The following is a 115343-nucleotide window of genomic DNA, read 5'->3' on the forward strand; positions in this document are numbered from 1 at the left end:
GGCAAATCCGGGCCAACGTTATGCGATTCGGTAAATTCATGAAGCAACCTCCCTATATTGGGGTTGAGAGTTTCTAATCTAATTTTATGTACAAAATGTTAAGCGGATAACATTACTTGCATTTATCCACCAATAATCTTCTCCGAACTCCTGTAATATCGATTTTCAGTATAATATTAAGGCTGGTCCATGTCAAAAAAAAGAAAAACCTCCTCCTCGCATACGAAGGGAGGCCTAGGCTTATTTCAGGTTAGTGAACTGCAGGTCCAGCGAAAGGTCCGCTTTGCGGAGCAGCTGCATAACCGCCTGAAGATCGTTCTTGCTTTTGCCTGTAACTCGAATCTGGTCTCCCTGTATCTGGCTCTTTACCTTCAGCTTCGAATCACGGATCAGGATGTTGATCTTTTTCGAATTCTCCTGATCGATGCCCTGCTTGAGCGAGAGACGCTGTCTGACGGTACCGAGTGAGGCAGGCTCAATTTTGCCGTAATCCACATTCTTCAGGGATAATCCCCGTTTCACCATTTTGGATTGTAAAATATCGATAACCGCATTCAACTTGTATTCGTCCTCAGATGCGATGACAAGCGCGTCTTTATCGAGCTTCAGGCTGCTTTTGCTGTCTTTAAAGTCGAAGCGGGTCTCGATCTCACGCTCCGCCTGGTTGATCGCGTTACTCAATTCCTGCATGTCCATCTTGGACACGATATCAAATGAACTTTCAGAACTCATGGTTATTCCTTCCTTTCGAACTATATGTCCATTCTATTATAGGGTATAACTGAGGTGGAAGTCTAATCCACCGTACTGCAATTGATGCAAAAAGACCTCGTCTTCACCTTAAGGAGAAAACGAAGCCTGTGCCCACTAATTGCTCCCGCCTCTGCTTTTTGCAGGTTGACGGAACATATCAAGAACACCCAGGATAATATGGGCAAGCCCGAAACCGAGAATACCGTACCCCCAATTATGTGGAATTAGATAATAACCTAAAAGGCTTACAATCATTCCCAGTCCAATTACAATCCAACTGGCTGTCACCCTGTCCCCACCTCCTCAGGAATGTGAAAATAGCAGTATGCGAATTCCGCATACCGCTATTAATTTCTCCCGAGAAAGGAAAGACTATTCTCCTTCTGTTTCGGTGCTATCACTGCCGGTCGCGCTCGAATCGATCGGTTCAAACCTCAGACGTGAAGATGATTTTCCGTCTGTTACCGTCTGCCCCCCGACCGTAATAGCCGTTGCCGGGGAATATCCTGACTTAACGTACATGCCCTGGCTATCGATATCAAAGCTTACCTCGTTTCCTGCTTCCATCATACCAAACGATAATTTTTCACCCTGCGAGTTGTATCCACGGTAAACCTCAACCCAGCTTTTTCCTGTGGCCTTAATTTCAACTTTTACGGGTGTTCCAGCTGGTGCAGCTACTTTAAAGACGGTGATATTGCCTTCTTTGCGATCTTCTGTAATAGTCACTTGACCCGGTTGCTCTTCGGCCGGTTTTTCTTCAGGCTCCGTTTCTTCCCCGCCTGTTTCAGTTCCTGGATCGGTTACATTTCCTTCATCAGTACCACCCTCGCCCTGAGCGCCTCCAGGACTCGGTGTAGGAGTCTGTTCTCCCCCACCTTGGTCAGTCGGATCCTTCTGTGTTGTCGGCGGAATTCCGTTATCCGGTGCGGGATCATTGGACTTAACCGCATATAGATAAATAACAGCGATAATCAATATAGGAAACGTCCACATTAATACTGTTGGAAGCCAGCTGATATTCCGATCGGAAGACGCCCGTGCGGCGCGCTTCTGAATAACTGGCTCCATTGTTGCTTCCGGCTGCGGCTTGGGCACATCTTGTTTGTGGCCCTCGAGCAGTTCATCCGGATTTAAACCTACCGCTTCCGCATAGGTTTTGATGAATGCCCGAACATAAAAGCTGCCTGGGAGAACTTTATAGTCCCCTGCCTCGATGGCTTCTAAGTATCGCTTGCGTATTTTTGTCATTTCTTGCACATCATCAAGGCTCATCCCTTTTTGAAGACGTGCCTCCCTCAATTGTTGTCCCAAATCGGACATGCCATCACCTCCTCTTGGAATTTCTGCGGTCATTTACAGATCGTCACTGTATGAACCGGTGAATGTATCATAAACGATTTCTTCACCCGGATTGTTTCGCAATTCAATCAAAATATCAAAATCATCATAAGAATATTCCGATTCCCGCACAAAAATATCGGGATGCTCAATCACTTTGGTGCTCTCCATCGACATAATGTCCTGAAGAAGCTGGTAGTGCTTCTCGTTGGAACGAATGGTGCTTACGATTCCGTCAATAATAAACACATTGGAGGAATTCATTTCATCCTCGGACAGCTGACTGCGAATCGTTTGTCTTAGCAGCGTCGAGGAAACAAACGTCCACCGTTTCATCGCACATACGCTGCCGGCGATAATCGATTCTGTCTTGCCAACGCGCGGCATTCCCCGAAGACCAATAACCTGATTTCCTTCCCTTTTGAACAATTCACCTAAAAAATCAACAAGTAAACCAAGCTCGTCACGGGTAAAGCGAAAAGTTTTATGATCGTCAGAGTCGCGATTGATGTAACGGCCATGACGGACAGCCAAAATATCAACCAGTTTAGGCGGTCTTAAAGCCGTCACCGTTATATTTTCGACTTTATTTAACATTTTACCCATTAATACAATTTTCTCTTCATCATCTGTTTCGAGCAGCATACCTCTCGTCTGACCTTCAACACCGTTGATCGTCAGAATGTTCACTTCCATCATACCGAGCATAGAAGCAATATCACCGAGCAAACCTGGACGGTTCTTATGTATCTTATACTCCATATACCATTGTTTAGATTCCACAAAGACACCTCATCGAACTTCTATTCCATCAACCTTCGACATTACTTACCAATTATGGACATGCCGAAAAAAGTTTTAAAAAATGGGTCACGTTAATGATATATAAAATGAAAATGAAAGGCAAGGCCAACTCTGTAACTTTCGAATAAAAAGCCCCCTGTTTTAGGGGGCTGCTCCAACTATGCGTTGCTTTTAGCCAGTTTAACCATGAGACGGGCAATCGTGCGACGCTCTTCCTCATTACCTACATCCCAGAGCTCTTTAAGAGCACGGTTGGAAGAGTTTTGAGGATCGACTTTCTCATCAAGGAAATCGCCAATTTCAAAAGCAAGCTGGGAAATGGTATCTTCATTCATTCCCGCTTTCTCGGCTTGAACGATACGCTCACCAAGGAACTTTTTCCATGAATCAAAATTTTTGAGTACGGATGACATGATTAAATCCTCCTCTGCTTGTTGGCAATTGAGATTTAAAATGAACAATAATAATATGTCCCCGTACTCCCCCCGCTATGAGTGGAGAAATGCACCATCATGATTATACAACCGTCTCAGGTCACCCATCCGCCGTTTGGACTGATGACCTGGCCCGTGATGTAACCGGACTCCGGCAAAGCCAAAAAGTAAACAAGCGAAGAGATTTCATCCGGCTGCGCAAGGCGTCCAGCCGGAATTTCTTCCTCCAGCATACGAATTTCATCTGCCTCCAAATGACCGAGCATGGACGTATCCACCGCACCCGGAGCAACCGCATTGACCGTCACACCGGAAGGAGCCAGTTCCTTAGCCAGCGCTTTTGTGAACGCGTTAAGTCCTCCCTTGCTCGTGGAATATAACACCTCACATGAAGCACCGGAAAGTCCCCATACTGAAGATACATTGATGATCCGCCCGAATCGCTGCGAAACCATCCTTCCCATAAAGGCTTGTGTGCATAAGAATGCACCTTTCAAATTGACTGACATGACTGTATCCCATTCTTCTTCTGTCACATCCGACAGAAGGCCATAATGTGAAATCCCCGCGTTGTTGACCAAGATATCAGGCTCCATGCCATGACTCTGCAGCTTCTCTTGCATCCGCAAAATCTGTTCCTTATCCTTCAGATCTGCAGAAACTGTCAATACCTTCGATCCATGGCTCATACAGCGGCGTGCAACCTCGTTAGCGGCTTCATGAGAACTCATGTAGTGAATAATGATATTCATGCCAACAGCGGCAAATCGCTCAGCTATCGCCGCTCCAATGCCTCTGCTGGCCCCTGTAATCAATACCGTCATTTCCCCAATCGGTTTCTGAACCTCTCCCTTAAGATCGTTCATTCCGGACTTACAACAAGGGAAACAGAAAGCTGATTCCAGTCAACATGTTCCTGCAATCTGCGGTTAACATCCTCCAGTGAAATGGACTCATAAACTGGCAGAACCGAGAACAGATTGCTTCCTCTGAACTGGTACCTTGTAAATTCATGCGCGATGTTCTCTGGGGAATTAAGCATGCGCAGGTAACCGCCCATTTTCTTTTTCCGGGCCCGTTCAAAGTCAGACTGATTAAATCCATTTTCCTTCAAGCGTTCCACTTCCTCACGAATACGCTGAAGAAGCTGCTCAGGATCTTTCGTGTCACCGCCTGCAGCAGAGAAAGCGTACTGAGGCGAACTATTGAATTCATGTGAAAAATTGTCCGAAATCAAATCCTCGTCATAGAGTTTCTGATACAGTTCTGTGCTTGAGCCAAACAGCAGATCCAGCATCAGCTTTGTCGTCAGATCAAGGCGAAGCTGATCTTCACCCGTAAGGCCAATACTCTTCTCCTTAAAGCCGAACAGACATTTTGGCAAGGAAACCGCAAGCTGGCTCACTTTACGTTTCTCCGCAACTTCCAGCGGCTCCTGATCGAACAAACGCTCAATGCCCCCCTGCTTCTCGTAGTTTTTTCCAGCCTGATTGGCCTTTACCATTGAGATGGTCTCTTCCGGATTCACGCCACCGACAATAAACAGCAGCATATTACTTGGATGATAAAAGGCATTGTAACACGTGTATAGGTCTTCTTTCGTAATCGTTCCAATCGACTTGACGGTTCCCGCAATGTCAATATGCACAGGGTGCACTTTATACATCGCTTCGATCAACCCGAAATAGACGCGCCAGTCTGGATTGTCCTGATACATGTTGATTTCCTGTCCGATGATCCCTTTTTCCTTCTCCACGTTCTGGTCCGTAAAATAAGGGTTCTGAACAAAGTCAATCAGTGTTTCTAAGTTCGCCATAATGTTCTCTGTTGCAGAGAACAGATATACCGTTTGATCAAAGCTTGTAAACGCGTTCGCTGATGCTCCGTTCGACGCGAATTTAGCGAAAATGTCGCCTTCGGGCTCTTCAAACATTTTATGCTCAAGAAAATGGGCAATGCCGTCAGGAACTCTGACTTCCGACTCGCCTTCTACGCGAAAATGATTGTCTACTGAGCCGTATTTCGTGGCAAACGTTGCGTATGTTTTTTGGAATCCGGGCTTTGGCAGCACATACAGGTGCAGTCCGTTATCCAGCACTTCATAATACAACGTTTCCTGCAGGTTCTCATAATGAATGCTTTGCACCGGCTATTCCTCCTTTTGACCTTTCAGGAAATAAATCGTATCCAGCGAAAATGCAGATGCAGCGCGTGTAACGTCCCCTATGGAAATATTACCCACCTGCTCCAGAAGTTCCTCCGCAGTACGCTCCTTACCGGACAGTTGACGGTTAAAATCATAGGCAATTAACTCAAAGGCTGAATCCTGCATTTCCTTAATCACATTCCGAATCATTGCCTTGGTCTGTGTCATTTCAATGTCCGATATGACACCTGAGGCCATGTCGTCTAACTGTTTCCGGATAATATCTACCGCTTTTTCGTAATTCTGGATCTCGATACCCGATTGAATCGTCGCGATACCTTTGTGGCCGTCATAACGGGATGATGCGTAATACGCCAGACTTTCCTTCTCCCGGACATTCACAAACAGCTTGGAATGAGGGTATCCGCCCAGAATTCCGTTGTACATCAAGGCTGCTGCGTAATCTTTGTCGCTATACGTAATTTTGCTGCGCAGACCAAGATTCAGCTTACCTTGATTAATATCGAGCTTCTCGACAACCGTCTGTGGTTCGGAAGAGTCCGAACGGACAACAGAAGCCGTATATTCTGCTGTACTAGAGCGATCCATGGTAAAATGCTCTTCAACAAGCTTTTTCACTTCGTCGATGGACGTATCACCAACAACGTAAAGATCAAATACGGCTTCGTTCAGCCATTGGCGGTAGGCTGCATAAAGACTTTCCGCCGTAATACCGTCCAGGTCCTTACGCTGACCCAGAGGATGGAGCCGGTATGGCTCATTTCTGCACATAACCTCAATACAACGCTCGGCCGCATAGCGGATTTTGTCATTCACAATGCTTTCCAGCTTTTTGCGTACGGTGTCCCGCTCCGTCTGAACATAGGATGTACGAAAAACTCCGTTCTCAAGAGTTGGTGCAGTTAGAGCTTCACCCAAAAAAGCAAAAGACGATTTCAAAAGACTCTCCGGACTCTGAACAAAGGAATCGTTGATTGTGTCCATTCGAAAATGAACAATCTGGTGATCTCCGCGTTTATAAACATCAAATCCGAAACCTGCTCCATACAGTTGTTCAAGCCGCTCACGGAAGGCCCGGGTCTCCGGATAGGAAACCGTACCTCTCCGCAGCACAAACGGCGTCAGCGCCGTTGTTGTCACTGTGTTCTCATCCAGTGGACTTCCCGCATACAGCGAAATTGCGAATGTTTTGAAACGGCGGGTCGGTAGCACATGAATCCGGATACCGCCGGCCGTACCGTGTTCAAATCCCGTTTTCGTCGTCAAGGTCCAAAACTCCCTTACCACATATATTGATGGTGCACAAAGATGTAATTTAGTTCCATTCTAACCCATCACAAAGTGAAGAAGCAACCGAAGACAAACCCTCGATTGCTCCCTGCGACATTACATACAGAAAATATGCTGTCCTATAGTTTTCACTTGAGGACGGGTCCAGATCCACTCAGAAGTAGCCGTCTTCGGGTTAAAGTAATAGAGACATCCTCCCGAAGGATCCCAGCCATTCAAGGCCTGGAGAACCGCTTTTTTGGCAGTTTCGTTCGGCTCCAGCCAGATTTGTCCGTCAGCTACAGCGGTGAATGCTCGAGGTTGGAAAATAACACCTGATGGCGTGTTTGGAAAGCTCGGCGATTTGACACGGTTAAGAATAACAGCAGCAACTGCAACCTGTCCTTCAAACGGTTCACCACGGGCTTCACCATAGACGGCATTTGCCATAATTTTCAGATCATTGTCTGACAATCCCATCGGATTGGCGGAGGAAAGATTAGCATCCTCTTTCTTCTTGCCTGTGTTACCCTTATTAGCAGCCCAGTTTTCATGAAGCTTAGGCTCTGTTGGACGCCAGTTTTTCGTAGCATTGTACAACTTAAGTTTTACCTTAGGACCAACAATACCATCAACCTTCATACCGAACTCGGATTGAAACCATTTGACAGAACCTCGTGTCTTAGAGCCAAAAACACTATCAATTTTACCGTGATAAAACCCTAAATGCTTCAGTCGTCCCTGTAGCTCATATACATCCTCACCGGTGGAACCGAATTTCACAATAGCCTGGCTGAAAGTCGGCAAGGCTTCCTGCGTGAGTGGAGTACTTTCGGTTTTCGATGTGACCTTTGCCTGGGAGAAAATAGACGCCGTTATCAACACCACGACTCCGGTAAGTAGCCAAATCTTTGCGTTTTTCATGCTGCGCTCTACCTTTCTCTTGTGATTTAACAGGATCGCTAAAGTTATTATGACAAGCATGCCTGTTTCCTATGCACGACCTTCCAAGAGGAAGTAGATCTGTCACTCACACAATACAAAAAAAGAAACGGTTTGCCCCTCCCTAAGGCAAAACCCGTTTCTAAATTGTAATTAAAGTTGTACTATCACCTAATGATTCGTACGCGCAGCGTCTCACAACAGACGAAGGGGCGTCCCAGGTCAATAGACCTTTTAGGACACCCCCTGATATAGTTATGAACTGACTCGACTCTGCTGATATTGTTCCATCGACATGAGAACCTCCCGCGGCTTACTGCCCTCGTAAGGACCGATAACCCCTCTGGCTTCCATTGAGTCGATCAACCGTGCAGCACGGGTGTAGCCGACACGCATACGCCGCTGCAGCAGAGATACCGATGCCTGCTTCGCTTCCAAAATAATACTTACCGCCTGATCATACAGTTCATCCAGCACCTCATCATCGGAAGTTGAGGATTCATCTATTTCAGGAACAAGAGACTCATCATATTCCGCCTGCCCTTGATCACGGACAAAGCCTACAATATTCTCCACTTCCTGATCACTCATAAATGCGCCTTGAACTCGAACAGGCTTTGATGAACCCATTGGCATGAACAGCATATCACCGCGGCCGAGCAACTTTTCTGCTCCGGCCATATCCAGAATCGTTCTGGAATCGACCTGTGACGATACACCGAACGCGATCCGGGAAGGAATATTCGCTTTGATGACACCCGTAATGACGTCTACAGAAGGACGCTGAGTGGCAATAATCAGATGGATACCCGCCGCACGCGCCATTTGAGCGAGACGGGTTATCGCCTCCTCAACATCATGTGCTGCGACCATCATCAGGTCGGCAAGCTCGTCCACGATAACGACAATGTAAGGCAATACCGCCGACGGATTATCTTTCATCAGTGTGTTATAGCCTTCAATATTCCGTGTACCCGATTTGGAAAACAGTTCATAACGTTTTTCCATTTCAACCACGATCTTCTTGAGAGCCAGTGAAGCCCGTTTAGGATCGGTCACCACTGGAGCCATCAGATGAGGAATTCCGTTGTACACATTCAACTCGACCATTTTGGGATCGACCATTAGAAATTTCACTTCATCCGGCTTGGCTTTATACAGAATGCTTGTGATAATCCCATTAATACATACTGACTTACCGGAGCCTGTCGCACCGGCTACAAGCAGATGGGGCATTCGGGCAAGGTTCCCGACAATGGTCTGTCCAGAAATGTCACGTCCGAAAGCAATGGACAGCTTAGACTGTGCATCCTGGAACATCGGCGTCTCCATTACTTCCCGCATCGTTACTATAGACACCTCATTGTTCGGTACCTCGATACCAATTGCTGATTTGCCTGGTATCGGCGCCTCCATACGGATGTCCTTGGCTGCAAGGGCAAGCGCAATGTCATCCGTTAAACTTACAATCCGGCTGACTTTTACTCCGATATCCGGTTGAATCTCATACCGGGTTACAGATGGGCCACGCACAACCTCCAACACTTTAGCACGGACGCCGAAGCTTTCAAGAGTAGCTTCAAGCTTACGGGCTGTTTGCATGTAGTCATTCTGGTCCCCCAGCTTACCGCCGTTGTTAGGCTTGGAGAGCAAACGGAACGGAGGAAGCTTATAAGGTTTCGGTGGTGGCGGTGGCGGTGCGAGAGGAGTGCTCTCATGGCCCTCCTCTCCTTCAGAGGTATGTCCTGAAACGGGTTTCGAGGCATGTTCTGCCATTCCCGGTCCCATCTCTCCAGCGCTTTCGGGTGCACCATCCGTTGCAGTCTCTTGGAAATGTACAGAGTCCATTTCATCCGGTTCCTCTTCCTCCACTACATCTTCATGCTTAACCTGCTCGAAGAAATCCCGAATAATGGGTGAGGTCGGAGCCGGTGATTGTATACTCGCATCTCCCGGCATGTCATAATCGAATGAGTGATCTTCTACCGGATCCATGCCAGGAATGCCTGCTACTTCCATAGCAGCTGGACCGCCCTTGCCCGAAGTCATAACGCTGTCCTGAGCCGCTTGTTCTGCCTTATTCTTAGACTTAGATCCCTTGTTACCAAATAGTTGGAAGAATATTGGCGATTTTCGTCTGGACAACGACATATCAACATCATCCAGGTCATCACTATCATCATCTTCATCCTCATACACCGGAAGACTCTGCGGTTTCTTTCGTTCAGCCTTCGAAGTTGAAGCTTTAGCCTTGGTCTGGCGTCCCTGCATTTTCTTCTGTAGATGTCCACTTGCATTGACTAAGCGGGTACGGAGCATACGCATAAGATCCACATACGACAGATTTGTGATCAGCATGAAGCTAATGAACAGCATGACAATCATAATAAGACGGGCACCAATTCCGCCAAAAAACATAAGCAGGAGAGAAAACTGCAATGCACCTGCATAGCCTCCGCTAATATCCTTTCCCATTACAGGATGGTTTCCGTCCGTTTCACCATGCAAAAGCTCACCTTGTAAATCGCTATGTATCTGGGTAAGCACATTACCCGAGTTCAGTTGCCCAATCGGGGCCAGCTTCGGCTCCAATCCACTAATACTGCTCATCAAGGCCAGGGATAGGACTAGCAGAAGCACCCCGGTTCTACGGCTGTTCCAGCGCTTGGGCCATTTACGGTGAATCATCACCATTAATCCGTAATAAATTCCGATCAGGGGGATTACAAAATAGTATTTACCCAGCACGTATCCTGACATCTTAGATAAGGAGCGTCCTACCGGTGCCTCTCCGGATAAAGCAATCACCGAGAGTGTCATCAGTATTATTCCATATATTTCATACTTTAGGACTGAGGCAAATACAGCCCTTTTCTTTCGCTTGCGTTTTGCCAAAAGTGTCACCCCCGAAGCCATATTATAACATATATTCCGGTGGCGTACCTATGTTCTGTTTTCAGACTTTAGCCCTATTTTGTTCCAATGACAGGAACGAACGAAATGGTACTGCCAGGAGCATAAAGCGGATTTAAATAATCCCCAAGCTCACAACTTAGCAATCGTAATATTTTTGCCTTGTTGTCACTCAGCAGTTCGACCTGCATAAGCAGGCTACCGATTTGGAGTTCCATCGTTTGAGCTGGTTGATAAAGCTGAGTTTCTTCCATCCAGATTACTTCTTGCGGCATCACGGTGTATAGCGTCATTGGGTAATCCCTCCTGCACTAACACTTTTCCGTTCTCCAATCATCCCGTTCAATCTGGCCAAAGCCTGTCCGATTCCGCCCACTTCATTCATTAATCCGTATTTCACAGCGTCTGTACCTGCCACGGCTGTACCGATATCCCGGTTCAACTCACCCGTTTTAAACATCAAATCTTTGAATTGTTCCTCAGTGATTCTGGAATGAGATGTCACAAAACGAACGACCCGCTCCTGCATTTTCTCCATATATTCAAAAGTCTGCGGTACCCCTATAACCAGCCCGCTCATCCGTATCGGATGAATCGTCATCGTCGCACTTTCAGCGATGAAAGAATGACTCGAAGCTACTGCAATCGGTACACCGATGCTGTGACCCCCTCCAATGACAACGGTAACGGTCGGTTTCGTTAGCGAGGCAATCATCTCTGCGATAGCAAGACCTGCCTCCACATCTCCCCCAACCGTATTCAAAATAATGAGCAGTCCTTCAATCCGTGGATTTTGCTCTGCAGCAACCAATTGCGGAATGATATGCTCGTATTTGGTCGTCTTATTTTGCGGCGGCAGTACGATATGTCCTTCAATCTGACCGATTATTGTCATACAAAAAATATTGGACTCACCACCTGCGGGCACACTGGTTTGCCCTAATTGCTGGATTGTATCTATGACCGTCGGTTTTTTATTCTCTTCCGATGGGACTGCTGGAAGTTCCGTCTCTTCTCCAAATGCTGATCTTCTACCGTTAACTGAGTTGTTTTCCATATCTGCACCCTACCTTATATCATAGTCATGTTGCACTATAGTGTAGTATGGCAAACATACAGACCGGATTATGCCTTTGTAGAACATCTTCGTTACTTTTTGAGTGGTACAGGCAATATAAAAAGCCCCTTTCGAGGAAACCGTCCAATATTACCTGCGAAAGGGGCGACTGTGTGCCTGATTATTCTGTTCGTTTGTAAAAGATTAGACTTCCATAATGATCGGAAGGATCATCGGTCTGCGGCGTGTTTGCTCGTAAAGGAAGCGTCCCAACGCGTCTTTTACACTTGTTTTAAGTGAAGCCCATTCATTAACATTTTCACTCATTAGCTTCTGCAATGTACTCGAAACGATTCGGTTGCTTTCTTCCAGCAAACCTTCTGATTCACGTACATATACGAAACCGCGGGAAATAATATCTGGACCGGATACAATGGATCCGTTTTGTTTACTAAGAGTAACAACTACAACCAAAATACCATCTTGAGAAAGCAGCTTGCGGTCACGGAGCACAATGTTGCCAACATCGCCAACACCCAGTCCGTCGATCAGTACGTTACCAGCTGTCACTTTACCGGCTTTGCGTGCAGAGCCACCTTGAATCTCAACAATCTCACCCAGATCCGTAATGAAAATATTGTCAGGATCAACGCCCACGGATTCAGCAAGCAACGCATGACGGCGCTGCATACGGAATTCACCATGAACTGGGATGAAATATTTCGGTCTCATCAGGTTCAGCATAAGTTTAAGTTCTTCCTGACTTCCGTGTCCAGATACGTGAACACCGGAATTGGAACCGCTATAAATAACATCTGCACCGAGACGGAACAGTTCATCAATCGTACGTCCCACATATTTTTCGTTACCTGGTACAGGTGTTGCTGCAATAATAACGGTATCACCAGGTAAAATATCCACTTTACGATGTGTCGAACGAGCCATGCGTGTCAATGCAGACATCGGCTCGCCTTGACTGCCAGTACACAGTACAACCACACGATCGGCAGCCATCTTGTTAACTTCCTCTGGTTCAATTAGCATTCCGTCTGGAATGTGAAGATATCCCAAATCGGAAGCGATAGATACGACATTCACCATGCTTCTTCCGATAACAGTCACTTTGCGACCCGTAGATTCCGCCGCGTTCATCACCTGCTGAATCCGGTGTACGTTCGATGCAAACGTTGCTACAACAACGCGCTGATCCGCTTTGCGGAAAATATCTTCCAACACGATCCCGACGTTTTTCTCAGATGGTGTAAAACCCGGTTTCTCTGCATTCGTGCTGTCTGACAGTAGTGCCAGAACACCTTTGCTTCCGATTTCAGCCATACGCTGCAAATCGGCATACTGGTCATTGACTGGAGTATGATCGAATTTAAAGTCACCGGTATGAACTACACTACCTTCCGGTGTATCGATGCAAATACCGACAGAATCCGGAATACTGTGATTTGTTTTGAAAAAAGTAGCTTTCAACGTGCTTCCGAGCTGGATTTCTGAATCTGCATGAATCAGAATTCGCTTCGTTTCGCCCAGCAAATTCGCTTCCTTCAGCTTGTTCTCCACCAGACCCAGTGTCAGCTTTGTTCCATACACAGGAACATTCAGATGTTTCAATACGTAAGGCAATCCGCCAATATGGTCCTCGTGTCCGTGAGTCAGCAAAATGCCTCTCACTTTATCACGATTTTCAGTCAAATAGGTAATATCAGGAATAACAATATCAATTCCAAGCATGTCCTCTTCCGGGAACTTCAATCCCGCATCCACGACAACGATGTCATTGGCATACTGAATGACATACATGTTTTTCCCGATCTCACCGACGCCGCCCAGGGCGAAAATCGATAGTTTATCGTTATTTATTTTTTTAGACAAATGAATCTAACCCTCCTATAGTTTTGGACGTCCACCAATGTTATATTAAATTTCAAAAATATACCGCACCCAGTCACTTGAATTCATTATACATGAAGAAAAAGTGAAAACACAAGTCACCCACCCAGTAAGGCATAGGATACCCCTAAAAAACGGCGTTTTATAAAAGAAAAACCGCCTTCTTGTGTAAAAAAGGCGGTTTTTCGGGATTTATGGGATAAATGCATATTATTTGTCTTCGTAACTGTATGAATTACAAGTCTTCGAGCACTTTTCGGATGTATGCAGACTCGCTTTCGCTCGGGGAAATCAACGGCAGGCGGACTCCTCCTACCTTATATCCTTTCACTTCAAGAGCATATTTAACAGCTGACGGATTCGGGAGCGGATCCGGGCATTCGAACAATCCTTTATATAACGGGAAAAGCTTCTGGTGCAGTTTGGCGGCTTGTTGCACTTGACCTCGGACATAGGCATCAATCATATCCTTCATCACGGAGCCAGCTACATGACTTGCCACACTTACAACCCCGTATGCACCTACCGACATTGCGGGTAGAGCAGCGGAATCATCGCCTGAATATACGATGAAATGTTCAGGTGCCCCCGTAACAATCTGGGTTACTTGTTCCAAGGAGGCACACTCCTTGGTCGCCACAATGTTAGGTATTTCAGCAAGTCTCAGTGTTGTTGCAGTACTTAGGCTGATTCCTGTTCGCCCTGGTACATTATATAGCATGATCGGAAGCGAGGTTGATTTCGCAATAGCTTCGAAATGCCGAAACAGACCTTCCTGATTCGGTTTGTTGTAATATGGCGCCACGAGAAGAATCCCGTCGACACCGCATTGCTCAGCTTTTTGGGTTAGCTCTATGGAGTGAGCCGTGTCATTGCTTCCTGTTCCCGCGATGACTTTGCTTCTTCCAGCCGCATGCTCCATAACAAACCGGAATAACTTCAGCTTCTCATCTTCGCTTAACGTTGGGGATTCTCCTGTAGTCCCTGCAACCACAATGGAATCAGACTTCTGATCAACAATTAAATAATCGATCAGCCTTGCAGTCTCGTCCCAATTAATATCACCATTTGTATCAAAAGGGGTAACCATGGCCGTAATCAATCTTCCGAAATCCACAATGTTTCCTCCTTACCTATTTTGGCAAAGCCGAGTAATCAACAAATTTTACCGATGAAGCTCAAATTTACTGTGAAGCGCCCGAAGCGCCTGAACCATATCCTCTTTTTTTACAAGGACCCATATCGTTGTATTTGAATCTGCCGATTGGAGTATTGGAATATCATACTCGCTGAGAGCTTCCACGATTTTAGCCATGATCCCGGGAACACCGTTAATGCCTCCCCCGATCACAGAAACTTTAGCGCAGCCTGACAGGCTCCTCGGTTTCATGTTCAATCCCTGCAATGCCGAGATTGCTTTCTCCGAGTCACTATCAAATACAGTATACAGAACTCCTGAAGGAGTAACGTTAATAAAATCGACGCTTATCGAGTTTTCAGCCATTGTTTTGAACACTTTTAACTGGAGACCTTCCGTACGGTCACAATCCACTGAAATCTGTGTAATGTTACTAACATAAGCCACTCCGGTAACAAACCGGTCAACGAATCCCATCTGCACATCATGAAAGCCGTCTGGTTGCGTAACAAGTGTCCCTTCACTATCCGTAAAGGTTGAACGGACTCGAACAGGGATCAACGATTGCATTGCAATTTCGACCGCGCGCGGATGAATGACTTTTGCCCCTTGATGTGCCATATTGCAAATTTCTGTATAGCTCATATGGCTTAGCGGTCTAGCATCCTCAACAATTCTGGGATCGGCTGTCAAAATACCGTTCACGTCTGTATAAATATCGATCATTTCTGCCCGTAGCGCAGCGCCCAGCGCCGTGGCTGACGTGTCACTGCCACCCCGTCCAAGTGTCGTAAAATCACCGGACTCCGTCTGTCCCTGAAATCCAGTCACAATGACTACCTGGACATTCTCCAGTTCTGCTCGAACCCGGTCCGGTTTCACATCCAATATTCGCGCGTTGCCGAACTGATTATCTGTGATAAATCCGGCTTGAGCACCTGTAAGCACAGTTGCTGTAATCCCCTCATGCTGAAGAAGACTGCACAGTGTTGCTGCCGATATAATCTCACCGCAGCAGAGCAGCAAGTCTTTTTCCCGAAGTGGAAGGCCGTTACCGTTCTGCTCACTCCAATCTAGAAGTGTATCCGTTGCATAGGGTTCTCCCCGACGGCCCATCGCCGACACGACCACGACCAGTCGATACTGCCGGGCAAGCTCACGGCGAATATGTTCAATGACATGGGTTCTTGCTTGTGGCGAGGATAACGAAGTACCGCCGAATTTTTGAACCAGAATGCGCATGTGTATTCCTCCGTTGTTTATGCCGGAGAACCAATCAAGGCGCCGATGGAATGAAACGGCCAGCTTTTAAGCCTGGCCGTTTCGTTTAGAAACGATGATTTCTGCAATTTGCACAGCATTCCAAGCCGCGCCTTTTAGCAGGTTATCCGAGACGATCCACATATTCAGGCCGCGGTTATGTCCTAGATCACGGCGCAAACGTCCGACAAATACGTCCGGTTTACCTGCCGCATCCGTTGCAAGGGGATATGCCTGTGAAGCAGGATCGTCCACAAGTGTAACACCCGGAGCGGCTTCAAGCAGCGTCTTTACATCTTCCAGCTCGTAGTCGTTCTTGAATTCAACATAAACAGATTCAGAATGACCATGTACAACCGGAATTCGAACGCAGGTAGCCGTAACTTCAATGGATTCGTCGCCCATTATTTTTTTGGTCTCACGGACCATTTTCATTTCTTCCAATGTATATCCGTTATCCGCAAATTTATCGATCTGCGGAATAGCGTTAAACGCGATCTGATGCTTCACCGGGAGCGATCCGACCGGCAGAATGTCCGGCTGAACATCGTTTCCTGCCAGCACTTCCTTACTCTGGCGAAGCATCTCCTGAATCGCCTGATTACCTGCACCTGATACAGCCTGATAGGTGGAAACTATGATGCGGGATATACCAAAAGCATCATGCAGCGGTTTCAGTGCAGCTACCATTTGAATCGTAGAACAGTTAGGATTAGCGATAATACCGTTATGTTCATCAATCTTCTCCGCATTTACTTCCGGTACGACCAGAACTTTGTCCGGATCCATGCGGAAAGCGTTCGTGTTATCGATGCATACAGCTCCATGACGTACAGCGTGCGGTGCCAGTTCTTTACTAACATCTCCACCTGCGCTGAACAATGCAATGTCAACGCCTGCAAAACTGTCGGGGGTTGCTTCTTGTACTGTAACATCATGACCTTTGAATTTAACGACCTTCCCTGCGGATCTAGCAGAGGACAGAAGCTTCAGTTCAGCAATCGGAAAATCCCGCTTCTCTAAAAGTCCTAATATCTGTTCTCCAACCGCTCCCGTCGCTCCAACAACGGCCACATTAAACTTTTGCTCGTTCATCTGGCATGTCTCCCCTTCATGATATAAACTGTCTCTGCTACTGATTCTAAACTTTATGCTGAATGAAACCGTTCAATGATCATAGGCTGCAGCTGTTTCCCCTCAAGTGCTGCATAACAGGTTTCCGGAATTAGTTCCATTCTGGCAACAAGCGAATTCGGTTTCTGCTGTGGATTATCCTGTCCGAAAGGAACAAAATAAATATTTTTCGTGACCAGCAGTTTTGCGATATTTGCAGCATTCAATCCAAGTCCGTCGTTCGTTGAAATAGCCAGCACAAGCGGCCGGCAGTTTCTCATTTGCGCTTTGGCTGCCATCAAGACAGGGCCATCCGTCATGGCATTAGCCAGCTTGCTTGTCGAATTGCCTGTGCAAGGTGCGATGACCAGAACATCCAGAAGCTTGGAAGGGCCTAATGGTTCCGCCTCAACAATTGTAGAAATAATATCATTACCCGTTATATCTTTCAACTGTTTCTGCCAATTTTCCGATGCGCCGAATCGGGTATCCGTCGTCATGATCGTTCCTGATACGATCGGCACCACATTGGCACCGCCGTCTTTAAAGCGCTTAATTTGTGGCATAACTTCTTCCAGCGTACAGTGTGATCCCGTTAAAGCATAACCTACCGTTTTACCATTCCAATTCATTTACGCATCCCCCCGAATCTTGATTTCCTCTGAAATCAACTCCACTAACGTGTTGGCCATAATGATACCGGCTGTTTTTGGAGCTACGATTCCGGGTAGTCCAGGTGCAAGCATAGCTTTAATGCCCCTTTTCTCAGCATAACGGAAATCACATCCGCCAGGTGCAGAGGCGAGATCGATAATAACAGCCTCATGGGGCATCTTGGATATAATCTGTGCTGTGACAATCATCGTTGGAATCGTATTAAATAGCAGGTCAATATCTGACACTTGTGCACCCAGATCCTTAATAAAAAATGGCTTCCAGCCCATTTCCTCAGCTCTAGCGAAATGATCGCTTTTGCGGACACCCATTTTAATTTTGGCGCCTAATCCCTGCAAACTCCTAGCCATCGTAAATCCAGTCCGTCCCATACCTAGCACCATACTGGTCGATCCATGTATAGTAAAATCTGTATTTTGAATGGCCATCATCAGTGCGCCTTCCGCAGTCGGTATAGAGTTATAAATCGCCACGTCATCACGCTCCAACAGCTCAACCAGCTTGATGTTATTTTTTTCGCACAGAGCCCTCAAGTAGCTCTTAGCCATGCCCGTATAAACTACTCCGTGTTTCGGCATTGCCTGGATGTGTTCTTCCTCCAGCTTTAAAGGCCCTTCCGCGTACAGTGCGCCGATCCGGCCCTCATCATCACAGCCAACGACGGGCAGCACCAGGACATCGGCCCCCGACAGCAGCTCAGCCGTAAGAGGCTCTCGGGCTACTCCCTGGAAGGAATCCTGCAATTTGTCAAAGCCGGCAATCGATACAGACGCATCCATCTCGGCACATTTTCGAATAACCTCAATCTGCCGTGCGTCTCCGCCAATAAAGACGGTACGGACTCCTGTCAGCATGCAAGGCTCGCTCCTTTCCCAACCAAGTATAGATCATCTTATGCGGGAGCCTAAAAATAGGTGAGCGGAGCGCGCTTGAAACTTCCGCCGATATGTTAATCGATCAAGGAACATACAAAAAAACCGTTCCGGAACTTCCGGAACGGTTCAATAGAATAATTTCTTATAACTTCAAACTAAAAGGGCGTGTCTATTTGCCTGTATGTCCAAATCCACCGGCTCCCCGAATGGTATCCGATAGTTCGTCTACCTGTACAAATTCAACAGACGGCACGGTTTGAAAAACCATTTGAGCGATGCGCTCATTGCGCTCAATCGTAAACGATTCTTGTCCTAAGTTGATCAGCAGCACTTTAATCTCACCGCGGTAATCAGCGTCAATTGTACCTGGTGTGTTAAGGCATGTAATACCATGTTTAAATGCCAGCCCGCTACGAGGCCTAATTTGGGCTTCCAATTCACCAGGCATGGCGATGGCAATGCCCGTTGGAATCAGCTTCCGCTCTCCCGGCATCAGTACAACCGGTACCTCCAAAGCAGCATGCAGATCAAAGCCGGCTGCAAGCTCCGACATTTTGACCGGAAGTTTCACATCTTCATTACCTGGTAGTCTGTTAATTTGAACGTAATGCAACAAATTCGTCCCTCCTAATTTTGTTCAGCGCTTTATCTGAAGATCCAACCATGGCTAGAGCGAACGGAGTTTCAAACATACGGTTGATAACCTTTTGGACATCTTCCATATTAACCTGTTCAATGCGCTGAATCATTTCGTCCAGGCTGTAATGGCGGCCTAGCATTAGCTCATTTTTCCCGAGACGGTTCATGCGGCTGCCCGTGCTTTCCAAGCTGAGAATAAGACTTCCCTTAAGCTGCTCCTTACCTTTATGAAGCTCTTCTTCCGACATTCCCTTCACAGCCAGATCTGACAAAATCTCTTTTGTTAGATCAAGAACATCCTTCGTCTGTTTAGGTGCGGTACCGGCATAAATAGTAAACATACCACTGTCCGCATGAGAGCTGTGATAAGAATATACCGAGTAAGCAAGCCCCCGCTTTTCACGAATCTCCTGGAACAGACGCGAGCTCATACCTCCACCAATGGCGTTGTTGAGTAGAACCATTGCATATTGGAGCTCATCTCCAATTGAACTTCCGGGAAAGGAAAGACAAATATGATTCTGTTCCGTCTTCTTCTTATGATAGATCAGTCCGTCCTGGAAGGCAGGCACGGTTAGTTGCTGACTTGAACCATTGTTCTTAAAAGCGCCAAAATGACGCTCCAGCAGTTCAATAACACTGTCGTCAATATTCCCGGCCAGGGCAATTACCGTATTCTCAATCGTGTAATGACTGTTCATATACGATCTAAGAGCATCGGAGTCCATCGCTTCGAGACGTTCTTTCGTACCTAAAATTGGATAAGCCAGTGGATGATCCCCGTAAGCGGAAAGAGACATCAGATCATGAACCAGATCATCCGGTGTGTCTTCATACATAGCGATTTCTTCAAGAATTACATTTTTTTCTTTTGCCAGCTCTTCCGGATCAAGCCGCGAATTAAAGAACATATCCGACAACACATCTACAGCAATCGGAAGATGCTCATCCAACACCTTCGCGTAATAACACGTATATTCTTTCGAAGTAAATGCATTCACATTGCCGCCTATCGCATCGAACTGCTCTGCTATCGCGCGAGCATCAAACCGGTCGGTTCCTTTAAACATCATGTGTTCAATAAAATGGGTAATCCCGTTTATATCCAGCGATTCATTCCGGGATCCGGTTTTGACCCAAATCCCGAAGGAGACCGAACGACATGTCGGGATTTGTTCCATAACTACTCTCAGGCCGTTTGACAGCTGTATTTTTTTCACGAAAGGCCCTCCTAACTGCTCCTTAGTTTCACTCAATCTATATTAAAGGTGATTGATGCCATCCATACATTGTATCAAACTTAAAAGAGTCACTCAACTTCCATAAGGCATAATCCGTTCAGGTGATAAAGTTTCACTTACTGTACCGATTTGCAGTCCTTTAGCGCGTATCCCCTGGATCATGCCTTTAAGTGCTTTAGAGGAAGAGATGGTAGGATGCATCAAGATCAGAAAGCCAGGCTCAACTTTTTTCGAAATTTTTTGCACGACGGATTCCGGCGAAGGATTCCTCCAATCCACGGTATCAAGTGTCCACATAACGGTTTTCAAGCCGCGTGCTTGTGCAATAGAAACAGTCTGCTGGTTAAAATCACCGGATGGAGGAGCAAACCATTTGTTCGTTACACCTAGTTTTTCCTTAAGCAGATCCTGCGTTTTTGCAATCTCCAGCTCTGCACGGCTCCGGCTCAGCTGGCTCATATTCGGATGAGAGTATGCGTGATTCTCGACTTCGTGGCCTCTTTTCAATATTTCAGCAGCCAGCTCCGGGTTTTTCGCCAGCCAGCTTCCGTCCAGGAAAAAGGTTGTTTTAATCTTTTCCTCATCCAAGATGTTTAGCATCGGTTCAATAAATTCGTTACCCCAGGCGACGTTAATCATCAAAGATACCATTGGTTTATTCGGATTCCCCCGGTAAATCGGATGCTCGCCCAGTTGATCCAGTGTTACCTTCACTGGTATTTGCCGGTAGACGTACGTAATCGGTTCACCCGCTCGTCTCTTTAAATTACTCTTGTACGTTTCCTCCACATGAATCTCCTGGCCGTTATAACCGGGGACCGCTTTCCACACGGAATCCACCTTAGCATCTACGGGCTCAATTCTCGTCTTAGCTGCTTCGGCTTCAATCTCATTCAGCAATTGCACGTCGACAGCCGCGGTCTGCTGCTCTAAATTTATAGCCCCTTGAACCTCGTTTAGCTGTTTGATATACTCCCAGGAACCTGTAATTACCGCGATTCCTGACACTGATACGATGCCGACTAGTAGCACCGCCGCCTTCAATCCTTTCATGGACGCATCCATCCCCTTTGTTAGGCTTTGTCCCATTTTATGAGCAGAGGATACGTATTATGTACCTTATTATCTTGCAATCTACATACCGAACAAATCCCACAAGAGATATAAAAAAAAGAGCCAGAATCATTTCTGCCTCTTTCCTTCATTATAGATCGTGCATCGGTTTACCCTTACTTCGTTTCAGCCGTCAAAACGGCTTTACGGGAAAGGTTAATCCGGCCTTGCTGATCGATTTCAGTAACCTTAACGGTAATCACATCACCGATCGCAACAACATCCTCCACTTTAGCCACACGCTCGGTGGACAGCTGAGAAATATGAACAAGACCGTCTTTGTTCGGAAGAATTTCTACAAAAGCGCCGAACTTCTCAATCCGTTTAACGGTTCCAGTATAAATTTCACCTACAGCCACTTCACGCACAATACCTTCGATAATCGAAAGTGCTTTTTGGTTCATCTCCGCATTGGATGAAGCGATGAATACGCGTCCGTCCTGTTCGATATCGATTTTCACGCCGGTTTCTTCAATAATTTTATTGATGATTTTACCGCCTGCACCGATAACGTCACGGATTTTATCCGGATTAATCTGCATTGTAATGATTTTAGGAGCATATTGAGAAAGAGTTTCTCTTGGCTTCTGAATCACTTCCATCATTTTACCGAGAATGTGCATACGGCCTTCTTTGGCCTGATCCAAAGCTTCCTGCAAAATATTGCGGTCAATACCGTCAATCTTGATGTCCATTTGGATTGCAGTAACGCCTTCAGCTGTACCTGCCACCTTGAAATCCATATCGCCAAGATGATCTTCCATACCTTGAATATCTGTCAAGATAGAAACATGATCACCGTCTTTGATCAAGCCCATGGCTACACCTGCAACCGGTGCTTTAATCGGCACACCTGCATCCATCATGGCAAGAGTACTTGCGCAAATACTTGCTTGGGATGTCGAGCCGTTGGATTCAATAACCTCGGAAACGAGACGAATCGTGTACGGGAAGTCAACTTCTGAAGGAATAACCTTGGACAATGCGCGTTCACCCAATGCACCGTGTCCGATTTCGCGACGTCCTGGAGCACGCAGAGGACGAGCCTCACCGACACTGAACGGAGGGAAATTGTAATGATGCATGAAACGCTTCGTTTCTTCCAGATCGATACCATCAAGAATCTGTACGTCACCCAAAGCTCCAAGCGTACAAACGCTAAGCGCTTGTGTTTGACCACGTGTAAACAGACCGGAGCCGTGTGTACGCGGCAGAAGGCTTGTATCACATTCGATCGGGCGGATTTCAGACAGACCGCGTCCATCTGGACGAACTTTATCATGCGTAATAAGGCGTCTGACTTCTTCTTTTACGATATCGTGCAGAACCTCTTTAACGTCTTTCAAAAGTTCAGGAGTTTCAATGTATTTCTCTTCAAAAACAGTAAAAGCTTCATCGTTAATAACATCGATCGCATCCTGACGGGCATGCTTCTCAGCAATACGAACCGCTTCCACCAACCGTTCAGCAGCAAACTCGCGAACCTCGCGGTTTACGGTTTCATCGACCGCATGAAGTTTCACTTCCATCTTTTCTTTACCTGCGATGCTAACAAGTTCCTCGATCGTAGCTACGATCTTCTTAATCTCATCATGACCGAACATAATCGCCTCGAGCATTACTTCTTCAGGCACTTCGTTCGCTTCAGCTTCCACCATCATAATCGCATCTTTCGTACCGGATACGACAAGATAGACATCACTGATTTCCTGCTCAGCAATGGTCGGATTGATAATGAGTTTTCCGTCAATACGTCCAACAGCTACGCCACCGATCGGCCCGCTAAACGGAACATCGGAAATGCTAAGCGCAGCGGAGGTACCAATCATGGCTGCGATATCAGGTGCACAGTCCTGATCCACACTCATAACTAGATTCAATACCTGAACGTCATTTCGGAAACCTTCTGGAAACAGCGGGCGAATCGGACGGTCCGTCAAACGGCTGGCCAGAATCGCTTTCTGACTAGGTCTACCTTCACGTTTAATAAATCCGCCTGGAATTTTACCTACTGCGTACAATCTTTCTTCATAGTTAACGGTCAGCGGGAAAAAATCCAAATCTTTTGGTTCATTTGAAGCCGTTACCGTACACAGTACAGCCGTATCGCCGTAACGGACCATAACCGCAGCGTTAGCCTGTTTAGCCAATCGGCCTGTCTCCAAGACGAGTGGTCTTCCTCCCAGCTGCATTTCAACACGTTTTTCCATGTAATCCCTCCTCGTGAGGACTTCTTATTTTTACCTGCTAATTTCAAGTATTGCCTGTATTTGCGTTCTTCATAAGAAAAACGTCTTATCGACGTACCTCAATGAAGACAGACCGCGTTTAGCGGTTGTTTTTCTTGCGAGATAAGGATGCTGTTTCTCCGAAGTTTAGACTTTCTTATCTCTAAAGAAAAACGTCTTATCGACGTACCTCAATGAAGACAGACCGCATTCAGCGGTTGTTTTTCTTGCGAGATAAGGATGCTGTTTCTCCGAAGTTTAGACTTTCTTATCTCTTAAAATACCGCCCTTTAAAAAATCCAGGGCGGTTCAGTCGGGTCAGTATCTGGCTGTATATGTAACAGAAAGAACCCATCTGAGCCCATAACAAACCGTCAAGAATACAAAGGATAAACCGCATCCCTAGAATCTAAAAAGAGCCCGGCTGCACCGCTGTCGTTCCAAGAAGGACAGTGGACAACCAGGCTGCTTTCGTACACCTTATGGATTATTAGCGGCGTAATCCAAGCTTCTCGATCAAAGCGCTGTAACGTTTAACATCCTTGTTTTTCAAGTATGCAAGCAATTTACGGCGTTGGCCGACCATTTTCAACAATCCACGACGGGAGTGATGATCTTTCTTGTGCGTACGCAAGTGGTCAGTCAAGCTCGTAATGTTTTCCGTTAGGATAGCGATTTGCACCTCTGGAGATCCTGTATCGGACTCGTGAGTTTTGTGCTCGTCAATCAGTTGTTGTTTACGTTCTTGAGTCAATGCCATCCTGTTCACCTCCTTCATTATAATCGCCATTGGCCTCGTTACCGACGGTGAGATCGAACAACCAAGCCAAGGTTACGAAAGCCCGTTACCCGGGCAACCTCTAAGAGTATAGCACACTTTATTTAAAAAAGAAAATGCGATCATCGCAATTTGTCCAAAAAAATGGAATTATCGGTTCAAGATCTCTCTGGTTTTGGCTACATCCCGTGAAATCCCCTCGATCAATTCGTTAACCGAATTGAATTTGAGTTCCTTACGGATAAACTGTACAACATCCACAATCATGGTTTGTCCATAAAGGTCTCCATCAAAGTCAAGCAAATGTACCTCGTAAATGGGCTTCACTATACCGTCGTGAAAGGTAGGTTTCAGACCAACACTCATAACGCCAGGAAGCCACTCCTTATCCGTAGAACACCGGGCCCAAACAGCGTAAACCCCTAAAGCCGGAGTAACATAATGTGCCTCAAGCTCCAGATTTGCTGTACGAAATCCCAAAGCGCGACCCCGCTTCTCGCCATGAATCACTGTACCACGAATCCGGTAATTCCGACCAAGCCAACGGGTAGCATCTTCTATCCGACCGCTAAACAATGCCGATCGTATGGAAGAACTCCCAACCTTCTCACCGTCCATTAGGAAAGGTGGAACCGTGACAACCTGAATCGTTCCTCTGCTCATCTCATGAAGCATGTCTGCACGGCCGGCACCTTTAAAGCCGAAACGGAAGTCAAAGCCGACCACTGCCGTATGCAGCTGAAGCGGCATGAGCATTTCCGTTACGAAATCTTCCGGACTGACTTGTGAAAAATCCTCATTGAAATCCACCACATAGAGTATATCAATCCCCATTTCGGCAAGCAGCTCCTGCTTGTCCACCTGAGGCGTTAAATAACCTTCATAATTCCCTTTACGCATCACATCCTTCGGATGTGGGTAAAAGGTAATGACTGCCGACGGTATAGCCTCTTTGCGTGCTAAATCGACAGCCGTAGAAATAACACTGCCATGACCCAGATGGAGGCCATCAAATTGACCGATAGCCGCTACCTGCGGAATACCCAGCTCATTTTTCTGTTCCGGGGTTAACGGATAAGATATAGAAACGATTTTCATGTGCTTCTCACCTGCAATTCACTTAGATAGGACATCATTAGTTTTAAACGGAGAAGACTTTGACTGGAACAACAGCTCCCGTCTCTTCCTGTCTTTGGAATATACCTAGAAACCGGTCCTCTCTATCATACAACCGGATACATTCCGAGTGATCAACTGGAGGATCTACGGCCCGGGCAGACAACCTCTGTCCCTGTAGAGCCGCATTCCTCTTCTCATCGGTAACAGTGTGGGCAGGCAAGTGCACGATAGCTTCATCCGCAGGGATCAACCTGGAGCTTAACGTTCCGTCTTCCATAAACTGTTCGATTTGTTCCAGTGTCAAACATTTGTTTGAGGAAATCCCCGCCGATAAGGTTCGCATAAGTTTTGCCATCGTCGAAGGGAGTCCCATTTTCCTTCCAATATCTACACAGAGCGTGCGGATATAAGTTCCCTTGGAACACAGAACACGAAAAGAGATATCGGTGTAGTTCTCCTGTTCCTCAAAACCCGTCATCTCTATTTCATAAATGTTAACCGTACGGCTTTTGCGTTCAACTGTCTTCCCTTCACGAGCAAGCTCGTACAATCTTTTACCATCAACCTTCACTGCTGAATACATTGGCGGTACCTGAGAAATCTCACCTAGAAAGGAACGAAGTGTTTCCTCCGCTTCTTTCTTCGTTACATTTACTGTTTCCACTGACTCAATTACCGTACCCGTTATATCCTCGGTATCTGTAGAAAGTCCTAAGCGGAGAACTGCTCGGTACTCTTTGGGAAGCTCCTGCATGTATTCAACCACACGGGTCGCACGCCCGAGACAAAGAGGCAATACGCCTGTTACCTCAGGGTCCAGTGTTCCCGCGTGACCGATTCTTTTCATTTTGACAAGACGGCGTACTTTAGCGACAACATCATGTGAAGTCCATCCAGCTGGCTTGTGTACCGCCAAAATACCTTCTAGTTCTGTCATAGTGCTTGTCTCACCTGCTCTACTACCTTAGAAATAGTGTCTTCCAAATCTCCTTCGATTCGGCAGCCTGCTGCACGAACATGCCCGCCTCCGCCAAAGGATTGGGCCAATGCTGCCACGTCCACTTTTCCAGCGGAACGCAGGCTTACCTTAACAGCTCCGGTATCCACTTGCTTAAACAAAATCCCAACCTCTACACCTTGAATGTTGCGCGGATAATTAACGATACCTTCCAGATCTTCATTAACAGCTCCGGTATCGATCATGTGCTGAGGTGTGACATACACCCAAGCTACCTTTCCGTCAGGTGTAATGTTCAATGTATTCAGCGCATGGACCAGCACTTTCAATTGCGGAAGGGTCATCTCTTCCAGCAGCGACTCCGCAAGCTCCGGTCCATTCACTCCATAGGATAGCAACTCTGAAGCTATACCCATCACTTTTGGAGACGTATTCGCGTAACGGAAGCCACCTGTGTCCGTTAACAGACCTGTGTATATAGCTGTGGCGACTTCAGCGTCCCACTCTATTTCGAACAAGTTTAACAGGTCAAAAAGAATTTCTGCGGTTGCTGCGGCCTCAGGAAGGACCACGTTGACAGCGCCGTATCGGTTGTTCGTCGGATGATGATCAATGTTGACAATGATTGCATCCTCAGTAAAAAACTGCTTCGTCCGGCCAACACGCTCAAAATCGGCACAATCCACACAAATAATGTTACTAAAAGAACGCTGCGGCGGGTACTCCGACATGTTGATTAGATCATCGGCATGCCATAAGGATTTCATTCTCTTCGGAATGACTCCTTCGTTCATCATAGTGAATTTTTTGCCCAAACGTGAGAGAAGCCAGCCCACCGCAAGGGTGGAACTGACTGCATCTCCATCGGGCTGAACGTGCGACACTATCAAGTAATCGTCATGCTCCAGCAGAAATTTTTTGGCCTGCTGCAGCTCTTGTTCATAGGTCTGCATTCGCCCTCTCCTTTATAAAACGATCTGTCTAATCTTCTTCGCGCTCACCGATTTCACCCAGCAGCTTCTCAATCCGGCTACCGTATGCAATGGATTCATCGAACTTGAAGATCAACTCCGGCACATGGCGGAGACGAACTCTTTTGCCAAGCTCTGAACGGAGAAAGCCACTTGCTTTCTCAAGTCCTTTCAAGGTAGCAGCTTTCTGCTCATCATCACCGAGTACGCTGAGATATACCTTAGCCTGTGACAAGTCATTCGTCACATCTACCCCGGTTACCGTGATGAAGCCGATTCGCGGATCCTTCATCTCCGTCTGTATAAGCTGGCTGAGTTCTTTCTTAATTTGTTCGCTGACGCGTCCTGTTCGGATTTTAGCCATGTCTGATCACCTCTTTACGTTAGCGCTCTACCGTTTCCATGATAAAGGCTTCAATGACGTCTCCTTCTTTGACGTCACTATAGCTTTCCAAGGTAATGCCACATTCATAACCTTGCGCCACATCTTTAGCATCATCTTTGTAGCGTTTGAGTGAATCGATCTTACCTTCATGAATAACGATGCCGTCACGGATCAGGCGCATTTCGGCGTTACGCGATATTTTACCGGAAGTAACCATACAACCTGCAATCGTACCCACCTTGCTGACTTTAAAGGTGTTACGCACTTCGGCATGGCCGATGACACTTTCCTTGTAAATCGGATCCAGCATACCTTTCATGGCTTGCTCAATCTCTTCAATCACGTTATAGATAACCCGGTGCAAGCGAACATCCACTTTTTCTTGTTCAGCGGTTTGTTTAGCCTGAGTATCCGGACGCACGTTAAAGCCGATCACGATGGCATTGGAAGCAGCAGCCAAAATAACATCTGACTCTGTAATGGCGCCTGCGCCACTGTGAATGATTTTCACGCGAACGCCTTCCACTTCAATTTTATTCAAGGAACCTTTCAGCGCCTCAACGGAGCCCTGCACGTCACCTTTGATAATAACGTTAAGGTCCTTAATTTCACCATCTTTAATATGTTGAAACAAATCATCAAGTGTGACACGTGTATTTGTGTTCAACTCGGATTGACGCTGTGTGATGGAACGTTTATCGGCAATGGAACGGGCTTTACGCTCGTCTTCAAACACCATAAACGGATCTCCCGCTCCCGGAACTTCGGTCAAACCTGTAATTTCAACAGGAGTCGAAGGACCGGCTTCTTTCAGACGGCGTCCCTTATCGTTAACCATAGCGCGGATACGGCCGAAGCAGTTACCTGCAACAAAGGCGTCACCGACTTTAAGTGTACCGTGTTGTACAAGAATCCTTGCCACCGGACCTCTGCCTTTATCCAGTTCAGCTTCAATGACGGTACCGCGGGCACGCTTATCCGGGTTCGCTTTGTACTCATTTACTTCAGCTACAAGCAGAATCATCTCAAGAAGATCCTCAAGACCCATGCGCTGTTTAGCCGAAACGTTAACGAAGATTGTGTCTCCGCCCCACTCTTCCGGTACAAGCTCATACTCCGTTAATTCCTGTTTCACTTTGTCCGGATTCGCTTCAGGCTTATCAATCTTGTTTACTGCTACGATAATTGGCAATCCCGCAGCCTTTGCGTGGTTGATGGCTTCAACCGTTTGAGGCATAACGCCGTCATCCGCTGCAACTACGATAATCGTCATATCTGTAACTTGAGCACCACGGGCACGCATAGCTGTAAATGCTTCGTGACCTGGTGTATCCAAGAATGTAATCTTCTTGCTGTTAATTTCAACCTGGTAAGCACCGATATGCTGGGTAATACCACCAGCCTCGCCACTGGATACGTTCGCTGAACGAATAGCATCCAAAAGTGTCGTTTTACCATGGTCAACGTGACCCATAATCGTAACGACCGGAGGACGTTCATGCAGATCCGCCGGATCATCAACCTCTTCAACAGTTTCGAAGCGGTCTTCCACAACCGGAATCTTCACTTCTACCTCAACACCGAACTCGCCGGCCAGAAGCAGAATCGTATCAATATCGAGTTCCTGGTTAATCGTGGCCATCACGCCGAGGAAAATCAGCTTCTTAATGACCTCGGAAGCGTCCTTATGAAGCAGCTTCGCCGTTTCACCGACGGTCATGTTGCCACGGACGATAATTTTCTTCGGCGTGTTGTCGATTTTCTCACGAGGCGGCTGCTGGTTCTGGTTCCGACCGCGGTTATTCTTACCTCCGCGATTGTTACGGAAGCCCCCTTGACGGTTATCGTCAAATTTTTTGGAGCCTGGACGGTTGTTGTTGTTATTATTATTATTATTGTTTCTGTTTCCACCGCGGTTTCCAGCATTGTTATTGTTGGAATAACCGCCGGTGTTACCGCCTGCACGGTTGGAGTCGGAACGTCCTCCTTGAGACTGTCCTCCAGCCTGAGGGGAACGTGAGCCTTGAGACTGACCTCCACCTTGAGGAGAACGTGAACCTTGGGACTGACCTCCACCTTGAGGAGAACGTGAACCTTGGGACTGACCTCCACCTTGAGGAGAACGTGAACCTTGGGACTGACCTCCACCTTGTGAGCGCGCTCCACCCTGTCCTGTTCCTTGCTGAGGACGGGATCCGCTTTGTTGCCCAGAGCCCTGTGGGCCTCTGCTGCGGTTGTTTTGCTGGTTTCCTTGGGAAGATCCAGAATTGTTGGTTCTCCGGGAATCCTGACTACCTTGAGAGCGCTGTTGAGAGCCGGATGCATTTGGGGTGTTCTGATTTCTATTGTTCATACCTACCTGCTTTTCCTGTTGTTTTTTAGGCTGTCCTTGTTCCTGTCCTTGACCAGATGGTCTTTGACCTTGATTCCGGCTGTCGTTTTGCCCACTGCGACTGCCTTCGTTATTTTGTTGAGGAGTGTTTACCTGAGTGCTTCCAGCTGAAACCGCACTGCTAGCCCCAGAAACTGCTGGCTTGCGGCTGTCGCCCCGTGATGTTTCCGATCCGTCCCTTTTAGCAGCAGCGTTAGACTTGATGTCTTTAAAGAACTGCTCCACCTTGGATACCGTCTCGTTCTCCATAACACTCATATGATTATTAACTGGAACATTTAGACGCTTGAGTATCGTGATAATTTCCTTACTGCTCATGTTCAACGATTTAGCATACTCATATACACGAAGTTTATTGTCTTTGTTTTCCTGTTTACTCAATATACTCCACCTCCGACATTATCCCCACTTGCTTGGAGATCATTTCTGCGAATCCTTGATCCGTCACTGCCAGCACAACCCTTTGCGGTTTACCTACACTTGTGCCCAGTCTTTCCCGGTCAAATCCGATTACCAGAGGGATTTTATAAGTTCCGCATTTATCGCGGAACTTTTTTTTTGTATTATCTGAGGCGTCACCCGCCAGAATGACCATTTTCGCTTCAGAAGACCGGATTACTTTGAGCACGATCTCATCGCCGGTAACCACTTTACCTGCTCGCATGGCAAGACCCAAATGAGAAAGCGCCCTATTCGTCATCGGCACTCTCCTTGGCGGCTAGGAATTCATCTTCTACCTTGATGAAGTCCTGTGCCAGCTGCTCATAAATTTCAGGCTTAACATGATGCTTTAAAGCACGATCAAGCGCTTTGTTTTTGTGTGCAAGCTTAAAGCAGGACAATTTCCCGCACAAATAAGCGCCCCTGCCCGACTTCTTGCCAGTCAGATCAATAAGCACTGTATCATCGGGTGTCTTTACTACACGGATAAGTTGCTTCTTGGACATCATTTCCTGACAAGCCACACATTTACGAAGCGGTATCTTTCTCTGTTTCAAAGCTAACACCCCCGTCTGTTTACTTTAATCGACGGAGACGGAATCCTGATGCATTTCACCCGAGTGGGTTTTTGGTCTGCCGTATTCCTGTTCCGCCTGGCTCTCGCTCTTAATATCGATTTTCCAGCCTGTCAGTTTAGCCGCAAGTCGGGCGTTCTGACCTTTAATTCCGATGGCCAGAGACAGTTGATAGTCAGGAACGATAACGCGAGCCATCTTCTCGTCCTCGTAAACCTGAACTTCCAATACTTTGGAAGGACTCAAAGCATTAGCAACATACTCCTCAACCTGCTCCGAATACCGTACGATGTCGATTTTTTCACCACGAAGCTCGTTGACGATCGTCTGCACACGCATACCTTTTGGCCCTACACAAGAACCGACAGGATCGACCTCCTCGTTGCGGGAGTACACGGCGATTTTGGAACGGAATCCGGCTTCACGAGCTACGGAACGAATTTCAACTACACCGTCAAAAATTTCAGGAACCTCAAGCTCAAACAGACGCTTCAAGAGACCCGGATGCGTACGGGACAGCATAATCTGAGGTCCCTTTGTCGTGTTCTCAACCTTAGTAATGTACGCCTTGATTCGGTCGCCGTGCTTGAACTTTTCGTTAGGCATAAGCTCGGTGAGCGGCAGAACCGCTTCAATCTTACCCAGGTCAATGTAGATGTTGCGCGGATCTTGACGCTGCAGCGTACCTGTTACAATATCATCTTCTTTATCGATAAAGGCACTGTAGATCAGTCCGCGTTCCGCTTCACGAATACGTTGTGTAACGACCTGCTTGGCAGTTTGTGCTGCAATACGGCCAAAATCTCGCGGGGTTACTTCAATCTCGGCGATATCGTCGATTTGAAAATGCGGGTTAATGTCACGTGCTGCAGGCAGCGAAATTTCTGTGCGAGAATCCAGAACCTCTTCCACGATCAATTTGCGGGCATATACCTTAATAACTCCGGTATTGCGGTTCATATCCACTCGCACATTTTGCGCGGCGTTGAAATTGCGTTTATAGCTGGAAATAAGTGCCGCCTCAATCGCTTCAAACAGCACATCCTTGCTGATACCCTTGTCTCTCTCCAATTCATTCATTGCTTCAATAAAATCCATACTCATTGAAAATCGGTTCCCCCTTTCAAAACTTCCGTCTAAAAAATGATGGCCAATCTGGCACTGGCAACTTTTGCATATGGAATAACATGCTGTTTCTTTCCGATTTTAATGACAAGCTCCTCGTTATCAAAGGATTCCAGCTTGCCTTCAAATTCCTTCATTCCATCCACAGCCTCGTAAACCGTAACGAAAACATCTTTACCGACTGATTTGACAACGTCTTCTTTCTTCTTCAATGGACGTTCTGCACCAGGTGAAGAAACTTCAAGAAAGTAAGCGGTCGGAATTGGATCATTCTCGTCCAGCTTTTGGCTCAGATATTCGCTGACCAAACCGCAATCGTCTATATCGATGCCGCCTTCTTTGTCCACAAACACCCGTAGAAACCAATTGCTGCCTTCTTTAACATACTCCACATCTACCAGTTCAAAGCCGTGTTCATCCAAATACGGCTGCACCATTTCTTCCACAGTCGTTTTAATCTTCGGTGTGCTCAAAGAACATAACCTCCAACACTTTCATTTCCTATATACCAAAGAGTAAAGAGTGGGTTGCCCCACTCTTTACACAACGGTTTTATCTCCATGATTACCAAAAAAATTATAACATAGTCTGGCAATAGTGACAAGTATGAGTCCTTGACTGTCAAGTTGTCAAGAGGCCCGCAGAACCCCTTTATTTTCAGCCATTCATTAAAACAATGAGAGCTGGTTGCTCTCCGGCAATCCCCGGAAGCAGCCCATTTGGGTAAGCAGCTCAATCGCTGTCTTACTGGCTTTGGACTTCTGCTGAAAATCTTCAATGGACAGAAACTCTCCGTACTCTTTTGCAGCCGCAATGTTTCGTGCTGCATTATCACCGACACCCTGTAAGGCAGAGAATGGCGGAATTAGTGAATCCCCATCCACGATGAAGCGGAGAGCATCGGAACGATAAAGATCAATACTCTTGAACTTTAAGCCGCGAGCTGACATTTCCAGTGCCATTTCAAGAATTGGAAGCATGCTCTTCTCCTTGGTACTTGCCTGAAATCCTAACTGTTCGATCTCAATAATTCGGCGCCCTATCGCATCATAACCTTGACAACACAACTCGATATCAAAGTCCTCAGCACGAACAGAGAAATAAGTGGCGTAGTATTCAATCGGATGGTAGAGCTTGAAATAGGCGGTACGCACAGCCGAAATAACATAGGCAGCAGCGTGCGCCTTCGGGAACATGTACTGGATTTTCAGACATGAGTCGATATACCACTGAGGTACTTTACATCTCTTCATTTCGTCAATCCATTCCTGTGACAGTCCCTTACCTTTACGAACACTTTCCGTAATCTTAAACGCTAATCCGGCGTCCATACCCGCTTTGTAAATCAGGAACAGCATAATGTCATCGCGACAGCCGATAACGGTCTTGATGTTGCATGTACCGTTCTTAATCAGCTCCTGAGCATTCCCTAGCCATACGCCTGTACCGTGAGACAATCCTGAAATTTGCAAAAGGTCAGCGAAACTTGACGGCTGGGATTCAATCAGCATCTGTCTAACAAATTTCGTACCCATCTCGGGAACCCCGTATGTTGCAACAGGTGAGCGGATTTGCTCCGGCGTAACACCGAGTGCATCCGTGGAGTTAAACATACTCATGACCTTCGGATCATTCATCGGGATTGTTGTAGGGTCTACTCCCGTCAAATCCTGAAGCATACGCATCATGGTCGGATCATCATGCCCGAGAATATCAAGCTTGAGCAGATTCGCTTCAAAGGCATGATAATCGAAATGCGTTGTTTTCCACTCCGCATTGACATCGTCGGCTGGAAATTGCACAGGCGTGATCTCTTCAACCTCGATATAATCCGGGACAACTACGATCCCGCCGGGATGCTGGCCTGTGCTCCGCTTGACGCCGGTACAGCCTGACGCAAGCCGGTTCAATTCTGCGCCCCGCCAGCGCTTGTTATTGTGCTCTTCATATTTCTTGGCGAAGCCAAATGCCGTCTTCTCTGCCACGGTACCGATCGTACCTGCCCGGAAAACGTTCTTCGGCCCGAACATCTCTTTGGTGAAATTATGGGCAAGCGGTTGATATTCACCGGAGAAGTTCAAGTCAATATCGGGAACCTTATCCCCTTTGAAACCTAGGAATGTTTCGAACGGTATATCCTGTCCCTCGCCTTTCATCATGTTTCCGCATTCCGGACAAGCCTTGCCCGGCAAGTCGAATCCGCTTGGCACGCTGCCGTCCAGGAACCATTCGCTGTGCTTACAAGCCGGATCCTTACAAATGTAATGAGCCGGAAGCGGGTTAACCTCTGAGATGCCCAAGAAGGTCGCTACTACAGAAGAGCCTACAGAGCCCCGCGAGCCTACAAGGTATCCATCCTGATTCGATTTCTTAACCAGTTTCTCGGAAATGAGATAGTTCGCAGAGAAACCGTACTTGATGATTGGCTCCAGTTCTTTCTCCAGACGGGCTACAACAACCTCCGGCAGCTCTTCCCCATAAATCGATTTTGCGGTTTCATAACATGTGTTGCGGATTTCCTCATCCGCACCTTCAATAATTGGAGTGAACAGCTTCGACGGGAACAGTTCGAATTCCTCAAACCGATCTGCCAAATCATTCGTATTCTTAACAACGATTTCGAATGCTTTATCTCCACCTAAAAATTCGAACTCCTCCAGCATCTCTTCGGTTGTACGGAAATGAGCATCCGGCTTGCGAATATCCTTCAGTGGGCTAAAACCCGTAATACCGTGAATTGTAATGTCACGGAATAGCTTATGACGCGGCTCGAGGTAATGAACGTTTCCTGTTGCAATAACAGGCTTGTTCAGCTTCTCCCCGATACGGATCACTCGCCCAATGGCCGTCTTCAGCTCATCAGGACTTCCAACAAAACCTTTATCCACAAGGTGCATGTACATCGTTAGCGGCTGCACTTCAAGAACGTCATAGAATTGGGCGATTTCTTCCGCTTCTTCCTCCGTCTTATTGAGAACCGTCTCGAAAAACTCACCCTTCTCACATCCTGACAGCACTAGCAGCCCGTCACGCATCTTCTCCAGCTTGGACTTCGGAATACAAGGCACTTTTTTGAAATGTTCCGTGTGTGACATGGATACCAGCTTGTACAAGTTTTTCTTGCCTACCGGGTTCAATGCGTATATTCCACAGTGAAAAGGTCTCGTGTTAGACAAGTCGTTACCAACATAGTCATTAAGACGATTCAGCATCGTAATCCCCTTCATCTTATCCACATCTGCCAGCAGCCCATTCAAGATGCCAGCAAGTGCAATGGTGTCGTCAATGGCCCGGTGATGGCTTTCCAGCAATACCTTGTACTTATTAGCCAGTGTATTCAAACGGTGGTTCTTCATCCCCGGATGAAGCAATCGTGCCAGCTCGAGCGTATCTAAATATGGATTCTCTAGCGTAGGCATCCCCGCGATCTTTAATGAGGCTTGAATAAAGCCCATATCAAATCTGGCGTTATGAGCGACTATTACAGCATCCCCAACAAACTCAACGAAATCCTTGAGGACTGGCTCCAAATCCGGAGCATCCTTTACCATTTCATCTGTAATATTGGTCAGCTGCTGGATATGATACGGGATTTTTTCGTGAGGATTAACAAAGGTTGCATATCTGTCAATTTCCTTGCCTTCATGCATTTTAACGGCCGCAAGTTCTGTAATTTTGTTTCGAGTGATGGATAGACCGGTCGTCTCGATATCGAATACAACGTATGTTGCACTATTCAGCTCAATCGGCTGTGCTTGCTCCACCACATTAACTGCGTCGTTGACAACATTGGCCTCTACACCATACATCATCTTGATGCCATTTTTTCTGGAATGCTTATCGGCATCCGGGTAACACTGAATACCGCCGTGGTCACTGACCGCAATCGCTTTATGACCCCAGTCGGCAGCCGTTTTAATATATTTATCAATCGAAGTTACAGCATCCATCGTGCTCATTGTTGTATGGAGGTGAAATTCCACACGCTTCACAGGCGCATTATCTTTGCGAGACGGCGGAGCTTTCACTTCTATTAGATCCGACGGAATCATCACAAGTTCAGGTACCTGCATAAACCGGTCAAACTCAACCCGGCCGCGCGCCTTCACCCACTTGCCATCCGCCAGGAGATTCAGCACCTTCAGATCATCCTTGGTTTTGGCAAACATCTTCATCTGCAGTGAATCCGTAAAATCAGTAAGGTTAAACATAAAGAGTGTGCTGCCGTTTCGGAGCTCCTTACGGTCAAGGCCGAAAATGGTACCCTGAATCGCAATTTTCTTTTCCTCGTCCTGGATTTCCTGAATCGGTACAGGCTGATCCTTGATGTCATATCCTACCTGTAGTTTGATATCGCCTTCTTCTTCATCTGAATCGTTCTCAACTTCCAGGCTTGTCATAAGTTGCTGGATAACTTCGCGTTCTTCTTCACGCTTCTTCTGCTCGAACTCTTCATAGGCTGCCAACCCATTATCGCCAACACTCATTTTCACCCGAAGAGTAAGCGCAAAGTACTGACTATAGAACCGGGTGATAGCTTCGTCGATCTGCTTCTTTCGTGCAAGCTCCAGAGACATACCATCCGACATCGTGAGCTGCAGCAAACCTTCTTCCACTTCATACTTGGCTCTCGCCATCCATCCATTCACTGATGGAATTTCCCGGTGCACCCATTCCAGGAAAAGGCTCCAGTACTCCTGTACGATGTCCGTTTCACGGATCATTCCCTGATACTGGAATACAAACTTAACCTTGGCGATATGATTCATTTTCTCTTGTATCCTTAAGCAAAACGTCCGATATACCTCTGACGGTACGAGGGTCTCCTTCAAGATGGTTACCGTCCATTCCTTGCTGGTACGGCTGATCTCCACCTGCTCAATCAAACCGTCTAAAAAATAGGGTTCTATCAAACCTGCCGGGACTTCTCCCTGCTTCATCAGCAGTTCAAACCGTTTTCTCTTCTCTTCCGCTGTGCCCATGGTTCCCTCCCCCTGCTTACGATAAAACAATCAGTCAGACAAGTAGAAACGACATCGTCTTCCTTTGAGAAGGACGATGATGTTTCTGCAAGAAGACTTTCTTATTTTTCAAACGAAAAGCTTCTGGGGCAGCACCCATTCGTCCTGTTGCACACAGAGCGTCATGCCATCCAGAAGCTTTCCGGAATAATATTTGTTTCGTTATAGTTCAAGCATTCTGATTAACTATTACTCTATCACATTAGTAAGCTCTTGCGAACAGAACGGTATGATTTGCCTCTTCTCCACAAACGAGACAAGTCTTCTTCTGTTCAGATGGTTCAAACGGAATATTACGGCTAGTAGCACCGGTTTCCTGCTTTACCGTATCCTCACAAGCCTCAGAACCACACCATCCAGCCAAAGTGAAGCCACGCTTCTCTTCCATACTTTCCTTCATTTCATCCAATGTATCAACAGAATAGAAATGATCTTCACGGAATTCCTTGGCACGGTCATACATCTCCTGATGTACTTGGTCTAGCATCGCCTGAACTTCCTCTAGCAGATTCGCTTGTTGTACAATTTTCTTCTCTCCAGTGATTCGGGAAACGAGCACACATACACCGTTCTCCATGTCACGAGGTCCGATTTCCAGACGGACCGGAACACCGCGCATTTCGTACTCGTTAAACTTCCACCCCGGACGCACATCAGTATTATCATCCACACGAACCCGAATTCCTGCTGATTTCAGTTCGCTGAACAGCTCGTCCGTACGTGCAACAACCGCTTCCCAAGTCTTAGGAGGTCCGATCGGAACCATAATAACTTGTGTTGGAGCAACCTTCGGAGGTAATACCAATCCACGGTCATCCCCGTGAACCATGATCAAAGATCCGATCAAGCGTGTACTTACGCCCCAAGAGGTGGTGTGTGCATACTCAAGCGTATTTTCTCGGTTCAAATATTGAATTTCAAAAGCTGTGGAAAAGTTGGTTCCCATGTAGTGGGATGTGCCTGCCTGAACAGCCCGTCCGTCTTTCATCATCGCTTCAATGGAATACGTATCCATGGCACCTGCAAACTTCTCGGAAGGAGTCTTCTGGCCTTTAATAACCGGAATCGCTAAGTAGTTCTCAACAAAATCACAGTAAATGTCCAGCATTTGCATCGTTTCCTGACGTGCTTCCTCTTCCGTCTCATGAGCTGTGTGGCCTTCCTGCCATAAAAACTCACTGGTCCGCAAAAACGGAAGTGTCCGTTTCTCCCAACGCACAACGTTAGCCCACTGGTTAATCAGCACCGGAAGATCACGGTAAGACTGAATCCACTTGGAGTACATATGTCCGATCATCGTTTCAGAAGTCGGACGAATCGCCAGACGCTCTTCAAGCTTCTCACCGGCTGCTTCCGTTACCCAAGGTAGTTCCGGGTTAAAGCCCTCTACATGTTCCTTTTCCTTTTGGAAAAAACTTTCTGGAATAAAGAGCGGGAAATACGCATTGCGGTGTCCTGTCTCTTTAAAACGACGGTCCAATTCATCCTTGATATGTTCCCAGATTTCATAACCGTCCGGTTTGAAAACAATACAGCCCCGAACCGGTGAATAATCCATTAAGTCCGCTTTTTTAATGACGTCAATATACCAGCGTGAGAAATCCTCTCCCTGTGGCGTAATTTCAGTCACGAATTGTTTATCCTTAGACATAAGAATACTTGTCCTCCCATATAAAAACATCGATTATGCAGCTTATCAGGCTGAAGTCAGGGTATTAAAAATTTACGGCTCCGTGCGGCTGGCGCACCGAGCCGTAAATGAATGGTTAACCGTTAATTAAACGTAGTATATCATTATAGGTTACGGCGATCATCAGGAGGAACAACATGGCGAATCCGATAAAATGCACCATACCTTCCCGGTTTGGATCAACCGGCTTGCCGCGTAATGCCTCCACTCCAAGAAACACGAGACGACTTCCGTCAAGTGCAGGTACTGGCAACAGGTTAAATATACCAAGATAAAGGCTGAGTATTGCTGCCCAATAGGTCAACTGCTCAATACCTTGCTTAGCAATCTGTCCGGTAACCTCAAAGGTACGAACCGGACCACCCAAATCGTCCATAGAGAACTTATTAATCAACTGACTGAATCCCTGGAAAATGATGTTTGTCGTATCCACCATCGCTTTTCCTGAACCGGTAATGGTCTCTCCGAGCCCCGCCGAACGACTTGGCAGCTCGGTCACGATACCAACCTTTCCGCCTTCCTGTCCTTCCATGGATCGTGGTGTTAACGTTACATTAAACACCTCGTCCCCACGACGAACCGTCCAATCCATCGGCTTGTCCTTGGAAACGGAAATAAGTTCGATCATTTTTTTGAAATCCGCACCTATTGCCGTACCATTGACAGTTTCGATGATGTCGCCTTCCTGAAGATTCGCTTCATCCGCAGGCATGCCTTTTGTAATCTTACCAATCTGCACATAAGTCGGGTTCTCCACCGGAATTCCCGCCATCTGAATGTGAAGTGCGAACAAAATGAACGCAAGTAAAAAATTCATCACCGGACCAGCAAAAATAGCAAGGGCACGTTGGCCGACCGTCTTACTTCCGAACTGGCGATTTTTAGGGGCGATCTGTGTTTCCGTCCCCTTGGTTACCATCATAGCTTGAGGATGAACCTCGTACTGCTGAAACTCACCATCTACATCCAGACGTAGGGAAAGACGTTCTTCCAGGTCGATAAACTGAACCTCGCCCCGGATTACATTCTTACGGTTATCAAGCTGATCCAAGTAAATGCGCTTCACCTGATTATCACTATTTAACCTTACAGCAATTGTCTGTCCCGCCTGAATCTCAACCAATTCCGGATCTTCCCCGGCCATTCGGGCGTATCCTCCGAATGGAAGCAGACGCAATGTGAATTGAGTTTCGTTACGTTTATACGAGAACAGTTTCGGCCCGAAACCGATCGCAAACTCCCGAACCAAAATACCAGCTCGCTTGGCGAAATAATAGTGCCCCCATTCATGCACCGTTACGATGACAAAAAACATAAGCACCGTTAAAAAAACGACCTGCACCATTTCCAAATTGACATCCCCCTTTTCCTCTGAGAACGCAGTATGTCCCTATAGATTATCATTATTCTCTTGTTCATCACAAGAGAATCACATGCTGTCAGCTTTTTTCAGGGAGAATTTCGGATAGCTTCAGAATCCTACAGTCGCGCGGCAAGTTCACGCGCCAATTTGTCACTTTCTTCAATTACCTCCAAAGCCGGTTCAGGTGTGTTCTGATGCTCGTTCAGCACTTTTTCGATGATATCCTCAATCTGCAGAAATGAAATTTCTTTCCGCAGAAAACGGGCAACCGCTATTTCATTAGCGGCGTTAAATACCGTTGTTGCCGTCCCACCCATTTTACCACATTCATAAGCAAGCCTTAAACAAGGAAAACGTTCAAAGTCCATTTCACGGAATTGAAGCTTACCGGCTTCTGCAAGAGATAGTGTGGGTGAAGGTGATGGCCACCGTTCCGGATACGTGAGCGCATATTGGATCGGCACCCTCATGTCCGGATTCCCGAGCTGTGCAATAATACTGGAATCCCGGTACTGCACGAATGAGTGAATGATACTTTCTGGATGAAGCAGTACTTGAATCTGTTCATACGGCAGCCCAAATAGCCAATGCGCCTCGATGACTTCCAGTCCCTTGTTCATCATCGTTGCCGAATCAATGGTTATTTTAGCGCCCATGGACCAGTTCGGATGTTTCAAAGCATCTTCAACCGTTACATTTTTCAGCTGTTCCCGGTTCAAGTCACGGAAGGAACCACCAGATGCGGTTATGGTAATGAACTCAATATCTTCACGCCGTTCGCCGTTCAGACACTGAAAAATCGCCGAATGTTCACTGTCGATCGGAATGAGATCGACACCCTTAGCTTGAGCTAAAGCCGTAACCAGATGTCCTGCCGTAACAAGAGTTTCCTTGTTGGCCAAACCAATCGTTTTGCCGGCCTCTATCGCGGCTAATGTAGACGGTAATCCCATACTACCAACTACAGCAGTAACGACGATATCCGCATCGGTTCCAGCAGCTACCTCGATCAATCCCTCACGGCCATAAAACAGATGCGTACCTTCAGGAAGAAACGGACGAATACGCTCCGCCAGTTCTTTGGTAGCTACCGAAATTTTTTTCGGTTTAAATTCCTTGCACTGCTGAATCAGCAGATCCACATTGTTTCCTGCCGCTAAACCTTCAATCTGAAACTGATCACGATATTTCGAGACGACATCTAATGTCTGGGTACCGACGGAACCCGTGGAACCAAGCACACTAATTTTCTTCATTCCTGCATCTTTCCTTTCATCAGTAAGGCAGAAGACTCAACATATGTACGAACGGAAATACAACAATCCAGCTGTCGCAGCGGTCTAAAATCCCGCCGTGACCAGGTAAAAGACTACCGGAGTCTTTAATCCCGTATACCCGCTTATAGGCTGATTGCACAAGATCCCCTAGCTGGCCGATTACCGCACTGGAAAGCCCGATCAACAAAGCATTACCTAAAGGTAGAAGGCCATCGGATAAAAGAGCAAAAATCATCGCAGTGATGACAGCAATAATTACGCCGCCGACCGCACCTTCAATGGTTTTGTTCGGACTGATGGCCGGCCAGAGTTTGTTACGCCCCAGTTTACGACCAACAAAATAAGCGCCGGCGTCACTTGCCCAAATGGATGCAAGAAGCAGGAATGTCCAAAACAGACCGTGTCCATCCGGTGTATTCCGTGATTCTGCAATATACAAAAAGCCTATTCCGATATAAACTGAGGCCAGAAACAGTAGCGAAACCTGCTGAATTCCAACCCTGTTCTTGCTGAATACAGTAACGAGCAAGAACAGCAGCATTAGAAGCCATGTCCCATTCCCTATTGGAAGTGGGAGTGCAATATCCAGCAGATTCCATGGGAACACAAACATCAGTATGCCAAGATAGCCAATGACCGCCGTTCCACCGAACGGTGCAACCTTCGTCATCTTAACAAATTCATAATAACCGATCAAAGACATAGCAAGGACGAGAAGATGATACCAAAGGCCGCCCATGAAACATAACCCTAAAAAGACAGCTCCCGCTACAATTCCGGTAATTACTCGCTGTTTCATTACGTCCCATCCTCCATAACTACTTTAGACCGCCGTAGCGTCTTGTTCTGTGTTGATATTCAGCAACAGCTTCGACCAAATGTTCACTGGTAAACTCAGGCCATAAAACGTCGGTAAACACTAATTCGCTGTATGCGAGCTGCCACAACATAAAATTGCTGAGCCGCAGTTCACCGCTCGTTCGGATTAGCAAATCCGGATCTGGTAGATCGCCCGAGAGAAGCCTTTTCCCTATCAGTTCTTCGGTAATATCTTCAGGCCGAAGGGTTCCCTCGCCAATGTCCCGCCCCAACGCTTTGACACATTCAGTGATCTCCTTGCGGCTGCCGTAATTCAACGCAAAATTCAAAACAAGCCCATCATTATTCGCCGTCCTTGCAACCGCTTCTTGCATGGCCTCCAGCGTATGCGAGGGAAGATCTTCCGGATGGCCCATCATCGTTACCCGGACATTTTTCTCTATCAATTCTTCCAACTCAATCGCCAGAAACTCCTGCGGAAGCTTCATCAGGAAATCGACCTCATCCTTGGGACGCTTCCAGTTTTCCGTTGAAAAAGCATACATCGTCAAAATTTTGATCCCCAAATCATCCGCCGCAATGGTAGCTCTTTTGACAGCCTTCATACCGCTCTGGTGTCCAAAAATACGCGGTAACCCGCGTTTTTTAGCCCAGCGGCCGTTGCCGTCCATAATGATGGCCACATGCTGAGGGATGTTATCCGGAGAGAGCCGGGGCGCCTGCTGACTATTCTCCTGATTCAACCACGATCGAACCCGTTTGATCATTCCAAATTTCCTCCAGGCATCTTTCTGCAAAAAAGAGACAAACCCCACCTTTACCGGAGGGGCCGAAGTCTCTTATACTTCCATGATTTCTTTTTCTTTAGCAACGAGCACTTTGTCGACTTCAGCGATATATTTATCCGTAGCCTTCTGGATATCTTCCTGATGTCTCCGGGACTCATCCTCGGAAATATCGGTTTTCTCCAGTTTCTTAATGTCGTCGTTGGCATCGCGGCGAATGTTGCGGATGGCCACTTTCGCTTCCTCGCCGAATTTTTTCGTCATTTTCACCAGATCTGTTCTGCGCTCTTCTGTAAGAGCAGGAATCGACAATCTAATTTGATTACCATCATTAGCCGGTGTCAGTCCCAGATCAGATTTCATAATAGCCTTCTCAATATCACCGAGCGAAGATTTATCCCAAGGCTGAATCATCAGCGTGCGGGAATCCGGTGTCGTGATATTAGCGAGCTGGTTAACGGGGGTTGGAGCCCCGTAATATTCTACTTGAATTCGGTCGAGCAGAGATGAACTAGCCCGGCCGGCTCGCAGGGTAGCGAGATCGCGTTTCAATGACAGAATCGCTTTTTCCATGCGTTCTTCTGCATTTTCCTTCACCGCTTGTGGCATTAGTCTACACTCCCTTTAACGATCGTCCCGATCTTCTCGCCAAGAACGACTCGTTTAATATTACCTTGCTCAGTAATTGCAAATACAATAAGCGGAATGTTATTGTCCATGCATAATGAGGATGCTGTGGAATCCATAACACCCAGGTTTTTATTCAACACATCAAGGTAAGTAAGTTGTTCATACTTCTCAGCCGTTTCATCTTTGAATGGATCCGCGGAATAAACGCCGTCCACTTTGTTTTTCGCCATAAGAATGACTTCGGCTTCGATTTCAGCAGCTCTTAGAGCAGCCGTTGTATCCGTTGAGAAATACGGGTTACCTGTTCCTGCCGCAAAAATAACGACACGCCCTTTTTCCAAGTGACGGATCGCTCTGCGGCGAATGTAAGGCTCAGCGATTTGCTGCATGGAGATTGATGTTTGAACCCGTGTGGGCACACCGATCTGTTCCAGTGCATCCTGGAGAGCTAGTGAGTTCATCACCGTTGCAAGCATCCCCATGTAGTCAGCCGTTGCACGGTCGATACCGTTCGCACTGCCGGCGATGCCGCGCCAAATGTTGCCCCCACCGCACACAATCGCTACTTCAACGCCAAGCGCAACAACTTCTTGAACTTGTTCAGCGATGGAAGTAATGGTCTCGGCGTCGATTCCATAACCGTTCTGGCCTGACAGGGATTCCCCGCTGACCTTCAAAATAACTCGTTTAAATACAGGCTGTTCCAAATGATTACCCTCCACTTTAAGACGGCGCCTTTCGAAAGACGCCCGTTTGAAAAACGACAGACAGACGCAAAACACTGCTTGACGGCTTATAAAAATCGGGTAAAAACATCCGTTTCGCAAAGGAAACGTCTATCGACACACCTTCTAGGAAGCAGACCGCCTTTTAGATGAAGTTGTACTCCAAAGAAGACAGATCGCTTTAAGCGGAAGTTTTTCTTGCGATATAGGGAAGCCGTCTCCCAAGGTGTGTATACCTTCCTATATCCAAGTAGAAACGACTTCGTAGCCCTTATCAAAGGACGATGATCGTTTCTGCGAGAAATATAAGCCTAGTATAACTGAAATGTTATACTTTCTTATATTTTTAAAAAAGAAGGAACACGAAGTGTTCCACTCTTTTTTAAAGGTATGTTTAGCCTGATCGGCTTATTTATTCACTTGGGCCATAACTTCTTCTGCGAAGTTTTCTTGCTTCTTCTCAAGACCTTCACCCAGCTCGTAGCGGACAAAACGACGAATGGAGATGTTTTCACCGATCGTGCTGATTTTTTCGTTCAACAGTGTGCTGATTGTTTTGTCTGGATCTTTAACGAAAGACTGATCAAGCAGGCAGTACTCTTCATAGTACTTGTTAATGCGGCCTTCAACCATTTTCTCAACGATTTTCTCAGGCTTACCTTCGTTAAGCGCTTGAGCTTTCAAAATTTCCTTTTCTTTTTCCAACTCATCAGCAGGAACTTCTTCACGACGAACATATTTCGGGCTTGCTGCAGCGATGTGCATAGCGATATCGCGTGCAAACTCTTTGAATTGATCTGTTTTGCCGACAAAGTCGGTTTCGCAGTTGATTTCAACGAGAACGCCGATGCGTCCGCCGCCGTGGATGTAAGATTCTACAACACCTTCAGTAGCGATACGTCCTGCTTTGTTAGCAGCTGCAGACAAACCTTTTTCGCGAAGAAGCGCGATCGCTTTGTCGATATCACCATTTGTTTCGTCGAGCGCTTTTTTGCAATCAAGCATACCTGCGCCTGTTCTTTCACGAAGCTCTTTTACCGCACTAGCTGATACTGCCATTGATATTCCCTCCAATTTATAATTAACTTTATCATGCTGCGTTTCCAGCATTTTTTCACATTCTGACCTTAAAAAAAGGGTAGTGAGAGGTTATCCACCTACCAACCACCCTTTTCATTTAATTCATTCTTTATACGTGCAACCGTAATTAGGCTGTTGTTTCTTCGCCCTGATGAGCTTCTACAACTGCATCGGCCATTTTACCTGTCAGCAATTTAACAGCGCGGATCGCGTCGTCGTTACCTGGGATAACATAGTCGATTTCGTCCGGATCACAGTTGGTGTCTACGATACCAACGATTGGGATACCCAATTTACGTGCTTCTGCAACAGCGATACGCTCTTTACGAGGATCGATGATGAACAGAGCGCTTGGAAGACCCTTCATGTTCTTAATACCGCCCAGGAATTTCTCAAGACGATCTTTCTCTTTGCGGAGAAGGATAACTTCTTTCTTAGGCAATACTTCGAAAGTGCCGTCTTCTTCCCACTTCTCAAGTTCTTTCAAACGGTTGATACGTTTTTGGATCGTTTCGAAGTTGGTCAGAGTTCCGCCGAGCCAACGTTGGTTGATGTAGTACATACCGCAACGTTCTGCTTCTTCTTTCACGGAATCTTGAGCTTGTTTCTTTGTTCCGACGAACAGAATTGTTCCGTTCTCGCCAGCTACGCTTTTCACAAAGTTAAAAGCTTCTTCTACTTTCTTGACCGTTTTTTGCAGGTCAATAATGTAAATACCGTTTCTTTCAGTGAAGATATATTTGTCCATTTTTGGATTCCAACGACGAGTCTGGTGACCGAAGTGAACCCCAGCTTCCAAAAGCTGCTTCATGGAGATAACTGCCATCTTCACACACCTCCTAAGTTTGGTTTTTGTGTGCCCTCCGCCAAGGTCATTTTCCGTTAAGACTTCCAGTTCGGAAGCACCCTTAACGAAATCTCTCAGCGTGTGTTTTAACACCGTCAATTACTATACCATAATTGGAAGGCAGATGCAATGCTATTATAACAAGTAAAAACAACTTGGACGTCCTTTTTTATAGGGCGACAGCGTTTCTACGAGAAATATAAGCCAAGTAAATAATTCAATCTTATACTTTCTTATGATTTAAGAAAAACCGTCTGCAACCTAGCGGCTGTTGGACGGTTTTTCCGTAATTTTTTGAATGATTGAATCCAGCTCTTCACCAGCTGTAAAGGTATAGGTTCCTCTTTGTATGAATTTATTAATTTTTTGAGCAGTAGCTTCATCTATAAAAGCTTGTTTATCCTCTAAAACCCCTGCTTTTTGTAAACCGTTCGCCACATCGCTCAAATTGCTTCCACCGGAAATGACATATCGGATTTTAGTTGAATCGGGCTCTTTGGGCGAAGTGGGATCCTTAACGGCAGGTGCTGCAGGGTCCTTCTTCACATCGCCCGGCTTTTCAGGCGTTTGAGGTGAATGCGGTTGTTTGGTCTCTTTAGCTTTAGCAGGCGGTTTTACGGCTGTCCCCGTCATCTTCCCACTCTCATTCTTCATCTTTTCTTTCCACTGGTCCTCCGTCATCAACTCTTCGGAGCTATTTACCACTTTCATATCCATTGCTTTTGCTGCTTCCTCAATCTGCTCTTGGGTCCATTGCTTGTCCTGCGGCTGTGAAGAAGACATGGCTCGTTCTCCCATTAGCATGAGCTGCAGAAGTACGGCACCAACGACGAGACCGATACCAAGACCCAACATAAAGACACGGTTCTTGATCACGGTGATTCCTCCTGTTTAGCCAATTGTATGATCAACTGCACCTCACCCCGCTGCATTCCAGCAGACTTGGCTATCATATCAATAGATCTGCCCGCTTCATACATATCAAACAGCTCGGTGTAACGGCTTTTGATTGAATTGATATGCGGTTGACTCGCTATATCAGCCGCTTCTACCGCTTCCGAAGCCTGGGTGGTTGAGATATTAACCGGCACAGACGCTAAAAGCGTCTCCGCCGATCTCAGACGTCCTTCAGTGGATGCAAGCTGCTGTTCCACAGCAAGCAATCTATGGCGCATTTCATTTAACTGCTCCTGCTGAGCTGTCTGCTTGGCAGTCTGCTCTTGCTTCATCTGTCCAACCAGGTCAAGCAGCTGCTCATTCTCGAGCTGCACTTCTCCCATGTATTGCTCCAAGGTAGACTCCATTTCTTTGACGACTTGCTCACTTTTAACCGTCTCTTCACGACGCTTAGGCAGCATTAAAGCATATAGCACTGCTCCAATGCCCAGGAGTACGATATATATCCATGAGTCCAAAACAATTAACTCCTTTGTGCCAATGATTTGCTCTAAAGGGAAATATCCAGAGAACGACCTTTATACGGATGTTCCGCAGGCCGCTCTGCCGAATGCTCCTTCTGCTCAGAGGAATGTCCCCCATCCTCCGGTGCTTGACGGCTGCCATCATCACGGATGGCAGATTCAGCCGTTTCGCTGACTTCTGTGCTTCGCTGAGCAGCTTGACGGCTTTGCTTCATATGTTCTCCGGCCAACAATGTCTGATCCTGAGAAGGACGCTGATGATGCTCTTGCTGAATTTTGCTTGCCTCCGTTGTCCGCGGCACCGCGATTTGCATCTCCACCGATTTCAAACTCAAGTGAAATCACCTCGTCCTATCATGATTAACTTGAACAGAACACCGTGTATTCAGACACCTTAGCTGTCTTACAGCAGAGGAACCATGGCAATTTCACCTTCATGATAATAAAAAGAAACCCGTTGTGTCGGATCCTTAATAAACCGGGTATACCGACCAATGACGATCTTGGACCCGCCGTATATCGTTTTTATAATTTCTACTTTTGCTTTGCCTGTATCCTCAAGCATGCGTTCAATTTCAAGCATTCTGTCCTTGATTTCATTCTGTTCCGCTGTATTGGACTTCTTGGTGGCATTCAGCTTGATTCGAAGCGCAAGTTTGTCAGGGGTAAGCTGACCAGACGCTGCCAGCTGATTCAGTAAATAGAGTGCTTTATCTGTTTTATCCATGCTCTCCACTTGCCGTTTTAGCTGAGCCCTCAGCTCAGATAGTTCATTACGGAGTTCAGGCAGAACGCCAACCTCAATGACCGTTGCTGTAGACATCGTATTACCGATTGTGCGTGCAATGACCTTTTCACCGGCCTGAATTACACCTCCGACAATCAGACCTTTAGTACCGTTGCAAATAACATTTTGGCCTGCTCGGATATTGGAATGCATAATGCTCTGAGATACCGTTACATCCGCTCCAACAATCACATTGCCATCTTGTACGAAAGCGCTTTTCACATTTTGCCCAGCTTTTACGTATCCTTTGTTGTAACCAATAATGCCTCCGGATATATCGATAGAGCCTTCCGCATCAAGCTCTGCTCCTTCGACAAAGCCTGTCACCCGAATGTCTCCGGCACATTTAATACGGAAACCAGACAGTACATTTCCACGAATGACAACGGTTCCCACAAAATCTATGTTGCCAATACTGTAATCGACATCTCCATTAATCTCATATACAGGGAATACATTAATCTTCCCCTTTTCCGTCTTCGTCAAAAGTCCGTCAATAGCAGCATACATAGCCGTCTGTTCAGGATTTACCACAACGTTCTTTCCGATCTTGAAACGCGCCTCTTTACCCGGTTTGCATGGGATCTCTTCACCCGTAACCATCGTTCCCGGTACTCCTGGCGTTGGAGGAATCCGAGTTGCGATCAATTGTCCCTTCTTGACATTGTTCAGACGAATAACTTCCTTATAATCCACCTTGCCGTCATCCGTTTCAAGTGGTCGCAGGCTCTGCTGATCTCCCATTTCAATCTTCAATACAATCCGTCCGTCTTGACCGTGAACTGGCTCAGTCCCGATCGCAACCGGGGCTCTGCTATACTGATACTCTTCCGAATGACTGACGATACGGCTTAAAGTGTCATGCTGGAGCCCATAACGGATCTTGTGACTTCGAAGAAACTGTTCAAGAGCTTCAATCTTACAGGTGAAATCCTTATCCCAATCTGACATCTGCAAATAGGCAACCGTTTTATCATCCGAAAAGGTGATATTAAAGTACTTGTCCAATGCATAATCTACAGACATTTCAGGAACCCCCTTCCAAATTGGCAAGCGTCAATCGTTCTGCATCAATAAATCCCGATCTTTATCAAGCGTGGCTCTGAGCCTTAGAATCGCTTTGGAATGTAGCTGCGATATTCTCGAGGGAGACAGCGACATGACTTCGGCAATTTCACTGAGCGACAAATCTTCATAATACAGCAAGGAGACGACTGTTCTTTCTTTTTCCGTCAACTTGCCAATTCCTTTAACTAGAGCTTCCTGCAAATAAAATTCGTGTACTTTATGATCAGGATTTTTAGCCTTCTCATCCACCAAAAGCGACATTCGAGTTTCCGATTCTTCTTCACGGATCGGATCCTCCAGAGAGCTAAGTGTCATCACCGCAACTTCTTGCAGCATATGCCTAAATTCTTTTTCAGAAACTTCGAGGTAGTCACTCATCTCAGAATCACTGACCGTTCGTAAATATTTTTGCTCAAGCTGCTGGTATGCCGATTCGATTTTTTTTGCTTTCTCTCGAACGGAACGCGGGACCCAATCCCCCTGCCGGAGCGAATCCAGAATGGCACCTCGAACTCGCCATGATGCGTAAGTTTCAAACTGCAATCCACGTTTATAATCAAACTTCTCAATGGCATCAATCAGCCCCATAACACCATTACTCGCCAGGTCTCCTTTTGATACATTTCGGGGAAGTCCAATTGCCAAACGGCTTGAAACATAGTCAACGATGTGTAAATGATTTTCGATTAGTTTCTTTTTCGCTTCTTGGTCTCCATCTTCCTTCCATGCAACCCATAAATCAACATGGTTGAGGGGAGAAGCTTTGCGCTCGTCCAATTGCCTTCACCATCCTTATTTTTCTGTCAGGTGACGAACGGCCTTGGCCAGTTCTTCGGGATCCTTAGTTGAAACCAGCTTAGGAGGATTTAACGGAACAAATCCGTTTCCTTCTTGATCTTGCTCTGGTTCAGGTTTAATGAGATTCATCAATTCCTTGTCTTCATCTGGCGTCGTCAAATCCAGTCTGTTGCCCAGCTGCTCTTCAGGGGTGCTGCCAGAGCTCTCACTTCCCCCGTCAGAGCCTTTAGCAGGTACGGAGGCCAAATTGAAGACCCATTTAAGCAGGTACGCCAATACAAACCATACCGCAAATGCAATCAAAGCCCGGTTAAAACTTGTTAACCATAAATTATTGCGTAAAGTAAAAAGAAACGTGAGTATAAACCCGGCAAAACCGGCCCATAGATAAAAACGAAGTTTTCCTATCATAGCTACAATTCCTTTATGCCCTTTTGTACACTACGTATGGTAAATTTACCCGTTGTGCAGTCCAATTCCACAGTTCGTCCGTAATTTCCTCCGGTATCTTCACCAATTAGCGGAATACCCATCTGTTCTAACCCTGCTTTACAAGATTCCACATTTCGGGGCCCGATCCTCATACTGTCACCAGCACCCGCAAATGCAAACATCTGAGCTCCACCGGCCATCTTCGCTACCAGCCTGCTATGGGAAGCTCCCATTTCTTTCAGCTTGTTCAGAAGGACTGGAAGCGCCGTATCTGCATACTTGGCCAAGTTCAGTTGGCCTTCTCTAGCGATGGAAGAAGAGGGGAGCATGACATGAGCCATACCTCCGATCTTCAACAGCGGATCGTAAAGAGTCAGCCCCACACATGAGCCTAGACCAGTTGTACGTAAAATCCCGCTGGAACCCGCGACGTTTAAATCCGCCATCGCCACTTTCACTACACTTTGTTCGTCAATCATTCTCTAGAGGCACTCCCAAAGCTTCGAATATTTGAGCAAATGACTGAGGGTCAGGTATTAGGAAAAACTGCCCCTCAACTTCATGATGTCCTTCCAAGAACGTCGTGTTGATCAACAGGGCATCATCCCCCATTTCACCAAACTGCAGGAGACCGTAGCTTAGTATCGCTCCTGCCATGTCTATCGCCAATCCAGGTACAGTCGGTGTCATAACCAATTTTGTAAAGTCTGCCAGAGAGGACAAGTATGATCCCGCCAAGATGTTACCAATCTCATTTATCGCTGATAGTTCCATTTCAGAAAAATCATTGTCTACCGACACTTCTAGACCAGCCAGACGCTGAAGAAGTTTTTTACCTGCCTCAGGACTCATAATAAAGAACAGATTTCCGGGTGCTTCTCCCTCTACCCGCAAGAAGACAGCGAGTACGATCCTTTCGGCTCCGCCAACACTTTCAGCGATTTCTTCAAAAGAAAGTAGTTGAACCATCGGTACGGCCATATCAACCGGCTTGTTCAAGAGCTGAGAAAGGGCGGTTGCGGCATTGCCTGCCCCGATATTCCCAACCTCTTTAAGGACGTCCATTTTGAGGTCCTTATCATACTTGAAAAGTTCCACTGCCTAATCCTCTAAGCCTTCAAGCTGTATAATTTCACTTTTGTTCAGAACTTCAGACAAGTTAAGCATAACGAGCAGACGCTCCTCACCGATTTTTGCAACGCCGCGCAAGTATTTCGCTTTAACGCCGCCGACCACTTCAGGAGGTGTATCAATGCTGTCGCTGTTCAGATCGATGACATCGCTTGCCGAGTCAACGATAAAGCCGACCTGCATTTCATTCACCGCTACAATAATGATCCGAGTCTGATCTGTGTGCTCAGCCTCTGGCAGACCAAATCGTCCGCGAAGATCAATAACAGGAATGACAACGCCACGCAGGTTTACGACTCCCTTTACGAAAGCATATGTTTTCGGCACGCGTGTAATCGGCATCAGACGCTCAATGGTCTGTACCTTTTCCACCTCTATCCCGTACTCTTCGCTTCCAAGCTTGAAGACGATCACTTTCAATTCTTCTCCCATGTTAAACCCTCCCTATATGTTCACACCTCAAATCCAGGTGTCCTTAATCAGCCCATAATTACTTGATAAAAGCATTCGGATCTATGATGAGTGCTACTTGTCCATCGCCAAGGATGGTTGCGCCGGAAATGCCTTGTATTGAAGGCAGGTACTTACCCAGATTTTTAATAACAATCTCGCTCTGACCAATAAAATCGTCGATCGCCAAAGCTGCCAGACGGTCACCCTTGCGAATAACGACAATTTCCGTTTCTTCTTCAGACTGTTCATCGAAATTCGGAACATCAAATACACGGCTCAGTGAAATAAGCGGTATATGTGACTCTCTGAATTGAATCATTTGGCTGCCGTGGACGGTACGAATTTGTCCTTTTTTAATAATTCCTGTTTCCACAATCGATGTCAGCGGAATCGCGAATTTTTCGGAGCCCATCTTAATTAGCATGGCAGCAATAATAGAAAGCGTAAGTGGAAGCTGTACCGAGAAGTTCGTTCCTTTTCCTGGTGTTGAGTAAATCGTAACGTTGCCGCCAAGGGAATTGATTTTTGATTTTACAACATCAAGACCAACTCCCCGTCCGGACACATCCGAAATTTTCTCAGCTGTACTGAAACCCGGTGCGAACAGAAGCTGGTGAGCTTCTTCGTCTGACATTGCTGCAGCTTGTTCTTCGGTTACAACGCCTTTATTGATGGCGCTTTTGATGATGTTATCCCGGATGATTCCACGACCATCATCTTCGATCTCAATAAATACATTATTTCCGCTGTGAAATGCCCGGAGATTAACGGTTCCGGTTTCCGATTTACCGGCAGCTAACCGATCAGCAATCGGTTCTACACCATGATCAACAGAATTCCGTATCAAGTGAACTAACGGATCCCCGATTTCATCAATAACCGTACGGTCAAGTTCCGTTTCCGCACCGGTAATAATCAAGTCAATTTTTTTATCGAGAGATTTGGCAAGATCGCGGACCATCCGCGGAAAACGGTTAAACACAGTATCTACGGGAACCATCCGCAGTTTCAGAACGATATTTTGAAGGTCGCTACTGACACGGCTCATATGCTCGACCGTATCGGTCAAATCCTGGTTCTTCGCTTCATTTGCCAGTTGCTCCAAGCGCACACGGTCGATCAACAGCTCACTAAAGAGGTTCATCAAAACATCCAAGCGCTCGATATCAACACGGATCGTTCTTGATGGGACACTGGCGCCGTTATTTTTGGCAGCGGTCTTAGGTGAAACTGATTCCGTTGGCTCGACTTTTGACGCACCTGCTGCTGCAGGTGATGGAGTGCTCGCAGAGTTTTCTTTCTCGACTGCTTCAACTGCTGCCGCACTTTGTAAAACCATCTGCTGCAGGGATTCATGATCAAGATCCGCAACCGTCACCGAGTCAACCTCTGAAATATTCATAATTTGGCTTTCAAGATCCGCTGCATTTTTTTGAGTGATAAAGTACATTGAAAAGACACTGTCAAACTCACCCTGCTCGATATCTTCAACATCTGGATAAGTCTTAACGATTTCACCGGCTCTTTCCAGCAGTTCAAACACCATATATGCTCTGACAGCCTTGAGCTGACAGTCCTCACGCAGTTGAACCTGAATGTAGAGCACCTTATGACCTTCTGTAATGGATTGATCCAAAACAGAAAATTGGAATTCGTCCAACTCAATGCCCGGATAAGCAGGTGTGCTGTTTGCGGATTCTACAGAAACGGCAGCGGCCGAAGAGACTCCAGCTCCTTCACCGCGAACAATCGCTTGAAGTGAAGCTACTATAGAGGAGACATCAGCCTTCCCTTCACCACCCTGTACGATATCCTGTACCATCGATTCGAGCGCATCCAAGCTTTTAAAAAGGGTGTCAAAAATAAAATCCTGCATTTTCAGCTTTTCGTTCCGAACCAGATCCAGTACATTCTCCATCTGGTGTGTAAGGGAAGCGAGATCTTCAAAACCCATGGTGGCCGCCATCCCCTTCAGGGTATGGGCTGACCGGAAGATCACCTGTACAATACCCAAGTCACTCGGGCTGCTTTCTAGTTGAAGCATGTTTTCATTTAATGATTGCAGATGATCATTCGACTCATCAATAAACATGGATAAATACTGATTCATGTCCATTGCGAGACACCTCCTCTATGAGTTCACTTACCGATATTTACTGCTTGAACCAATTTCCCTGCAATTTCTTGCAGCGGCAGAATATAACTTACACAGCCCAACTCCACGGCAGATCGAGGCATTCCATACACAACACAGGTCTCCTCGCTTTCAGCGAATGTTGAAGTAACTCCAGAATCGTAAAGTTGTTTCATCATTCTCGCTCCGTCACTTCCCATTCCCGTCATAATCACAGCATGCCGTTTCAGTGAAGTAAGAGGCAGTAGAGACTCGAACAACACGTCTACCGAAGGGCGATGTCCGTTGCATGGTTCATCCTTATGAGTTGTAATGCGGTACTTCCCATCCGATTGGGATATCCTCATATGGATCCCGCCTGGAGCGATATAAGCTGCTCCCGGCTTTAATTCCATCTCATCACAAGCCTCAACGACCTCGATCGCACTAAACGAATCGAGACGCTGCGCCAGAGATTTCGTAAAATTCGGAGGCATGTGCTGCACGATGACGATCGGCGCCGGGAAATCACCTGGAATTTTCTCCAGGAAGGTTTTCAGCGCCCTTGGGCCCCCGGTCGAGCACCCGACCGCAACTAATTGAGTGAAGCTTTGATCCATTGAGCGATCCTGGTGGGGAACACTCTTCACTTCTGATTTCCTGAGAACAGGATGGCTTTTACATGCTTCAAACGTTTTTCGCCCAACTAAAGGAGTAACCGCCTTTCCTGCAGAAGTGTGGCGTAAGTTGTTATTGTTTTGATTTAGTCCGGAATCCGCAGCGCCTGATGCCTGCTTCATCGAATTTGGAAGTCTCGCACGCAACTGCACCTGGTTGTCCCGATGAGAGCCTTTCATATCTTTATGAAATGACTTTGAGGTTGCGAACGTTCGCTGATCATCTGAACCGAACAGAGGCTGTCGATCGGAAGGCCTTGGCGGAAGAAGAATAGCCTTTGGGATATCCTGTCGCTTCTGCTCTTCTTCCTCCCACAATGCCCTCCGTGCTTTGGCCTGCACCGCTGCATTCAGTTGCTTAAGCAGCTCTTGACCAACTTGCTCAATATCCTGAGCATTTGATATGGAAGGCTTGCGTATAAAATCAAAGGCCCCAAATTCCAGAGCTAATATCGTTTCCCGCATCCCTTGCTCATTAACGCCTGACAGCATAATGACTGCCCTTGGTCCGGCCTCCATAATTGTTCTGAGCGCGTCAAGACCATTCATTTCGGGCATTTCTACATCCATCGTAATGATATCGGGGTTTAGTTCCATGGCTTTCGCTACGGCTTCTCTGCCGTTATTTGCTGTGCCCGTTACTCGAAACCTGTGATCCCGTTCGATCAGATCCGAAATGATTTTTCTCATAAACGGAGAATCATCTACCACCAGTACACGAAATGGCGTCATTGGAGTCCACCTCAGTTCCCTTATTGTCAAAAAAGAATCATTATGTTCGTTTAAGCCATCTCTGCATAAATCCTTTGATTCCCGTAAGGGGGCCGGATTCCGGCGGAGCTGCCGGAACAGCCAGGTAACGCAGTGCAAGCCGCTGTATATCGCGGGACGCTTCACACCTAGGAAAAGCAAGAGAAAACGGAACCTGACGTTTGACGGATTTCACAACATATGGATCGTCCGTAACATATCCCAGCATCTTAATGTCCAAATCCAGAAAACGGTGTGCTGTTAAAAGGATCTTGTCCGATGCCTGGCGGGCTTCTGTTTCGTCTCCAGCTCGGTTCACAACCAGAGTAAACGGTACTTCCGGATCACTTCCATGAACGACCTTGATCAAAGCGTAAGCGTCAGTGATCGACGTCGGTTCCGGTGTGGTCACAACCAGGCATTGGTCAGCAGATGTTATAAATTTCATGTTCTCTTTGGACAATCCGGCGCCAGTATCGAATAAGATGTAATCCATTTCAGATGAGATAAGTTCGATTTGAGATACAAAATAATTCAGATCATCCTCTGATAAGGAGATCATATCGGCTATTCCCGAGCCGCCGGCTATGTAAGGAAGCCCTTCTGGTCCATATTGGATAACATCGTGAATACTCTTTTCTTTTCGCAGTACGTGATAAAGGCTAAATCGGGAGGACACCCCCATTAGAACATCAATATTTGCCATGCCGATATCGGCATCAAACACAAGCACCTTCCGCCCCAAAGATCTGAGTGTTAGTGCAAAGTTTAGTGTGAAATTGGACTTTCCAACACCACCTTTACCACTCGTAATCGTTATGATTTGGGCTGTTTTTTTGGAGGAACCCGCAGAGCGATTCGGCACTTTAGCAGACACCAGCTGTCTGAGAGATTGTGCCTGATCTGTCATGTCCGCAATTCTCCAAGTAGCATCCGGGAAAGCATCGTTGTATCAGGCATTAACAGATCGTCAGGCACATTTTGACCATTCGTCATGTAAGACACCTTTAATGGGTGTGCATTCAACAGATTGAACAGTGGACCACAGCTTCCGGTTTCATCCAGCTTGGTGAAAATCACCTTATCCAGTCCGAACTTGCTGAAGTGATCTGTAATTTCAACCATATCACTGCTTTTGGATGTCAGACTAAGTACAAGATAAGTTTCACTATGATCTGATGGTGCCATTAGACTCTGCAATTCAGAGACCAGAAGTTCGTTGCGGTAATTGCGCCCCGCTGTGTCCATCAAAATCAAATCGCAATCTTCCAGACGATGCATCGCCCGCTGCATATCACCAGGAGACTGTACCACCTCAAGCGGCACATTTAATATGGACGCATATGTTCTTAGTTGATCTACAGCTGAAATGCGATAGGTGTCGGATGTTATAAAGCCTACCTTACGCTGGTACTTGAACAATTGCTCTGCCGCCAGCTTGGCTATTGTTGTCGTCTTGCCCACGCCGGTCGGCCCTGCAATATAAACAATCCGGGTAGCTCTCTGTATACCGCCACCGAACCGCCCCTCCAAAAATGACTCCATCTGGCGATAGATGGACGCACGCAGCTGCTCATCAGATAAAGTCTTATTGCTTGCCACCCATTCATCCATCGCGTTGTTCAGCCAGACTTCCGACAGTTGATCAGTTAGATCCTGTCTCATCAACTGTTCCCGAATGCTTTCGAGTGACTCCGGAAGCTCCGGATTGACCAGATTTTGACGGGAAAGACGGGCAATCCACTCCTTCATCTCTCGGAGCTCATCAAGCATCTTCTGTTCTGCGCTGTTTCTCGCTTCAGACTGTGACACTGGATCAGCTGAAGCTGGTACCGGAATTGCGGATTCTGCTGATTCACGCTCATATGCACTGATGAGAGGCTGCTCACTCAGTTCAGCGGGCTGTTGTCCGCCAGCTGCAGCCTGCGCTAAAGCTGCGGCAAAATCCACCGCAGCCCGCTCTCGATTGGACATCTGCTCAGAATGATCAAACGCTTTTTCCGAATCGCCTGGTACACCCAGCCTGTTCGGTCCTGCAGGCTGGGTGCTTACGGCTGTCTTCTTATACACCTGCGGAACTGAATTTCTTGGAACTTGAACCGATGGTGTGCCAGGCTTGTCTTGGTTCGATTTGTCTTCTTTATCTAGAGCAGCGATGACTTCGATCTTTTTTTTGGTGAATATCCCCATAAAGCCGCCTACTTTAATCTCCTTCGAGCTGAGAATTACCGCATCACTACCGAGTTCATTCCGAATGTGCTGCATAGCCTCTGGCATTGTATCGACGATAAATCGTTTCACTCTCATAAGTTCACCACTCCGACGCTCTGAATTTCGACATTAGGCTCAAGCTCGCTGTAAGAGAGTACCGGAATGTCCTGCATACTGCGTTCAATAACCTGTCGCAGATACATCCGGATAGCTGGAGAAGTTAACAGCACAGGCTGTTGACCCATCTGAATCAGCCGGTTTACCTGTTCGCTCAGCTTTTGGAAAATACTCTGAGTCGACACGGGGTCCATCGCAATATAGGTTCCCTGATCGGTCTGCTGTACACTTTCTGCAATTTTTTTCTCCAAAGCCGGACCCACCGTAATGACCCGCATCGCCTCTCCTTCCGGAGCATACTGTTGTGTAATCTGGCGTGAGAGAGCTTGTCTAACGTATTCGGTAAGCACATCAGGATCCTTCGAATAATGCCCGTAATCAGCAAGACTTTCAAAAATAGTTACCAAATCCCGAATCGAAATTTTCTCCTTCAGCAACTTGGCCAGCACTTTCTGTACATCCCCGATGGTGAGAACGGAAGGAATAAGCTCATCGACAAGGACAGGGTAGCTTTCCCGAATATTGTCGACCAGCGTTTTTGTTTCCTGGCGTCCAATTAATTCGTGAGCATGTCTCTTAATCAATTCCGTCAAATGCGTAGCAACTACAGAAGGCGGATCCACTACCGTATACCCAGCCAATTCTGCGCGCTCCTTCGCAGTCTCATCAATCCATAGTGCAGGAAGACCAAATGCAGGTTCTGTTGTTTCAATACCGGTTACTAACTCGTCCTCGTATCCGGGACTCATGGCAAGATAGTGATTTAATAATAATTCACCACCGCCGACAGCATTCCCTTTAATTTTTATGACGTATTCGTTCGGTTTTAGTTGAATATTGTCGCGAATACGAATGACAGGTACTACAAGTCCTAATTCAAGTGCGCACTGTCTGCGTATCATAATGATCCTATCGAGCAGGTCTCCGCCTTGCTGTGTATCTGCAAGTGGTATAAGCCCGTATCCAAACTCGAATTCGATAGGGTCGACTTGAAGCAGATTGATGACGCTCTCCGGACTGCGGACTTCCTCGATCTGCTGTTCCTCCTCCAATTGCTCAACCTCCACCTGCTTCCGTTCCAATTTACTCTGCATACTTCTTGCAGAAAGGAATAGAAGAACAGCGATCGGAAGTGTTGTAATGAAATGGATCGGGGTGAACAGACCAAGAAACGTCACAGTCACTGCAACGATGTACAAGAGTTTTGGGTATGACAATAGCTGTCCTGTCAAATCATCAGACAAATTACCTTCTGACGAAGCACGTGTGACAATAAGACCTGCAGCCGTCGAAATTAAGAGAGCTGGAATCTGGCTTACCAGACCATCACCGATCGTCAAGATCGAGTATGTGCTCATTGCATCAGTGAAAGACATACCGTGAATGGAAATACCGATAATAAATCCACCAATCAGGTTGATCAAAAGGATAATGATCGAAGCAATGGCATCACCTTTAACAAATTTACTGGCACCGTCCATGGCGCCGTAAAAGTCGGCCTCTCTTTCTACCTTCCGCCGGCGCTCACGAGCCTGGGTCTCATTAATCATACCGGCGTTTAGATCAGCATCAATGCTCATCTGCTTACCCGGCATTGCATCGAGTGTGAATCTTGCCGCTACTTCGGCAACCCGCTCTGATCCCTTTGTAATAACGATGAACTGAACTACAACGAGGATGAGGAAAACGATGAATCCTATCGCAATCTCTCCCCCGGCAATCCAGCTGCCGAAAGTAGCGACAACTTCACCCGCTTCTCCTTTTGACAAAATGAGCTTTGTTGTAGAGATGTTCAATGACAGTCGGAACAGTGTTGTTATTAACAGCAACGAAGGAAAAATGGAAAACTCGAGTGCTTCCTTCGTATTCATTGCCACGAGTAATATCATAAGCGCCAATGAGATGTTAATAATAAGCAATACGTCCAATAGCCATATAGGGATCGGAAGAATCATCATAAGTACGATGCCGATGACACCCGCTAGAACAGATATTTCTTTTATTTTCACTGCTGTCGGCCTCCGATCCCTAGTTATTTCGCTTTACCTTTTAATTTGTATACATACGCCAGCACTTCGGCTACTGCCTGGAACAGATCACCAGGGATCGTGTCCCCGATTTCCGCTCTTTGGTAGAGTGCACGTGCCAGCGGTTTATTTTCCATTGTAATAACGCCATTTTTCTTGGCGATTTCCTTAATTCGCAGTGCCATATAATCCTGTCCCTTGGCAATAATCTGCGGTGCCTCCATGGAGGATCCATCATACTTTAGCGCTACCGCAAAGTGAGTCGGGTTCGTGATGATTACATCGGCCTTTGGAACTTCCTGCATCATTCGCTGAAGTGCCATGCGCCGTTGACGTTCACGAATCTTCCCTTTAATAAGCGGATCGCCTTCTATTTTCTTATACTCGTCTTTTATATCTTGCTTGGACATACGAATGTTTTTTGCATGTTCATATATCTTATAAATGTAATCAAGTACTCCCAGAATAATCAGTCCGACTGCGATTTTGATTCCAAGGGACAATGTCACGTCAGCCGTAAAATGAAAGATGGCTTCCGGGCTCATTAAAGACAAAGAAGACAATCCTTGTCTTGCACCCCAGAGCGAGGTATAGACCAGATAACTGATTATAGTCAGCTTGAAGATCGATTTAAAAAACTCAACCAACGATCGCATCGACGCTATATTTTTAAACCCTTTGATCGGATCAATTTTACTGAATTTCATCTTCAAAGGGTCTCCCGTTAAAAGAAAACCGACCTGTACGTAATTTATGGCGAGTGCGATAACAAACACAACGATAAACAGCGGGGCAAGCAGCAACAAAATTTGTATTCCGTATTCCCCCAGCAGCATGATCGTATTTTCCTTCGTAACATCCATGGTAAGACGATTCAGATATACGTCTGTAAACAGCCGAACGATGTGATCCCTGATATATCCGCCGAACATCATGAAGCATAAAAAAGCGGCCATCAAAACGGATGAGCCAGACAGTTCCGTACTCTTGGCAATCTGCCCTTTTTTACGGGTGTCCTGCTTCTTTTTGGGCGTAGCCTTTTCAGTCTTTTCACCAGAGAACAGCTGCAGGTCCACTCGGTACTTCAAGGTCACCCCTACCACTCCTAACTTCATTACGCCGGCTTACTGCCAATCACGCCCAACAGTTTCTGCAGAGCTTCGAACATTTCGGCGAACAAATGTTCAAACAAAGCTACTAGTCCTGGCATAAGCAGCAAGAGCAAAACTAAGCCTACTATCATTTTCAAGATGATACCGATGACAAACACGTTAAACTGAGGCGCCGTTCTCGCCAGAAACCCGAGACCGACGTCGGTAAGAAACAGTGCTGCCGCAATGGGCGCAGACATTTGGAGTGCCATTACGAACGAATTGGCAAATGTGGTAATCAGAAACTCAGTCACACTGCCGTCCTGTATTTTGGAGAATACATTGCCCGTAATCGGCATCCACTCATAGCTGTACATAATGGCATCCAGCAGAAAATGATGTCCGTTCATGCTTAGAAATACAAGAATTGCCAGCATGTACTTGAAATTGCCGATAAGCGGTGTAGAAACACCAGTAAGAGGGTCAATCACATTCGCCATACTGAAACCGATCTGAATATCGATCAGTGCTCCTGCCGTTTGAACGACCGCCATCATCAAAAAAGCGGTAAATCCAAGAAGCAATCCTACCAGAACCTCCTGAATGATCAGTAGTACGTACGACATATCTTGTGCGACCGTCTGGCCAAGGCCAAAGGTCAGAAACACAAGAACAGAAACCATGAAGGAAATCCCTATTTTATATGGTGCTGGAACACCACGAGCCGAATAGATCGGCGCTACAACAAAAAATGATGTAATTCGACAAAAAATAAGCATAAAGACAGGAATACTTTGTTCCAACCATTCCATGAACACTCAGCCTATCCGATATATTTGTAGAGATTGCCCAAAATGCCACTAGCAAAATCCACAAGTGTAGTTAATATCCAAGGGCCAAACAGCAGCAGTGTGAGCAGGACAATAATAATCTTAGGTACAAAGGCAAGCGTTTGCTCTTGGATTTGCGTCGTTGCTTGAAAAATACTGATGACTAATCCCACGACCAGCGCGAGCACAAGCATCGGCGAACTTACTTTCAACACGATATATACCGCTTGTCCCGCTAGACCGATAATAAACTCAGCACTCACGGTGAGTCCTCCTGTATTGAAATACTTGCCGTTACGGATTGAAGCTCATTAACATCGACTTCACAACCAGGTACCATCCATCAACTAGAACGAACAGCAAAATTTTGAACGGCAGTGAGATCATGACGGGCGGCAGCATCATCATACCCATAGCCATTAAGACACTCGCTACAACGATATCTATGACTAAGAATGGTATAAAGATCATAAAGCCCATTTGAAAACCGGTCTTAAGTTCGCTTATAGCAAATGACGGCACTAACACCGTTAGCGGAATATCCTGATAGTTGTCTGGTTTTTCCGCTCCGGTGTATTTCATAAACAGCAGCAGATCTTTTTCCCGGGTGTGCGAGAACATAAATTCCTTCATGGGCTCTTGAGCTTTATCAAGCGCCTCCGTTTGGGTGAGCTCTCCCTTGAGATACGGTTGCAGCGCAACATCGTTCATGGTAGAGAAGGTCGGTGCCATAACAAACAGCGTTAAAAATAACGACAAACCGATTAGCACCTGATTCGGAGGTGTCTGTTGTGTGCCCAGAGATGTCCGTACGAAACCTAAAACGATAATAATCCGGGTAAAACTCGTCATCAGGACAAGAATTGCGGGAGCCAAGCTGAGTATCGTGATTAATAGAATTAGAGAAAGTGCGCTCGTACCTGGCTTGTCCCCATTGCCGCCGATTTGAATATCGATGTTCGGTATCGGATCCGCCCAGGCCGAAGTGGCCAGGACCAGTCCCATCAGCATAATCACCGTGACAGTAATTGCGATCTTTTTATTCATGAATCTTTATGATCCTCCCGCAGCAATTCTTCCACCTTTTGTTTCCGATTGGGTACGCTGCGAAGCTTGGATTCGAATACCTCATGAAAAGATGATGTATCCTCAAGCTCGATATCCTCAGACGTCTGTTCCTTACGAAACCTGGCCGCAAGCTTACCAATGAACGGTGGCAGCGTTCCCGATTTCAAGCCGTACTCCTGTTCGAACGAAGCCTGAATCAGAGCAACTTCAGCCGGATCGGAAATTTTGTCAATAAGCGAGACATCTTCACCAACACCGATCAGGTAGATACTGCCTCCCACCTCAACTAACTGTATGGATTTGTTAGGGCCAACTCCAACCGCACCGAGTGTCCGGATGGAACGGCCCTGCATCCAACTCTGATTTTTTCGGCCCAAAAACCGGATCAGAAACACAATGGCTGTAATGATAATGGCAAGCACGATAAAAACATAAAAAAGTTGAAGATAATACCCCGACGTATCCGATCCTATTCCCTCTGAAGCTGCTATCATAAAAAGACTTCCTTTAGACGCCAAGCGTTTTATTTATAGCTTCAATAACACGATCCGATTGGAAAGGCTTCACGATAAAGTCCTTCGCTCCAGCTTGAATAGCGTCGATAACCATAGCTTGCTGTCCCATAGCGGAGCACATAATAACTTTTGCATTCGGATCAGTCTTTTTGATTTCCTTCAGAGCGGCAATTCCGTCCATTTCAGGCATCGTAATATCCATCGTAATCAGATCCGGACGCAGTTCTTTAAATTTCTCGATCGCTTGAGCTCCATCTTGAGCTTCTCCAACAACCTCAAATCCGTTTTTAGTCAAAATATCACGGATCATCATTCTCATAAATGCAGCATCATCCACAATCAGAATTCGGTTAGCCATTGATTAAAAATCCTCCCTAAATTTGTGCTATTGTAATTTTTGTATTCGGTCCCATTGACTTACGATATCCGTAACCCGAACGCCGAAGTTTTCGTCAATAACGACAACTTCGCCTTTAGCGACGAGTTTGTGGTTCACAAGGATGTCTACTGGCTCGCCGGCAAGCTTGTCCAGCTCAATGATCGATCCTTGAGATAATTCCAGGATATCCTTAATTTGCTTCTGGGTCCTTCCTAATTCTACGGTGACTTTAAGGGGAATGTCCATCAGTAAGTTCAGATTGTTTTCATCCACCTGAGTGTACGGTGCATTTTGCAGGTTACTAAATTGCACAGGTTGTACATTTACATTACGATTTGGTATTCCACCATACTGCTGCGGTGCCTGTGGATAAGGCATCTGCGGTTGCCCGTACGGCATTTGCGGCATTTGCGGCAATCCAGCTCCGCCCGGCATTCCTTGGTTATACCCATACCCCTGGTCCTGCGGATATCCTTGCTGCGGAGGCATTTGCTGCATTGGCACTTGCTGTTGCATCGGCGCCTGCTCTTGCTGAGACATTTGCTGAGGAGCTGTCTCCTTTACCGGTACTTCAACAGTAGCTGCAGGTTCATCAACAGCAGGCTCCTCTGTTCCGTTAATCAGCGTATTAACCATGTCCTTGGCAAACTCGATTGGAAGAAGCTGCATGATCGTTGAATCAATCAGATCACCAATGATGAGCCGGAAAGATATTTTAATTAGCGTCTCATCGACAGGCAAGTTGTTTATCCCATCACCACTAGACATATTGAGAATATCGATCCCCGGAGGAGATATGTTTACGAACCTGTTAAAAATCGTAGACATACTCGTTGCAGATGAACCCATCATCTGATTCATCGCTTCTTGAACCGCACTGATATGAATCTCGTTCAGCTCTTCTTCCTGAGGATTTCCCTCTCCACCTAGCATCAAGTCTGCAATAACTTGGGCATCACGGGTCTTGATAACAAGTGAGTTAATCCCCTCAAATCCATCAACATAAGTGACGTGAACCGCCACATGAGGCTTGGGAAACTCTTCTTCAAACTGACTTCTGGAAATGATAGACACTCTTGGTGTTGTAATATCCACTTTCTTACCCAGCAATGTTGAAAGGGCCGTAGCCGCACTGCCAAACGTGATATTACCGATTTCACCTAATGCATCCTGCTCCAATGGTGTCAAAACATCATCAACGCTTACCACCGAAGGAGAGGAGGTTGATGCCATTTCAGTCTGTTTTAAGAGGGCATCGATTTCTTCCTGGGATAAATAATCTTTACTCGTCAAGTTCTTCAGCTCCTTCGCTGATGATTTCGTCGATCTGTACGGCGACTCGGTCCTTCATCGTACCTGGGCTGCCTATATATTTCAGCTTATCCCCCACTTTAATGGCCAGGCCATCATGAACGGGTTTATTCAGGGAAATAACATCGCCGACACTCAACCCCAAAAATTCAGAGACCGTAAGCTTGGACTCTCCAAGCTCCGCTATGATCGGCAGTTTTGCTTTGCTTACCCGCTGCTTTAATGCATCCACCTCTTCAGGCACCCGAGTCTTCTTCTCGGAAATAAACCACTGATGGGCAGACAGCTTCGACATGATTGGCTCAAGGACAACATGAGGAATACACAGATTTATCATTCCGGTAGTATCGCCGATTTTGGTGCTTAGCGATATAAGAGCAATCGTCTCGTTCGGAGATACGATTTGCATAAACTGTGGATTCGTCTCAAGCGCCTCCAGACGAGGCGAAATATCCAACACCGTCTTCCAAGCTTCCTGCAGGCTTTCAAAAGCTCTGCTAAAGATGCGCTCAATAATAATCGTTTCAATTTCGGTTAGTGCATTAATTTTTGTCGGAGCATTCCCCGTACCGCCGAGAAGGCGATCCAGCATGGCATAAGCGATATTCGGATGAACCTCAAGCACCATACGCCCAACAAGCGGCTCTGCTTCAAAAATATTGAGAACCGTCATTTTGGGGATTGAGCGGATAAACTCATCATAAGGCAGCTGCTCAACCTGAACGACACTAATTTGTACAAAAGTGCGTAGCTGAGCCGAAAAATAGGTCGTTAAATAACGCGCAAAATTTTCATGTATTCGAGTCAAGCTGCGGATATGATCCTTGGAAAAACGCACCGCTCTCTTAAAGTCATAGGAGCGGATTCTTTTCTGGGTTTCTTCCTTTTTCAGTTCTTCTGCGTCCATTTCGCCGGAAGAGAGAGCGGCCAGCAAGGCATCAATCTCATTTTGCGATAAAACATCAACCATCATCTCACCCCCCTACGTAATCCAAGTTCCCGCCTATAAAGGTGCAACTAACTTATTCGTAATTTCAATATGTATTAATTGTCCGTTAGGCAGTGTTTTGTTAATCTGATCTAACAGTCTTTCTGTAAATTGTTCCGTTGCTTTAGAATCCTTTAAATTTTCTGGCTTGGTGTCAGCCAGTGTCTTGATGATGATTGGTTTGACTTTAATTTCCTTGATTTTGTCAAAATCCTCTTTGGCCTTTTTGTTTCTAAGCTGAAAAGAAAAACTCATAGCTGCAATATAATCAGGATCCGCCAGATTTGTCTTCACATCAATGATTTCTGCAGTCACTTCGACAATCTCATCAGCAGAAAGTACTGGCGTTGGGGCCGGCGCGGCAATCGCACCCGATTCGTCCTTGCCTAGCATTTTGTCCGATAGTAAAAATACCGCTAATACGATTAATGTAATGGAGAGCATTATCGTAACTAACCAGGGAAGCATCTTTTTCATGAAGGTTCCTCCATCTGCTGCACTTTAATAGTAGCTTGGTATACTCCGACTTCACGATGATACGTTTTGACAGATGCGATTACTTCCTTCGCCTTCTCCAAAACGATCAACCTTTTACCTGTAGTTAAAGTAATGTAAGTGTCAGGAGTCTCTTCAATCATTTCAATCAAAAGCGCATTCAGCCATATTTGCGAACCATTTAACCTCGTTACCGAAATCATTGACAGCCTCCTTAATCATTGGGGAGGGCTGAGCCTCCCCTAGTCATTCTTTAACGTTACCGTTTCAAATTGACGACTTCCTGAAGTATTTCATCTGAGGTTGTAATAATTCGCGAGTTTGATTGGAATCCGCGTTGTGCCACAATCATCTCCGTAAACTCGCCTGTCAGATCTACGTTTGACATCTCAAGTTGTCCTGCGATAATCGCTCCTGTACCTGCCTCTACGTTGTTAGCCGGGAACCCTTCGATCTCGCCGTCTGCATCACCGCCAAGCGCATTTGGAGTAACACGGTACAAGTTTCCGCCAATCTTCTCAAGACCTTCCGGATTCACAACTTTGGCAAGACCGATCTGAATCGGATCATCAGCGTCTCCACCTTGTGTCACGATCGATCCGTCCTGTCCAATGGAGAAGCCCGTTACATCCTCACCGATAGTAATGATTTCGCCCTCAACATCAAGCACAAACATGCCGTCGGAAGTGACCAGATTGCGGTTGCCGTCAACATGAAAATCACCGGCTCTGGTCAAGAAAGGAACTTCTTGTTCTTCAGACATCTTAACCATAAAAAATCCGTCACCGTCGATTCGAAGATCTGTCGGTTTGTTTGTCGTTTGCGCACTGCCTGGTGTGTGAACCGTGTCAATAGAGCCCACTGTAGTGCCCAAACCAATTTGCTTGGCATTCACTCCGCCTTGTGTATCCGAAGGAGCTGTCGCACCGGAAACCGTCTGACTTAAAATGTCTTTAAACATGACACGACCGGCCTTAAAACCTACCGTATTAACGTTTGCGATGTTGTTACCGATTACGTCCAGCTTAGTCTGGAATCCTCTCATACCGGAAACGCCCGAATACATGGATCTTAACATTGATTTTCCTCCTTATGATTGAGCCGCGTCAGTCGATCGGCGGCCACTTGGCTTCCTTTACGGGCCAGCCAATTGTTATGAAATAATGACGGCGCTATCGATTTGAGTAAACACATTGTCTTTCATCGCCTGATCATCCATTGCGGTTACTACAGTCCGGTTAGGTACATTTACGATTAAAGCCATATCCTTCATTAATATCAGTGATTCTTTACTTCCTTTGGCTGCCGCTTTCTCAATAGCAGAGTGAATTTGAGTGAGCTGATCACCCTTAATCTCAATTCCTCGCTGTTCCAGTCGTTTGGCTGCATGGTTACTAAATTTAAGAAGATTTTCTTTTAAAAGCTCCTTAAACTTACCCGGCTGCGCATTGGAAGGCGTTATCGAACTGTTACGATCCCGCTGAAGGGCCGTAGGATGTATATTTCCAGGATAAAGCTGTCCAATGGTCATTCGATCACTCATGGTGTTGCCCCCTCGCTCTCTTCACCGCTTTGCTGAGAAGGCTCTGAAGATTCAGCCGGAGCATCCGGTTCCGTTGAAGGAACTTCTGGTTCTGTTGAAGGAACTTCTGGCTCTATTTCAGGAGTTTCTCCGGTTTCCGGATTTTCGGTCTCCGGACTTTCAGGTTCCGGTACATTATTTTCGATTTGCGTAATGTATTCCAATGCCACTTCGTCCTTGCCAATTCTGACAAATTGTATTCCGTCACGAATAAGAACGGAATCGACAACTCCACTTTTCACCACGGTCTGCCCACTATTGCCTTCCGCATATTCAACCCAGCTTACTTTCTTGCCGATCAAGCTCGACACCGCTCCGAGTGATTGTCTCATGTCCGTTAATTGGGAAGAAATGTTCATCAACTGCTCCAGTGATGTGAACTGTGCCATCTGTGCTATGAATTCCTTATCTTCCATTGGTTGCATTGGATCCTGATACCTTAGCTGCGTAATAAGAATGCTTAAAAACTGATCTTTCCCCAGCGTCTGTCCATCGTCCGTGCCGGCCTTGCTCACATTTCCTTTGGAATAGTTGGGCCAGACATTGCGATTAACATAATCTACAGCCATTTCTATTTCACCTCCCTGCACCTATATTTTTGCAGTAAATGTGCCGCCGTGGCCCTGCTCCTCGTCTGCCTCCCGCTCAGCCAACCATTCATTCCATTCTTCGGTTATGGCTGCTGCTGCGATGGTGTCATCGGATGGTACATCCTTTTCTCTGGAGCGTCGGTTTGGATCCTGTTGACCAGATCCCGGTTGCCGCCCGTCCTGATAGAACTGGGATGATGATGACTGGCTGCTTTGTGTTACTTCCAGCTTCTCCACCTGAAGACCTTGCCCTTGAAGTGCGGAGCGTAATTGTGACATTTGCTGGTCCAACAGTTCCCTGGCATCGGAATTTCGAGTCATAAACTGGGCGATCAATTGCCCGTTTTGCATGGTAATTTTAATATCTACCTGACCCAGATGTTCAGGATTCAATGATATTCTGGCCTCGGTAAAGCCTTGAAGTTTGACAAACTCCAGCTTGTTCACGACCAGGTTGGTCATTTCCTTAGCAAACTGTTCTACAGGTACCGGCTGTGCCATCGGTTTAACAGGTGCTGTAGTGCCCGTTCGAAGTGCCAGCTGCCCCGCTGTGATCATATTAGCATCCGGTTCCGTGATAGAAGCACCCTTGCCCTCAGCTGATTCCTCGGTTAAAGTTCCTTCTTTCACTTGATCTGTCACTTTTACAGTAGTCTCCGATACTTTCGCAGTTTCTGAAGCCGGTTTTATGTTGATCGGAAGTTCTTTCTTATCCACAGCTGCTGCCGTTTCGCCATCCACCTGGGTTAATACTGGGGTTGTTGCCCGGGTCTGACCATCAGAAGCTTCTTTGGCTGCTCCTTTTCCATTCTCAGTCATTAATGCCTGAAAGGATTGTACCAGCTGTACAAGCTGAGGCTTGGACTGTTCACTTGAAGGCAAACTTTTAAGCATATCACCTAGCTGCGTAAGAACATCCTGTACTGCAAAACGTACCGTTTCCGGATTCGAAGCAAGCGGTGATAGTGTCTGAACTTCACCTTCAGTAAGCTGTTGCTGATCTGCCACTTGCCCCTGACCCTGTACCCCGTTAAGCATTGCTAACGCCTGCATTAGCCAGACTTGAATTTCTTTTAGCAGTGAAGGATCCTTTTTTAACGCCTCTTCCAGCTTCTCAAGATCTTTCAGAAGAAACATAAGAATTAATCCAAGGTCAAGAGAATTTTCCTGTTCATGACTTGCTGCTGGGCCAACCAATTCCTTAGAAGCTGCATTTTCACCCTCGGATGGAGCAGGCAAATCTTTCAGCATTTGAACAGATGCGTTTAACATGAAAGCCGCCATATCCTTGACTGGAACAGTAGGCGTTCCTGCATTCGACATTTGATGAACCAAAGTCTGTCCAAACGTATTTCCTTCCGTCATGGTTCCTGTTGTCGTTTTTCCGCTGTCCGCCGTCTTTCCTCCAGATGCTGCCGCGGCATTCTTCGATGTAGCCATGTTTTGAAAAATTAGTGTCATTGTTTTCTCACCTCCTTTCATATAGAAGAAACATAACAGAAGTGATTATTTGGATCCCATCAGCCGATTCAGAATTTTCGCTGCTTGTTCCGGGCTTTTGGTGGACATCGCATTCAAAATTTGTGCTCGTGTTCCATCATCAACCGTATTCAGAATCGTGATAGCTTTAGATTGGCTAATTTTGTAAGTTTGCAACAGAAGATCGGCTGCTTTATCAGGTGCCATTTGGGAAAATGTTTTGCTCAACTGGGCTTTATCCAGGTTGTCCGTCGTTTTTAACGTATCTTTTTCTTTGTCTTTCTTATCCCGAGATTTCTGGGCAGCGAGGGCCAGATCTTCCGTCGACTTCGCTTCTTTGAGTATCATCGTCGCGTCAGCTGCTATTTTAGGATCCATCTTTTCCAGAATGGCAACTCGTTTCGAACTTTTCATTTCGCTAAGCATCAGCACCATTTCTTCTGTTGTCAGATTTTGCATGATCGGTGCCGCTTTGCTTGGACTCATGTTGGCATACATCTTAGCCAAATCGCGTATTTGCTCAATGTAAGGATCTTCTGCTGGTTCTTCGACAGATGCTGCTGATTGATTTTGCATATCTTCGATCTGTGTCTCGAGCTGATTCGCTTTGGTCTCCTGGGCTGTCTTCTGCTCTGACATTTCTTTCAAAGACTCCTCTTTCTCTTCCAGTTGTTTCTTTAATTCTTGGATCGTTGCCTCAACACTTTCTTCTTGATCCTTGATATCCTTCAGCTTTTGTTCTTCAGGTGTTAGTTTCGGATCAGGTATCCAATCCTTAACAATCGGTATTTTGTTGGCAACATCCAATACTCCGTTCCGGACATTAACATTGAACAGGGTCAACAGAACCCCGACCAATACAATCGTAAAAATAATCGGTATTAAAAAAAGCAGTATCCGTTCAAATCCTCCGTTTGATTCCTCATTATCTATCGGTATATCCTTGCGTGCCACTCTCTACTCCTCCTTTGCGGGCTTACCCAGCGGTAGTTCAAACTTAGCGGGCGTTGATGGCAAAACGAACCGTCGCCATTTCATCCAGCTCGTTTTGTTCCCGTAGGAGACTTTCTTGCCGGAACTTTTCTTTCGATTTATCTCTAGCTTTCAGCCATACTTTTTCATCCAGCATTTTTTCAGTCAAATGCTCTTGCTTCTTGTTTACGTTGACATGCGCCAACTGGATATCATCCTGCTTCTTCACGATGCATGACTCCAAATATTCCACATATATTCCAATATTCCGAATTTCGGCTACCGGCGCACAACGGCAGGCAGCTTCCTGCTGAGCTTCAAACATTTGCTCCCGCATTTCAAAAAGATCACTCAGACTTTTTTCTTCCGCTTGGAGCTTGCCGATCGCGGACGATAGCATCCATTCCGCTTGTGTCTTCTCATTGCTTTTTAAATCCACAATTTTCTGGAATGCGTAGTGAAATTTCATCTTTCAGTCGTCATCTCCTTGAAAACTCGGATATCAAGCGTTCCTGCACTTCGCTCAATGTCACTTTTTCGTTCACTTTCTGCTTCGTAAACTCCCAGATGCTCTGGATGTAATCTATCGATTCATCGATATCTGGATTTGAACCCTGCTGGTACGCACCAATGTTGATCAAATCCTCCGAATCTTTGTACACGGCCATTAATCTTTTTATGTTCTCTGCCGCTTCGATCTGGTCCTCAGGTGCGATGTCCTTCATCACCCGGCTAATACTTGCCAGGACATCGATTGCAGGAAAATGTCCCTTGTTGGCAATGCTTCGATTAAGTACGATATGTCCATCCAATATCCCTCGCACCGCATCCGCGATAGGCTCGTTCATATCATCCCCATCTACCAATACGGTGTAAAAAGCAGTAATAGATCCTGTTGGGCCTGTTCCCGCTCTTTCGAGCAGCTTCGGCAGATTAGCGAATACAGACGGTGTATACCCGCGCATCGCAGGCGGTTCTCCTACAGCCAGTCCGACTTCACGCTGCGCCATGGCGTACCGTGTTACTGAATCCATCATCAGCATCACGTTCAAACCACGATCCCGGAAATACTCGGCAATCGTCGTCGCAATCAATGCTCCCTTAATCCGTATGAGTGCCGGTTGGTCAGATGTTGCGACGATTACTACGGAACGCTGAAGTCCTTCCGGTCCCAGATCCCGTTCTATAAAATCGAGAACCTCTCTGCCCCGCTCACCGATCAAGGCAATCACGTTTACATCAGCGGAAGTGTTTCTTGCGATCATGCCCATGAGTGTACTTTTACCTACACCTGAGCCAGCGAAGATTCCTACACGCTGGCCTTTACCTATCGTCAGAAGTCCGTCTATCGCCCGGACACCGATACTTATTGGTTCCAGCACCCGCGGTCTGTTTAGTGGGTTTTGCGGTATGTTGTTTGTTGCGCTGTAAGGCATTCTGGCCGGTATGAGTGAACCGTCCAGCGGCTGGCCTAAACCATCCAGCACTTTTCCAAGTAGCTCCGAGCCTACCTGAACGCTAAGGGGCTTGCCTGTTCCAACGACATCACATCCCGGTCCGATAGAGTGCAGTTCACCAAGAGGCATGAGCAGCACTTTATTGTCCCGGAACCCTACAACTTCTGCTTGAAGCGGCTTGGACTGTTTACTTGGATAGATATAACAAACCTCTCCGACGCTGGCGTCCGGCCCTTCCGATTCAACCATGAGGCCGATAACTTGTGTGACCTTACCGTTGATCCGAACGGGATCAATATGTTTTAAGTGATCTTTGTAACGGCCGCTGTCAAGCTTCTTCATCTTGATTTCTCCGTTCCTCATCATCGAGTGATATCCGCATTAGCTCTTTCTTGATTTCTGCGAGCTGAGTATCGATCCGCGCGTCTACGCTGCCGAATGAGGAACGAATTACACATCCCCTGTCATTAACCGTTGCATCCGGCAGTATTTGCAGTTCCGCCTGTGAATCCACAGCCATTGCCAATTCCTCTCGGGCAGCATGCACAAATGCGAAATGTGACGGAGAAACGCACAGTGATATAATCCCCTTCTCCCGTTTCCGAGTCAGGTTCTTCCTGATAAGCTCCAGCATATAATCGGCTTTCACAGTTAACTGCCGGTCGAGTACTTTCTCAGCAATTGCACAGCTTAGATCTACCAGAAACGGTTCCGCTTCCTGAATCAGCTCTTCCTTCGACTCATAGGCTTGCTGAAGAAGTGTTCTTGCTTCTTCAGTCGTCTGTTCCATAATTTCTTTCATTTCCAATTCGGATTTTGCCGTGCCCTCATCGTAACCTTGTCTGAAGCCCTCAGACTTCAGCGCTTCTGCAAGATCCTCATCCTGGCTTCTCCGCTCTTCCCACCAAGCTGCGATTTGAGCCTGAGCATCAGCAATCAGCTTCTCGGCTTCCTCTGAAGCCTCCCGGATTTGCCGTTCCGCGAATTCCTGCGCATCCTTGAGCATTTCTCCCCTAATCTTTTCCGCTTCTATAATGGTCTGATGAACACCTGGTTCAGCGGGCTGCATTATTTCAGCGGCATCCTCTTCCTCGACAGCTGGTGCATAGTGGCGGGCCAAATCCAACTCTTTCAAGACATCCATCGGCATGTATTGGGACGATTTGATCAAGTTAGACAATAATGTCATCTCCTCCGCCGCGAGCGATAATCACTTCGCCAGCCTCCTCAAGTCTCCGGATCGTGCTTACGATACGCGTTTGAGCTTCCTCCACGTCACGCAGCCGTACCGGTCCCATGTATTCCATCTCTTCTCTGAATGTCTCGGCCATTCTTTTGGACATATTGCGGAAAATAACGTCCCGAACTTCCTCACTTGCCACTTTAAGCGCAAGCTGCAAATCTGCGTTATCAATATCACGGATAATCCGCTGAATGGAACGGTTGTCCACGTTAACGATGTCTTCAAAGACAAACATCCGTTTCTTAATTTCTTCAGCAAGCTCCGGATCCTGGATTTCCAGGGCATCCAAGATCGTACGTTCCGTACCGCGGTCAACCCCGTTAAGGATTTGAACGATGGATTCGATGCCTCCGGCGCTGGTGTAATCCTGTGTAACCGTGGCTGAAAGTTTCTGCTCCAGCACTCTTTCCACCTGTGAGATGACCTCAGGCGAGGTACTATCCATCACAGCCACACGGCGTGCAACTTCAGCCTGCTTTTCTTGTGGAAGCGAAGAGAGAATGGCTGCTGCTTGCTCGAACTGCAGGTAAGAAAGCACAAGCGCAATCGTTTGAGCATTTTCATTTTGGATAAAGTTTAATATCTGGCTTGGATCCGCCTTCCTTGCAAAATCGAACGGCCGTACTTGCAGGGTAGCCGTCAATCGGTTAATAACCTCCATAGCCTTTTGCTGGCCTAGGGCTTTCTCCAATATTTCTTTCGCGTAATTAATACCACCCTGCGTTATATACTCCTGAGCCAGACAGATCTGATGGAATTCAGACATAATAAGTTCTTTTTCGCCACTATCCACCTTACGCACATTGGCTATTTCCAGCGTCAGTTGTTCTATCTCTTCTTCTCTTAAATGCTTGAATATTTGAGCAGACACTTCAGGTCCCAGCGTTATTAATAAAATTGCCGCTTTCTGGCGTCCGCTTAACATTTGGTTATTTCCTCTGGCCAATTGGTTCCACCCCTATTCCTCAGCTAGCCAAGTCCGAAGTAAATTAACGAATTCGTCTGGTTTCTTTTTCGCAAGCGTCTCAAGCTGTTTGCGAACTTGACTCTCATTCGTCACGCTCTCCAAATTAATGGACGGAAATTCTGTTGTTGGCGGAAGCGGGATATCCTCTTCCAGCAGATCCTGCTGCTGTTTCCGTCTACGTATAAAGAAGAATGCGCCCCCTGCCAGCAAGGCAAGTGCAGCGATTCCGATTCCCCACATGAGTGGCTGAGAAAGGAGTGTTTTCGTATTATCTTCAGTTTTGACATTAACTACCTGTGAAACGACCGAAACTTTTTTGGTCAATTCATCGTCTGTATATGTAACACCAGAATCAGCAACCGAAGCTCGAACAATGTTGACCAAAATGTTCTCAATCGCACCTCTGGTAGCCTCGTCCAAATTACTTTGTCCAGCAGGTGGTTCAACAGAGACATTAATGGTTAAATCTTTGACAGTATATGGACTTGCTACAATGTCACGGGTAATTCGATTCACATCATAGTTAATGGTACTGGAGCTTTCCTCCGATTTCGTCTCGCCGTTGGCCGAATCACTTGGATATCCAGGTACCTCTTCTTCACCCGTACCTGCAACACCGCCTGAAGGACTGCCTGTGCCCGAATAATTCTTTTGAATTTCCTGCACACTGATTTCTATGCCCTTCATTTCTTCTTCGTCGACAGGTTTCACAATATTTTCTTTGCTCTGAATCTGATCAAAGTTTAGTTTGGAAGCGACAAGTACATTCACCTTGTTCGGGCCCATGTATTGGGATAGAAACTGTTGAACGTTTTGACGTACATCTTTTTCAAACTTTTTCTGAAGCGCAAAGTTCTCTTCGACTTTACCGATCAGACCGCCTTGTCCACCTTTTGCCGTTGCCAGGAGTTCAACCTCATCATTGGTGATCGTGATGTTCTCAATTGGCAAGTTCGGCACAGAAGTTTTGACAAGGTTATAATAACTGTCAATAGCCTCCTGATTAGGAAGGTAACCCGGTTTAAACTGAAGGACTACAGAAGCCGATGCTTTCTCCCTGTCTGCTGTTGTTGCAAACACACTCTCTTTTGGGAGGTTTAGCAGCACGGTTGCGTCTTTAATACCGTTCATTTTTTCGAGCATACGCTCTACTTCACCATTCAAAGCATTTACATATTTAACTTCGAACTCATTGTCGGTCATACCTATAGCCGAAGCATTTTGTTCAAATGTCTCAAGTCCGATTGTCCCATTCTGGATAATCCCTTGAGATCCGACATCAATCTGTACTCGTGTAGAATTCGTACTCGGTACCGAAATACTTGTTCCATCTGGACTGAGTCTATACGATATGCCTTGCGACTCTAGGTGATTAATAATTCCGGCCGCATCGCTTGAATTCAAATCCCTGAATGCAACTTCATATTCCGTTTTGGAAAACTGCATCGTCAGCACAATAATCGCAATGACTATAAATGAAACTGTGGAAATAAGCATAATTTTCTGTTTTTTACTGAATTGATTCCAATACTGGGAGAGCTTCTCCCGATACTGGGCTAATCGTTCATTCACATTGTCACCCCATCCGAAACTTTGCTAGAAACATTAGATTTGCGTGCGCATGATCTCTTGATAGGCTTCTACCACTTTGTTTCGGACCTGTGTTGTGAGCTGCACGCTCAGCAAAGCCTGTTGGGCTGATATCATCGCTTGATCCACGTTGACTTGACCTAGCATTAACTTATCTGTCATTACATGCGATTTCTCTTCCAGAGCAGCTACCGATTGAAGCGCATCTTCAAGATAGGAGCCGAACTGGCCAATGGATTTTGAAGGAGTTGCTTCAACTTCAACCTTAGGAGTGCTTTGTACCTGCAAGGGCTGTATAGAACCGGTACTGAACATTGTATTCTGGATCATGAATATTCCCTCCTCATCCCTCTATATGTATATTTTTCACTACCTACCAATTTCTAATGCCTTCATCACCATCGCTTTCGAAGCGTTCAATGCAGTCACATTCGCTTCATAAGATCTGCTGGCGGAAATCATATCAATCATTTCTTTCGTAATATCCACATTCGGCATGTATACATAACCATCTGCATTCGCATCAGGATGATTCGGATTGTAAACTGGTTTCAAAGGTGATTGATCTTCCTTGATCGCTCCAACCTTCACACCCTGCCCGACTTCACGCCCGCCACCCATCTGTGATTGCAGCATACTTTCAAAGGAGTTTTTCAGCGGCTCCATGACAACTACTTTTCGGCGGTATGGAGCAAACTCTCCGTTTTGGATGCTGGCTCGTGTCGTTTCCGCATGCGCAATGTTAGAAGAAATGACGTCCATTCTAAGCCGTTGTGCCGTTAAAGCCGAGGCGCTGACACTAAAACTGTTACTGAAATTCATAGAACACTATCTCCCCTCTATGACAGTCCGCATGATTCGAATTTGCTCATTTACCGATTGAATATATGAGTTATATCGAAGCTGGTTTTCCGCAAGAAGAGACATCTCCCGCTCTACGTCGACATTATTCCCATTGTTATTCATGGCGCTTGAATCATCCGTTTTAACTGATATTTCTGGGATTTGGCTCGACGGTCCGATAATAAAGTGTTTTGGATCTGTTCTCTTTCCGGATAATGTCGATTTCACCCCGTTCATTTCCTTCTGCAAAAGACTCTCAAATGCTACATCCGACCTCTTAAAATAGGGGGTGTCCACATTTGCGATATTGTTGGCAAGTACTTGGTTTCTAAGATTTGCCGCATCCAGTCCGCTTTGCAGCCTTTGAAAGCTGCTGTTGCTTAATAGGTTCACCAGCCATACCCCTTCTCTTTAGACATTGCAGACACTTATTCAACATGACCAGTCTAATTCCTCTTTTTTTCGACATCTACAAATAATACATATGCCCTAACCTAGGTCTTAAGTAGAAAACGACAACATGATGTCACATAAACTAAGTTTCGTGTAGATTGGGACTTTTTTCAATAAGAAAAAAGCCCTATCTTTTACCAAAAAGAAGGGCTTTTTGTTCATTTTTATTCTCTTTTTTCCTAAAATCTGCAAAAACAGTTGGATATTTTTTCTAATGACCCTCGAATCACCTTAACTAACTAGGTCTATGTCTCGAGGTTGAATATGCTCTATCGGTCCCGATTACTTTCCGACTTATGAAATCATTTCGACAATTTCTAGTCACTGTCTTCGACATTATAAGATATATTGACTCAAATCACGGTCTTGCGCGATATCAGAGAGCTTTTCTTTGACATACTGCGGCGTGATGACCATGCGTTCCAGTGTTAATTCAGGAGCCTCAAACGATAAGTCTTCCAAAAGCTTCTCCAAAATGGTATGCAATCTGCGCGCTCCGATATTTTCCGTGTTCTGGTTAACAGAAGCTGCGATTTGGGCAATTTCACGAATGGCCTCAGGAGAAAACTCCACTTCAATGTTTTCTGTCCGAAGTAGATTTACATATTGTTTGGTCAAAGCGTTCTCAGGTTCTGTCAAAATAGACACAAAATCGTCAAGTGATAGGCTGCTCAGCTCAACCCTAATTGGGAATCGACCCTGCAGCTCGGGAATGAGATCTGACGGCTTGGCAACGTGAAATGCCCCTGCGGCGATAAATAAGACGTAGTCGGTCTTCACAGGCCCGTACTTCGTCATGATTGTCGATCCCTCAACGATAGGCAAAATATCACGCTGCACGCCCTCACGAGAGACGTCAGGACCTGATGCGCGACCTTGGCTTGCCACTTTATCTATTTCGTCAATGAAAATAATCCCAGACTGTTCGGCTCGTCGTACCGATTCCTGGATCACATCATCCATATCGATTAATTTGGTAGCCTCTTCATGAATCAGCACTTTACGAGCTTCCTTGATCGCAAGCTTACGCTTCTTGGTCCGCTTTGGCATGAGATTTCCGAACATCTCCTGCATATTCATTCCCATTTGATCATTGCCTTGACCGGCAAACATATCAAACATGTTGGGTGCAGTATCTTCCACATCAATCTCAATCATATCTTCCTCAAGATTTCCCGACAGTAACTTAAATCTCACCTGTCTGCGCTTCTCCTTGATCGTACTGTCATTCTCGGCTGGTTCTTCCTGAACATCTTCAGAGCTATTGTTACCGCCGAACAGCATTTCAAACGGATTACGCTGACTCTTCGTCTTGTTGGTAGAAGGTACTAGAATCTGAACAATGCGTTCATTGGCCATTTCTTCGGCCTTATCCTTAACCTTCTCCGTCCGCTCTAGCTTAATCATACGAATAGCCGTCTCCACTAGATCGCGAACCATAGATTCAACGTCGCGCCCTACATAACCCACTTCCGTAAATTTGGTAGCTTCGATCTTTACAAACGGTGCATTTACAAGCTTTGCGAGCCGTCTTGCAATTTCTGTCTTACCTACACCTGTAGGACCGATCATCAAAATATTTTTCGGAACGATTTCATCACGTTCCATCTCAGACAGACGGCTCCTGCGATAACGGTTACGAAGCGCAACGGCTACCGATTTCTTTGCCTGCTTCTGTCCCACGATATATTTATCGAGTTCAGCTACAATTTGTCTTGGCGTCATTGTCTCGTTATTCATCGTCATTCCTCCACCCTGAATGGTTGTTCAAAAATCTTGGGATCACAACTCTTCCACGATGATATTCCCATTAGTATATACACATACCTCAGAAGCAATTTGCAGTGCTTCTCTGGCAATCTCACTCGCTTCCATGTGGTTCGCATGCCTCTTTAATGCTCGCCCAGCAGACAACGCAAAATTGCCGCCTGACCCGATTGCCAGAACATCATCATCTGGTTCGATGATTTCGCCTCCACCGGAAATAAGCAGCATTCCTGTCTTGTCCATAACGATCATTAGCGCCTCCAACTTGCGAAGCACTCGATCCTGACGCCAATCTTTGGCCAATTCTACAGCCGCACGCTGCAGGTTACCGTGATGTTCCTCCAGCTTTCCTTCAAATTTCTCAAATAGTGTAATCGCATCCGCCACAGAACCGGCAAAACCGGCGACAACTTGTCCCCGGTATAGTCGGCGTACTTTTTTGGCGGTCTGCTTCATAACGACACTTTCCCCGAAGGTTACCTGTCCATCGCCTGCAATAGCGGCTTTGCCGTTATGCCGGACTGCACAGATGGTCGTCGCGTGAAAAGTCATTTCCATGATGGCGGACCTCCTTAATACGGATTATTGGATGGTGTTTAGATCATTTGAACTAATAAATCCACGAACCTGATCCAGCGCCCGGTTAGCAAGCGCTTCATTCTTCTCTTTCTTCTTACGAATGCGGGTTTCAAGACTAGGCAGAAGACCAAAATTAGCATTCATCGGTTGAAAATGTTCAGGGTCTGCATTCGTGATGTAGTATGCCATACTTCCAATCGTGGATTCCTGCGGGAATACCAGTCCTTCTTGCCCCTTGGCTGCTCTTGCAGCGTTAATACCTGCAATGAGTCCCGAGGCAGCTGACTCCACATAGCCTTCTACTCCGGTCATCTGGCCTGCTAAGTACAAATTAGGACGCGTCTTTACCTGATAAGTCGGTTCCAGAAGTTTTGGTGAGTTCACGAAAGTATTACGGTGCATCACACCATAGCGGACGATCTCCGCATTCTCAAGACCCGGTATCATTGACAACACACGCTTCTGCTCTCCCCATTTCAGATGGGTCTGGAATCCAACCAGGTTATACAACGTTCCCGCTGCATTATCCTGGCGAAGCTGGACGACAGCGTAAGGCAGTTTTCCGGTATGGGGGTTTACCAGACCAACAGGCTTCATCGGTCCAAACAGTGCCGTCTGCTTACCCCGCTTCATCATGACCTCTATCGGCATGCAACCTTCAAAGTATATTTCCTTTTCGAATTCTTTCAGCTGTGCTACCTCAGCGTTGATCAGCGCGTCATAAAACGCATCGAATTCTTCCTCAGTCATCGGACAGTTCAGATACGCTGCCTCTCCCTTGTCATAACGGGACGCTAGATATACCTTGCTCATATCAATGGAGTCCTTCTCAATGATCGGAGCCGCTGCATCGTAAAAATAAAAATAGTCCTCGCCCATCATACCCCGGATCTCTGACGATAATGCCGGTGAAGTTAAAGGTCCCGTTGCAATAACAACGATTCCCTCTTCTGGTATATGCTGAATTTCTTCATTTACAACCTCAATTAATGGGTGATTATGAAGTGTATCCGTGATTTCTCCAGAAAAGCCGTCCCGGTCTACGGCAAGGGCTCCCCCTGCCGGAACAGCATTCCTGTCAGCGGAACCGATGACCAGGGAGTTCAGCATCCGCATTTCTTCCTTAAGCACACCAACTGCATTACTCATTCCATTCGCACGTAGTGAATTACTGCAGACGAGTTCAGCAAATTTATTCGTATGGTGAGCCGGTGTTTTTACGACTGGCCGCATTTCATATAATGTCACGGGTACCCCTCGGCTTGCGATCTGCCAAGCAGCCTCGCTTCCTGCGAGTCCTGCACCGATGACAGTAACCCTTTGTATGTCGTCTGTCACGTAATAACCCCCTGTATGCCTTACAAATCCTCGGTCTCGTCCTGCTCTTCCACCATTTCCGTATGGTCACATGCCGTGCACTGCAATTTGATGCCCTGCTTGCTCTTCTTCTCGACCATCAGACTGCTGCAATTCGGACATGGCTTGAGCGACGGCTTATCCCATGATACAAAATCACATTCCGGATAACGGTCACATCCATAAAAGACCCGTCCCTTCTTGCTACGCCGTTCAACCACATGTCCCTCTTTACATTTCGGACAAGTTACACCAATGTCTTTCACAATCGGCTTTGTATTCCTACAATCCGGGAATCCCGAGCAAGCCAGAAACTTACCAAATCTGCCAAGCTTGTATACGAGGTGCTTGCCGCATTTTTCGCAAATCTCATCTGAGACCTCATCCTCGATCTCAATTTCTTTCATCTCTTCTTCGGCAACTTCCAGCCTTTTCTCGAAGGATTCATAGAACACGCCGAGAACCTTGACCCAGTCTTCAGAACCTTCTTCGACATGGTCAAGATCTTCTTCCATGTTAGCTGTAAATTCAACATTCAGTATTTCAGGGAAGAACTGTTCCATCTGTTCGATAACAAGCTCGCCAAGTTCGGTAGGTACGAACTTTTTCTCCTCAATCGCAACATAACCACGTTTTTGGATCGTTTCAAGTGTTGGAGCATACGTACTAGGACGTCCAATACCGAGTTCCTCCAAGGTACGAACCAGACGCGCCTCTGTGTATCGCGGCGGCGGCTGTGTGAAGTGCTGCTTCGGCTCGATATCTTCTTTAGTCAGAACATCACCTGTGTGCAGCTCAGGCAAAAACTTCTCCTCTTCTGTTGTACCATCGTCGTTTCCTTCTACATAAACCTTCATGAAGCCGGGGAAACGAACCTTCGAACCCGTTGCACGGAACACAGTTGGTCCTGCAGCAATATCTACAGAAAGTGTATCCAGTACAGCCGAAGCCATTTGACTTGCTACAAAACGTTCCCAAATCAATTTATAAAGACGAAGCTGATCCCTGCTCAAGAACGGTTTCATACTTTCCGGATCACGAAGGACAGAAGTTGGACGAATCGCTTCGTGCGCATCCTGGGCATTGGCTGCCTTTTTTGAATATTGTCTTGGGCTTTCCGGTACGAAATTCTCACCGTATTTACCCATAATAAACTCTTTACCTTCTTCCTGCGCAGTTCCCGAGATACGGGTAGAGTCAGTACGCATATACGTAATCAAACCAACTGTACCTTCTTTTCCGAGCTCTACACCTTCGTACAGCTGCTGAGCGACAGACATTGTCTTCGCAGCACGGAAACCTAACTTACGTGCAGCCTCCTGCTGAAGTGAACTCGTCGTAAATGGAGCAGATGGATGACGCTGGCGCTCTCTTTCCTTAACATCTCCGACTTCAAACGGAGCGTCTTTAATAAGAGAAAGAATTTCGTTAACTTCCTGCTGATTGGTCAGTTCTTTCTTGGCTCCATTCAGCTGCAAAAACTTGGCTTCGAACGCAGAGCCTTTCACAGCAAGCTTAGCTGTAATCGTCCAGTATTCTTCAGGAACGAAAGCACTGATTTCATTTTCGCGGTCCATAATAATCTTGACCGCAACGGATTGAACACGTCCGGCCGACAGTCCCTTTTTAACTTTCTTCCATAATAGAGGACTGATTTTGTACCCAACAAGACGGTCCAGAATACGTCTTGCCTGCTGTGCGTTTACCAAGTCCATGTTAATTTTGCGAGGCGTTTTAAAGGCGTCTTTTACCGCCGTTTTCGTAATTTCATTAAATACAACCCGAAGGCTTTGAGATTCATCCAGCTCCAAAGCATGGGCTAAATGCCATGCAATGGCCTCCCCCTCACGATCGGGGTCAGCTGCCAGATACACTTTTTTCACCTTTTTGCTGGCATCTTTCAGTTCCTTCAAGACAGAACCTTTTCCGCGGATCGTAATGTATTTTGGATTGAAATCATTTTCGACCTCAACCCCGATTTGGCTTTTCGGCAAATCGCGTATGTGACCCATCGAAGCTTTTACGATGTATTTACTGCCGAGATATTTGCCAATCGTCTTCGCCTTGGCCGGCGACTCTACGATGACGAGTGAATCCGCCACAGGTTCATCCTCCTCTCCAACATTCAACTTACAATTAAATCAGCTTATATATTGCACCGGGTAATTGGGTTATCTGCTTTTTTATGATTAAAGATAACAGAACTGAATGCAAATGTCCAAAATCCCATCGGGACCGCTCCAATAGTTCATCCAGCGTCCCGGGCCCCTGTTGCAACATATGGTATATTTCCATTTCATCATTTGTCAACCCACTAATATCGTAATCCCTAGACGAAGATCCCAGCTGCTCCTTGAAAGATGCGCTTTGTTCTGCGCTTGGCAACCATGATCCATACTCCTCCAGAACATCTTGAGCGCAGGTGACCAACTTGGCACCCTGTTTGATTAAATCCAGTGTTCCTCTGCTTTTAGGAGAAGTAACAGGACCGGGAACGGCATAGACATCCCTCCCTGCCTCCAAAGCAGCATCCGCAGTTATCAAAGATCCGCTTCTGGCGTCCGCCTCAACGACCAACGTTCCGAGTGTCATTCCGGCGATGATGCGATTTCGCTGTGGAAAAAAACCGGGATGTGCCTTTGTCCCTGGTGGATACTCGGATAGGACAAGACCTTTTACAGAAATCTCTTCATATAAAGAGCGGTTCTCCGGTGGATAGATGACATCAATTCCTGCTCCAAGAACAGCGATTGTGTTACCTCCACATTTTAAAGCTGTCTCATGAATAACACTGTCAATACCTCTAGCCATACCGCTTACGACGGTCAGTCCGGACCTGGTTAATTCTTCAGTCAAAATCGATCCAACCTTCCGTCCGTAGGCTGTTGGTACTCGTGTCCCTACCATGGCGATTCCCGGTTCAGTCAACAAATGAACATTACCGAGCAGATATAAAACCCAAGGTGCCTGCGGAGATGACTTTAACATGTCAGGGTATCCTTCATCAAGTTTAGTTATAATCTGACATGAGTTTAGAGTCAAATTTCGGCATTTTTCTTCTACAGAATAATCAAGGGTGTCCGATAATCTGCGGGCCGTTTCGACAGAAACTCCACAGGCTATCCAATCTTTTTCTTCAAAATCCGTCATATGCTTACCGAAAATACCATTCACCATGAAGCGTTGAATTGTCTTCCAGCCTACTCCCTCTGTCTCGTGAAGGGCGATTAATAACGCACGTTCAATCAATTGCTTCATTATATAACCTCCAGGGCATAATCTAAAGAAAAACACAAAAAGCAACCCTTCATTTCCGTTAAGGAAATAAAAGGTTGCTTACCTACAGCGTTATGTTACTTCATCGTGCTTAGTGTGTTGTGCACAGGTTAAGAATACCCTTTTCCTCAAGCACACTCACAAGTGTTGAACCCATCTCGGATGGCGTTGGAGCTACTTTAATTCCGCAAGCTTCAAGGACAGCCATCTTTTCCTTAGCTGTTCCTTTACCACCGGAAATGATAGCACCCGCATGTCCCATACGTTTTCCTGGAGGAGCTGTAGCACCACCGATAAAACCGACAACCGGCTTAGTCATGTTCGCAGCTATCCATTCTGCCGCTTCCTCTTCCGCTGTACCACCGATCTCACCAATCATGATGACAGCATGGGTCTGAGGATCTTCATTGAAAAGTTTAAGAATATCAATGAACTCAGAACCTTTAACAGGGTCGCCCCCGATACCCACTGCAGCGGATTGTCCAATACCACGTGTTGTCAGCTGATGAACCGCTTCATACGTGAGGGTTCCGCTTCGCGATACAACGCCCACATGTCCTGGCATATGAATGTAACCCGGCATGATGCCGATCTTGCATTCACCCGGTGTAATAACGCCCGGACAGTTAGGTCCGATCAGACGGGTCTTTTTGCCTTCCAAATAACGGGCAACTTTGACCATATCCAGCACCGGAATACCTTCTGTAATACAGATGACAAGTTCCATTTCTGCGTCTACCGCTTCCATAATGGAATCTGCTGCAAAAGCAGGAGGAACGTAGATAACACTAGCCGTGGCACCGGTTTTTGCTTTGGCTTCTTCTACCGTATTAAATACCGGAAGACTGACTGTTTCACCATTCTCCAGCGTAATCTCAACTTGGGTGCCGCCTTTGCCGGGAGAAGTTCCTCCGACCATTTGCGTACCGTAATCGAGTGCACCTTTCGCATGAAAGAGGGCAGTTTTACCTGTAATCCCCTGTGTAATGACTTTTGTATTTTTATCGACCAAAATACTCACGATTGATTCACATCCCTATTGTTATTTGAAAATGAAAGCAACCGCACGGCTGGACTTACCGTCCTACGTGCCATGCCCCTTCAGGAATGAATATTACTGAACGAGTGAAACGATCTTCTGTGCTCCATCAGCCATGGAATCAGCAGGAACGATATTCAGTCCGGATTCAGCCAAGATTTGTTTACCCAAATCAACGTTTGTACCTTCCAGACGAACGACCAGCGGACGAGTAAGTCCGAGCTGTTTGGCCGCTTCTACAACACCGGATGCGATGACATCACAGCGCATAATTCCACCGAAAATGTTTACGAAAATACCTTTAACCTGCGGATCGGACAAAATAATCTTGAATGCTTCTGTTACTTTCTCCGTTGTGGCGCCGCCTCCTACATCAAGGAAGTTAGCAGGGTCTCCGCCATAGTATTTAATAATGTCCATCGTAGCCATGGCAAGACCTGCGCCGTTTACCATGCAGCCGATATTCCCATCTAATGCTATGTAACTTAAGTCATACTTGGAAGCTTCAATTTCCTTCTCGTCTTCTTCTTCCAAATCACGCAACTCTTGAATATCCTTATGACGGTACAGTGCATTGGAATCGAAGTTCAGCTTAGCATCCAGAGCCATAACGTTGCCGTCACCGGTTACAACCAACGGATTGATCTCGGCAATCGAGCAGTCTTTTTCGACAAAAGCGGTATACAATGCGAGCATGAATTGCGCTGCCTTGCCTACCAGTTCATTAGGAATATTGATAGCGTATGCCAGCTTGCGGGCTTGGAACATCTGCATCCCGACAGCTGGATCAATGACTTCCTTAAAAATTTTCTCAGGAGTCGCTTCTGCAACCTCTTCGATTTCTGTGCCGCCTTCTTCCGAAGCCATCATAACGACACGGCCGGTACCCCGGTCTACAACAACGCCGATATAATACTCCTTGCGAATATCGCAGCCTTCTTCAATAAGCAAGCGCTTAACTTCTTTACCCTCAGGTCCGGTCTGATGTGTTACCAGTACCTTTCCCAAAATTTCTTCGGCATAAGCACGAACCTCATCGAGATTCTTGGCTACTTTAACGCCGCCAGCTTTACCGCGTCCGCCTGCATGGATTTGCGCTTTGACAACGGTTACGGGACTGCCAAGCGATTGTGCCGCCTCAACAGCTTCCTCTACCGTAAAAGCTACCTTGCCGTTAGGAACGACCACTCCATATTGCTTCAGTACTTGTTTTCCTTGATATTCATGGATATTCATTCTGGAATCCTCCTATCAACATGACTGGAACAAGGCCTTATAAACCTATATACAAACCCAAGCTATTGTAACATGTTTTTAAAACGCTTACCTTAAAAAGTTCACAACTTATCCACAGCTTTTTGATATGGATATGATTCCAACTAGAGAATGCTTGGGAAATTTTGTTAAAAAAGTGTTGATTTAACGGTATTTTAGTGCTTTTTTAGTGTCATTTCCTAAAACTTTTAATAATGATCTTGATTATGAAAATCCCTATGGCGATGATTAAAATGCCTGCAATCAATGTTATCACAATATTTTCCCAAAGGATCGTCATCGTTTCCTCCCCAAGTTCTCAAAATTTCTTTTATCCTTTTGAGAACTTCGTTTAAAATAATCTAAGCAAGCTCGTACAAGAATATTTTACCAATAGAATGTACGGATTACAAAAAGTTTTACCGTTTACCTCACTCTTTGTTAAAATGCCGACATATTTCCTGATCGTTTTGTCTGTCATTCATACGATAATGTTCTTCATTGACTTCCCTTCTCACTTGTATATAAAATAGGTACAAATAGCGCGAAAATAAGGAAGCACCTTTTTTCGGATAACATCCCTGCCTCTGCGGCAGGGATCTATCAGAAAGCAGGTGTTTTTTGGTATGTACGGCAAACTTCACAGCGCATGCCTGTACGGCATTGACGGTGTTATCATCCAAGTAGAGGTGGACCTTGCTAATGGGTTGCCGCAAACCTCCATCATCGGTCTTCCCGACTCATCCATCCGTGAATCGGTTGAACGGGTTAGAGCCGCGATTAAAAATTGCGGATTCACCTATCCCATGCAAAGAGTCACTGTGAATTTAGCTCCTGCTGATTTGCGAAAGGAAGGCTCATCCTTTGATCTGGCTATAGCTTTAGGTATTTTGATGACAAGCGGACAGCTTACGTTGACCTCCCCAGATCGGCTGCTAATGCTCGGGGAACTCGCTCTGGACGGCTGTCTCAGGCCGGTTACAGGGGTGCTTTCCATGGTGGAACGCGCCAAACGCGAGGGCTTTCAAGGGGTTCTCCTCCCACGGGAAAACGCTCCTGAAGCAGCATTAATCGCTGGAGTGAACATATACGGGATTAGTCATCTAGCAGATCTAACTGAGGCCCGGGAATTGGAATCCGGAGATAGAAAGACGAAGCCACGTAAAAAAGATAATGAGCCTATAGTAGTCTCACTATCCCACTTACGTTATCGGCCGGAATCAACCCATGCTAAGAGTTTTATTAAAGATACAGATGGGATCTCATTCGAAGATTACAGCGATGTGCTTGGACAACAGCATGTTAAGCGCGCCTTAACCATCGCGGCCGCTGGAATGCATAATATCCTGCTTATTGGACCACCAGGCACTGGCAAGACGATGCTCATCAAACGTCTCCCTTCCATCCTCCCTGCGTTGAGTGAAGAAGAGTCCTTGGAAACGACCAAAATTTTCAGCGCAGCCGGCAAGCTGAAACAAAGCGTAGGTCTCCTGCGGCAGCGTCCATTCCGTTCACCTCATCATACGATATCCTCGGGCGGACTTATCGGCGGCGGCACGATTCCGAAGCCCGGCGAGGTCAGTCTGGCACATAGAGGCATATTGTTTCTCGATGAGCTGCCTGAATTCTCTCGAAGTGTGTTAGAAGTATTAAGGCAACCGCTGGAGGATCGTGAAGTAACGATTAGCCGTGCCCGAGCTGTGTTTACCTTCCCTGCCCGATTCATGCTCGCTTGTTCTATGAATCCGTGTCCGTGCGGATTCTATGGGAGTGATCATCCACATCATCGCTGTACATGCAGTCTGCAGAGGATTGCACAGTATAGAGCCAAAATATCCGGTCCACTACTTGACCGTATTGATCTCCAGGTAGACGTACCCAGGCCCAAAGAGTGGCCGGGAACAGCAAATCCGCTGTCCTCGGAGGAGATGTGTGTCCAGGTGAATCTAGCCCAGAGTGTTCAACTGGCACGTTACCGAAATACTCCCTTCAACTGGAACAGTGAGCTGTCCGGCAGCGCCCTTCGGCGGTTTACCAAGCTTGATCGTGCTTCTGCCGATCTTCTCCATTCCACTCTCGATATGCTGGGACTTAGCATGCGTGCATATGACCGCATATTAAAGCTAGCCCGAACCATTGCGGACCTTGAGGGATCCTCAGACATAAATTCCGGTCATATTGCTGAGGCGATTCAATACCGCCAACTCGACAAACAAACTGTATCGACGGATGAAGCAATGTATTAGATTATTTTGCTGTTGAACATCGAAAATATTCAATAGAACCAGAAAGCTTCGGGCCTTAGAGTGCAGTATTCTGAAATTTGAAAGACGCCGCTCTTAAGGGGAACTGCATCCTGGAGAAAGTTAAGGTTCTCATGGACCAGAATATCTTAAACAAAACAATAAAAGCCGACATTTCACGGATTTTCAATCGACCCATGAAATGTCGGCTTTTTAGAGACATTCTTTTGATTAGAAACGGACTTAGCCCGCTACCTCTCTATCTTGCCATCGTTGACAAGGGCTGCTCAAAAGGCAGCCTCTATAAGTTCAATGGAGTCCACGCTCATATCCGGCTTAAGTATTACAGCTACCACATCAAATCGAATCGGAATATCATAGCTTTTTTTGTAATGAATATACTGCTGGGCGATACTGCGGACTTGGGCGATCTTCCGATGGTTAACCGATTCGGATGGCGTGCCATATGTAGACGTACCGCTTCGACTCCGTACCTCAACGAACACAAGCGTCCCTCTGTCGTTCGCGATAATATCTATTTCTCCCATTCGACTACGCCAGTTACGGTCCAATATGCTGAGACCACGTTCTACCAGGAAAGAGGCTGCAGCTTCTTCTGCGGCTGCTCCCTTTTGTTTACGGGAATCTTTCCTTCCTTCTGACATAGGTTTCATGAAGGTTGACCCCCTTCCTTAGCCAGTCCATCCGCCTGATAGACATAGGTTAGAACTTCGGCCACCAACTGATATAGCTCTGTAGGAATCTGCTGATCCAAATCGAGCTTGGAGAGTACTTCTACCAGGGCAGCATCCTCTTGAACCGGGACACCATGTTCCTTTGCCCGTTCCAGAATCGTCTCTGCCAGTTTGCCTTGGCCTTTGGCCGTTACGATCGGTGCATCGCTCTCACCGGGGGTATATTTTAAGGCTACCGCTTTTTTCAAAGCTAATATGGATTCTTTCCCCTTCATATCCTATAATCCACCCCTTTATAGACCTGCGGTGTATACTCTGCTGCCGTACCTCCTGCAGAGCTGTCAGCACCAAGCTCGGTGATCTCAGGAAAGGGGCTTGTCTTCATACTGAACAGCTGATAACCGATCGACTCTACTCCTGCCGCGAGCTCGCTTTTTCTGGATTCAAACAGTTCCGAGACCCAAGGCTGGTCATTCCGTAGATGAAGACTTACAATTTTGTCTACTACATGAACATCAATGACGGTTGGCCCCAGATGTTTCATATCCAGGTCAAACCACAAGCGGCAATTTCTTGCGTCGAGCTCGCCCTTTCTGCCTCTCCGTGACTGAATATGTACGGATGCTGTTTGCTGTCCATCAGACCCATGTAACGGAATAAACATCGTAACCTGGGCGAACGGTGCTGTTCTATCCGTATTAAGCAAAAGCTGCTGTCCTGTCAGATGTTGTATCAATTGCTGGGCCGCCTCTTTCAGGGCAGGTGGCATATCATTGCTCGCTGCAAGCTGAAGCAACAGTCCTTTCAACGTATCATGACCATCCGCCGGACTGCTGCCGTTTACAGCTAACGCTGTACTGGGAATCTGGGAACCAAGATTCGCCATTGTCTGTTCCATTGTAAGGTTACCTGCAGTTGCCATATTCGCAGCAGGCCCCTGCAAACTGTTAACGGAATTCCCCTGTGCTGCCGCTGTTTGTGCTGTTTGCCCTGCCTGCGTCGTCTGCGTAGTCTGTGTCGTCTGCGTTGTAGTGTTGTTAGCTCCCTGAGTGAGGCCTGTCTCTTGGGTTTGCGTTCCACGTTGAGCTGTCTGGGCAGCTTGTGGGACTCCCGTCCGTTCATTCGTAGTAGCAGCCGTTCCTTGAGCTGCTGACGCTGCAGAAGCTCCCTGGAATCCTTCTGTAGCCATGTTGGGACCAGGCCCCGAACCTCCGCTAGTCGGGTTCGGGGGCCCGGTATGGCCGGCGGCTGCAGTGCTTGCCGCCGATCCTTGAGCGGGGCTCCCACTGGCCCCGCCGCCTTGCTGCGCGGGTGGCTGCGCCCCGCGCAACACCTGCTGCTCGTGCTCTGCACCGAGCAGCTTGAGCAGCCGCCCCACCCACGGCTCCGCACCGTGGGTGGGCGGCTTCGGCGAAGGGCCTGCGGCCCCTTCGCCAGGCTGCGCCGCTTGCGCCGAAGGCGGCGGCGCGCTCTCTGCCGCCGGCCCCGTGGGCGCGGCGGCTTGCCCTGCTGCCGGCGGCATGGCCGTTCCGGCAGCGCTTTTGGCCGGCTGAGGCGAAGCGCCGGCCAAAGGCCCTTGCTGCGCGGTACCTGTGCGCAGCTGCTGCAGCAGGTCCTGCAGCTTCGCCAGCAAGGCCTGCTGCCCCCCGCGTGCCGCTTCACCGGCAAAGGGCGGTCTATCACCAGCGCCCATGGAGGGTGCAGCCTCACCAGCTGTTTCCGCAGCCAGCGCTGCCGTATTAGATGTTCCAATATTTTTTCCAATATGCTGCTCATTCGATTGACTACCCCGTAGCACTTCAGCAAGCTGATTCTCCAGAGATTTTAACAGCTCGTGTAGTTGAGGACCAAACACAGCTTGATGCAGCCCTCTAACGCTCTCTGGTGTTATAGGCAGCCCACGGTGAAACGCAATAGCAGATGCCTCGATCCACTCATTTAAAGGTACTTGGACTGGCTTCATGGCAAGCATTTCTTTAAACTGGGCTATATTTTCCTTCGTTAACGGAATTCCTACCATCTGCATACCACGAATCATTTCCCGGTTTTCCTTCGTATCCGGCAGACTCGCGAATTCAAGTATCTCAACCATTGAGGACGGCGTAAGCGTCTGGTTTGGAGATTGACTCAACGGTTTCAATACCGTTACTCCTTCTTCACCTGGTGGTTGGACTTGAAGCAGCGCAGCTTCCCCTGCCCGAAGCGGCGTTTCAAGCTTGGCTTTCACCTGTACTCCCTGAATCTGTACAACCGCTTCCTGTCCGTCTTCCGAAACATTCATGACGATACCGCGAACAACTTGACCCGGTTTCATTTCTAACGTTTTAGTTTCGCCTACCTTTTGCTCTCCAAGAAGACCGCGAATCAACGATCCGATGTTCACGATTTGTTCCTCCCCAAACATCCATTTTTCTTATATATCGGCAGCAGCCCGCCTTTTTACAAGGCGGGCTGCACAGGATTTTAAAATAGAGACAACTGTTCAACTTCAATATTTTTCAAAAAACTCCGCCGATGTAGCGGTGTTGGACCGTGAATGGAAATCTGCTCACGATGCAGTTTAGTCGCGTATCCCTTATGTATGGCGATTCCGTACTCTGGATAAGCGGTATTCCAAAATCCTTCACACAGTCGATCGCGTGTTACCTTCGCTACAATAGAGGCTGCTGCAATGGATTGACTGTTGGCGTCTCCTTTAATGATGGCAAGCTGCGGTATGTCACAGTCTATCTTTTCCGCATCGACTAGCAAAAATTGTGGAGTTACCACCAGCTGCTCCAATGCCATTTTCATTGCCAACCTGGCAGCCTGTTTTATATTAATCCGATCGATTGTTTCAGCATCCACCTGCCCAACGCCGACAGCAAGCGCTTGCTCCATAATAAGATCATACAAAGTATCACGCTTCTTAGCGCTCAACTTCTTTGAATCATTAATTCCTTCAATAACTAATCCTTCTGGCAGAATAACCGCAGCCGCAACAACATCCCCAAACAGACAACCTCGCCCTACCTCATCAATTCCTGCAATATGTACATACCGGGTCCAGTACTCACGTTCATATAATAACAAATCACTCATAACAAAAACTCCTTGATGCCTGGTAGTAAGGCTTCTGATTCATTCTTCTGTCTCGATACCTGCACTTCGAATCTACAAATCTATTAGACAAATCATATCATATGCAGCCGTGGACAACCACCCATCCTTAAGCTCTTCAATAACTGCATATCCCTCACTTAACGGAAAAACATCACAAAAAAACCACCGTTACCGGTGGTTTCCAATGTTCAGTTAATAGGGTGATTCCATTGAGAAGCGACCCATTTTCCCTGCCCGCAGTTCACGTAAAAAGGCGCTTGAGGCTTTTTCCAAATCCACTCGCCCACCGCTCATGATACAACCGCGCTTACGGCCAATGTCCTCCATCACTGTCACAATCTCATCCGGATTCTCAAAATCCTCTGGACGCTGCTTCAGATCAAATCGCTCGCTCATGGGTTCCCAGTAATATTTAGACAAGTATTTAACCGCAAAAAAGGCAATATCCTCGACGTTCAATATTTCTTCCTTGATGGCCCCAGTCACTGCGAGACGGTATCCAACATTTTGATCCTCAAACTTCGGCCACAATATACCCGGCGTATCGAGCAGTTCCATTTCACCACCCGCAACCTTAATCCACTGCTGGCCCTTAGTCACACCCGGACGGTCTCCTGTAGCAGCAATACTGCGCCCTGCCAATCGGTTGATCAAGGTGGACTTACCTACATTCGGAATACCTACAATCAGAACACGCATGGCCCGAGGGTTCATACCTTTGGCTATCTGTTTGTCGATTTTCTCTTTAAGCAGCAGTTTCACCTGATCTGGTATATCTTTAACACCCGTGCCTGTCGCAGCGTCTACCGGGAATGCCGTATGGCCCTGTTCTTTAAAATACGTCAGCCACTGACGAGTCACCTCTGGATCTGCCAGATCCGCCTTGTTCATAATGATCAGTCGCGGCTTTCCCTGCAAGATATCGTCGATCATCGGATTGCGGCTAGATAGCGGCAGTCTGGCGTCGATCAGCTCAATAACAGCATCAATCAACTTCAGTTTATCCTGTATTTGACGGCGTGCTTTTGTCATATGTCCTGGAAACCATTGTATCGTCAACGTCGTCACCTCACAAAAATTCCAATTCCATTATTCTTTATATTCCCTGCTAGTGATTAATCAAACCAATATCTTTTATCGGCCAAAAAATCAGGTCAGCCCGGCCTACGATATCTTCCAATGGAATAAAACCGATCATCCGGCTGTCTGTACTATTAGAACGATTATCACCCATTACAAACACATGACCTTCAGGTACCTTTCCATCCGAGAAATGCGCATTCGGGAAGTTCGTACTGTTATAGAGCCTGTCATCTGCATGTGCCTGATCGATAGCCTCTTGTATGTAGGTTTCATTAACAGGCTTTCCGTTAACGAGTACTTTGTCTCCTTCAACCTGAACTGTATCTCCGGCTACTGCAATTACCCTCTTAATGAAATCTCTTCCTTCGGAAGGCACATGGAATACGACTACTTCTCCACACTCCGGTTTACGGATATCGTACAGGATCTCATTGACAATGAGCTTCTGTCCCGTTACAAAGTTAGGCTGCATTGACGGTCCTTGCACAATGAATGGTTTAAAGAGAAGCCAGCGAATGAGAACCACAAGAACTAATGCAATAAGAAGAGCTTTAAGCCATTCCACCACTTCATTCTTTTTCTTCTTAACCGGTTTCTCTGCCTCGTTCGTTTCAAATGTCTCTTGATTTGTATCCTGCTGCATAATTCACCGTCCTCTCTGTATTGATGAGCTACAGCATATAATCATTTTTGGATATACAAAAGGGACTTGTATATACGTACAAGCCCCTTTTACCGTCAGTTGATTAACGACGAATTTCTTTAATTCTCGCTGCTTTACCGCGCAGTTCACGAAGATAATAAAGCTTCGCACGACGCACTTTACCACGGCGAGCCACTTCGATTTTCTCGATTTTAGGCGAGTTGATTGGGAAAGTTCTTTCCACACCAACACCGTAAGAAATTTTACGAACTGTAAAAGTCTCACTGATTCCGCCACCGCGACGTTTAATTACAACACCTTCGAACAACTGGATACGCTCACGAGATCCCTCGATAACCTTAACGTGCACTTTTAAAGTGTCGCCAGGACGAAAGCTCGGAATATCCTTGCGAAGTTGCTCTTGAGTAATCGCTTGTACGATATTCATCTAGGACTCCCTCCTCTCACACAGGCGTTCTTGCCTCTTCCGGAAAACCTCTTGTTCCCCATCATTATCCGCAGCGGACCACCGTATTCACAACAAAAGAAATATTAACACAAATCATGGGCAGAAGCAAGTATTTTGTACTCTTCGATCATTTATCCGTCGCAATGGGGAACAATAAAAAACCACTCTTGGAGGAAAACAGATCCTTAAGAGTGGGTTGATTATTCTTACATAAAACTGACAAGTAACGTTCAAACCCTAAGTAACTTATTTTTTAATTTACGGTATCTTCCGTTTTGTCTGCAAGAGATGTATGTCGGTCGTTGTAATATGCCAAAATATCATCTACTGTATGAAATTGCACATCATCATCCTGTTCATTTTCGCTTTTAAATTGTTCTACATAATTGTTTTCTGCCATGATCATAATCCTCCTAAAAGTTCATTAACCATTTGCTACAAATTATTATTACCCAATCTTGTATCCTATGCACCTTATGTTGAATCCAGAACTAAATTAGACGTAAAGTTTCATAACAATTGCGTAACAATATAATGGTATCCCCTATGAATCAGATAAAAAGCATTTTTAGTCACGATTGACATCAAATTTACGATCATACACAAACCGTTGGGAACTCATCCATCTCAAAAAGTAAGTGTATGATCGTATTTCAATTTCATGTTAAGGTCCGATACGAAATATCGATACACTCGCTCCAACGGAAGGTGCAGTAAGTGATTTTGAAGTGGGAGATAAGTTGTATAATTCAACGGTATTTCCGACTACCAAATTGATAACCGCTGATCCAGACAATCTGGCATTTCTCGAGTTATAATTCATATTAGCTGTGTTTGTTGTATTACCATTTATGACGATGCCAAAGGTGATAGGTGCAGTTTGCCCACTAGCAAAAAAAACCTGCCAATCAAAATAATAATAACCCGCAGTAACTATGGTCATAGTAGTAGTCCCATTAAAAGTTACTCCTTGCAAATTACTTTGGTTAAATGTGATAGGGGTATTAGAAGCAATTGTCTCAACTACTCCATTACTGTTGTATAAAACACTCCCACCAATCGTTGTGGCGTTGCCGGTAGCTCCTGTTTCGCCTGTGGCTCCCGTTGCTCTGGTTACTCCTGTCGCTCCTGTTGCTCCCGTTTCTCCCGTTATTCCTGTTGCTCCCGTTGCTCCTGTTACTCCGGTTATTCCTGTTGCTCCGGTTATTCCTGTTGCTCCGGTTGCCCCTGTTTCTCCAGTTTCTCCTGTTTCTCCCGTTGCCCCTGTTTCTCCCGTAGCTCCTGTTGCTCCCGTTGCCCCTGTTTCTCCCGTAGCTCCTGTTGCCCCCGTTGCCCCTGTTTCTCCAGTTCCCCCTGTTGCGCCTGTCGCCCCTGTTGCTCCTGTTTCTCCAGTTCCTCCTGTTTCGCCTGTGGCTCCGGTTGCTCCAGTTTCTCCTGTGGCTCCTGTTTCTCCGGTTGCTCCGGTTGCTCCTGTTGTCCCTGTTTCTCCGGTTGTTCCCGTTGCTCCGGTTACTCCTGTCGCTCCTGTTGATCCGGTTACTCCAGTTGCTCCTGTTTCTCCCGTTGCCCCTGTTTCTCCCGTAGCTCCTGTTGCTCCCGTTGCCCCTGTTTCTCCCGTAGCTCCTGTTGCTCCCGTTGCCCCTGTTTCTCTCGTGACTCCCGTTACTCCCGTTGCCCCTGTTACTCCTGTTTCTCCTATTTCACCTGTTACTCCAGTTGCGCCTGTCGCCCCTGCTCCACCAGTCTCTCCGGTTGCTCCCATTACTCCTGTTGCCCCTGTCACTCCGGTTGTTCCCGTTGCTCCCGTTACCCCAGTTTCTCCTGTTGTCCCTGTTTCTCCGGTTGTTCCCGTTGCTCCGGTTACTCCAGTTGCTCCTGTTTCTCCTGTGGCTCCTGTTACTCCAGTTTCTCCCGTAGCTCCTGTTGCTCCCGTTGCCCCTGTTTCTCTCGTGACTCCCGTTACTCCCGTTGCCCCTGTTACTCCTGTTACTCCTATTTCACCTGTTACTCCAGTTGCGCCTGTCGCCCCTGTTGCTCCTGTTTCTCCTGTTTCACCTGTAGCGCCTGTCGCCCCTGCTCCACCAGTCTTTCCGGTTGCTTCCATTACTCCTGTTGCCCCTGTCACTCCGGTTGTTCCCGTTGCTCCCGTTACCCCAGTTTCTCCTGTGGCTCCTGTTTCTCCTGTTGCTCCTGTTTCTCCGGTGGCTTCCGTTGCTCCTGTCGCCCCTGTTTCTCCCGTTGCTCCCGTCGGTCCTGTTTCACCTGTTGCTCCTGTGGCTCCTGTTACTCCTGTTGCCCCTGTTCCACCAGTCTCTCCGGTTGATCCCGTTTCTCCGGTTGCCCCGGTTACTCCGGTTTCTCCTGTTGTCCCTGTTTCTCCTGTTGCTCCGGTTGCCCCTATTACCCCTGTTCCACCAGTCTCTCCGGTTGCTCCCGTTACTCCAGTTTTTCCGGTTATTCCTGTTACTCCAGTTGCTCCTGTTGCTCCTGTGGCTCCGGTTGCTCCTGTGGCTCCGGTTGCCCCTGTTACCCCTATTACCCCTGTTCCACCAGTCTCTCCCGTTGCCCCAGTTGCACCTGTAGCTCCCATGGCTCCCGTTGCTCCAGTCGCTCCAGTTTCACCTGTTGCTCCTGTGGCTCCTGTGACTCCCGTCGCTCCCGTTACTCCAGTTTCACCTGTTACTTCCGTTGCTCCCGTCGCTCCTGTTTCTCCTGTTTCGCCTGTGGCTCCTGTGACTCCCGTCGCTCCCGTTACTCCAGTTTCACCTGTTACTTCCGTTGCTCCCGTCGCTCCTGTTTCTCCTGTTTCGCCTGTGGCTCCTGTGACTCCAATTGCCCCTGTTTCACCTGTTGCTCCCGTCGCTCCGGTTGCGCCTGTTTCTCCTGTCTCTCCCGTTGCCCCCATTGCCCCTGTTTCTCCCGTGACTCCCGTGACTCCCGTTACTCCCGTTACTCCCGTTGCCCCTGTTACTCCTGTCGCCCCTGTTGCTCCTGTTTCTCCAGTTCCTCCTGTTTCGCCTGTGGCTTCGGTTGATCCCGTTACTCCGGTTGCTCCAGTTTCTCCTGTTTCACCTGTAGCGCCTGTCGCCCCTGCTCCACCAGTCTCTCCGGTTGCTCCCACTGCTCCTGTTGCCCCTGTCACTCCCGTTGCTCCCGTTACTTCGGTAACTCCCGTTGCGCCTGTTGCCCCTGTTGCTCCTGTTTCTCCAGTTCCTCCTGTTTCGCCTGTGGCTCCGGTTGATCCCGTTTCTCCTGTTGCCCCGGTTGCTCCTGTTACTCCGGTTGATCCTGTTGTCCCTGTTTCTCCTGTTACTCCTGTCTCTCCTGTTGCTCCGATTGCCCCTGTTTCTCCGGTTGTTCCCGTTGCTCCCGTTGCTCCGGTTACTCCTGTTGATCCGGCTACTCCAGTTGCCCCTGTTTCTCCGGTTACTCCTGTTGCTCCTGTTGCTCCCGTTTCTCCTGTTTCTCCTGTTTCTCCTGTTTCTACTGTGGCTCCTGTTACTCCTATTGCCCCTGTTTCACCTGTTGCTCCTGTGGCTCCTATGACTCCAGTTGCCCCTGTTTCTCCCGTGGTTCCTGCTGCTCCCGTTGCTCCGGTTGCTCCTGTTGTCCCTGTTTCTCCTGTTTCTCCTGTTACTCCTGTCTCTCCTGTTGCTCCGGTTGCCCCTGTTGCTCCAGTTTCACCTGTTGCTCCCGTTGCTCCCGTTGCTCCCGTTGCTCCCGTTACTTCGGTAACTCCCGTTGCGCCTGTTGCCCCTGTTGCTCCTGTTTCTCCAGTTCCTCCTGTTTCGCCTGTGGCTCCGGTTGATCCCGTTACTCCGGCTCCAGTTTCTCCTGTTGCCCCGGTTGCTCCTGTTACTCCGGTTGCTCCTGTTGTCCCTGTTTCTCCTGTGGCTACTGTTACTCCTGTCTCTCCTGTTGCTCCGATTGCCCCTGTTTCTCCGGTTGCTCCAGTTTCACCTGTTGCTCCCGTTGCTCCTGTGACTCCCGTTGCTCCTGTTTCACCTGTTGCTCCCGTTTCTCCCGTTACTCCGGTTGCTCCCGTTGCCCCTGTTTCTCCCGTAGCTCCTGTGGCTCCGGTTGCTCCAGTTTCTCCTGTGGCTCCTGTTTCACCTGTAGCGCCTTTCGCCCCTGCTCCATCAGTCTCTCCGGTTGTTCCCGTTGCTCCCGTTACCCCAGTTTCTCCTGTTGCTCCTGTTTCTCCTGTTACTCCAGTTTCTCCTGTTTCACCTGTTACTCCAGTTCCCCCTGTTGCTCCTGTTGCTCCTGTTGCTCCTGTTTCTCCAGTTCCTCCTGTTTCGCCTGTGGCTCCTGTTACTCCAGTTTCTCCTGTTGCTCCTGTTTCACCTGTAGCGCCTGTCGCCCCTGCTCCACCAGTCTCTCCGGTTGCTCCCGTTACTCCCGTTGCTCCTGTTTCGCCTGTGGCTCCGGTTGATCCCGTTGCACCTGTTACTCCTATTTCACCTGTTACTCCAGTTGCGCCTGTCGCCCCTGCTCCACCAGTCTCTCCGGTTGCTCCCATTACTCCTGTTGCCCCTGTCACTCCGGTTGTTCCCGTTGCTCCTGTTACCCCAGTTTCTCCTGTGGCTCCTGTTTCTCCGGTGGCTCCCGTTTCTCCTGTCGCCCCTGTTTCTCCGGTTGCTCCCGTTGCTCCAGTTTCACCTGTTGCTCCCGTTTCTCCCGTTATTCCTGTTGCTCCCGTTGATCCCGTTACTCCGGCTCCAGTTTCTCCTGTTGCCCCGGTTGCTCCTGTTACTCCGGTTGCTCCTGTTGTCCCTGTTTCTCCTGTGGCTACTGTTACTCCTGTCTCTCCTGTTGCTCCGATTGCCCCTGTTTCTCCGGTTGCTCCAGTTTCACCTGTTGCTCCCGTTGCTCCTGTGACTCCCGTTGCTCCTGTTTCACCTGTTGCTCCCGTTTCTCCCGTTACTCCGGTTGCTCCCGTTGCCCCTGTTTCTCCCGTAGCTCCTGTGGCTCCGGTTGCTCCAGTTTCTCCTGTGGCTCCTGTTTCACCTGTAGCGCCTTTCGCCCCTGCTCCATCAGTCTCTCCGGTTGTTCCCGTTGCTCCCGTTACCCCAGTTTCTCCTGTTGCTCCTGTTTCTCCTGTTTCTCCTGTTTCTCCTGTGGCTCCTGTGGCTCCTGTGGCTCCTGTTGCCCCTGTTTCACCTGTTGCTCCTGTGGCTCCTGTGACTCCAGTTGCCCCTGTTTCACCTGTTGCTCCCGTTGCTCCGGTTGCTCCCGTTGCTCCGGTTGCTCCCGTTGCTCCTGTTGCCCCTGTTTCACCTGTTGCCCCTGTTGCCCCTATTACCCCTGTTCCACCAGTCTCTCCGGTTGCTCCCGTCGCTCCCGTTGCTCCCGTGGCTCCTGTTGCCCCTGTTTCACCTGTCCCCCCTGTTACTCCCGTTGCTCCTGTGGCTCCTGTTGCCCCCGTTCCATCAGTCTCTCCGGTTGCCCCTGTTTCTCCTGTTACTCCCGTTGCTCCGGTTGCTCCTGTTGCCCCTATTACCCCTGTTCCACCAGTCTCTCCGGTTGCTCCCGTCGCTCCTGTTTCACCTGTTGCTCCTGTTTCTCCCGTTACTCCCGTTGCTCCTGTTGCTCCGGTTTCACCTGTTGCTCCCGTTTCTCCCGTTGCTCCGGTTGCTCCTGTTACCCCAGTTACTCCGGTTGCTTCTGTTACTCCAGTTTCTCCTGTCTCCCCTGTTACTCCCGTGGCTCCTGTTACTCCTGTTGCTCCAGTTTCTCCTGTTTCACCTGTAGCGCCTGTTACCCCTGTTGCTCCTGTTACCCCCGTTGCTCCTGTGACTCCTGTTGCACCTGTTCTACCAGTCTCTCCGATTGCTCCCGTGGTTCCCGTCGCTCCGGTTGATCCTGTTTCACCCGTTGCTCCTGTGGCTCCCGCAGCTCCCGTTACTCCGGTTGCTCCGGTAACTCCCGTAGCGCCTACCGTACCTGTTTGTCCTGTAGCTCCCGTTGCTCCTGTCTCACCGCCTGCTGTGCCCGTTGCTCCTGTCACGCCTGTGGCACCAGTTACTCCTGTTTCACCCCTAGCTCCAGTTACTCCTGTCGCTCCTGTAGCTCCGGTTCCCCCCCTGGCTCCATCTACTCCTGTTGTCCCCCTCGTGCCAGTTACCCCTGTAACACCCGTTGCACCTGGGGCTCCTATTTCTCCGGTTGCTCCAGTAACCCCTCTAATCCCAACTAATCCTGTTATACCTCTAGCCCCTGTAACACCTGTTGCACCTCTTGCTCCGGTAGGCCCTCTAACTCCAGTCGATCCTAATGGACCTGTCGCTCCAGTGGCTCCTGTAGATCCTATTGCTCCGGTAGCTCCTGTTTCACCAATTGCTCTTGATACCCCCTCTAACGCTTGCATTACCGTAACCCCATAAACACTCTCAGCACTCGAACGTGACACCGCACTAAATGATTGAAACAATGATGCCTCTCCAGCTAACGATATATTTAAAGTCGGGACTAATCCTGCTAAAGTGGTTAAATAATCAGTCAATTCCTCGTTAATAAGCACTGCCGGAATAGAGTCCTGTTCCAAAAGATTGATAATATTCTGTTCTGTTTCTCGAAGCTTGCTGCTTTGCAAAGTTGTAGCTCCCAACAAAACAGTCTGCTCGCTGATTCCGCTTAATACACCCCTTAGCTGCTCTCGTGTTTCCATCCCGGGTTGAGTCATCGCATTCATAATAAAGAACGGTAAACTATCCAGCGAATTTATTAATAGTGCAGGGTCCTGTGGTGTATTTAAGCCACTTCCGGTTTCCACCACTTGCCGTAAAACCCTCAATCCGTCGTTCACAGAAGTCTCAACAGCCCTTCGTACACCTATGCGAACTGCTAAAATCATCACTACATTTATAAAATGTTGTAATCCTTTTGCAACCTCAATCGGTTCGGACACGTTTGGCATTATGGCTATTTGCTGTGCGGCGTTTCGAATTTCTCTTTTTTCACGCATACTAAACTGCATATTTTGAATTAGTCTGTTCACAGTTTGCACCTGCGATTTAAACAGTGTAAAACTCCCGTCCCCCCCGTCGTCTGTGAACACCTTTGGTATATTAGCGCTCAACTGTCTAATCAATTGAATAAATCTTCTTGTTCGAGGGCCTCTCGTCTTAAGAGAACTTTTAGCGCTCTTAACCTTTAACTTTTGACCTCTGCGCCTCTTCTGCTGGTTCATGTTCTCCCTCCCAAATCGTCATCGCCGTACCCATAATTTCCAGTACCTATGTGCCTATAAGGACAGATTATTCCCATCAGCTCGGTTCAGTTCTGCTCCCAGTAACAAATAAAGCAATCATCCCCTAATTATTCAGGAAGATTGCTTAGAGTAAGTCATGAATAGAGCTATCTCAGTGTCTTTATTATAGTTTCTCCACGTGCCTGGCAGGAATAAAATGAACCTCTCTGGTAACAATGTCACTCGGATTATATCCACACTGGTCAATCTCAAATGCAGACCGGCCAATACTCCATTTCTGACGAAATTTCTCAGCATTTTTTAACGAGGAAAGTTTGTAAGTGATATCCCTACCGCCAAAAGTCCCGTGTCCTTCATGGTGAATGAACACATCTTGCGCTACCCAAAGCGTATAACCACTAATCCTGGCTCTGATACAGAAATCATCGTCTTCATAATTTCCAGGGAAAAACCTTTCATCCATTCCACCTATTCGGTTTACGAGTTCTACAGGAAACAACATACATAATCCAGTTAAACGGTGAGGATAAAACCCTTTCTCCTTGAAAAGCAACGATCGTTTTTCCGCATACGCATCCAATTCTTCTAGCGATTGATACACCGCATCGTCAACTCTTTGAATAGGAGCAACAAAATTTGAAACAGGTCCTACAATACCAATAGAAGGTATTCTCTTTAACCAGAAGTGTAATTTTGAAAGCCACCCTGGTGTCACCACAGTATCATTGTTCAAAAGAACTATATATTTCCCGCTCGCAGCGACAATCCCTTGATTGCAGCCTGCAGCAAAACCTTTATTTTCCGAATTCTGAACGACTTTGGCGTTCTCTACAGTTTGCAGATATTCAATCGTATTATCTTTTGAACCGTTATCTACAAATATCCACTCAAAAGGAATATCCGTATTACGTAAAACACTTTCCACACACCGTTTTGTTAAATCCAAGCGATCCTTCGTAAGAACAACAATTGAAGTTAAGCTATCACTCAATCCCAAACCCTCCTTGTTTGAGCGACCTATTTTACAATCCGGAACTGTCTAATATGTAAGATATTTGTGAATGGATGAGTGAACCTTCATCTTTCGGTACCAAAATACTAAGACCATTGTTAGAAAACAGTTCATAGTGCCGCAGCTTCATTGGAGTTTCTTTTATAAAATCCTCAATCGCTGAACGAACACCATTGCGTTCTCCGCCTTCATAAAGCGCATTGTAAGCTATATTGTTGAACCCACCGAACTCCAGCAACTCGGATTGTCCTGGTTTCATCCCTTTTGTTGCATACGATTTCCGAAAGGCCTCAGGTATAGAATCAGGATAATAATACATATCTCTTCGGCCATAAGGCCAATCAGTATCATGAAGAAGAACCACAGGAAACCGTCCTGTTTTGTCGGCCATTTGCTCTACCAACTTCAACTCATGATATACCGTATACCAGTTATGATCTCCATCAATTAGAATCATGTCATACTCATTTATAGAAGGCAGAGCCTCCAGACTGAATTGTTCGATGATGTTTACGACTTCCTCGCCGTAATGTTCCCTCAACAAAGCTACATCGTATTGAGGACTAGGATCCACGACAATGCACCGTCCTCCAAGGTGTTTACAATACTGCAGCAGCTTAAAAGTCGTTACACCTGTTAAAGAGCCGATCTCAACAATGGTTTTCGGCCTTACTGCTATTAGTACGTGCTTAATCACATGTTCCCAGAAACGGTGCATAGACATCCTCCATCTAGACAAATTAAGACATGACGATTATCAGTATTTTATGCAACAGAGCTCATCCGTTATGTAACATTTTCCCACAAAAAAAGAGAAAGTCCGCAAAGGACTTCCTCTTTGATATATTAATTAATTCATCCTTCATGATTCTCACGTTCACGAGACGCACGAAGCTTTTCCAGAAAAATCTTATCTTTTGGGGTAAGCTCCAGACTTTCCAACAGTTCCGGACGCCGCTCCCAGGTTCTCTGCAACGCCTGCTCTCTGCGCCATACCTCAATATTCGCATGATGGCCGCTCAACAAGATATCCGGCACTTTCCATCCTCTGAACTCAGCCGGACGAGTGTAATGCGGATATTCCAGCAGACCTGTACTGAAAGAGTCTGTAACGGCAGACATTTCATTACCAAGGACTCCAGGGAGAAGCCGGACAACTGAATCAATGATTACCATGGCCGGAAGCTCTCCGCCTGTCAGCACATAATCACCAATGGATAGTTCATCCGTTACCAGGTATTCTCGGATTCGCTCATCATAACCTTCATAATGGCCGCAAATAAATACCAAATGTTCTTCCTGCGCAAGCTCCTCCGCTTTTTTCTGCGTAAATGTTTCACCTTGTGGGCACATCAAAATAACACGGGGTGGCTTCTGGTGAGCCGCGACCTGTACTGAAGGTACCTCTTCAACCACAGCAGTATCCGAATCCTTATCACTTCCGGAAGCTGCTGACGTCGATGACAGCAAATCCTCAACAGCCGCAAAGATCGGATCCGGTTTAAGAACCATTCCGCCCCCGCCTCCATAAGGCGTATCGTCCACCTGTGAGTGTTTATTGCCGGAATACTGGCGGAAGTTAACCGCATTCAACGAGACGATTCCCTTATCAGCAGCTTTACCCAATATGCTAGACTGGAATACGCCGTCAAACATTTCAGGAAACAGCGTCATAACATCAACCTTCATGTTATAACAATCCTTCCATCAGATGAACCCGAACAATTTTGGAGGCTTTATCCACATCCAGCACTACATCCGGAATGGACGGAAGAAGGATTTCTGTACCTTCAGAAGTTTTCACTACCCATACATCGTTAGCACCTGGTGTCAGAATCTCCGTAATTGTACCTAACTCTTCAGCAGGCTCGTCATCAGTGATGACACGGCAGCCGATGATTTCATGAAAGTAATACTCGTTCTCCGGGAGTTCCTCTTGAAGCTCTTCACTGATCTTAAGGAGACTTTCTTTATATTTCTCAGCTTCATTAATTCCACTAATTTCTTTAAACTTGATGACATACATGTTTTTATGAAAGCGGGATGATTCCACCGTTACGGGTACAGGTCTGCCACCCTTTGGCGACACGATAAACAGCTGACTTTTGCTCGCGAAACGCTGCTCTGCAAAATCCGTATGTGGCACCACCTTAATTTCGCCGCGAATACCGTGTGTATTCACGATTTTCCCTACGGTAAATAACTTCTCAGACATGTCTTCCTCCTGCATCTCGTTATGAATTCAGATCACATTCCAACCTACCGGATTTCTTCAGCATGTACGAAAAAGGGTTAGGACATGCATCCTAACCCCCTTTCGTATATCTTTAAGAAAAAGTCTTTAAGAAATGATATCAACGGTCACCCGTTTCTCCATTTTAACTGCCGCCGATGTTACGACCGTGCGCAGTGATTTGGCGATTCGCCCCTGCTTGCCTATGACCTTCCCGACATCGTCAGGATGCACGTACAGTTCATATACAATCAGGTGCTCCTTCTCAACTATCTTCACGGTCACATCTTCTGGATGATCCACTAAAGCCTTAGCAATTACACGAACTAATTCTTCCATAGATGACCCTCGCGATCAGTCTTATTTCTGATGCTTAAGCTCATGAAACTTCTTCATAACGCCCGCCTTGCTCAGCAAGTTGCGAACAGTATCGGATGCTTGCGCACCGTTTTGAAGCCAGTTGAGCGCTTTTTCTTCATCGATCTTAACTTCAGCCGGTTGAGCAACCGGATTATAATAACCGATTTCCTCGATAAAACGACCGTCACGCGGGGAACGAGAATCAGAAACCACCACGCGGTAGAAAGGGGCTTTGTGAGCACCCATACGTTTCAGACGAATACGTACTGCCATTTGAAAATTCACCTCCTTCAAAAAATGTCCTGTTTCTTTCCTCTATTTAAACCTTAACGGAAAGGGAACTTCATTCCTTTACCGGTTAAACCCTTCAACTGCTTCATGGCCTTATTCTTGCCACCCTTTGGACCCATCATATCGGAGAACTGCTTCATCATCCGGCGCATTTCATCAAACTGCTTGATGAGGCGGTTAACCTCGGCAAGCGATGTACCACTACCGGTTGCAATCCGCTTACGGCGGTTATGATTGATGATGTCCGGCTGCTGCTTCTCTTCGGTTGTCATGGAGTGCACGATCGCCTCGATGCGACCCATCTGCTTCTCATCCACCTTGAGATCTTTCGTCTGCTTCATCTTGCCCATACCCGGAATCATGTCCATCAGCTGGTCTAGTGGACCAAGCTTCTTAACCTGCTCCATCTGTTCCAGGAAATCCTCGAACGTGAACTCAGCATTACGCATCTTCCGTTCCATTTCCTTGGCTTTATCGGCATCGATGTTCGACTGAGCCTTCTCGATCAGGGAGAGCATATCACCCATTCCGAGAATCCGGGATGCCATCCGCTCCGGATGGAACGGCTCCAAAGCGTCGATCTTCTCTCCGAGTGCTGCGAACTTGATCGGGCATCCGGTGACTGCTTTAACAGATAATGCGGCACCGCCTCGAGTGTCACCGTCAAGTTTGGTCAATACAACACCAGTTAACTCTAACTGTTTATTGAAGCTGTCTGCCACATTGACAGCATCCTGACCTGTCATCGCATCCACGACGAGCAGAACTTCATCCGGATTTACAACACTATGAATCTGTTTCAGCTCTTCCATCAGCTCTTCATCAACATGAAGACGTCCGGCAGTATCGATAATGACATAATCATGACCATTATCCTTGGCATGCTGCAAACCTTGCTTCGCAATTTCTACCGGGCTTGTTTTGTCACCAAGAGAGAATACAGGAACCTTGATCTGCTCACCCAGAACCTCCAGCTGCTTGATCGCTGCCGGGCGATAGATATCACCTGCTACGAGTAGCGGGCGGCTGTTCTGCTTCAAAAGGAGCTTGGCAAGTTTACCCGAAGTTGTTGTCTTACCCGCACCTTGCAGACCTGCCATCATAATAACGGTTGGGGGCTTGGTGCTCTTCGCGAGCTTCGATTGGCTTCCGCCCATCAGCTCTGTCAGTTCTTTGTTGACAATGTCAATGATAACCATACCCGGCGTGAAGCTGTCCATTACTTCCTTGCCAATAGCTTTTTCTTTGACCTTGGCCACAAATTCTTTTACTACTTTGAAGTTGACGTCGGCTTCAAGAAGTGCCAGACGAACCTCGCGCATGGCTTCAGTTACATCCTCTTCGGATACTTTACCTTTACCGCGAAGCTTGCTGAACACATTCTGCAGCCTGCTGGTCAATCCTTCAAATGCCATATCCGCCACCTCTGTCCTACATTCTTAATCCCATAACATGAGTTGATTTACCATATCGGTCATTATTTTCTTATCGTGTTCATTCAAGGCGCTATCATTAAGCAGCTTTCTCAGCTTTTCAAGCTCATGAAGACGCTCCTCGTGCTTCTTCAGAAGACCGAGCTTCTCTTCATAAGTCTCCAGCACCTGTTCTGCACGCTTGATGTGCTCATAAACAGCCTGACGGCTAATTTCAAACTCACTCGCAATTTCACCCAAGGAGAAATCCTCATGAAAATAGTGCTTTAAAAACGTCTGCTGCTTCTCTGTAAGCAGTCGTTCGTAGAAATCGAACAGCAGATTAATACGGTTCGTCTTCTCGAGTCGGTTCTCCTGACTCATTTAAGGGCACCCCCTCGTCAAGGAAAAACACTTTACAGTTCACTTAACGAACATTATCATACAAAAAACATAGAAGGATGTCAAGCTTTTCTCCTTGTCATCCTTCTCATTTTATTGTCTTATATTTTTCAAGCAATCAGCGAATTGGCAGCAGGTAGATCAGTACTGCGAAAAAGTGCAGCACACTGCCTGCCAGTACGAACAGATGCCAGATCGCATGATGGAACGGAAAACCTCTCCATACATAAAAAATGGTGCCTAGCGTATACAGCAAACCACCACCAACTAATAAATTTATGCCTTGCGGAGCGATAACCGCAGTCAACGGATTCCACGCAATGACAATTAGCCACCCCATTGCGATGTAAAACACCGTGGACATGAAAAGAAACTTTTTGACGAAGAAGGCTTTAAATATACACCCGAACAAAGCGATGCCCCAGATGACCCCGAACAAGCTCCATCCAAGAGTTCCACGAACCGCCACCAACAAAAATGGAGTATAGGTTCCGGCGATAAACAAGTAGATGGAAGAGTGGTCAAGGAACTCAAACACATCCTTCGCTTTCCCTTCCTTAAAACTGTGAACCAGTGTGGAATTCAGGTACAGAAGCAGCATGGTTGTTCCATAAATCGTAAAGCTCACCACATGCCAGACAGTTCCTTCGATACTGGAGAAGACAATCAGCAGCACGAGAGCGGCTACACTGAGCGCGGCACCAATACCATGAGTAATTGCGTTGGCTATTTCTTCCCTGCGGGGATAAGTATAAGTATTCGCCACAACCAACTTCCTTTCGTACTAATCTTTATTCCTCATTATAAGCGCTTCTGTCATTCAAATCCAGCCGAGAAGCAGCATCACCTTCATTCTCAAAATTGCAGTTTCATAAACGATGATAGTTTCAAAGAAATGATCGGTACTGCACTACATAAGGGAAAGGCACATGAAACCTTTTTTGAACAAGTCCTCCATTCATCCAATCTATAAAGCTATCAATGCATATAATGTCGTAGAACTTTGAAAGGAGGAATAGCCTTTGGCTGTAGTAATCTACCCCAAAACTATGAACTGGTCTTATATGAAGCAACGTCCACAGCAGCTGATGACACAGCTGGGCGCTCTCGGACATCAGGTATTCTTTGAAAATCTGGCACCGGTGAATCAGGAATTCAGGGAAATCGAAAAAAATGTTTATCTGTTTACAGATACCAAAACATTTTTATACCGAAAACTGCCCCAGCTGCGAAAAGTGCACCCCATCGTCGTATGGACCACTTGGTCGAAAATGCGGACACGGATCAACACATTATTTAATCCTGATACTGTCATTTACGACTGTTGTAATGAGTTTCCACACTGGGCCAAATATGAGCCTAAGATGGTAGATAGTGCCGATCATCTTGTATGCACCTCAGAAGTCATTCAAGCCCGGTTGAATCTGGCTTATCCTAACAAGCCTATTACGCTGATTCCAAATGGTGCAGATGCGTCTTTCTTCCAAATTCCAGTTCAAGACAGACCTGCCGACCTCCCGACTGGACCCGTTGTAGCTTATATCGGAGCTTGGGCTTATTGGGTGGACCATACATTGTTCGCAACGTTGGCTTCTGTATTCCCTCATGTACAGTTTGTTTCGATCGGTGCTCCATACGGCAGTTCAAGGGACTACAAAAACCTGCCGAATGTGCATATTCTTGGCGAAAAGCCGCATGATGAACTGAAACGCTATCTGCCTCACATCGATGTAGCACTTATTCCGTTTCAATATCATCCCATTACGTTAGCATCGAACCCTATTAAAGCTTATGAGTATATGGCAGCAGGTGTGAGAGTGCTGTCCACAGCTTTGCCTGAATGCATCTTAATGGAGCCTCATGTAACAACAGCCACTACTCACGACGATTTCATCTACAAACTCTCTCATATGCTGAGCAATCCCGATAATCAGGACAAAAAACTTGCACGAATGGCATATGCGCAGCAGCACCGCTGGGTAGAGCGAGGCATCCAAGCCAATCAGGTTATACAGACCACCCTTGCTTCCAAAGGACTGAACGGCGGTGTCCGTTGATGTGATCATTCGGACGCTCGCTGCAAGGTTATGAATTGTAAGGTCACTATTTCATAAAGAAAGGAGGTATCTGGCTATGCCTATGTGTTTCTTCACCAGAGCAAAAAAATTAACTCGTCAAGTGGAAGTTCTCAGCCTACAGACTGAATTGCTAACTGACCGGGTCCAATCTCTTGAAAATCAACTGTTGACCGGACTTACGATCATCCCGTCATTTATTGATTTCTTCGGAAATCGGACGAGCCAGAGGGTTCGAGTCAGCACGATGTTTGTCACGCTTGAGGGCATAGTTATCGCAACCGCAGATGATGGTGTCCAGCTTCGCGAGCCTTCGGGAGACCTCGTGCTGATTCCATTCTCAAAAATAAACTCTGTTCATTAATGCTCCCGCGGATATAGAAAGGTGGTGTATAAGATATGCGCTATGTCGATTGGCTTAAAGGCTTTCTCGGATCTGAAGTAGAAGTAACCGTGTCTGGTGATATCGTTGTCGGAACGTTAATAGACTTTGATGAATCGACTCTCTCTCTGAAAATCCCTCCCACCATTCATGGCCCTCCCAACGACACAGCGACAATTCCGCTGCAATCGGTTGAATTTATCCGTATTGTCTCCTCATAAAAAATAACTATCGGCGGTGATATTAAAAGAGAGGAACGAAAAAGAGAACCTACACAAGTAGATCCTCTTTTTCGTCTATATCAATAAATTGCGTTACACGGAATCTTCCTTGCCCTCTTCTTCCTTAATCAGTCCGGCAAATAGTGCGTGCACAAACTGTTCGGAATCAAAGGTTTGCAAATCGCCCATTCTCTCACCGAGACCCACCAGTTTAACCGGTAGATTCAGCTCTTGGCGGATGGCTACAACAATACCGCCTTTAGCCGTACCGTCCAGCTTCGTCAATACGAGGCCGGTTACCCCGCTTTTCTCGCCAAACAGTTTTGCCTGGCTCAATGCATTTTGGCCTGTTGTAGCATCCAGTACCATTAGAACCTCATGAGGAGCACTTGGAATTTCACGCTGGATGACACGGAAGATTTTATTCAGCTCTTCCATCAGGTTCGTCTTGTTCTGAAGGCGTCCCGCTGTATCACATAACAGAACATCCGCTTGACGCTGCTTCGCGGCTTGTACCGCATCAAACATCACTGCCGCCGGATCGGAGCCCGGTTGCTGCTTAATGACCTCAACCCCGACACGCTCTCCCCACACTTCCAGCTGCTCGATCGCTCCGGCACGGAACGTATCACCAGCGGCAAGAAGCACTTTTTTGCCTTCCTGCTTGAAACGGTGTGCCAACTTACCAATGGTAGTCGTCTTGCCAACCCCATTAACACCTACGAATAATATGACGGTAATCCCGTCCGGATTCATTCTGAGTTCATTGTTGTTGTCACCTCGAAGCAAACCCATCAGTTTCTCGGACAAGACCGGCTGAAGATCAGTAGCATCTTCAATACGCCGTTTTTTCACTTCGTCACGCAGTTCATCCATCAAATCCATTACCGTGTTTACGCCAACGTCGGCGCCGATAAGAATCTCCTCGAGCTCTTCGTAAAACTCCTCGTCAATCTTTTTGCGGCGGATCACCAAATCGGAAACCTTTTCCACAAGCCCTTTACGGGTTTTCTCCAGACCGTCGCGGAATTGTTTTGTTACACTTTCTGTTTTGCTCGAAATGCTCTCTTTAAGTTTCTTAAAAAAGCTCATATGTTTCCTCCATGTGATTGTATATATTTAGGCAATTACTGCTTCCTCACTCTCAAGCTTGACGGAGACAAGCTTCGACACGCCGCCTTCTTCCATCGTCACACCGTATAATACATCTGCTTCTTCCATCGTACCTTTGCGGTGTGTGACAACAATGAATTGGGTTTGCTCCGAGAATTCACGTAAATACTGTGCAAATCGGACAACGTTTGCTTCATCGAGGGCTGCTTCCACCTCATCCAAAACACAGAACGGTACCGGTTTAACCTGCAATATCGCAAATAACAGCGCCATTGCGGTCAGTGCCCGTTCTCCACCGGAGAGCAGCTGAAGATTCTGAAGCTTCTTGCCTGGAGGCTGAGCCACGATATCAATACCTGTCTCAAGCAAACGCTCCGGATCTATAAGGATCAGGTCTGCCCGTCCTCCGCCGAACAGTTTCGTAAACACCGTGCCAAATTCTTTGCGAATCGCATCAAAGGTCGCTTTAAAGCGCTTGGACATCTCATCATCCATCTCTTTGATGACTTGATACAGTGTTGTCTTCGCTTCCACCAGGTCAGCCTTCTGCTCGCTGAGGAATTGGTAGCGTTCGTTAACACGCTGGTATTCCTCGATCGCTCCCAGATTGACATCACCCAGTGCCGATATACTGCGCTTCAGGTCACGCACTTCATTCTGTACAGTCGGTACATCCTCAGGCACGGGATAACGATGTTTCGCGAGCTCATAACTCAGCTCGTAATCCTCGCTCAATTTTTTTAAAATGTTCTCCAGCTCCACATCCAGACGGTTTACACCAATCTCGGTCTGACGGAGCTGGTCCTCAACAGATCTCAGCTGAGTTCGCTGTTCCTTCGTCTCACTTTCCTCCAGCTCTAGCTTTCGACTGAGCTGTGCACGTGATGCCCGTTTAAACTCAAGTTGTTGTGAGGCCTCGTCCTTCTTTAATTTAAAATGGTTCAGATCCTCGATCTGCTTTACACTCTCTGCAGCGTTCTGTTCCAATTCCGCCACTACGGAGGATAGCATCGTCCGGTTCTGTCGCTGCTCTTTCTCGTGGTTGTTCACATCAGACTGCAGTCGTTTCAACTGCTCTTCTAATGAGAAGGTTTCCTGATCAAGCTTACCCTCCCGAACCTTGAGCGTAGTCAGCTGTGTCTGAAGCTCGTCCTTAGCGGATTCGTTCGCCTTACGGGCGAACTCTGCAGCCTGAATAGCCTGATGTGTCGCCTTTTCCTCAGCCTCCAGCTCAGAAAGCAGCTTTTCTGCACGAGCGCGACTCTCCTGAATCTCCTTGGCTTCCTGCTCGTAACTTGTCTTTTCCTGACCTGCCAGCTCTGCCTGCTCCAAAACATGACGAAGTTCATGCTCCAGCTGTTTCCGGTCACCCGATGCTTGCTGCTCTTCTATTCGTTTATCGTCACCGGATTTTCGCAGCTCATCCAGCTTGTCCTGGGACTCGACCATCTGACCTCTAACCTGCTCAACTCCCTGTTGCAGCTTCCCGATCTGTTTCTCCGTCTCCGTAATTTCCTGATCCAACTGGTCCAGTTGGCGCTTACGTCCCAGAAGGTTGTTGCTCTTCTTATGATGGCTACCGCCTGTCATAGAACCGCCGGCATTGACCACGTCTCCTTCCAGAGTTACAACACGGTAGCGGTACTGGAACCGGGCAGCAATTTTGTTAGCCTGCTCTAGCGTCTCCGCAATTACTACATTACCGAGCAAGCTACCAACTATGCTACTGTATTTCTGATCATATTGAACCAACTCTGACCCGAACCCAACGAAACCAGCTTCCCCTTCAGCCATTGAACGGTCCGAAGCCGAAACCTGACGTGGACGAATAACGTCGAGTGGCAGGAATGTGGCACGACCCAGCTGACGCTGCTTCAGAAACGATATAGCTTGCCGTGAGACAGCTTCATTATCCATAACGATGTGCTGTACAGATGCACCGAGTGCCGTTTCCATAGCTAATTCCAGTTTTTCCGGCACACGGATCAGCTCAGCAACTGCTCCGTGAACCCCATGCAGGACAGACTTACGGGATGCTTTGAGCACTTCTTTAACACCCAACATAAAGCCGTCGAAATCATCTTGCATTTCTTTCATCGTATCACGACGGGAAATTTGCGCTTCCCGCTTCTGTTCCCATTTGCGAAGTGCGTTCTGACTTTCCTCCAGCAGCTTCTGTAGCGAATTGTATCGCTCACTCTCCGTAATATATCCGTTGCGAAGTTCAGCAATCTCCTTGCCGAACCGTTCAACATTGCGGTCGATCTGCTCTTTGCGGCTGAGCAGTTCCTCTTTCTGACCTTCCCATTTGCCGGACTCCTCTTCAGCCCGGTTCATCCGGCGTCCTAACGCCTCCTGCTGCTGATCCGCATAACGGATTTCATTGCGAGCCTGGGCCATCCGGTTCATTAGCTCCAGAAGGTTACCTTTCAAACTCTCT

At 46.9% G+C, this 115343-nt stretch carries 111 protein-coding genes (2 of these 111 cut by a window edge); 4 read left to right on the forward strand and 107 right to left on the reverse strand.

The window, feature by feature from the left end; all coding sequences use genetic code 11:
- The 87 genes from pgsA to sucC form a co-directional block, all read right to left on the reverse strand.
- Nucleotides 1–40: the 5' portion of a CDP-diacylglycerol--glycerol-3-phosphate 3-phosphatidyltransferase gene (gene pgsA / locus MNQ98_RS19325; protein ID WP_208918940.1), read on the reverse strand. Its footprint begins 548 nt before the window's first position; the window shows 40 of its 588 coding nt (coding positions 1–40); its start codon is at nt 38–40; the stop codon falls past the left edge of the window.
- A 200-nt stretch (nt 41–240) separates the two neighbouring features.
- A complete protein-coding gene (locus MNQ98_RS19330) occupies nt 241–732 on the reverse strand; it encodes a YajQ family cyclic di-GMP-binding protein (protein ID WP_241929714.1) in 492 nt (163 codons plus the stop codon).
- Nucleotides 733–867: 135 nt separating this feature from the next.
- A complete protein-coding gene (locus MNQ98_RS19335; protein ID WP_241929715.1) occupies nt 868–1041 on the reverse strand; it encodes a hypothetical protein in 174 nt (57 codons plus the stop codon).
- 84 nt (nt 1042–1125) lie between these two features.
- Nucleotides 1126–2076 (reverse strand): helix-turn-helix domain-containing protein, encoded by a 951-nt coding sequence (locus tag MNQ98_RS19340; RefSeq protein ID WP_241929716.1) that lies wholly within the window; start codon nt 2074–2076, stop codon nt 1126–1128.
- A gap of 33 nt (nt 2077–2109) precedes the next feature.
- Nucleotides 2110–2877: a DUF3388 domain-containing protein gene (locus MNQ98_RS19345; protein WP_208918932.1), complete on the reverse strand. Its 768-nt coding sequence runs from the start codon at nt 2875–2877 to the stop codon at nt 2110–2112.
- 179 nt (nt 2878–3056) lie between these two features.
- Nucleotides 3057–3311: a DUF3243 domain-containing protein gene (locus tag MNQ98_RS19350; protein WP_241929717.1), complete on the reverse strand. Its 255-nt coding sequence runs from the start codon at nt 3309–3311 to the stop codon at nt 3057–3059.
- 116 nt (nt 3312–3427) lie between these two features.
- On the reverse strand, nt 3428–4198 hold the full coding sequence (ymfI, locus tag MNQ98_RS19355; protein WP_241929718.1) for an elongation factor P 5-aminopentanone reductase: 771 nt from the start codon (nt 4196–4198) through the stop codon (nt 3428–3430).
- Nucleotides 4195–5478 carry an EF-P 5-aminopentanol modification-associated protein YfmH gene (gene yfmH / locus MNQ98_RS19360; protein ID WP_241929719.1) on the reverse strand — a complete coding sequence of 428 codons (1284 nt, stop codon included), beginning with the start codon at nt 5476–5478 and terminating at the stop codon, nt 4195–4197. Before yfmH ends, ymfI begins: the two co-directional genes overlap by 4 nt.
- A gap of 3 nt (nt 5479–5481) precedes the next feature.
- A complete protein-coding gene (gene yfmF, locus MNQ98_RS19365) occupies nt 5482–6765 on the reverse strand; it encodes an EF-P 5-aminopentanol modification-associated protein YfmF (protein WP_241929720.1) in 1284 nt (427 codons plus the stop codon).
- A gap of 120 nt (nt 6766–6885) precedes the next feature.
- Entirely contained in the window at nt 6886–7692 is an 807-nt protein-coding gene (sleB, locus tag MNQ98_RS19370; RefSeq protein WP_241929721.1) for a spore cortex-lytic enzyme, read from the reverse strand.
- Nucleotides 7693–7965: 273 nt separating this feature from the next.
- Nucleotides 7966–10626: an FtsK/SpoIIIE family DNA translocase gene (locus tag MNQ98_RS19375; protein WP_241929722.1), complete on the reverse strand. Its 2661-nt coding sequence runs from the start codon at nt 10624–10626 to the stop codon at nt 7966–7968.
- A 53-nt stretch (nt 10627–10679) separates the two neighbouring features.
- Nucleotides 10680–10916 carry a YlzJ-like family protein gene (locus MNQ98_RS19380; protein ID WP_241929723.1) on the reverse strand — a complete coding sequence of 79 codons (237 nt, stop codon included), beginning with the start codon at nt 10914–10916 and terminating at the stop codon, nt 10680–10682.
- Complete coding sequence (locus MNQ98_RS19385; RefSeq protein ID WP_241929724.1) at nt 10913–11680, reverse strand: ClpP family protease; 768 nt, start codon at nt 11678–11680, stop codon at nt 10913–10915. The genes MNQ98_RS19380 and MNQ98_RS19385 overlap by 4 nt, the downstream gene beginning before the upstream one ends.
- 204 nt (nt 11681–11884) lie before the next feature.
- Nucleotides 11885–13564, reverse strand: coding sequence for a ribonuclease J (locus MNQ98_RS19390; RefSeq protein ID WP_208918908.1), 1680 nt, complete (start codon nt 13562–13564; stop codon nt 11885–11887).
- A gap of 253 nt (nt 13565–13817) precedes the next feature.
- Entirely contained in the window at nt 13818–14699 is an 882-nt protein-coding gene (dapA, locus tag MNQ98_RS19395) for a 4-hydroxy-tetrahydrodipicolinate synthase (protein WP_241929725.1), read from the reverse strand.
- A gap of 48 nt (nt 14700–14747) precedes the next feature.
- Nucleotides 14748–15962, reverse strand: a complete 1215-nt coding sequence (gene dapG / locus MNQ98_RS19400) for an aspartate kinase (RefSeq protein ID WP_241929726.1) — start codon at nt 15960–15962, stop codon at nt 14748–14750.
- Nucleotides 15963–16028: 66 nt separating this feature from the next.
- Complete coding sequence (locus MNQ98_RS19405; protein WP_241929727.1) at nt 16029–17075, reverse strand: aspartate-semialdehyde dehydrogenase; 1047 nt, start codon at nt 17073–17075, stop codon at nt 16029–16031.
- 53 nt (nt 17076–17128) lie between these two features.
- Nucleotides 17129–17725, reverse strand: coding sequence for a dipicolinate synthase subunit B (locus tag MNQ98_RS19410; protein WP_241929728.1), 597 nt, complete (start codon nt 17723–17725; stop codon nt 17129–17131).
- Nucleotides 17726–18622: a dipicolinate synthase subunit DpsA gene (dpsA, locus tag MNQ98_RS19415; protein WP_241929729.1), complete on the reverse strand. Its 897-nt coding sequence runs from the start codon at nt 18620–18622 to the stop codon at nt 17726–17728.
- Nucleotides 18623–18812: 190 nt separating this feature from the next.
- Nucleotides 18813–19259 (reverse strand): dUTP diphosphatase, encoded by a 447-nt coding sequence (gene dut / locus MNQ98_RS19420; RefSeq protein ID WP_241929730.1) that lies wholly within the window; start codon nt 19257–19259, stop codon nt 18813–18815.
- Nucleotides 19237–20502, reverse strand: coding sequence for a M16 family metallopeptidase (locus MNQ98_RS19425; protein WP_241929731.1), 1266 nt, complete (start codon nt 20500–20502; stop codon nt 19237–19239). Before MNQ98_RS19425 ends, dut begins: the two co-directional genes overlap by 23 nt.
- A gap of 93 nt (nt 20503–20595) precedes the next feature.
- Nucleotides 20596–21576 carry a polysaccharide deacetylase family protein gene (locus MNQ98_RS19430; protein WP_241929732.1) on the reverse strand — a complete coding sequence of 327 codons (981 nt, stop codon included), beginning with the start codon at nt 21574–21576 and terminating at the stop codon, nt 20596–20598.
- A 176-nt stretch (nt 21577–21752) separates the two neighbouring features.
- The gene (gene pnp, locus MNQ98_RS19435; RefSeq protein ID WP_241929733.1) at nt 21753–23846 is read right to left on the reverse strand and encodes a polyribonucleotide nucleotidyltransferase; all 2094 of its coding nucleotides are present in this window, start codon (nt 23844–23846) and stop codon (nt 21753–21755) included.
- Nucleotides 23847–24354: 508 nt separating this feature from the next.
- Entirely contained in the window at nt 24355–24624 is a 270-nt protein-coding gene (rpsO, locus tag MNQ98_RS19440; protein WP_023957583.1) for a 30S ribosomal protein S15, read from the reverse strand.
- A gap of 168 nt (nt 24625–24792) precedes the next feature.
- Complete coding sequence (locus tag MNQ98_RS19445; protein ID WP_208918898.1) at nt 24793–25740, reverse strand: bifunctional riboflavin kinase/FAD synthetase; 948 nt, start codon at nt 25738–25740, stop codon at nt 24793–24795.
- Between the two features lie 43 nt (nt 25741–25783).
- On the reverse strand, nt 25784–26698 hold the full coding sequence (truB, locus tag MNQ98_RS19450) for a tRNA pseudouridine(55) synthase TruB (protein WP_241929734.1): 915 nt from the start codon (nt 26696–26698) through the stop codon (nt 25784–25786).
- Nucleotides 26695–27672 carry a DHH family phosphoesterase gene (locus MNQ98_RS19455; protein WP_208918896.1) on the reverse strand — a complete coding sequence of 326 codons (978 nt, stop codon included), beginning with the start codon at nt 27670–27672 and terminating at the stop codon, nt 26695–26697. The genes truB and MNQ98_RS19455 overlap by 4 nt, the downstream gene beginning before the upstream one ends.
- A 28-nt stretch (nt 27673–27700) precedes the next feature.
- Entirely contained in the window at nt 27701–28054 is a 354-nt protein-coding gene (gene rbfA, locus MNQ98_RS19460) for a 30S ribosome-binding factor RbfA (protein WP_208918895.1), read from the reverse strand.
- 19 nt (nt 28055–28073) lie between these two features.
- Complete coding sequence (gene infB / locus MNQ98_RS19465; protein WP_241929735.1) at nt 28074–30848, reverse strand: translation initiation factor IF-2; 2775 nt, start codon at nt 30846–30848, stop codon at nt 28074–28076.
- Nucleotides 30841–31167: a L7Ae/L30e/S12e/Gadd45 family ribosomal protein gene (locus MNQ98_RS19470; protein ID WP_208918893.1), complete on the reverse strand. Its 327-nt coding sequence runs from the start codon at nt 31165–31167 to the stop codon at nt 30841–30843. Before MNQ98_RS19470 ends, infB begins: the two co-directional genes overlap by 8 nt.
- Nucleotides 31157–31465, reverse strand: a complete 309-nt coding sequence (gene rnpM, locus MNQ98_RS19475; protein ID WP_241929736.1) for an RNase P modulator RnpM — start codon at nt 31463–31465, stop codon at nt 31157–31159. Before rnpM ends, MNQ98_RS19470 begins: the two co-directional genes overlap by 11 nt.
- Nucleotides 31466–31489: 24 nt before the next feature.
- Nucleotides 31490–32587 carry a transcription termination factor NusA gene (nusA, locus tag MNQ98_RS19480; RefSeq protein ID WP_208918891.1) on the reverse strand — a complete coding sequence of 366 codons (1098 nt, stop codon included), beginning with the start codon at nt 32585–32587 and terminating at the stop codon, nt 31490–31492.
- A gap of 32 nt (nt 32588–32619) precedes the next feature.
- Nucleotides 32620–33081, reverse strand: a complete 462-nt coding sequence (rimP, locus tag MNQ98_RS19485; RefSeq protein WP_241929737.1) for a ribosome maturation factor RimP — start codon at nt 33079–33081, stop codon at nt 32620–32622.
- A gap of 195 nt (nt 33082–33276) precedes the next feature.
- A complete protein-coding gene (locus MNQ98_RS19490) occupies nt 33277–37590 on the reverse strand; it encodes a PolC-type DNA polymerase III (protein ID WP_241929738.1) in 4314 nt (1437 codons plus the stop codon).
- Between the two features lie 241 nt (nt 37591–37831).
- A complete protein-coding gene (proS, locus tag MNQ98_RS19495) occupies nt 37832–39280 on the reverse strand; it encodes a proline--tRNA ligase (RefSeq protein WP_241929739.1) in 1449 nt (482 codons plus the stop codon).
- A 115-nt stretch (nt 39281–39395) separates the two neighbouring features.
- Nucleotides 39396–40664, reverse strand: a complete 1269-nt coding sequence (gene rseP / locus MNQ98_RS19500) for an RIP metalloprotease RseP (RefSeq protein ID WP_481856777.1) — start codon at nt 40662–40664, stop codon at nt 39396–39398.
- 134 nt (nt 40665–40798) lie between these two features.
- Complete coding sequence (locus tag MNQ98_RS19505; protein WP_241929741.1) at nt 40799–41938, reverse strand: 1-deoxy-D-xylulose-5-phosphate reductoisomerase; 1140 nt, start codon at nt 41936–41938, stop codon at nt 40799–40801.
- 19 nt (nt 41939–41957) lie between these two features.
- Entirely contained in the window at nt 41958–42758 is an 801-nt protein-coding gene (locus MNQ98_RS19510; RefSeq protein WP_241929742.1) for a phosphatidate cytidylyltransferase, read from the reverse strand.
- A 19-nt stretch (nt 42759–42777) separates the two neighbouring features.
- Nucleotides 42778–43545, reverse strand: coding sequence for an undecaprenyl pyrophosphate synthase (locus tag MNQ98_RS19515; RefSeq protein ID WP_241929743.1), 768 nt, complete (start codon nt 43543–43545; stop codon nt 42778–42780).
- Nucleotides 43546–43617: 72 nt separating this feature from the next.
- Nucleotides 43618–44172 carry a ribosome recycling factor gene (gene frr / locus MNQ98_RS19520; RefSeq protein ID WP_241929744.1) on the reverse strand — a complete coding sequence of 185 codons (555 nt, stop codon included), beginning with the start codon at nt 44170–44172 and terminating at the stop codon, nt 43618–43620.
- On the reverse strand, nt 44172–44900 hold the full coding sequence (gene pyrH, locus MNQ98_RS19525; RefSeq protein WP_208918882.1) for a UMP kinase: 729 nt from the start codon (nt 44898–44900) through the stop codon (nt 44172–44174). The genes frr and pyrH overlap by 1 nt, the downstream gene beginning before the upstream one ends.
- A 426-nt stretch (nt 44901–45326) precedes the next feature.
- Entirely contained in the window at nt 45327–45977 is a 651-nt protein-coding gene (tsf, locus tag MNQ98_RS19530) for a translation elongation factor Ts (RefSeq protein ID WP_208918881.1), read from the reverse strand.
- 148 nt (nt 45978–46125) lie between these two features.
- Nucleotides 46126–46824, reverse strand: coding sequence for a 30S ribosomal protein S2 (gene rpsB / locus MNQ98_RS19535; protein WP_241929745.1), 699 nt, complete (start codon nt 46822–46824; stop codon nt 46126–46128).
- Nucleotides 46825–47106: 282 nt separating this feature from the next.
- Nucleotides 47107–47721 carry a hypothetical protein gene (locus tag MNQ98_RS19540; RefSeq protein WP_241929746.1) on the reverse strand — a complete coding sequence of 205 codons (615 nt, stop codon included), beginning with the start codon at nt 47719–47721 and terminating at the stop codon, nt 47107–47109.
- The gene (locus MNQ98_RS19545; RefSeq protein ID WP_241929747.1) at nt 47718–48260 is read right to left on the reverse strand and encodes a hypothetical protein; all 543 of its coding nucleotides are present in this window, start codon (nt 48258–48260) and stop codon (nt 47718–47720) included. Before MNQ98_RS19545 ends, MNQ98_RS19540 begins: the two co-directional genes overlap by 4 nt.
- Before the next feature lie 32 nt (nt 48261–48292).
- The gene (locus tag MNQ98_RS19550; RefSeq protein WP_208918877.1) at nt 48293–48601 is read right to left on the reverse strand and encodes a hypothetical protein; all 309 of its coding nucleotides are present in this window, start codon (nt 48599–48601) and stop codon (nt 48293–48295) included.
- Nucleotides 48602–48669: 68 nt separating this feature from the next.
- Nucleotides 48670–50079: a flagellar assembly protein A gene (locus MNQ98_RS19555; RefSeq protein WP_241929748.1), complete on the reverse strand. Its 1410-nt coding sequence runs from the start codon at nt 50077–50079 to the stop codon at nt 48670–48672.
- A gap of 30 nt (nt 50080–50109) precedes the next feature.
- Nucleotides 50110–50898 carry a FliA/WhiG family RNA polymerase sigma factor gene (locus tag MNQ98_RS19560; RefSeq protein WP_208918875.1) on the reverse strand — a complete coding sequence of 263 codons (789 nt, stop codon included), beginning with the start codon at nt 50896–50898 and terminating at the stop codon, nt 50110–50112.
- 15 nt (nt 50899–50913) lie between these two features.
- Nucleotides 50914–51330, reverse strand: a complete 417-nt coding sequence (locus MNQ98_RS19565) for a hypothetical protein (RefSeq protein ID WP_241929749.1) — start codon at nt 51328–51330, stop codon at nt 50914–50916.
- A 2-nt stretch (nt 51331–51332) separates the two neighbouring features.
- Complete coding sequence (locus MNQ98_RS19570; protein WP_241929750.1) at nt 51333–51830, reverse strand: chemotaxis protein CheD; 498 nt, start codon at nt 51828–51830, stop codon at nt 51333–51335.
- Nucleotides 51823–52449, reverse strand: a complete 627-nt coding sequence (locus MNQ98_RS19575; protein ID WP_208918872.1) for a chemotaxis protein CheC — start codon at nt 52447–52449, stop codon at nt 51823–51825. The genes MNQ98_RS19570 and MNQ98_RS19575 overlap by 8 nt, the downstream gene beginning before the upstream one ends.
- A 3-nt stretch (nt 52450–52452) precedes the next feature.
- A complete protein-coding gene (locus MNQ98_RS19580) occupies nt 52453–52914 on the reverse strand; it encodes a chemotaxis protein CheW (RefSeq protein WP_241929751.1) in 462 nt (153 codons plus the stop codon).
- Nucleotides 52915–52972: 58 nt separating this feature from the next.
- Complete coding sequence (locus MNQ98_RS19585) at nt 52973–55051, reverse strand: chemotaxis protein CheA (protein ID WP_241929752.1); 2079 nt, start codon at nt 55049–55051, stop codon at nt 52973–52975.
- Nucleotides 55052–55074: 23 nt separating this feature from the next.
- Nucleotides 55075–56457: a protein-glutamate methylesterase/protein-glutamine glutaminase gene (locus MNQ98_RS19590; RefSeq protein WP_241929753.1), complete on the reverse strand. Its 1383-nt coding sequence runs from the start codon at nt 56455–56457 to the stop codon at nt 55075–55077.
- Between the two features lie 40 nt (nt 56458–56497).
- Entirely contained in the window at nt 56498–57385 is an 888-nt protein-coding gene (locus tag MNQ98_RS19595) for a MinD/ParA family protein (RefSeq protein ID WP_208918868.1), read from the reverse strand.
- The gene (gene flhF / locus MNQ98_RS19600; RefSeq protein ID WP_241929754.1) at nt 57382–58782 is read right to left on the reverse strand and encodes a flagellar biosynthesis GTPase FlhF; all 1401 of its coding nucleotides are present in this window, start codon (nt 58780–58782) and stop codon (nt 57382–57384) included. The genes MNQ98_RS19595 and flhF overlap by 4 nt, the downstream gene beginning before the upstream one ends.
- Complete coding sequence (gene flhA / locus MNQ98_RS19605; RefSeq protein ID WP_241929755.1) at nt 58779–60812, reverse strand: flagellar biosynthesis protein FlhA; 2034 nt, start codon at nt 60810–60812, stop codon at nt 58779–58781. The genes flhF and flhA overlap by 4 nt, the downstream gene beginning before the upstream one ends.
- A 23-nt stretch (nt 60813–60835) precedes the next feature.
- Nucleotides 60836–61924, reverse strand: coding sequence for a flagellar biosynthesis protein FlhB (gene flhB / locus MNQ98_RS19610; RefSeq protein WP_481856653.1), 1089 nt, complete (start codon nt 61922–61924; stop codon nt 60836–60838).
- Nucleotides 61925–61944: 20 nt separating this feature from the next.
- Nucleotides 61945–62733, reverse strand: coding sequence for a flagellar biosynthetic protein FliR (gene fliR, locus MNQ98_RS19615; protein WP_241929757.1), 789 nt, complete (start codon nt 62731–62733; stop codon nt 61945–61947).
- A gap of 11 nt (nt 62734–62744) precedes the next feature.
- Nucleotides 62745–63014, reverse strand: a complete 270-nt coding sequence (gene fliQ / locus MNQ98_RS19620) for a flagellar biosynthesis protein FliQ (protein WP_208918863.1) — start codon at nt 63012–63014, stop codon at nt 62745–62747.
- A gap of 31 nt (nt 63015–63045) precedes the next feature.
- A complete protein-coding gene (gene fliP / locus MNQ98_RS19625) occupies nt 63046–63798 on the reverse strand; it encodes a flagellar type III secretion system pore protein FliP (protein WP_241929758.1) in 753 nt (250 codons plus the stop codon).
- A complete protein-coding gene (locus MNQ98_RS19630) occupies nt 63795–64313 on the reverse strand; it encodes a FliO/MopB family protein (protein WP_208918861.1) in 519 nt (172 codons plus the stop codon). Before MNQ98_RS19630 ends, fliP begins: the two co-directional genes overlap by 4 nt.
- Before the next feature lie 13 nt (nt 64314–64326).
- Entirely contained in the window at nt 64327–64692 is a 366-nt protein-coding gene (locus MNQ98_RS19635) for a response regulator (RefSeq protein WP_046679006.1), read from the reverse strand.
- Between the two features lie 27 nt (nt 64693–64719).
- The gene (gene fliY, locus MNQ98_RS19640; RefSeq protein WP_241929759.1) at nt 64720–66006 is read right to left on the reverse strand and encodes a flagellar motor switch phosphatase FliY; all 1287 of its coding nucleotides are present in this window, start codon (nt 66004–66006) and stop codon (nt 64720–64722) included.
- The gene (gene fliM / locus MNQ98_RS19645) at nt 65996–66994 is read right to left on the reverse strand and encodes a flagellar motor switch protein FliM (protein ID WP_208920193.1); all 999 of its coding nucleotides are present in this window, start codon (nt 66992–66994) and stop codon (nt 65996–65998) included. Before fliM ends, fliY begins: the two co-directional genes overlap by 11 nt.
- Nucleotides 66995–67027: 33 nt before the next feature.
- Nucleotides 67028–67489: a flagellar basal body-associated FliL family protein gene (locus tag MNQ98_RS19650; protein ID WP_241929760.1), complete on the reverse strand. Its 462-nt coding sequence runs from the start codon at nt 67487–67489 to the stop codon at nt 67028–67030.
- On the reverse strand, nt 67486–67710 hold the full coding sequence (locus MNQ98_RS19655; RefSeq protein ID WP_208918858.1) for a flagellar FlbD family protein: 225 nt from the start codon (nt 67708–67710) through the stop codon (nt 67486–67488). Before MNQ98_RS19655 ends, MNQ98_RS19650 begins: the two co-directional genes overlap by 4 nt.
- Before the next feature lie 56 nt (nt 67711–67766).
- On the reverse strand, nt 67767–68585 hold the full coding sequence (flgG, locus tag MNQ98_RS19660; protein WP_241929761.1) for a flagellar basal body rod protein FlgG: 819 nt from the start codon (nt 68583–68585) through the stop codon (nt 67767–67769).
- A gap of 75 nt (nt 68586–68660) precedes the next feature.
- Nucleotides 68661–69050 carry a TIGR02530 family flagellar biosynthesis protein gene (locus MNQ98_RS19665; RefSeq protein WP_208918856.1) on the reverse strand — a complete coding sequence of 130 codons (390 nt, stop codon included), beginning with the start codon at nt 69048–69050 and terminating at the stop codon, nt 68661–68663.
- The gene (locus MNQ98_RS19670; RefSeq protein WP_241929762.1) at nt 69047–69658 is read right to left on the reverse strand and encodes a flagellar hook capping FlgD N-terminal domain-containing protein; all 612 of its coding nucleotides are present in this window, start codon (nt 69656–69658) and stop codon (nt 69047–69049) included. The genes MNQ98_RS19665 and MNQ98_RS19670 overlap by 4 nt, the downstream gene beginning before the upstream one ends.
- A 21-nt stretch (nt 69659–69679) precedes the next feature.
- Nucleotides 69680–71140, reverse strand: a complete 1461-nt coding sequence (locus MNQ98_RS19675; protein ID WP_241929763.1) for a flagellar hook-length control protein FliK — start codon at nt 71138–71140, stop codon at nt 69680–69682.
- Nucleotides 71141–71185: 45 nt separating this feature from the next.
- The gene (locus MNQ98_RS19680; RefSeq protein ID WP_241929764.1) at nt 71186–72112 is read right to left on the reverse strand and encodes a MotE family protein; all 927 of its coding nucleotides are present in this window, start codon (nt 72110–72112) and stop codon (nt 71186–71188) included.
- A 43-nt stretch (nt 72113–72155) separates the two neighbouring features.
- The gene (fliJ, locus tag MNQ98_RS19685) at nt 72156–72599 is read right to left on the reverse strand and encodes a flagellar export protein FliJ (RefSeq protein ID WP_241929765.1); all 444 of its coding nucleotides are present in this window, start codon (nt 72597–72599) and stop codon (nt 72156–72158) included.
- Between the two features lie 10 nt (nt 72600–72609).
- Nucleotides 72610–73929 (reverse strand): flagellar protein export ATPase FliI, encoded by a 1320-nt coding sequence (gene fliI, locus MNQ98_RS19690; protein ID WP_208918851.1) that lies wholly within the window; start codon nt 73927–73929, stop codon nt 72610–72612.
- Complete coding sequence (locus MNQ98_RS19695) at nt 73916–74767, reverse strand: FliH/SctL family protein (RefSeq protein WP_241929766.1); 852 nt, start codon at nt 74765–74767, stop codon at nt 73916–73918. The genes fliI and MNQ98_RS19695 overlap by 14 nt, the downstream gene beginning before the upstream one ends.
- Entirely contained in the window at nt 74760–75776 is a 1017-nt protein-coding gene (fliG, locus tag MNQ98_RS19700; RefSeq protein WP_208918849.1) for a flagellar motor switch protein FliG, read from the reverse strand. The genes MNQ98_RS19695 and fliG overlap by 8 nt, the downstream gene beginning before the upstream one ends.
- Before the next feature lie 12 nt (nt 75777–75788).
- Nucleotides 75789–77369: a flagellar basal-body MS-ring/collar protein FliF gene (gene fliF, locus MNQ98_RS19705; protein ID WP_241929767.1), complete on the reverse strand. Its 1581-nt coding sequence runs from the start codon at nt 77367–77369 to the stop codon at nt 75789–75791.
- A gap of 33 nt (nt 77370–77402) precedes the next feature.
- Entirely contained in the window at nt 77403–77717 is a 315-nt protein-coding gene (fliE, locus tag MNQ98_RS19710) for a flagellar hook-basal body complex protein FliE (protein WP_208918847.1), read from the reverse strand.
- Nucleotides 77718–77756: 39 nt separating this feature from the next.
- Nucleotides 77757–78209: a flagellar basal body rod protein FlgC gene (gene flgC, locus MNQ98_RS19715; protein WP_208918846.1), complete on the reverse strand. Its 453-nt coding sequence runs from the start codon at nt 78207–78209 to the stop codon at nt 77757–77759.
- Between the two features lie 6 nt (nt 78210–78215).
- A complete protein-coding gene (gene flgB / locus MNQ98_RS19720; protein WP_208918845.1) occupies nt 78216–78623 on the reverse strand; it encodes a flagellar basal body rod protein FlgB in 408 nt (135 codons plus the stop codon).
- A gap of 396 nt (nt 78624–79019) precedes the next feature.
- Nucleotides 79020–80423: an ATP-dependent protease ATPase subunit HslU gene (gene hslU, locus MNQ98_RS19725; protein ID WP_241929768.1), complete on the reverse strand. Its 1404-nt coding sequence runs from the start codon at nt 80421–80423 to the stop codon at nt 79020–79022.
- A 42-nt stretch (nt 80424–80465) separates the two neighbouring features.
- Nucleotides 80466–81008 (reverse strand): ATP-dependent protease subunit HslV, encoded by a 543-nt coding sequence (gene hslV, locus MNQ98_RS19730; protein WP_208918843.1) that lies wholly within the window; start codon nt 81006–81008, stop codon nt 80466–80468.
- Nucleotides 81009–81032: 24 nt separating this feature from the next.
- Nucleotides 81033–82367: an FADH(2)-oxidizing methylenetetrahydrofolate--tRNA-(uracil(54)-C(5))-methyltransferase TrmFO gene (gene trmFO, locus MNQ98_RS19735; RefSeq protein WP_241929769.1), complete on the reverse strand. Its 1335-nt coding sequence runs from the start codon at nt 82365–82367 to the stop codon at nt 81033–81035.
- Between the two features lie 20 nt (nt 82368–82387).
- Nucleotides 82388–84487, reverse strand: coding sequence for a type I DNA topoisomerase (gene topA / locus MNQ98_RS19740; protein WP_241929770.1), 2100 nt, complete (start codon nt 84485–84487; stop codon nt 82388–82390).
- 34 nt (nt 84488–84521) lie between these two features.
- Nucleotides 84522–85643 carry a DNA-processing protein DprA gene (gene dprA, locus MNQ98_RS19745; RefSeq protein ID WP_241929771.1) on the reverse strand — a complete coding sequence of 374 codons (1122 nt, stop codon included), beginning with the start codon at nt 85641–85643 and terminating at the stop codon, nt 84522–84524.
- A gap of 109 nt (nt 85644–85752) precedes the next feature.
- A complete protein-coding gene (sucD, locus tag MNQ98_RS19750; protein WP_241929772.1) occupies nt 85753–86682 on the reverse strand; it encodes a succinate--CoA ligase subunit alpha in 930 nt (309 codons plus the stop codon).
- A 93-nt stretch (nt 86683–86775) separates the two neighbouring features.
- Nucleotides 86776–87936, reverse strand: coding sequence for an ADP-forming succinate--CoA ligase subunit beta (gene sucC / locus MNQ98_RS19755; protein WP_208918839.1), 1161 nt, complete (start codon nt 87934–87936; stop codon nt 86776–86778).
- Between the two features lie 644 nt (nt 87937–88580).
- Between sucC and MNQ98_RS19760 the strand changes: the two genes are divergently transcribed.
- Nucleotides 88581–90200, forward strand: a complete 1620-nt coding sequence (locus MNQ98_RS19760; protein ID WP_241929773.1) for a YifB family Mg chelatase-like AAA ATPase — start codon at nt 88581–88583, stop codon at nt 90198–90200.
- 284 nt (nt 90201–90484) lie between these two features.
- Here MNQ98_RS19760 and MNQ98_RS19765 read toward each other — a convergent pair whose 3' ends face one another.
- The 18 genes from MNQ98_RS19765 to trhA form a co-directional block, all read right to left on the reverse strand.
- Nucleotides 90485–90871 carry a YraN family protein gene (locus MNQ98_RS19765; protein WP_241929774.1) on the reverse strand — a complete coding sequence of 129 codons (387 nt, stop codon included), beginning with the start codon at nt 90869–90871 and terminating at the stop codon, nt 90485–90487.
- Nucleotides 90868–91167 (reverse strand): EscU/YscU/HrcU family type III secretion system export apparatus switch protein, encoded by a 300-nt coding sequence (locus MNQ98_RS19770; RefSeq protein ID WP_241929775.1) that lies wholly within the window; start codon nt 91165–91167, stop codon nt 90868–90870. The genes MNQ98_RS19765 and MNQ98_RS19770 overlap by 4 nt, the downstream gene beginning before the upstream one ends.
- A complete protein-coding gene (locus tag MNQ98_RS19775) occupies nt 91164–93275 on the reverse strand; it encodes a hypothetical protein (RefSeq protein WP_241929776.1) in 2112 nt (703 codons plus the stop codon). The genes MNQ98_RS19770 and MNQ98_RS19775 overlap by 4 nt, the downstream gene beginning before the upstream one ends.
- A gap of 80 nt (nt 93276–93355) precedes the next feature.
- Entirely contained in the window at nt 93356–93973 is a 618-nt protein-coding gene (locus MNQ98_RS19780) for a ribonuclease HII (protein WP_241929777.1), read from the reverse strand.
- A gap of 213 nt (nt 93974–94186) precedes the next feature.
- Nucleotides 94187–95053, reverse strand: coding sequence for a ribosome biogenesis GTPase YlqF (gene ylqF / locus MNQ98_RS19785; protein ID WP_241929778.1), 867 nt, complete (start codon nt 95051–95053; stop codon nt 94187–94189).
- A 49-nt stretch (nt 95054–95102) separates the two neighbouring features.
- Complete coding sequence (gene lepB, locus MNQ98_RS19790) at nt 95103–95720, reverse strand: signal peptidase I (protein ID WP_241929779.1); 618 nt, start codon at nt 95718–95720, stop codon at nt 95103–95105.
- A gap of 103 nt (nt 95721–95823) precedes the next feature.
- Nucleotides 95824–96168: a 50S ribosomal protein L19 gene (gene rplS, locus MNQ98_RS19795; RefSeq protein WP_007132095.1), complete on the reverse strand. Its 345-nt coding sequence runs from the start codon at nt 96166–96168 to the stop codon at nt 95824–95826.
- A gap of 274 nt (nt 96169–96442) precedes the next feature.
- Nucleotides 96443–96589: a hypothetical protein gene (locus MNQ98_RS19800; protein WP_241929780.1), complete on the reverse strand. Its 147-nt coding sequence runs from the start codon at nt 96587–96589 to the stop codon at nt 96443–96445.
- A gap of 264 nt (nt 96590–96853) precedes the next feature.
- Nucleotides 96854–103381 carry a hypothetical protein gene (locus MNQ98_RS29645; protein WP_277883672.1) on the reverse strand — a complete coding sequence of 2176 codons (6528 nt, stop codon included), beginning with the start codon at nt 103379–103381 and terminating at the stop codon, nt 96854–96856.
- A 184-nt stretch (nt 103382–103565) separates the two neighbouring features.
- Complete coding sequence (locus MNQ98_RS19810) at nt 103566–104393, reverse strand: glycosyltransferase family 2 protein (RefSeq protein WP_241929781.1); 828 nt, start codon at nt 104391–104393, stop codon at nt 103566–103568.
- A gap of 31 nt (nt 104394–104424) precedes the next feature.
- A complete protein-coding gene (locus tag MNQ98_RS19815) occupies nt 104425–105132 on the reverse strand; it encodes a class I SAM-dependent methyltransferase (protein WP_241929782.1) in 708 nt (235 codons plus the stop codon).
- A gap of 137 nt (nt 105133–105269) precedes the next feature.
- Nucleotides 105270–106103: a tRNA (guanosine(37)-N1)-methyltransferase TrmD gene (gene trmD / locus MNQ98_RS19820; protein WP_241929783.1), complete on the reverse strand. Its 834-nt coding sequence runs from the start codon at nt 106101–106103 to the stop codon at nt 105270–105272.
- Nucleotide 106104: 1 nt separating this feature from the next.
- Nucleotides 106105–106629 carry a ribosome maturation factor RimM gene (rimM, locus tag MNQ98_RS19825; RefSeq protein ID WP_241929784.1) on the reverse strand — a complete coding sequence of 175 codons (525 nt, stop codon included), beginning with the start codon at nt 106627–106629 and terminating at the stop codon, nt 106105–106107.
- Nucleotides 106630–106755: 126 nt separating this feature from the next.
- Nucleotides 106756–106986, reverse strand: a complete 231-nt coding sequence (locus tag MNQ98_RS19830; protein WP_241929785.1) for a KH domain-containing protein — start codon at nt 106984–106986, stop codon at nt 106756–106758.
- A 21-nt stretch (nt 106987–107007) separates the two neighbouring features.
- A complete protein-coding gene (gene rpsP / locus MNQ98_RS19835; protein ID WP_006211361.1) occupies nt 107008–107280 on the reverse strand; it encodes a 30S ribosomal protein S16 in 273 nt (90 codons plus the stop codon).
- Between the two features lie 53 nt (nt 107281–107333).
- Nucleotides 107334–108713, reverse strand: a complete 1380-nt coding sequence (gene ffh, locus MNQ98_RS19840) for a signal recognition particle protein (protein ID WP_208918828.1) — start codon at nt 108711–108713, stop codon at nt 107334–107336.
- Nucleotides 108714–108737: 24 nt separating this feature from the next.
- Complete coding sequence (locus MNQ98_RS19845) at nt 108738–109094, reverse strand: putative DNA-binding protein (protein WP_241929786.1); 357 nt, start codon at nt 109092–109094, stop codon at nt 108738–108740.
- Between the two features lie 136 nt (nt 109095–109230).
- The gene (gene trhA / locus MNQ98_RS19850) at nt 109231–109878 is read right to left on the reverse strand and encodes a PAQR family membrane homeostasis protein TrhA (protein ID WP_241929787.1); all 648 of its coding nucleotides are present in this window, start codon (nt 109876–109878) and stop codon (nt 109231–109233) included.
- A 256-nt stretch (nt 109879–110134) separates the two neighbouring features.
- Here trhA and MNQ98_RS19855 point away from each other — a divergent pair, with 256 nt between their 5' ends.
- The 3 genes from MNQ98_RS19855 to MNQ98_RS19865 all read left to right on the forward strand — a co-directional run bounded on the left by MNQ98_RS19855 (nt 110135) and on the right by MNQ98_RS19865 (nt 111790).
- Nucleotides 110135–111169, forward strand: a complete 1035-nt coding sequence (locus MNQ98_RS19855) for a glycosyltransferase (RefSeq protein ID WP_241929788.1) — start codon at nt 110135–110137, stop codon at nt 111167–111169.
- A gap of 76 nt (nt 111170–111245) precedes the next feature.
- Nucleotides 111246–111551, forward strand: a complete 306-nt coding sequence (locus tag MNQ98_RS19860; protein ID WP_208918824.1) for a hypothetical protein — start codon at nt 111246–111248, stop codon at nt 111549–111551.
- A 35-nt stretch (nt 111552–111586) separates the two neighbouring features.
- Nucleotides 111587–111790, forward strand: a complete 204-nt coding sequence (locus MNQ98_RS19865) for an LSm family protein (RefSeq protein WP_241929789.1) — start codon at nt 111587–111589, stop codon at nt 111788–111790.
- A gap of 93 nt (nt 111791–111883) precedes the next feature.
- Here the strand turns inward: MNQ98_RS19865 and ftsY are convergent, their stop codons facing one another.
- Complete coding sequence (gene ftsY / locus MNQ98_RS19870; protein WP_241929790.1) at nt 111884–112882, reverse strand: signal recognition particle-docking protein FtsY; 999 nt, start codon at nt 112880–112882, stop codon at nt 111884–111886.
- 27 nt (nt 112883–112909) lie between these two features.
- Nucleotides 112910–115343, reverse strand: the 3' portion of a protein-coding gene (smc, locus tag MNQ98_RS19875; RefSeq protein WP_241929791.1) for a chromosome segregation protein SMC. Its footprint extends 1136 nt past the window's final position; 2434 of the gene's 3570 nt are visible here — the last part of the coding sequence; the start codon falls outside the window, past its right edge; the stop codon is at nt 112910–112912.

Origin of the sequence: Paenibacillus sp. N3/727 (genome assembly GCF_022637315.1) — a bacterium.
Classification (GTDB): Bacteria; Bacillota; Bacilli; order Paenibacillales; family Paenibacillaceae; genus Paenibacillus_AQ; species Paenibacillus_AQ uliginis.

Excerpts from the sequence above, each read along its gene's own strand:
- MNQ98_RS19330 (WP_241929714.1), bottom strand. The coding sequence starts at position 732 with ATGAGTTCTGAAAGTTCATTTGATATCGTGTCCAAGATGGACATGCAG.
- MNQ98_RS19340 (WP_241929716.1), bottom strand. The coding sequence starts at position 2,076 with ATGTCCGATTTGGGACAACAATTGAGGGAGGCACGTCTTCAAAAAGGG.
- MNQ98_RS19350 (WP_241929717.1), bottom strand. The coding sequence starts at position 3,311 with ATGTCATCCGTACTCAAAAATTTTGATTCATGGAAAAAGTTCCTTGGT.
- ymfI (WP_241929718.1), bottom strand. The coding sequence starts at position 4,198 with ATGAACGATCTTAAGGGAGAGGTTCAGAAACCGATTGGGGAAATGACG.
- sleB (WP_241929721.1), bottom strand. The coding sequence starts at position 7,692 with ATGAAAAACGCAAAGATTTGGCTACTTACCGGAGTCGTGGTGTTGATA.
- MNQ98_RS19375 (WP_241929722.1), bottom strand. The coding sequence starts at position 10,626 with ATGGCTTCGGGGGTGACACTTTTGGCAAAACGCAAGCGAAAGAAAAGG.
- MNQ98_RS19380 (WP_241929723.1), bottom strand. The coding sequence starts at position 10,916 with ATGACGCTATACACCGTGATGCCGCAAGAAGTAATCTGGATGGAAGAA.
- MNQ98_RS19385 (WP_241929724.1), bottom strand. The coding sequence starts at position 11,680 with ATGGAAAACAACTCAGTTAACGGTAGAAGATCAGCATTTGGAGAAGAG.
- dapG (WP_241929726.1), bottom strand. The coding sequence starts at position 15,962 with ATGCGCATTCTGGTTCAAAAATTCGGCGGTACTTCGTTATCCTCGCCA.
- MNQ98_RS19405 (WP_241929727.1), bottom strand. The coding sequence starts at position 17,075 with ATGAACGAGCAAAAGTTTAATGTGGCCGTTGTTGGAGCGACGGGAGCG.
- MNQ98_RS19410 (WP_241929728.1), bottom strand. The coding sequence starts at position 17,725 with ATGAATTGGAATGGTAAAACGGTAGGTTATGCTTTAACGGGATCACAC.
- dpsA (WP_241929729.1), bottom strand. The coding sequence starts at position 18,622 with ATGCTGACAGGAGTCCGTACCGTCTTTATTGGCGGAGACGCACGGCAG.
- MNQ98_RS19430 (WP_241929732.1), bottom strand. The coding sequence starts at position 21,576 with ATGAAAGGATTGAAGGCGGCGGTGCTACTAGTCGGCATCGTATCAGTG.
- pnp (WP_241929733.1), bottom strand. The coding sequence starts at position 23,846 with ATGGAAAAACGTGTTGAAATGCAGCTGGGAGGAAGACCACTCGTCTTG.
- rpsO (WP_023957583.1), bottom strand. The coding sequence starts at position 24,624 with ATGGCATTGACTCAAGAACGTAAACAACAACTGATTGACGAGCACAAA.
- MNQ98_RS19445 (WP_208918898.1), bottom strand. The coding sequence starts at position 25,740 with ATGAAAATCGTTTCTATATCTTATCCGTTAACCCCGGAACAGAAAAAT.
- truB (WP_241929734.1), bottom strand. The coding sequence starts at position 26,698 with ATGACAGAACTAGAAGGTATTTTGGCGGTACACAAGCCAGCTGGATGG.
- MNQ98_RS19455 (WP_208918896.1), bottom strand. The coding sequence starts at position 27,672 with ATGCAGACCTATGAACAAGAGCTGCAGCAGGCCAAAAAATTTCTGCTG.
- rbfA (WP_208918895.1), bottom strand. The coding sequence starts at position 28,054 with ATGGCTAAAATCCGAACAGGACGCGTCAGCGAACAAATTAAGAAAGAA.
- MNQ98_RS19470 (WP_208918893.1), bottom strand. The coding sequence starts at position 31,167 with ATGACGAATAGGGCGCTTTCTCATTTGGGTCTTGCCATGCGAGCAGGT.
- nusA (WP_208918891.1), bottom strand. The coding sequence starts at position 32,587 with ATGAGTATGGATTTTATTGAAGCAATGAATGAATTGGAGAGAGACAAG.
- MNQ98_RS19490 (WP_241929738.1), bottom strand. The coding sequence starts at position 37,590 with ATGGGCACAGCGGAAGAGAAGAGAAAACGGTTTGAACTGCTGATGAAG.
- proS (WP_241929739.1), bottom strand. The coding sequence starts at position 39,280 with ATGTCTAAGGATAAACAATTCGTGACTGAAATTACGCCACAGGGAGAG.
- rseP (WP_481856777.1), bottom strand. The coding sequence starts at position 40,664 with ATGGTGCAGGTCGTTTTTTTAACGGTGCTTATGTTTTTTGTCATCGTA.
- MNQ98_RS19505 (WP_241929741.1), bottom strand. The coding sequence starts at position 41,938 with ATGAAGAAAATTAGTGTGCTTGGTTCCACGGGTTCCGTCGGTACCCAG.
- MNQ98_RS19510 (WP_241929742.1), bottom strand. The coding sequence starts at position 42,758 with ATGAAACAGCGAGTAATTACCGGAATTGTAGCGGGAGCTGTCTTTTTA.
- MNQ98_RS19515 (WP_241929743.1), bottom strand. The coding sequence starts at position 43,545 with ATGATCAAACGGGTTCGATCGTGGTTGAATCAGGAGAATAGTCAGCAG.
- frr (WP_241929744.1), bottom strand. The coding sequence starts at position 44,172 with ATGCCACAAGCGGTGAAGGAAAATGCAGAAGAACGCATGGAAAAAGCG.
- tsf (WP_208918881.1), bottom strand. The coding sequence starts at position 45,977 with ATGGCAGTATCAGCTAGTGCGGTAAAAGAGCTTCGTGAAAGAACAGGC.
- rpsB (WP_241929745.1), bottom strand. The coding sequence starts at position 46,824 with ATGGCAGTTATCTCCATGAAGCAGCTTTTGGAAGCTGGGGTTCACTTC.
- MNQ98_RS19555 (WP_241929748.1), bottom strand. The coding sequence starts at position 50,079 with ATGTCTGTAGATTATGCATTGGACAAGTACTTTAATATCACCTTTTCG.
- MNQ98_RS19565 (WP_241929749.1), bottom strand. The coding sequence starts at position 51,330 with ATGATAGGAAAACTTCGTTTTTATCTATGGGCCGGTTTTGCCGGGTTT.
- MNQ98_RS19570 (WP_241929750.1), bottom strand. The coding sequence starts at position 51,830 with ATGATTGACGAACAAAGTGTAGTGAAAGTGGCGATGGCGGATTTAAAC.
- MNQ98_RS19580 (WP_241929751.1), bottom strand. The coding sequence starts at position 52,914 with ATGGGAGAAGAATTGAAAGTGATCGTCTTCAAGCTTGGAAGCGAAGAG.
- MNQ98_RS19585 (WP_241929752.1), bottom strand. The coding sequence starts at position 55,051 with ATGGACATGAATCAGTATTTATCCATGTTTATTGATGAGTCGAATGAT.
- MNQ98_RS19590 (WP_241929753.1), bottom strand. The coding sequence starts at position 56,457 with ATGACGCCATTTCGTGTACTGGTGGTAGATGATTCTCCGTTTATGAGA.
- MNQ98_RS19595 (WP_208918868.1), bottom strand. The coding sequence starts at position 57,385 with ATGACAGATCAGGCACAATCTCTCAGACAGCTGGTGTCTGCTAAAGTG.
- flhF (WP_241929754.1), bottom strand. The coding sequence starts at position 58,782 with ATGAGAGTGAAACGATTTATCGTCGATACAATGCCAGAGGCTATGCAG.
- fliR (WP_241929757.1), bottom strand. The coding sequence starts at position 62,733 with ATGGAATGGTTGGAACAAAGTATTCCTGTCTTTATGCTTATTTTTTGT.
- fliP (WP_241929758.1), bottom strand. The coding sequence starts at position 63,798 with ATGAATAAAAAGATCGCAATTACTGTCACGGTGATTATGCTGATGGGA.
- MNQ98_RS19630 (WP_208918861.1), bottom strand. The coding sequence starts at position 64,313 with ATGATAGCAGCTTCAGAGGGAATAGGATCGGATACGTCGGGGTATTAT.
- MNQ98_RS19635 (WP_046679006.1), bottom strand. The coding sequence starts at position 64,692 with ATGGCTAACCGAATTCTGATTGTGGATGATGCTGCATTTATGAGAATG.
- fliM (WP_208920193.1), bottom strand. The coding sequence starts at position 66,994 with ATGGTTGATGTTTTATCGCAAAATGAGATTGATGCCTTGCTGGCCGCT.
- MNQ98_RS19650 (WP_241929760.1), bottom strand. The coding sequence starts at position 67,489 with ATGAAAAAGATGCTTCCCTGGTTAGTTACGATAATGCTCTCCATTACA.
- MNQ98_RS19655 (WP_208918858.1), bottom strand. The coding sequence starts at position 67,710 with ATGATTTCGGTAACGAGGTTAAATGGTTCGCAAATATGGCTGAATGCG.
- flgG (WP_241929761.1), bottom strand. The coding sequence starts at position 68,585 with ATGTTAAGATCCATGTATTCGGGCGTTTCCGGTATGAGAGGATTCCAG.
- MNQ98_RS19665 (WP_208918856.1), bottom strand. The coding sequence starts at position 69,050 with ATGAGTGATCGAATGACCATTGGACAGCTTTATCCTGGAAATATACAT.
- MNQ98_RS19670 (WP_241929762.1), bottom strand. The coding sequence starts at position 69,658 with ATGGCTGTAGATTATGTTAATCGCAATGTCTGGCCCAACTATTCCAAA.
- MNQ98_RS19675 (WP_241929763.1), bottom strand. The coding sequence starts at position 71,140 with ATGACACTAATTTTTCAAAACATGGCTACATCGAAGAATGCCGCGGCA.
- fliJ (WP_241929765.1), bottom strand. The coding sequence starts at position 72,599 with ATGAAATTTCACTACGCATTCCAGAAAATTGTGGATTTAAAAAGCAAT.
- fliI (WP_208918851.1), bottom strand. The coding sequence starts at position 73,929 with ATGAAGAAGCTTGACAGCGGCCGTTACAAAGATCACTTAAAACATATT.
- fliE (WP_208918847.1), bottom strand. The coding sequence starts at position 77,717 with ATGATCCAGAATACAATGTTCAGTACCGGTTCTATACAGCCCTTGCAG.
- flgC (WP_208918846.1), bottom strand. The coding sequence starts at position 78,209 with ATGAATTTCAGTAACAGTTTTAGTGTCAGCGCCTCGGCTTTAACGGCA.
- hslU (WP_241929768.1), bottom strand. The coding sequence starts at position 80,423 with ATGAATAACGAGACAATGACGCCAAGACAAATTGTAGCTGAACTCGAT.
- hslV (WP_208918843.1), bottom strand. The coding sequence starts at position 81,008 with ATGGAAATGACTTTTCACGCGACGACCATCTGTGCAGTCCGGCATAAC.
- dprA (WP_241929771.1), bottom strand. The coding sequence starts at position 85,643 with ATGAAGCAATTGATTGAACGTGCGTTATTAATCGCCCTTCACGAGACA.
- sucC (WP_208918839.1), bottom strand. The coding sequence starts at position 87,936 with ATGAATATCCATGAATATCAAGGAAAACAAGTACTGAAGCAATATGGA.
- MNQ98_RS19760 (WP_241929773.1), top strand. The coding sequence starts at position 88,581 with ATGTACGGCAAACTTCACAGCGCATGCCTGTACGGCATTGACGGTGTT.
- MNQ98_RS19765 (WP_241929774.1), bottom strand. The coding sequence starts at position 90,871 with ATGAAACCTATGTCAGAAGGAAGGAAAGATTCCCGTAAACAAAAGGGA.
- MNQ98_RS19770 (WP_241929775.1), bottom strand. The coding sequence starts at position 91,167 with ATGAAGGGGAAAGAATCCATATTAGCTTTGAAAAAAGCGGTAGCCTTA.
- MNQ98_RS19780 (WP_241929777.1), bottom strand. The coding sequence starts at position 93,973 with ATGAGTGATTTGTTATTATATGAACGTGAGTACTGGACCCGGTATGTA.
- lepB (WP_241929779.1), bottom strand. The coding sequence starts at position 95,720 with ATGCAGCAGGATACAAATCAAGAGACATTTGAAACGAACGAGGCAGAG.
- rplS (WP_007132095.1), bottom strand. The coding sequence starts at position 96,168 with ATGAATATCGTACAAGCGATTACTCAAGAGCAACTTCGCAAGGATATT.
- MNQ98_RS19800 (WP_241929780.1), bottom strand. The coding sequence starts at position 96,589 with ATGGCAGAAAACAATTATGTAGAACAATTTAAAAGCGAAAATGAACAG.
- MNQ98_RS29645 (WP_277883672.1), bottom strand. The coding sequence starts at position 103,381 with ATGAACCAGCAGAAGAGGCGCAGAGGTCAAAAGTTAAAGGTTAAGAGC.
- MNQ98_RS19815 (WP_241929782.1), bottom strand. The coding sequence starts at position 105,132 with ATGCACCGTTTCTGGGAACATGTGATTAAGCACGTACTAATAGCAGTA.
- trmD (WP_241929783.1), bottom strand. The coding sequence starts at position 106,103 with ATGAAGGTTGATGTTATGACGCTGTTTCCTGAAATGTTTGACGGCGTA.
- rimM (WP_241929784.1), bottom strand. The coding sequence starts at position 106,629 with ATGTCTGAGAAGTTATTTACCGTAGGGAAAATCGTGAATACACACGGT.
- MNQ98_RS19830 (WP_241929785.1), bottom strand. The coding sequence starts at position 106,986 with ATGGAAGAATTAGTTCGTGTAATTGCTAAGGCTTTAGTGGATCATCCA.
- rpsP (WP_006211361.1), bottom strand. The coding sequence starts at position 107,280 with ATGGCAGTACGTATTCGTCTGAAACGTATGGGTGCTCACAAAGCCCCT.
- ffh (WP_208918828.1), bottom strand. The coding sequence starts at position 108,713 with ATGGCATTTGAAGGATTGACCAGCAGGCTGCAGAATGTGTTCAGCAAG.
- MNQ98_RS19845 (WP_241929786.1), bottom strand. The coding sequence starts at position 109,094 with ATGAGTCAGGAGAACCGACTCGAGAAGACGAACCGTATTAATCTGCTG.
- MNQ98_RS19860 (WP_208918824.1), top strand. The coding sequence starts at position 111,246 with ATGCCTATGTGTTTCTTCACCAGAGCAAAAAAATTAACTCGTCAAGTG.
- MNQ98_RS19865 (WP_241929789.1), top strand. The coding sequence starts at position 111,587 with ATGCGCTATGTCGATTGGCTTAAAGGCTTTCTCGGATCTGAAGTAGAA.
- ftsY (WP_241929790.1), bottom strand. The coding sequence starts at position 112,882 with ATGAGCTTTTTTAAGAAACTTAAAGAGAGCATTTCGAGCAAAACAGAA.